Raw genomic sequence first — 92,343 nt, 5'->3', positions numbered from 1 at the left:
GATTTAGGTTAAACTGTAATTGAGTCATAATTAATTCCTCCACATTGTTTTCGTCGCTGATAACATTGTTGACTAAAGGAATTAATTTGACTCATTTTCTTTTTACACAATTATATGGGCTTAATCCCCGAACCCGGATTTTCAGGTCACCAATCGACGCTATTAGTGTCCTGTTTTTCCCGAACCCGGATTTTTAGGTCACCAATCCACGCAATTGGTGCCCTGTTTTTCCCGAAACTGAGTTTTTAGGTCACCAATCCACATTATTGGTTCCCTGTTTTACCCGAACCCGGATTTTTAGGTCACCAATCGGCATCATTGGCTCCATGTTTTTCCATAAAACATATTTTCCGCTCTCCAATCTGTTCAAAGGCGACATTTATTCTGAGTTTCATAATAAGTTGGAATAGAAGAAAAGCGGTGTCTGATTGCATTCAGGACACCGCTTTGTCAAATATTATCACGAATTATTCACTTCTAAAACATGAACATCTCTTTGATTTCATCCATATTGTCAGTCTTGGCAAGGGCGACAAGCAGCTTGATTCTTGCTTTCTGGCCGTTGAGACCGTTTGAGAAAATGACGCCCAATTCCTTCAGGTGCTTTCCTCCGCCTTCATACCCGTATACATCCTGGACAATGCCGGCAAAGCTTCTGGAAACAATGACGACTGGAATATTGTTCTGGATGAATTCTTTCACACCCTCAAGTGCGGCAGGTGGAAGATTGCCTTGTCCAAGTGCTTCAATCACTACTCCATCCACTTTTAAGCTTAGAATCGCCTTGAGTAGAGATGAGTCCATTCCTGCGTGCGCTTTTATCAGGGCGACTTTTTTGCTGATGTCCTCAACAAAGTAGTTTTCATGTTTCGTAGGAGTGTGGTGGAAAAGTACACCCCTTTTCGTAACAATGCCAATTGGTCCATATTGCGGGCTTTGGAAGGTTGAGATATTGCTCGTGTGGGTTTTTGTGACATTCACTGCCGTATGAATTTCATCATTAAGGACGACAAGAACACCTTGTCCTCTTGCTTCTTGGCTCGAAGCAACCCTGATTGATGAAATTAAGTTATAGAGTCCGTCAGAACCGATTTCATTGCTGGATCGCATTGCTCCGGTCACAACGATCGGAAAGTTTGCCTGCACAGTCAAATCCAAAAAATACGCCGTTTCTTCCAGGGTATCCGTCCCATGAGTGATGACTGCTCCATCGATATTGCCATGCTGAGTGTATTCCTCGATGATGTTTTTTAATTTCATCATTTCTTGCGTCGTAATATGGGGCGAAGGAAGGTTGAAAGGTTCTTCAACCATCAGGTTGGCGAGGCTGGCAAGCAGGTCCGTCCCTTCCGTCAAAGGATTGTTCGTGCCAGGCTTGACAGAGCCGCTGGTATCTTCGCTCATGGAAATCGTTCCGCCAGTATGGATCAATAAAATATTTTTTTTCAAGATTACTACCTCCGAATACCCGATCGAGAAAGAATAATAATCCATTTTCTTTCTTCTAATATCATGATACGATTAAAAAAACAAATTGAAAAGAGGACAGCGCATGCTGGGAATAGTTACTGCCGGAGTCGCTCCGGGTCTGGCACTGTTAAGTTACTTTTATTTAAAGGATCAATACGATTCTGAGCCGCTATCTTTGGTATTCAAGACGTTCATTTTTGGAGCTCTGCTCGTGTTTCCGCTTATGTTCATTCAGTATGTGCTTGCAGCCGAAGGCATCTTCCAGGGCGATTATATAAAAGCATTCGGGACTGTTGGACTCATGGAAGAGTTTTTCAAGTGGTTCATCCTTTATTATACAATCTTTCAGCATATTTCTTTTGATGAACCATATGATGGAATCATTTATGGCGCGTCCGTGTCACTTGGTTTTGCATCAGCGGAAAATATTTTTTATCTGGTAGCCAATGGCCTGCAGGATGCGATCGGCAGGGCGCTTTTGCCCGTATCGAGTCACGCATTGTTCGGGGTAATCATGGGTTATTACATTGGTAAAGCCAAGTTTTCAGCTGGTTCTATTAAAAAATGGATCATGTTGTCATTACTGGTCCCTGTACTTCTCCATGGAGTTTACGACTTCATCCTGATGACGAGGGAAGACTGGCTGGTCCTGATGGTGCCTTTCATGGTTTTCTTGTGGTGGCTGGGCCTTAAGAAAGTTAAAAAAGCAAGGGTGCTGACGTTGCAGCATGTGGAGAAGCAATACCCTATATAAAAACTCTTCATTTATAAAAAATGGAGAGTTTTTTTGTTTTGTGGAATAAAAGTTATCTCTTTACAAAAAATAGGATTAATCTTTTAAGTTCACATCTTGGGGGTTGCATGGAATGAAGAATTATCGGTCCATCTTAAAATTGATGACCGCTTTGGCATTGATTTTGTCTATTGTTCATTTAAGTGAAGTTGATCAAAGAGCGGAGGCTTTTACTAGCCAGGTACTACAGCAAGGAACAGTCGGGGAAGATGTAGTCGAACTTCAGTCACGTCTTAAGCATATAGGGTTCTATAGTGGCAAAATTGATGGTGTTTTTGGCTGGGGTACCTATTGGGCACTCCGGAACTTCCAGTATGAATTTGGATTGAAGGTTGATGGTGTTGCAGGGTGGCAGACCAAACTGAAATTGGCAAAAGCCACACCGAACGCCAAGATTGCCTGGGGTGGTGAAACAAACAAGCAAACGGGCGGCACACAAAACCAGTCAGCGCCTGCGAAACCAGCTGCGGCCACAAATACGCCGAATGGATTTTCTCAGAATGATATCCAGCTTATGGCTAATGCAGTGTACGGAGAGGCAAGAGGAGAGCCATATACAGGGCAGGTAGCGGTTGCTGCGGTCATATTAAACCGTTTGGACAGTGCTACATTCCCAAACACCATTTCAGGTGTAATCTTTGAACCTAGGGCGTTTACCGCTGTGGCGGATGGGCAGATTTGGCTAACTCCTAATGAAAACGCAAAAAAGGCTGTTCTGGATGCCATTAATGGCTGGGATCCTACTGGCAATGCTTTATACTATTTCAATCCCGATACGGCAACAAGTGCATGGATTTGGGGAAGGCCGCAAATAAAGAAGATCGGTAAACATATTTTTTGTAAATAGAGGTGAGTTGAATTGCTAAGAGGAATAGCCATAGCAGTCCTTATTGTGGGTATAGCCGGAACTGCCTTCTGGGGTTACCAGGAGCATCGGGAAAAGACAGCGGTATTAATAAATGCCGAAAACAATTACCAGAGAGCTTTTCATGATCTGACATACCAAATGGATTTGTTGAATGATAAAATCGGCACAACGCTCGCGATGAACTCAAGGAGTTCATTATCACCACAACTTGCAGAGGTGTGGAAAATCACATCTCAAGCGCATGGTGATGTCGGTCAGCTTCCTTTAACTCTTTTGCCTTTTAATAAAACCGAAGAGTTTTTGGCGAATATCGGAAATTTTAGTTATAAAACAGCTGTGCGCGACCTCGACAAAGAACCCTTGACAGAAAAGGAATACGCTACGCTGAAGACATTATATGAACAATCTGGTGAAATTCAGCAGGATTTAAGGCAAGTCCAGCATATGGTTTTGGCAAATAATTTACGATGGATGGATGTTGAGCTCGCATTAGCAACAGAGAAGGGCAAAACTGACAATACGATAATAGATGGTTTCAAAACGGTTGAAAAGACCGTAGAAGGATATTCGGAAACTGATTTCGGCCCTGCGCAAATAAACCTGCAAAAGCGAGATGAAAACTTTAAAAAGCTTTCAGGCAGGAAAATTTCCAAGGATGAAGCAGTCAAGATTACCAGAAAATACGCACCTCTTAAGAATGCTCGAAACGTAAAGGTTACTGAAAGTGGCAAAGGATCACATTATGGATTTTACAGTGTATCGATACAGGATCCAAAGACTAAACTAGAAGCAAATATGGATATAACAAAGAAAGGCGGGTATCCAATTTGGTTCTTGCTCGACAGAGATGTGAAAAAACAAGCCATTAGTCTTAATGACGCATCAAATAAAGCGATCGCATTTTTGAAAGACAATAATTTTGAGAATCTGGATCTTTTTGAAAGTGCACAGTATGATAATATAGGAGTTTTTACATTTGTAGGAAATCAGGACGGAGTAAGAATTTATCCTGATGCCATCAAAATGAAAGTGGCACTCGACAACGGAGAGATTATTGGCTTTTCTGCCGAGGACTATTTAAAGTCACATAAAGCCAGGGAAATACCTAAGGCAGGAATTACGATTGAGGATGCAAAAACGAAAATAAATCCAAATTTAAAAGTTATGGATCAGACAACGGCGATTATTTTAAATGATTTGAATGAAGAGGTATTGTGTTATGAATTCATGGGAGTTCTAGGCAATGACACCTTCAGGATCTATATAAATGCTGAAGACGGTACAGAAGAAAAGGTAGAAAAGCTGCAAAATGCTGAACCGATATATGAAGACATCGTTTAAGCAGACTTCGTCGTAAACTTTGAGTTTTTTTAGCGATCATGGTCAGTTTCATTCAGTTTAAAGACAAGTACTGGATATAGGTTATTCGAAAAAAAACAATCCATGTGAAAACAGTCTTAAGGAAAAGCCTGGTGCTTTTCCTTTTTTCATTTGGCTGGGCCTTTTCATAAATCTTCTCGCAGAAAGCGAGTGACGGAGCGGAAAACGACTATCATTTACATATTTTTACATAAACCATTTTTTAATAACGGATAGTGAAATTTATCCATTAAAGGACTATTGCACCATATATTCCTTACGTGTCATAATGGATACATATTATGTTTTTAAAGGCTTTTTTTGAAATTCAAAATTTCTAGCACGTAAAGTGACTAGAGGCAGCAAGGGTGTTTAAAATCAAATATAAGAAAACCCTTTGATAAAACAGGTGAGGAAGTGAGCTGGCTATGATAAAGATCGGCGATAATATAATTCTGGAAAATAAATACTCGGAAAATTCCGAGCAATATAAATGTAAGCTGGTAGAACGGAAAGGAAATGATCTATACATTGATTATCCTATTAATATAAGTACTGACAGGACAGTCTTTCTCCTGGAAGGAACTCCTTTGAAAGCGAACTTTGTGACAGAGTCAGGTTCGCATTACTATTTTGACACTGAGGTCAAAGGCCGAGTGAAGCTGAATATCCCTATGGTTATCCTTTCATATCCTGGGAAAGAACATCTTATTAAAATCCAACGAAGACAATATGTACGCGTAGAAACATCGGTTGATGTTGCGGTACACTCAGCCAGGGGTGAGTTCGCTCCTTTTACGACCATAACAGATGATATAAGTGCAGGAGGGGCAGCCCTGTTAACAGATAAGAACAGCAATTTAAAGCCCGGTTTTGATATAGAGTGCTGGTTTGCCCTTCCGATGCAAAATGGTGAGTACGAATACCGGAAGTTCCAGGGGAAAGTTGGGAGAATCATTGAAGGACAGGGTCATATGAACAAAGCTTCTGTGCAATTCTATGAGACTTCTGGTATTGACAGGCAGGTGCTGCTGAGGTTTTGCTTTGAAAGGCAGCTGGCGATGAAGAAAAAAGGCCTTCCAGTCTAGAGATGGAATAAATGCTGATCTTTGCTCCAATACTAGAAGAAAAGTATTTTACGGGAGCAATAGATATGAAAACATTTGAAAGAATCTTAATCAAAATAGCTATCATTCAATTTGTTTTTTTGATTATCGCACAATTGTTTTTCCATGAATTAAATGCATTTCCGGAGCTTAAACAGATTACTCAATATGAAGGTGTTACAGATAATAATCATTCAGAAGTGCTGAAGTCGATAATGAGCAAAAAGTAGCAGGTGCTTTTCCTGCTTTTTTTTGTGGATGTTGGCGAAAAAAAGAGATGAATGAAGAGGATTAAATAAATTTTGTGTTAAAATATAAGAGAATATAAAGGAACAACAAGGAGTGTACCAGGAGGAAATATGAATAAACGAATTTCAATCGCCATAGACGGACCTGCAGCAGCGGGGAAAAGTACGGTTGCAAAAATTGTAGCCGAAAAACTAACTTATGTATACATCGATACAGGTGCAATGTACCGTGCGCTTACATTCAAGGCTTTAAAAGAAGGTGTAGCCCTGGATGATGAAGCTGAATTGATCAGCCTGTTGAACGGAACGACCATTGAACTTTTGCCGGGAGAAGCTGGTCAAAAGGTGTTGATTGATGGTGTTGAGGTTACGAACGAAATCAGGACTTCCGAGGTCACAAACCAAGTATCATTTGCTTCAGTACATGAACAAGTGAGAAAAGAAATGGTGAAGCGCCAGCAGCTATTCGCTACGGAAGGCGGAGTCGTCATGGATGGAAGAGACATCGGAACCCATGTGCTGCCACATGCCGAAGTAAAGGTTTTCCTGCTTGCGAGTGTGGAAGAGAGAGCGCAGCGGAGACATGCAGAAAATATCCAGAAGGGATTCCCGTCCGATCTGGAAAAACTTGAGCAAGAAATTGCCGCTCGGGATAAGATTGATTCTGAACGCGAAGTCGCTCCGCTTAAGAAGGCTGAGGATGCGGTGGAGATAGATACCACTTCTCTGTCTATCGCAGACGTGGTAGAAAAAATTATGGACTTGGCGCTTGAAAGGATCGGGTGAAATTGACGGTTTATTCGTTTGTAAGATCTGTTGTAGCTGCTATTTTAAAACCAGTTTATCGAATTGAAGTAATAGGCAGGGAGAACATTCCTGCTGAAGGAGGCGTCCTTCTTTGTGCGAACCATATCGACAATCTGGATCCTCCTGTAGTGGGGATTACTGCCCCTCGTCCTGTTCACTTCATGGCAAAGGACGAGCTTTTTTCGGTTCCGTTACTTGGGAAAATTGTCCCCCATCTGAATGCGTTCCCTGTAAAAAGGGGAATGAGTGATAGAGAGGCTTTAAGAAAAGGACTTGCAATTTTAAAGGATGGAAAGGTTTTAGGGTTGTTTCCAGAGGGAACAAGAAGCAAGACAGGTGAAATGGGTAAGGGTCTTGCCGGAGCGGGTTTCTTTGCCCTTAGGGCAGATGCCCATATCGTTCCTTGCGCAATCATCGGACCTTACAGAGCATTCAAAAAGTTGAAAGTCGTTTACGGAAAGCCGATTGATATGGTTTCCGTGAAGGAAAATAAACTGAATGCTGAGCAGGCAACCGATTTGATCATGAGTGAAATCCAAAAGCTGATCACCGAGTATAAGTAATGTTTCTTGCTTGACAAAAATGCCTGTTTGTAAGAAGTTATTAAGAAGAGATATTTTTAGAATTTTCACTTAGTAGTTAAATTATGTTGTTTTTATAGTGGCGCTTTCGCCACAAAGCATATAATTTTGCAGCAGTCATGGATTAAGGAGGAGTACATATGTCAGAAGATATGAACCAAATCGAGGTAAGAAGCTTTCAGGCCGGTGACCGTGTCAAAGGCCAGGTAACCAAGGTAGAAGAGAAGCAAGTCCTTGTTGATATCGAGGGCAGCAAGCTTGATGGAATCATTCCAATCAGCGAATTATCCAGCCTTCATGTAGAAAAGGCTGAAGATGCAGTTTCAGTCGGAGACGAATTGGAACTCGAAGTCCAGAAGGTTGAAGAAGAGGCTTTAATTCTTTCAAAAAGAAAAGTAGATGCTGAAAAAGCATGGGAAGAGCTTAAAGTGAAATTCGAAAGCGGAGAAGTTTTCGAAGCAGAAGTGAAAGATGTGGTAAAAGGCGGCCTTGTAGTTGATTTAGGCGTACGCGGATTTGTACCTGCATCACTTGTGGAATCCCATTTTGTCGAAGATTTTTCAGACTACAAAGGCAAAAGCCTCAGCTTTAAAATTGTTGAGCTTGAGCAAGAGAAGAATCGCTTGATTCTTTCCCATCGCGTTGTTGTGGAACAGGAGCAAGGGAAGAAGAAACAGGATCTTCTTGCAGCAATCCAGCCTGGTCAGGTAATTGAAGGCACAGTCCAAAGAATTACGGATTTTGGTGCGTTTGTCGACATCGGGGGCGTTGATGGTCTTGTCCATATTTCACAGCTTTCCCACGAGCATGTCGAAAAGCCATCAGACGTAGTCGAGGAAGGCCAGAAAGTACAAGTTAAGGTATTGAGTGTTGATCGTGACAATGAACGCATTTCACTATCAATTAAAGAAACTTTGCCAGGACCATGGGCTGACATTGATGAAAAGGCACCAAAGGGAAGCACGCTTGAAGGTACTGTAAAGCGCCTTGTATCTTATGGAGCATTCGTTGAAGTTTTCCCTGGAGTGGAAGGCCTTGTCCACATTTCACAGATTTCTCATAAACATATCGGTACTCCGCATGAAGTCCTGAATGAAGGGCAGACTGTGAAGGTAAAGGTGCTTGATGTTAATAAGGCTGACCAAAGATTATCACTTAGCATGAAGGAGTTCGAGGAAAGAGAGAGCAACGAAGCTTTCGATTACGAACTTCCTGAGGAATCGAAAGGATTCAGTTTAGGTGATATGATCGGAGACAAGCTAAAGAATCTAAAACAGTAATGGTGATATATTGTGTCGAGATCGAAACGGAAATGGGACCATATTCAATATGCCCTTGAAACTGGCCAGAAAAGGCTAACCGGTTTTGACGATATCAAATTTGTACACCAAAGCTTGCCTGGCACAAATCTTGATTCAGTAAAATTGCAGACTCAAATTGGCGAACTTTCTTTAAGTTCGCCAATTTTTATAAATGCAATGACGGGCGGCGGCGGTGAAAGAACGTATCGAATTAACCGTGAATTGGCAGTTGCTGCAAGGGAAACAGGTGCAGCGATTGCAGTAGGATCACAGATGTCCGCCTTGAAAGACCCCTCAGAGCGAAGAACATATGAAGTAGTCAGACAAATGCATCCGGATGGAATCATTCTTGCCAATCTGGGTAGTGAATCAACGGTCGAACAAGCTGAAGCAGCAGTAAATATGATTCAAGCCAACGGTCTGCAGATTCATTTGAATGTCATTCAGGAATTGACGATGCCTGAAGGTGACAGGGATTTTCAAGGTGCAATTTCGCGCATTCTGGAAATCGAACAAAAGCTGGACATTCCGGTAATTGTGAAAGAGGTTGGTTTTGGAATGAGTGCAGAAGCCATATTCGCACTCTCATCAGCTGGAATTGGCCATATTGATATTGGCGGTTTTGGGGGTACGAACTTTGCGGCAATTGAAAACAAACGAAGAGAACGACTGCTGCCTTTTTTTGAGAACTGGGGAATACCGACTGCTGCCTCATTAATTGAAGCTAAGTCAGTTGGTCCGGCACTATCAGTGATTGCGTCCGGAGGAATTCAAACCAGTTTGGATATAGTAAAAGCACTTTCTTTAGGTGCTGATGCGGCTGCTATGGCCGGTTACTTATTGAAAACCTTGCTGGAGCACGGTACCGAAAGTGTGATTAAAGAAATTCAGGACATAAAAAAAGAAATATCAATTTTAATGGCTGCCCTCGGAGTTCATGAAATCGAAAAACTTCGCACTGTTCCTCTTGTTATAAGCGGGGATACATACCATTGGCTAAATCAAAGAGGGATTGATACGAAGGCTTTTGCCCGGCGATAGAGTCGCCTTTAGAGGGTTTGATCAATAATAATAATTGGCTGAACCAATTTGTGAAGCCGGCTAACAGGAGACCCCTGCATATCATTATGCAGGGGTTTTCTGCTTGATAAGATAATTAGCTGTACTTGCCATCGTTCAGTGAGCGTGCTTCTTCAGGACTTTGCATTTTCGTCGCTCCAGGGTAGTGCAATGCCTGGTCACGATCTGATTCAACGCGTCTGCTTTCTTTTAACTTTTTTTCCTGTCTGTCCCTTCCCATATTCACACCTCCTGATGTGCCTAAGCAGAGAAAATGAGCGTCAGCGCCATCCGTTTAACCTTCAGCAGATAAGGTCATGCCTTTTTGCCTGCCTAATCACGGGAGACCTCTTTGATTTTTACAGCCCCTTCTTTCTGAAAGGCGCATCCGCTTTTCTTAACATGGAACAGTATAAAAAGTTTATGCAAAAAAGATTAAATTACATAAGCGATTGCCATAATGGAAATGATAGGAGGGGAAGAATGGAAGGTCTGTATTTTTATTGGCTAGCGTGGATTGCGTGGATTTGGGTTACGTTTTTTATGGATAAGAAAAAACCGGAAAGAATAAAAATTGCAGTCTGGCTGTTGGCAGCCATCCTGGCTGCTCCTATAAAACTGAGCCTGCTGTATTTTGAGTTTCATCTCTCAGCTTTGGCAATCGCTTTGTTTGTATTCTTGGAGACATGGAGCAAGAAAACAGGATCCTTATATTTTTTCTTGTCATCATTCATCATCATGCTGGCTTATACAAGCTTTTTGATGTTCGAATTATATGACCCGATCTGGGTGCTCTTCGATCGGAGCATCATGCTTGCAGCGATTGGATTTTATTTGGCTCTATTACTTCATAAGAACAGGCATAGCCGTATACTGTCCTTGCTTGCTGGCTTTTTGCAGGGGGAAGTGTTGTTTTCCGTAATCTTGTGGAAATTCAATTTTCCTTATGCAATTTCATCACTGGCCTTTATGGACATATTGATTTTATCGTTGGCTATGCTGGGCACATGGTCAGCAGTCGAAACGATATTAGTTACTTTGTCTGGCAGCACAACTAACCAGGTGGAGGGGGAGGAGCAAAAGACTACATGAACGAATACACACTGCCCATCGTTTTCGGGATTGCAACAGGAACGATTGCAAGGCTATTTATGCTCAGAACAGACTATCGCCAATACCCTACATATTTGCACGGGAAAATTATCCATGTGGCTCTTGGTTTCATTGCTGCCGGGCTAGGTACGGTGGCGGGGCCAGCAATTATGGAAGAAGAGTTCACCGCTATCACCTTTTTGACTCTTGCAGCATCACAATTCAGGGAAGTCAGAAACATGGAGAGGAATACCCTTACTGAACTAGACGGCTATGAACTTGTATCCAGGGGCAAAACCTATATCGAGGGGATCGCCATCGCCTTTGAAAGCCGAAATTATCTTGTTATATTTACGTCTCTTGTCAGCACTCTTTCCTATCTCATCTTCAATATATGGGCAGGAATTATCGCAGCAATAGTGGCAATGCTCATTTCGAAAAAATTGATGTCAGGCGGCAAGTTGAAAGATATTGTGGAAATAGAATATATTGAGCCTAGATTCGAGGGTGCCGGACTTTATGTCGACAATATCTATATCATGAACATTGGTCTGCCGGAAAGGCAAAAAGAAGTACTTCGCTATGGCATGGGATTTATTTTAAAACCGAAAAATATGAATGCTCGTTCCACGATTGCTAACCTTGGCCAAAGACAGGCAGTGCTCCATGATTTATCAACTGCGCTTGGTGTTTATCGCGATTCGGGAACCCCTGCGCTAGTGCCGTTGGCAAAAAGGGATCTTGATGATGGAAGAGTTGGAGTTTTCGTGCTGCCGCAGGAGAGAGAGATTGAGCGGGCTATAAATGTGATAGGTGACGTACCGACTCTGGAAAATGCAATCAGGATGCCATCCGAGAAGAAAAGCAATGAAGGGGGTATGGGTAAATGATGCTCGAGAAATTTATACTTGCAGCGATCACCACTAACCCAAAAAAAGTCCCCTCAGGAACTGCTGTTTTTCACTGTGATTCTAAGGAAGAGATGGAGACAGTTGCTGCTAACCTCGAAGCAATTCTAGACGGTATTGCCCATGCGCTGACAGAGGAGCTTTTTATAATTGTGAAACATTGACAAGAAATGTTTTCGTTGCCTGATTACGGCATCTTTTGATAAACTGATTAAGCCAGACCCTTCTGTATATCTAGAAGGGTTTATTTTATAAGGCTCTATCCTGTTGGCGGCTTATATAAAATCAGCTTCCATGGATACGCCTTTAATGAATGATGATGAAAACGTGGGAAGTTTGAAATTGTTATGGCCAGGTCCGTGACCTGCATTAATAGAATTTGAAAGGGTGATGTTCATGACGAAACCAGTGATAGCTATCGTTGGGCGTCCGAATGTCGGCAAGTCTACGATTTTTAATCGAATCGTTGGTGAACGTATTTCGATCGTTGAAGATATTCCTGGAGTAACGAGGGATCGTATATACAGTTCAGCTGAATGGCTGACACATGAATTTAATATTATTGATACCGGAGGAATTGATTTAGGGGACGAGCCGTTTCTTGATCAAATCCGCCAGCAGGCTGAAATTGCGATCGATGAGGCGGATGTAATCATTTTCCTTGTCAACGGCAGAGAAGGGGTAACTTCGGCTGATGAAGAAGTGGCTAAGATTCTTTATCGCTCTAACAAACCAGTCGTCCTTGCCGTTAATAAGATTGACAATCCGGATATGAGAGACATGATTTACGATTTTTATGCTCTTGGATTCGGTGAACCAATGCCAATCTCCGGTTCGCACGGACTTGGACTGGGAGACCTGCTCGATGAAGCAGCTAAGCATTTTCCAAAGTCCAAGGAAGATGATTATGACAAAGATGCGATTAAATTTTCTTTGATCGGCAGACCAAACGTTGGCAAATCCTCGCTTGTCAATGCGATCCTTGGTGAGGAGCGCGTAATTGTGAGTGACATTGCTGGTACGACAAGGGATGCTATTGACTCGAAGGTAACATATAATGGGCAAAAATATACCATTATTGATACGGCTGGAATGCGAAAAAAGGGCAAGGTATATGAAACAACCGAAAAATACAGTGTTTTAAGGGCGTTAAGAGCAATTGAACGCTCAGATGTTGTTCTAATTGTCATCAATGCGGAAGAAGGCATCATCGAGCAGGATAAGCATATTGCCGGCTATGCTGAAGAAGCCGGACGGGCTGTCATCATTGTCGTCAATAAATGGGATGCAATTGAAAAAGATGAAAAAACAATGAAGGAATTTGAGGAAAAGATTCGTGCTCATTTCCTATTCTTAAGCTATGCACCGATTGTTTTCTTATCTGCTAAAACGAAGAAGCGTATCCATACATTGATGCCTATTATCGATCTGGCAAGTGAAAACCATGCGATGAGGGTGCAGACGAATATCCTGAATGAAGTAATCATGGATGCTGTTGCCATGAATCCAACGCCGACAGATAAAGGGAAGAGGCTCAAGATTTACTATGCAACGCAAGTATCAACAAAACCGCCGACATTTGTTATTTTTGTCAATGAGCCTGAATTATTGCACTTTTCATATCAGCGTTTCCTGGAAAACAGGATCAGGGACGCTTTCGATTTCACAGGAACTCCAATTAAGATTTTTGCAAGGGAAAGAAAATAATATAAAGGTTGTGGTTTAAATGGATAGGAAGAGAGAGAAAGTAGCCGTTCTCGGTGCTGGGAGCTGGGGAACAGCGCTGGCAATGGTACTCGCTGACAATGGACATGAAGTTCGCCTATGGGGACATAATCCTGTTCAAATTGACGAAATCAACCAGCAGCATACCAACCGGAAATATCTTCCCGAAATTGATTTGCCTGCAACCATCAACGGATATTCTTCATTGCAAGAGGCATTAAGCGGTATCAAAACAGTGATTATGGCTGTTCCAACTAAAGCCATCAGAGAAGTGATCAGAAAAATGACAGAGGTTAAATCTGAGGCCATGCAGATTGTTCATGTAAGTAAAGGCATTGAGCCGGACTCGTTGCTGCGTATTTCTGAAATGATTGAAGAAGAAATGCCAGCAGATTTACTCGAGAGCGTAATCGTTCTTTCTGGTCCAAGCCATGCTGAAGAGGTCAGTTTGCGTCATCCAACAACTGTTACGGTGTCATCGAAAGATATGGGGGCGGCTGAGAAAATCCAGGACCTGTTTATCAACAATAATTTCAGAGTATATACAAATCCTGATTTAATCGGGGTTGAAATTGGCGGTGCACTGAAGAATATCATCGCCTTAGCTGCCGGTATATCGGACGGACTAGGTTATGGCGATAACGCAAAGGCTGCCTTGATCACGAGGGGACTTGCAGAAATAGCCCGCCTCGGCGTCAAAATGGGAGCGAGTCCAATGACCTTCTCTGGCTTGACAGGGATTGGGGATTTGATTGTAACGTGTACGAGCGTCCATTCAAGGAACTGGCGGGCTGGAAATCTGCTCGGCAAGGGCCAGAATCTGGACGAAGTCCTTGAAAACATGGGAATGGTTGTAGAAGGGGTCCGTACAACGAAAGCTGCGTACCAGCTTGCTGGAAAATACGGCGTGAACATGCCTATAACAAATGCTCTGTATAATATCCTCTTCACTGGAATTAATCCCAAGGATGCAGTAGATGGTTTAATGTCCCGGGAAAAAACTCACGAAATGGAAGATTTGGCAGACATTCTTGGCGGGAAAAATTGATCAATAAATATTTTTAAAGAATAATCCTGTCAATATAGGCATTCGAGGATGCGCTTTCCACCGTACCTGCATAAAATGCATCGAAGCAAACTGGTGGTTTGAACTGGGTGTCAGGGTATTTAGTCATCATAGGCTGAAGTAAAGTTGTCCGCCCCTTCTTTACTTCAGTTTTTTTTATTATGTTTGCCTGCATGATTGCTGCTTATGTTATAATACTTCTCGGAAAAGGGAGGGGTTTATTTTGTCACCCGCATTATTGAAGATGTATGTTTCTTTTTTAGGCATGGGCTTCATGATTGTGTCATTGTTTGCGATCTATCTAAGCCGTTTTAAGTTAAAAGGTTTCTTTAAAGTTGTCACGGCGGTCATTGCCTACGCGCTGATGATCATGGCCGGTCTGATTATCTTTTTTGTTGTATTCAGCGGCCCGACAAGCGAATAAAATACATAGGATTAAAGGGTTGGGATCAATGAGTAAAATCCGTTTTTATCTGCCAGTCATACTTATTTTATTTACATTGACAGGCTGCATGTATCCGGAAGAAAAACTTGTCCAGAATCAGATTCCCTATAAAGACCAGATAGACAGTGTGCAGTCTGCGGTGAATCAATTCCAGGAAGCAAATGGCGGGTTGCTGCCGATTAAAACAAAGGATGCTGAAACACCGATTTATCAAAAGTATCCAATAGATTTTAAGAAAATAGTTCCTCGATTTCTTTCTGAAACACCGGGAAACGCCTACGAAAATGGCGGCCTTTTTCAATATGTCCTTGTTGATGCAGAGTCAAATCCCACTGTAAAGCTTCTTGACTTGAGGATGGCAGAGACAATCAGGGAAATAAAAATGAGGATAAATGCCAGCGGATACCCTCCATACAAGGGAAAAATTTCTGAAAATATTTATACATTGGATTTTAAAAAGATAGGTTATAAAGAAGAGCCGGTAGCAGTCAGTCCATACACAAACCAAAATCTTCATTTCATCATTTCAACTGATGGTGAGATTTTCATTGATTATCGGAGCGACCTCTACCAGGCGATCAAGTCCTCAAAGCACGAGCTTAATGAGGGAGAAGATATCCGGCATATACTAGTGAATGAATCTATGTTTGTGCCTGCTTACTCACTGCCTTACACTATTGATAAGAACAAAGAACCGATCTTTTTAGCGAAATAGTCATAACCCTTCTTCTGCAAAATATATTGTAGAAGAAGGGTTTTTTTTTGTCTTGAAAAAGAAATTAATTGTTCTCATAAAAGGGCATTGAAGCAGTCTTTTTTTTGTGAATAAAAAATAAGGGGGTAAAAAAATAAAAAAATTGTCATATCGATATAGGACAACATCATAAATATATACTGTCCCAGATTACTAATTTGGATGATATTATTCCCACTAACTCTATGATCGGGAGGGGATCACTTGGAAAAGGTAGATATTTTTAAGGATATCGCTGAGAGAACTGGCGGCGATATTTACCTGGGGGTTGTAGGTGCAGTACGCACTGGCAAATCCACTTTTATCAAAAAATTTATGGAGCTGGTGGTTTTACCTAATATTAATAATGAAGCTGACCGGGCAAGAGCACTCGATGAATTGCCGCAAAGCGCAGCAGGTAAAACTATTATGACGACCGAACCCAAATTCGTGCCTAACCAGGCGGCATCCGTGCATGTGGATGAAGGGCTGGATGTAAATATCAGGCTCGTAGATTGCGTCGGGTATACAGTTCCAGGTGCAAAAGGGTATGAGGACGAAAACGGTCCAAGGATGATCAATACGCCTTGGTATGAAGAACCGATCCCTTTCCATGAGGCAGCGGAAATTGGAACAAGGAAGGTTATTCAGGAACATTCTACACTTGGAGTTGTGATTACGACAGATGGGACAATTGGTGAAATCCCTAGACAGGATTACATCGAGGCAGAAGAAAGAGTGATCGAAGAGCTCAAGGAAGTCGGCAAGCCGTTCATCATGGTTGTGAACAGCGCCCAGCCATATCACCCGAACACGGAAACATTGCGTTCACAATTGGCTGATAAATATGATATCCCGGTGCTCGCGATGAGTGTAGAAAGTATGAGAGAATCTGATGTTCTTAACGTAATGAGGGAAGCTCTGTACGAATTCCCGGTACTTGAAGTGAACGTCAACCTGCCAAGCTGGGTAATGGTACTTCGCGAAAATCACTGGCTGCGTGAAAGCTACCAGGAAGCAGTCAAAGAAACTGTGAAAGATATCAAAAGGCTGCGTGATGTCGACAGGGTGGTCCATCAATTCAGCGATTTTGAGTACATTGACCGTGCAGGCCTTGCAGGCATTGAAATGGGCCAGGGTGTCGCTGAAATCGATCTGTATGCTCCGGATGACCTGTATGATGAAATTCTAAAGGAAATCGTTGGAGTGGAGATCCGCGGCAAAGACCACTTGCTTGAACTGATGCAGGAATTTGCCTACGCCAAGGCAGAGTTCGACCAGATTTCAGATGCCCTTAAAATGGTTAAGCAGACAGGGTACGGGATTGCTTCTCCATCACTGTCTGACATGAGCCTTGAGGAGCCGGAAATCATTCGTCAGGGAGCACGTTTCGGAGTCCGCCTAAGGGCTGTTGCACCTTCAATCCATATGATTAAAGTGGATGTGGAGTCTGAATTCTCACCAATCATCGGAACAGAAAAACAAAGTGAGGAGCTCGTCCGGTATTTGATGCAGGATTTTGAGGATGACCCGCTTTCCATCTGGAATTCTGACATTTTCGGAAGAAGCTTAAGCTCTATCGTCCGCGAAGGAATTTCGGCAAAACTAAGCCTGATGCCAGAAAATGCACGCTACAAATTAAAAGAGACGCTGGAAAGAATCATAAACGAAGGATCCGGCGGATTAATAGCCATCATACTATAATTGGGACTCCTCTGGGAGTCTTTTTTGTTTTTCAATAAGGCTATTTCGCTAAACACTAATTTCTATAAGTTTAATATGTTTCAAGGAAATATAAACTGGATCATTAAAAAACATAAAAAACCTAAGATAAAAGTTTAAATCGCTATTCCAAGGGTAATTAGAAAGGGTTAACATATTACAAATATGTTTCAAAGAAGAAAAGATTCCCATTATTTCTTGAAATTATCTTGATAAGAAGAAAACATTATGATAATCTTTTAACAGAATTAGCGTTGTAGCTGTCAAACCCTTATTTTACAGGGGTTCAAGCTATTTTGGATTCTTTTTCATAGTTTTTTGTAAACTATGTCAATAAAATCCTGCAACAACGTATAGAATTCATTTGTTTTGTTTAGAAATGTAGTAAGATGCTTTATTTCTGAGCAATGGGATATCTTTGGGAGGAGGTGAATGGCATGAACAAAACAGAACTTATCAATGCAGTTGCAGAAGCTGGTGAGCTTTCTAAAAAAGACGCAACAAAAGCAGTTGACGCTGTTTTTGATTCAATCTTAAATGCATTAAAAGATGGGGACAAAGTACAGTTAATCGGTTTTGGTAACTTCGAAGTTCGTGAGCGCGCTGCCCGTAAAGGACGCAACCCACAAACTGGCGACGAAATCGAAATTTCTGCTAGCAAGGTGCCTGCTTTCAAACCTGGCAAAGCGCTTAAGGATGCAGTGAAATAATTACATACGACGCATTGAGCGTATGCTTACAAAAAAAAGGCCGCGACCCGTTCGCGGCCTTTTTTTATTTTTCGGGATTTTATAAAAAGTATTTAATGGTAGATAACTTCATGTGTTTTCTTAATCCAGCTCTGACGCCTAGTCCTCGGTTTATAAGTTGGCGTGGCAGCTGCCTGGCTGAGGACATTCTCTTTGCAGTCTGATTTATGTCTGCAGTGCCGCCCAAGCCGCTTTCACTTTTTGATCATGTCAGCAAAGGGAAAGTTTTGCTTGCATAGAATCGGTTATGCTAAGATGAAAATATTATAATCAAATAGCTGCCTTAATATGCAGATTATAATTAGATTCATGGAACATAGGAGGAAACGCAGATGTCAAACGTCAATCGTGCCCAAATTGAAGAAGCGGTACGTTTAATATTAGAAGCAGTAGGAGAGGATCCAAACAGAGAAGGATTGCTCGATACACCAAAGCGCGTAGCGAAAATGTACGAGGAAGTTTTCTCAGGCTTGAACCAGGATCCTAAAGAGTATTTTGAAACCATTTTTGGCGAGGACCATGAGGAATTGGTATTAGTTAAGGATATCCCATTCTATTCTATGTGCGAGCATCATTTAGTGCCTTTCTTCGGAAAAGCGCACGTTGCTTACATTCCGAGGGGAGGAAAAGTTACTGGTCTTAGCAAGCTTGCAAGAGCTGTAGAAGCGGTAGCAAAACGGCCCCAGCTTCAGGAACGGATTACATCCACGATTGCGAATGCCATCATGGAAAAGCTTGACCCTCACGGTGTGATGGTCGTAGTAGAAGCTGAGCACATGTGCATGACAATGAGAGGGGTCAAGAAACCGGGCTCAAAAACAGTAACATCAGCAGTACGGGGTACTTTAGCTGAAGATGTAAATGCACGCGCAGAAATCTTGTCATTTATCAAAGGGTAATAGTGTTTCCGGGGCTGTCATTCTTTTAGCCTTTTAATGCTTCAGGATGATATAGAGGAGCCAGGCCTGTCACCACCCGGCCATCCTATGACCTCCTGTCAGGCTTAGCAGCACTAGGACGTCACGTCCTTCGGAACTGGACATATTCTTTCCTGTAAGGGGGATAATAATGGATAAGAAACCAAGTGTTAATATGGATTACGTAATAATAAAGGCAATTGAGGATGGAGTTAACGTAATCGGGCTCACACGAGGAACAGATACCCGATTCCACCATTCTGAAAAGCTTGACCAGGGCGAGGTTATGATTGCCCAGTTTACCGAGCATACATCAGCCATCAAAATCAGAGGACATGCCAGGATTGTTACTCCCTTTGGCGAAATTGAAAGCGAGAAGAAGTAGAAGGCTCCTAAATTCAACTATTTTGTTACAAAAACCCCCTCGTTTTATAGTAAAAGGCGTTTAATTTATAATATCGCATCCATGATAATATCATATATGATATAATTGTCACTGCCTTGGAATGTTCGGTACAACTGCAAACTAGTTATTTAGGCGCTTTTTTTATGTCTGTTTTACATTTCTTGACAATATTCTGCCCGCCGCCGGCAATCCAATATAAATTAGGGGAACAAGGGTGATTTATTTGCTAGATTTACAAAACAAATTAGATGGCATCAGAGAGCTTCTTCTCGAAAAACTTTCGCATCCTTATTTGCTGGAGCATGTAGAATCTCCTTTTATAGATGATGATCGACTCTTGCTGCTAATCTCCTTATTGGACCAGTATGGAGTGAACCAGGAACAAGCAAAGAATTATACTGTGACTACAATGCTTCTGCAAATTGCCCTTGATACCCATGAGCATGTCCGGAATTCACAAACAGGTGAAGAAGATGACAGCCATAAAAGCCGCCAATTAACAGTGCTGGCAGGGATTTATTTCAGTGGTCTTTATTATAAGCTTCTGTCAGAAACAGAAGATATTGAGATGATCAAGCAATTGGCCGCTGGTGTAAAAGAGGTCAATGAGCATAAAATTTCCTTGTATCAAAAAGAAGCGGAAGCAATCGATAAATTGATGGATAGCGTGAAGCTGATTGAGTCGACCCTTCTGGGAAAGGTCGCTGAGCATTTCAATGCCTCAGAATGGCATGAGCTTGCCGCTAACTGGCTATTTGTGAAACGGTTGATTTCAGAAGAAAAGAAATTCATGCAGTCAGGCAGGTCGCTCGTGTTTGATGTAATGAAAAAAATTACGCTTCCGAAAATAGACCAGAGTTCTTCAGAGCTTTCTGCTGAACAGCAAAAGTATCTATTAACAATTTGCACTCGTTATATTGAATTTTCAATGACGATGATCGATACTGCTTTAAAAAAGCTCCCTGGGATGAATAGCCTGCTAATGGACAGATTAAAGCTGATCGCTGGCCAGCACCAGTCCATGTCTAAAAAATTCGCGGAAGAAGGGTAAATAGAATGCAGCAATCGAAAGAAGAAAGAGTTCATGGAGTCTTTGAAAAAATATATGAAAATTATGATCAAATGAATTCTGTCATCAGCTTTCAGCAGCATATTAAGTGGCGAAATGACACGATGAAAAAAATGAATGTCCAAACAGGCGCTAAAGCTCTCGATGTCTGCTGCGGAACAGCTGATTGGACCATTGCGTTAGCAGAGTCTGTTGGCAAGGAAGGCAGTGTCATTGGACTTGATTTCAGCAAAAATATGCTTAAAATCGGCGAAGAAAAACTAAAAGACCGTAATCTGGATCAGGCGTCACTAGTTCATGGGAATGCGATGGAGCTGCCGTTTGAAGATAACAGTTTTGATTATGTAACAATCGGTTTTGGTTTGAGGAATGTTCCAGATTACAATCAGGTGCTCCGAGAAATGCACCGCGTTGTTAAACCTGGCGGCATGGCAGTATGCCTTGAAACCTCCCAGCCTACTATGCCAGGCTTCACTCAGCTGTACCGTTTTTATTTCAGGTTTGTCATGCCAATGTTCGGCAAGCTGTTCGCTAAAAGCTATGATGAATATTCATGGCTTCAGGAATCGGCAAAGGATTTCCCCGGCATGAAAGAGCTTGCCAGGATGTTCTCGGATGCCGGGTTTGTAAACGTTGAATATAAACCGTATAGCGGCGGAGTGGCTGCTGTACATATTGGCCGCAAACAAAAATAATGAGTATGGCTGTCCTTTTCTTAAACGCTCGGCAAGGAAGGTCAGCCTGTTTTTAATTAAGCTCATTTCTTCGCGAAAGTTGAAAGCTATATTCATCTGGGAATTAAACAAAAATAAAAGTCCCTGAACCATAAATAGATAGCTTGGGTGGAAGCTTGATTGCCAATCAAACCTGGGCATAAAATAATCCCTCCTGTCTGGACATCGAAGCGGTAAGACTTAAAAGTATGCTTGAACGCCACAATGTCCCGCGCAGGATGCAAAAGCTGGGTGTATACTAATGAAAATGAAACTGTTATATACATACTTAAATTCAGATTTGACACTGATTGAGAAAGAACTGGAAGAAACGATCGAAGCAGAGTCTCAGCTGCTCCGCCAAGCGAGCTTGCATTTGTTAAAGGCAGGAGGCAAACGGATCCGGCCAGTATTTGTACTTCTTGGCGGGAAATTTGGCACCTATGATATCAATGTGATCAAGGACGTCGCCGTTTCCCTTGAATTGATACATATGGCTTCCCTTGTACATGATGACGTAATAGATGATGCTGAACTCCGCAGGGGCCAGCCGACTATCAAAGCGAAATGGGACAATCGGATTGCAATGTATACTGGTGACTACATATTTGCAAGAGCGCTTGAGCTTATGACTAAAATCGACAATCCTCTCGCCCATCAAATTCTATCGGAGACGATTGTCGAATTGAGTATCGGAGAAATCGAGCAAATCAAGGATAAATACAACTTTGATCAAAACCTGCGGGATTATTTTCTAAGAATTAAAAGGAAGACAGCACTTCTTATTGCTGCCAGCTGCCAGCTGGGTGCTGTGGTTTCGGGAGTTCCTGAAACAGACCATAGAAAACTGTACAAGTTTGGCTATTATGTAGGGATGTCCTTCCAAATAACAGATGACGTCCTTGATTTTACAGGTACCGAAAAAGAACTCGGCAAGCCAGCGGGCGGAGATTTGCTGCAGGGGAATATCACTCTTCCTGTCCTGTATGCGATGGAGGATGAGGAAATTAGAAGAAGAATTAAGTCTGTCCATGAAGGCATGGACAGAAAAGAGCTGGATGACATCCTCAAACTGATCCAGGAATCAGGAGCGATAGAAAAATCGCTGGACATAAGCGACCGCTACCTGGAGAAAGCTCTTGCCATTCTCGATGAACTCCCGGCAAACAAGGCAAAAAAATCTTTGCGAGACATTGCCAAATTTATTGGAAAACGAAAGTATTAGCAAGTTGCGAATTTTTCTAAAAAATGATACTATTTTCAAGGGTTGCTTTTGTAAGCGGTTCACTATACATATTTGAATTAGGAGTGGAACTCATGGAAAAGACGTATTTAATGGTCAAGCCTGACGGAGTACAGCGCAACCTTATTGGTGAAGTTGTTGCTCGTTTTGAAAAGAAGGGCTTTCAGCTTGTTGGCGCAAAACTATTGAACATCCCAAGGGAACTTGCTGAAGAGCATTATGGCGAACACAAAGAGCGTCCATTTTTCGGCGAATTGGTAGATTTCATTACATCCGGTCCTGTCTTCGCGATGGTTTGGCAAGGTGAAAACGTAATCGCTACTGCGCGCCAGATGATGGGTGCTACAAACCCTAAAGACGCTGCTCCAGGAACAATCCGCGGAGATTTCGGTGTTACTGTAGGGAAAAATGTTATTCACGGATCAGACTCGCCAGAAAGCGCTGAGCGTGAAATCGGACTATTCTTCAAACAGGAAGAATTGGCTGAATACAGCAAATTAATGAACGAGTGGGTATACTAAGATCTACTAAGGCACTTGTCAATCGCAAGTGCCTTTTTAATTTGCTTTGGCTCTGTTAAACAAGGCAGTTGATTTTCGTTCCAGGCGCTCCGCTTTCCGCGGGGCTGGCGCTGAGCCTACCTCGTCGCTTCGCTCCTGCGTGGTCTCACCTGACCAGCTAAGCCGCAGGACATTGATTGAGCTTCCTCGAAACTTCACACCTTCCATTCCATTACAATCAACAGGTTTTAAAAACAACATTGGGCTTTAACAGAGCCATTGCTTTAAAAGCTTTTCGTGCAATTTCTTTTATTGTGCCTCGACAAAAAATCTTAACCGCCGACACTATTTTTCGCTATAATGAAATTGTCCAACTTTTTCTAGTATGATAAGGAGCAAAATGATGCCGCAAGACTATGAAAATTTCATCTTGAAAATCTACCAAAAGACTGGTATAAATCTTTCTCTATACAAAGAGGCGCAAATGAAGAGAAGGTTGACCTCACTTTATCAAAAAAAGGGCTATGCCTCGTTTGATGACTTTTTTCAGGCGCTTAACCGGGATAGTCAGCTTATGAATGAATTCCTGGACAGGATGACGATTAATGTATCTGAGTTTTATAGAAACGCAAAAAGATGGGAAGTCCTCGACAAGACTATACTGCCAGAGCTGCTAAGCAAAAATACCAACCCTAAAATCTGGAGTGCAGCATGTTCAACTGGTGAAGAGCCATACACGTTAGCAATGGTGCTATCGAAACATATGCCTCTATCGAAGCTTCAAATACTTGCGACAGACATTGATGAGAATGTCCTTGCGAAAGCAAGGCTTGGAATATATGCAGAACGCTCTCTAAATGAGGTGCCCAAGGAAATGATTAAAAAGTATTTCAGGCAGGATGGAGCATTTTTTGAGGTGGCGGATGAAATCAAAAATAATGTCGTCTTTAAAAAGCAGAATCTCCTTGCTGACCGCTTCGGAGGACCATTCGACTTGATTGTCTGCCGGAACGTCCTTATTTATTTTACTGAGGAAGCAAAGGAAAGTATCTATCATAAGTTCAGTTCGGCATTGAGGCCAGGAGGAATCCTTTTTGTTGGGAGCACCGAACAAATTTTTAATCCGGGTACATACGAATTTGAAACAGCAGATACGTTTTTCTACAGAAAGAAATAGCAAGGGGAGCCGGGAGTCCGAGCTCTCTTTTTCATATGAAAGGTTCCATCGAGATTTGCTTTTTTGCGAGTCTTCATCCTTCATGATAAAATAGCTTCATTCTAAAAACAGTACCATAAAAATTTCGAAATTATTAATTTATTGCTATTTTTCTTTTGAACTGTGTGATATATTAAAACAAATCCTTTAGCGAGTTGAAGGGGGAAAGTGCATGAGATATTTAACAGCTGGAGAGTCCCATGGACCTCAGCTTACAACCATTATTGAGGGGATGCCAGCAGGCATGCCACTTCTAGCAGAAGATATAAATCACGAACTTGCGCGCAGGCAGAAGGGCTATGGGCGTGGAAGAAGAATGCAAATCGAAAAAGACACAGTGCAAATAACGTCTGGCATCAGGCATGGGCAGACACTTGGTTCGCCAATTGCGCTTGTTGTTGAAAACAATGACTGGAAGCACTGGACTGGCATCATGGGGCAGGAACCGCTGGATGACCAGTCTCCCGAAGAGGTCAAAAGGAAAATTTCCAGGCCTCGGCCGGGTCACGCTGACTTAAACGGTGCGCTTAAATATGGGCACCGCGATATGAGAAATGTGCTAGAACGATCTTCCGCCCGTGAAACAACGGTAAGGGTTGCCGCGGGAGCTGCAGCGAAAAAATTATTATCATTACTGGGCATTGAATTAGCTGCCCATGTTGTCGAAATAGGCGGCGTAAAAGCAGGGAATAAGGTATTCACATCTCTTGCACAGCTAAGGGAAGTGACAGAAGAATCGCCAGTACGCTGTTTTGATGCTGAAGCAGGATTAAAGATGATGGAAGCTATTGATGAAGCAAAGCAAAACGGCGACTCCATTGGAGGTGTCGTGGAGGTAATCGCAGAGGGGATGCCGGCGGGCGTGGGGAGCTATGTCCATTACGACCGGAAGCTCGATGCAAAGCTTGCTGCGGCAATAGTTAGCATCAATGCATTTAAAGGTGTTGAAATTGGAATTGGCTTCGAAGCAGCCCGTAAACCTGGCAGCCAGGTGCATGATGAAATTGCATGGGAAGAAGGCAGGGGGTATTATCGCAAGACAAACCGGTTAGGCGGATTCGAAGGTGGTATGACGACAGGGATGCCAATTGTTGTCCGCGGAGTGATGAAGCCAATCCCGACTCTTTACAAGCCTTTGATGAGTGTGGATATAGATTCTAAAGAACCTTTTGCAGCAAGCATTGAGCGTTCAGACAGCTGTGCCGTACCGGCTGCTGCTGTCGTTGCTGAAAATGTTGTTGCCTGGGAGCTCGCTTCTTCCCTGGTCGATCAATTTTATTCAGACCGATTTGAGACACTTAAAGCATCGATCGAGGAGCAGAAAAGGACTGCGAGGGATTTTTAAGCATGCAGCAAATACAAATCAAAACTGCCACGAAGTCATATCCTGTGTACATAGGCCATGGCGCACTCAAGATGCTTGGAGAAATACTCAAAAAGGATTCAGGTAGCTATACAACCATCATGGTTATAACAGACGAAACGGTCGCCCAGCTTCACCTTCCTTATTTCCGAAAACAAGCAGGGCTGGAGAGCCTTGTGGAAAAAATCGTACCTGCAGGTGAAAAGGCAAAAACGTTTGATATCTATTATGATTGCCTATCTTCAGCGCTTGAAAATAAGCTTGACCGCAAATCACTGATCATATCCTTTGGCGGCGGAGCTGTCGGGGATTTGGCTGGATTCGTCGCTGCCACATACATGAGAGGAATCCGGTTCATACAAATTCCGACTACGATATTAGCCCACGACAGCGCCGTTGGAGGGAAGGTTGCCATCAATCATCCATTCGGCAAGAACATGATTGGTGCTTTCCATCAACCAGAAGCTGTTGTCTATGACCTGGATTTTATCAATTCACTGCCTGAAAAAGAAGTGAGATCGGGTTTTGCGGAAGTGATTAAGCACTCCCTTATTAGCGATAAAAATTTTTATAACTGGCTAACCTCAGAAATCGATTCTTTAGACAATATAGACGATAAGCAATTACTTGAGTTTTTAACAAAATGTATTCAAATAAAAGGTTCTGTTGTCGCCGAGGATGAACGTGAAACCGGCATTCGGGCATATTTGAATTTCGGGCACACGCTCGGACATGCAATCGAGGCAGAATCCGGATATGGCAAGGTGACGCACGGTGAGGCAGTGACGATTGGAATGGTATTTGCACTCCAATTAAGCAAGGCGCTGTTAGGATTGTCTTTTAACATTGAAGAGTTCAAGTCCTGGCTGAATAGCCTTGGGTACAAAACATCAATGCCAGCCGGCTTGTCAGCAGACCGCCTCATCTCAAGGATGAAGCAGGATAAAAAAGCTGTAAGCGAGACAGTTCGCTTTGTGCTTCTTGAAGAGGTTGGGTCTCCAATTCTTGCGGAAGTGCAAGGAGACGTGCTGCTCGAGAACCTGAAAATTTTTGAGGAGGAGGGGGAATCATTTGATTAGAGGAGTAAGAGGCGCTACCACGGTTAACCAGAATGATGAGGCTGAAATCGTCGCAGTAACTGAAAAGCTTTTAAGAAAGGCAATCAGTGCCAATAACATTATCCCAGATGAAGTTGCCTCAATATTTATATCTGCAACAGATGATGTCGATGCCGCTTTTCCTGCTAAGGCGCTAAGAAACATCGATGGCTGGACGCATGTTCCTGTCATGTGCATGAAAGAACTGGCAGTCCCCGGCTCACTTCGTAAATGTATCAGGGTCATGATCCATGTCAATACCGAAACTCCGCAGGAGGATATCAAACATATCTATCTTGAAGGAGCTGCAGGGTTAAGACCCGATTTGTAACTTTATACTTTTTCTAAAGCGGCAAAAAGTGTATGATAAATACATATTCTTTATCGCTTTAATTAGGTAATGAAATAAAGGGCAATATAAACGAGGTGGATAAGATGAGATGGAAAGAGCAGCTGTTAAAACTAAAACCGTACCAGCCTGGTAAATCAATCAATGAAGTCAAAAGGCAGTATGGTCTATCAGAGATTGTGAAATTAGCATCCAATGAAAATCCATTTGGATCATCAGATAAAGTACGATCTGAGATAACTGGATTCACTGGCAAATTTTCTGTTTATCCGGATGGCTACGCTACGGACCTTCGAGCCAGGCTCGCAGAGCATCTCGATGTCAAACAAGAACAGCTTATTCTCGGAAATGGGTCTGACGAAATCATCCAAATGATCTCACGCGGATTGCTTTCGCCTGAAACGAATACAGTGATGGCTGCTCCTACGTTCCCCCAGTATAGACACAACGGGATTATTGAGGGCTGTGAAATTAAAGAAATCCCACTAGTTGATGGAGCGCACGATTTGGAAAGCATGGCTGAGGCAATTGACTTGAACACTGCGGTTGTCTGGTTATGCTCCCCTAATAATCCAACTGGAATCTATATTAAAGAAGAAGAATTGATCGCTTTTTTATCACGAGTGCCGAGCGATGTTCTTGTTGTGCTTGATGAAGCGTACTTCGAATATGTGACTGCAGACGACTTCCACGATTCACTGCGATTGCTGGAGCAGTATAAAAATGTCATTGTTTTGAGGACTTTTTCAAAGATTTATGGCCTGGCTAGCTTCAGGGTAGGCTATGGAATTGCCCATGAAGAGACGATAGCAGCATTGGAGCCAGTGAGGGAACCCTTTAATGTAAATACCTTAGCGCAGGTTGCGGCAATTGCCGCGTTGGATGACAAGGAATTCATTGAGAGGTGCATACAAGAAAACACGGCTGGTTTAAAGCAGTTTTATCAATTTTGTGATGGAGCAGGGTTGAAGTATTATCAATCTCAAGGCAATTTCATTTTGATTGATTTTGCCGCAGATGGCCAGGAGGTCTTTCAATTCTTACTTGAGAGAGGATATATCGTCCGTTCAGGAAAAGCGCTCGGATTCCCGACCTGTGTAAGGATAACGATTGGATCAAGGGAACAAAATGCCGGTGTCATCGAAAAAATAAAAGAGTATCTGCAGATTGCCACAGCAGTTTCTAATTAAGGGCGTTGATGTAATTGAATGGCCGCGTATTTATCATTGGACTTGGATTAATTGGCGGCTCACTGGCTCTGTGCATCAAAGCGCAGCATCCTGAATCCGAGATTTATGGAATCGACGTAGATGATCATCAAGTGAATCTTGCCAAAATGCTCGGTATAATTGACGAGGCTGCCGTGAGCATAGAGTCAGGTGCCGCTGAAGCTGATCTAATCATTATTGCAACTCCTGTATCAACCGCTGGCAGGATTCTAGAGAGGTTAGCGGAAACCCCACTGAAAAATGACGTCATTGTAACGGATACCGGAAGCACCAAAGGTTTTATTACAGAAAAAGCATCCTGCCTGACTGAGAAGGGTATTACCTTTATTGGAGGTCATCCCATGGCAGGCTCGCATAAAAGCGGCATAGCGGCTGCAAAGAAATTCCTCTTTGAAAATGCATTTTATCTCCTGACACCGGCACATGGTGTCGAGAAAGATAAACTGATAGTTTTGGAAAAATGGCTTTCAGGCACAAAGGCTAAATTCCTTAATGTATCCGGAGGTGAGCACGATTATCTTACAGGGGTAGTCAGCCACTTTCCGCACATTATTGCTGCGTCACTTGTCCACCAGGCGGCCAAAGCAGAGGAGGGGAATTCCCTCGTAACTCGTTTGGCCGCAGGCGGCTTCAGGGATATTACCAGGATCGCATCAAGTAATCCGAAGATGTGGAGAGATATATTGCTCCAGAACCGGAAGGTACTCATTTCGCTGCTGGACGACTGGCAGGATGAAATGGACCGTGTCAAAGAAATGCTGAATGTTGGAAATGACGACGATATATATGAGTTTTTCAATTCGGCAAAAAAATTCAGGGATGGCCTTCCATCGAGCGATAAAGGCGCAATTCCCAGTTTTTATGACTTATTCGTTGATGTTCCGGATTATCCTGGGGTCATTTCAGAAATCACTGGATATCTGGCAGATGAAAGGATCAGCATAACGAACATTCGGATTCTTGAGACACGCGAAGATATTTATGGCGTGCTTGTGATCAGCTTTCAGACGCCTGAAGACCGCGCCCGGGCAGAACAATGTATCCGAAAACAAACGGACTATGGTACGTCTGTTGGAGAGTAAACTGAAGGAGCAGAAGTATGTCAGTTAAAAGGCTTATTACGAGTACAACTAAACTAAAGGGTGAAATCACTGTCCCTGGAGATAAATCCATTTCCCACCGGGCTGTCATGTTCGGTTCGATTGCCGATGGAATTACACATGTTCAAAATTTTCTTCCAGGTGAGGATTGTTTGAGCTCCATTTCCTGTTTTCGCAGCCTGGGGGCTGAAATAAATCAGAACGGAAGCGAAGTAATCATAGTGGGAAAAGGGTTGGGCGGTTTGAAGAAACCGGAAAAAACTCTTTATGTTGGGAACTCAGGGACAACGATTCGACTGATGCTTGGAATCCTTTCAGGCCTACCATTCGAATCAAGCCTGGAAGGTGATGAATCGATTGCGAAAAGACCAATGACTAGGGTGACGATCCCGCTATCCGAAATGGGAGCCGATATTTCCGGAAGGAATAAAGGTGAGTTTACTCCTCTTACTGTCAAAGGCCAAAAATTGAAGGGTATTACATATGAACTGCCAGTCGCGAGCGCCCAGGTGAAATCAGCGATCTTGCTGGCTGGGATGCAGGCTGAAGGAACGACGACCGTCGTCGAACCCGTAAAAACAAGAGACCATACGGAACGCATGATTATTCAATTTGGGGGAAGTATTGAACGGACTGGTGATAAGGTCGTTGTTAACGGGGGCCAAAACCTTGTCGCCGCTAACATAGTAGTGCCGGGGGATATCTCCTCGGCTGCATTTTTCCTTGCAGCAGGCGCAATAATCCCTGAGAGTGAGATTTTACTGAAAAATGTCGGCTTGAATCCAACGCGGACCGGAATCATCGATGTCCTTAAAGCTATGGGAGCAGACATTACAATTGAACCATATGAAAATGGAGCTTCAGAACCCGCAGGAGATATCCGGGTAACATATTCCGAACTCCAGGGTACAACGGTCGAAGGTGAGTTGATCCCAAGGCTGATTGATGAAATACCTGTCATAGCGCTGCTCGCAACCCAGGCCAATGGCAGAACAATCATAAAGGATGCTGCTGAGCTGAAGGTGAAAGAAACAAACCGGATTGATACCGTTGTAAATGAGTTAAGCAAACTTGGCGCGAAAATAGAGGCAACGGAAGACGGAATGATTATTGATGGCAAGACAAATCTTAAGGGAGGAACCGTGTCAGCTCACGGCGACCACCGGATCGGGATGATGCTGTCAATTGCAGCACTGCTCTGCAGTGATGATGTAACACTTGAGCAAAGTGATTCGGTTTCAGTCTCATATCCTGGATTTTTTGGAGACTTGTACTCTTTGATTTAGCTTATATGCTCGATTAAATGAAAAACTCAGGCAATCAACCTGGCTGCAAACATAAAGAAAGGTTCGAGGCAAATATCACTTTCATTCAAAAAAAATTGTAGGCCTTTCCAGCAACCAGGGAGGGCCTGCATGCATTAATAAGGACCCCGATTTAACTAAGTTGCATATTTTTTCTTTTTTTATTTCTCGTTGTTTCAGTTAGCTGAGCAGTTAGTCTAAAAGACCTTATGATTATGCTGACATTTAAATAAGGTTCGATCTTTTCAAAAAGTACCCAACTGAACGTTATAATCTAAATATTGCTGCATAGTCTGTCATAAGACCGATAAAGGAGTGGTTTTATGACATACATTATAGAAAATGTCCATCTTCTTAAGGGACAAGCCTCGACTGAAACGAGTATGCTGGTTGAAGGTCAAAAGATTCTCGCTTCGAGACCTTCCTTCAATATGCATAACCATATGCGTATGGATGCAAGTGCTTATATTATGACCCCTACTCATGTCCTCTTTGATCCTAATCTCCCATTAACGGGATCGTTCCAAGAGAGAAAAGATCATTACCTAAAAAACTTCATCATGAGAGGAAGCACGATCGTGTTAACGACAGTCAAAGTCCAGTTTGAGCGGGAACTGGATTCTAAACTCAGGCAACTCAAAAGTGACCTGATAGATTGTCCGATCGATTATGTAATTGGAGTAAGCATTCCCTCTCGCCTGCTGAACCCTGGATTTATAAGAAAATGCAAGCGGGCGAAGATTCCTGCTATTTTTTTGGAAATCAAGGATATGAAAGAATTGGTCAACATACCGTGGGGATGGGTAAAGGAAGCGCTGTTTCCATATAACAGCCCAATCATTCCGGTCCTTCCAGAAAATAAGAGCAAAAAGGCAAAACAACTACAGCTTAATGCATGGACTGAATTGATGAAAAAAGAGAAGGTTCCTGCTGTTCATGAAGATTTAACTGATGCAGGCCCGATTACAAGATTCGTTTTAAAGAAAACCGGTATTTTTCCCAATAAATCGAATTTACACAGCGGAGGAGAGCTCAGCTATAATTTATACTATAAAAATCCAGAAACGGAACATAGAGATGAATACGGGCTGTACTTTCATGCAAAAAATCTTGCTGTCACAGTCGACAAAGGCAGGGTCATCCGAGCAGGAAGTGAGGTTTATTATCGTCCCGGAAAGGGAGAGAATGTTATAATTAAGACACCTGGATTTTTCACAGATAATTATTGATTAGACTTCCGTATTAGTTAGGGAAGTCGTAATTATAGAGATAGGATGATATGGATGATTGGAGTAAATGAAATAACGGCTTTAATTGAAAATGGACAGCTTGAGAAGGCATTGGCTGCTTATCAAGAAATCTTGGCTAACGGCAGTGATGAAGAAAAATTCCTGCTTTCTGAAGAGTTGTTCCGCTTTGGGTTCATGGAAGAGACGGAAGCATTGCTCGAAAGTCTGCTAACAAATTACCCGGATGAAGGTGAATTGCACGTATTGCTGGCAGAAACCCGAATCGAGCTTGGCAAGGAGGAAGAAGCCATGCTTTCACTTGAGAAGGTGAGTGAAGACGACCCTGCATTTCCACAGGCTTTGCTGCTTCTTGCAGATCTTTACCAGATGGAAGGTTTGTTTGAGGTAAGTGAAAAAAAGCTTCTTGAGGCGAAAAGGCTGCTGCCAGAGGAGCCAGTTATAGACTTTGCACTTGGAGAACTCTTTGCGCATCAGGGAAAACTAGCAGAAGCAATCCAGTATTATGAAACTGTCCTCAAATCGCACGAAGAAATCGGCGGTGTGAATATCAACCAACGGATGGCGGAAACGTTAAGTGCTGGAGGATCGTTCGAAGAAGCGCTCCATTTTTATGAAAAGGCCATTGAACAAAAATTGGAAATAAATACTCTGTTCGGCTTTGCCTTTACCGCCCTCCAAGCCGGCTATAACCAAACTGCAATCGAAAAGTTTGAAGAGCTTAAAGCGCTTGACCCAGAATACCATTCGCTTTATTTATATCTTGCAAAAGCCTATGAACGGGAAGAAATGGTTACAGATGCATTTGAAACTGTAAAGCTGGGAATTGAACAGGATGAGTTCAATAAAGACTTATACTTCTATGGCGGGAAATTAGCGCTTAAACTACCAGATGAAGAAGCTGCAGAAAAGCTGCTCCGCGAATCCATTGCGCTTGATCCGGGGTTCACAGAGGGGGTACTTGTCCTGAATAAGCTTTTGATTAAGCAGGAACGCTATGAAGATGTGCTTGACCTGATCCGCGAAGCAGACCTGAACGAAGAGGAAGAGGAACCGCAGCTTCTCTGGGATGAGGCCGTTGCATTCCAGCACATTGAAGATTTTTCACAGGCATTAAACAAATACTACCTAGCATATACTTTCTTTAAAGACAACAAAGAATTTTTAACAGATTACGGATATTTTTTAATTGAAGAAGGAAAAATGACCGAGGCCGCCGAAATTTTTAGTAAGTTAGTTGAAAAAGAACCTGGCAATGAAGAATTCCGTGAATTGTTAGAACGGTTAACGGATGAACAGTAAGCTTTAAAAAATTTGAGTTATGCAGAGGAGGGATTCAAAAATGACAACCCCTGTATCTGTCAACGAGAAGAAGGATTTTATCCGCTGGTTTTTAAACCATTACCAGCTGAAGAGGCGGGAATGCGTTTGGATCCTTAACTACTTGATGAGCCATGACCAGCTGATGGAAAAAGTCCATTTTGTGGAAAATGCTCAAAATTGCCCTAGGGGATTAGTCATGTCGACCCATTGCGTTGATGAGGTGCCTTTCCGCTTCTTTAAAGAAAATGTGATGACGACAGACGCAGAGAAGTCTTTCCATGATATTCGTTTGAACAGGGAAGAAGAGATTTACATCCAATTGAATTTCCATGCTTCAAACAAAGCCCACCAATTTGCGGCGGTATTGGAAGAAAACCCTTATATGCCAGGGCAGCTCCAAATCACTGAAAGCGACAAAATGGTAGCGGAAAGATTCCTCGAGGAAAGCATCCAGAAGTTCCAAAAAGACAAACTGCTGACTTTGATCGATCAAGCTCTGGACAGCCAGGACCAGGAAGCTTTTGCACACCTAACAGAACAATTAAAAAGAATAGGTGCAGTTAATTTATCATAGCTTGCTTTGACAGCAGGCTTTTTATTTTGCCTTAGTGCAGCTTTTATATTGATTGTTTGTATGGGCAATTCGACCGACAAGCCAATAGCAAGATTCGGCCATTAATGTATCAAAAATGTCGCAGGTTAAGGCGAAACGGTAAATAAGAAGGTTTAAAAATGCCCGAATGTCTTCAAGTAGCAAAAAGGGGACATAAACCGAACCTATATTAATGCTGTCCCTTATCTATAAAAATACGGAAACTTAGGTCCTAAACAATTCGAAAACTGACTTTTAAAATGGTATTATAGAAAATGAATTTACAGATGGCTGTTTTTCGCATCGAGTGTTGCTTTTCAGGTAACCTGATTTACGAAAAGAGCCTAATTGATAGATGGAGATGGTAGAGTATGAAATGGGTGGCTGCAGACGTTGAGATGTACCAAAAGGCGGCTGAGTATGTAGATACTGCGGTTATACCGCTCATGCCGGTTTCTTTCGGCGAGGATATGAAACAAAATGCATCCATGGCTGAGTTTGTTGGGATACTTACAGGTCAGATTGAGAAACAGTTTAAGGGACGAATTTTCCTTTTGCCTGGCTTTGTATACATAAAAGGAAACGAAGGCAGCCTTAAAGCTTTGCAGGAATGGGAAAATACTTTATTGGACAAGCAGTTCAAGCATGTTTTTTATGTCACTTCAGACAGCAGCTGGAGACATCATGAGAAGGAGTTGTCGGGGGACCTGTTATGGCTGCCGTCGCTTCCGTTGGAGAATATGCAGGAACAGCAAAAAGTATCGATTGTGGATGACCAGGTGAAGCAGTTATTATCCTTGTTTACAGAGAAATGGCAGGACGAATGACACCCATGTATCTTTTATCACTGCTAAAAATGTTTTCAACATAGTATTATATTGATTTTGTAATCAGATTGATATATCATGGTTATGTCCTAGTTTTAAAATGTGTTTAAATTATGTCCGTTGGGGACTTAACTTGGGAATAGAGGGGGGAATAGCGTGAGTAAGCATCGTGTTTCAAGACGTCAATTCTTAAACTATACTCTTACAGGTGTAGGCGGTTTCATGGCTGCAGGGATGCTGATGCCAATGGTTCGTTTTGCCGTTGATCCTGTACTTAAGGGAGAAGATGCGGGAGATTTTATCGCGACTCCATTGAAGGTCGCAGATATCACTAATGAACCGCAAAAGGTAAACTTTACTTTCACTCAAAAAGATGCGTGGTATGAATCAGAGGAAACAGGTACAGCATGGATTTTCAAGAATGAAGAAGGAAAAGTCATTGCACTGTCGCCTGTATGTAAACACCTTGGCTGTGTTGTAGACTGGAATACGGACAAGAAAAATCAGAACAGATTCTTCTGTCCTTGCCACTACGGCCTTTACGAAAAAGATGGAACAAACGTGCCTGGCACACCGCCGTTGGCACCACTGGATGTATATCCAACAAAAGAAAAAGACGGGTTCATTTATGTAGGCAAAGCCGAACCGCGGAAGGGGGCGTAATCTTTGTTAAACAAAATTTACGATTGGGTAGATGAGCGTTTGGATATTACGCCTATGTGGCGCGATATCGCAGACCATGAGGTTCCCGAGCACGTTAACCCGGCGCACCACTTTTCCGCGTTCGTGTATTGCTTTGGCGGTCTGACGTTCTTCATCACTGTCATTCAGATCCTATCCGGGATGTTCCTGACAATGTATTATGTGCCAGACATCAAGAATGCATGGGAATCTGTATATTATCTTCAAAATCAAGTAGCTTTCGGACAAATTGTCCGCGGAATGCATCACTGGGGTGCGAGCCTTGTCATCGTTATGATGTTCTTACATACGCTACGCGTGTTTTTCCAGGGCGCTTATAAAAAACCTCGTGAATTGAACTGGGTTGTCGGAGTTTTAATTTTCTTCGTAATGCTTGGCTTAGGCTTGACTGGATACTTGCTTCCATGGGATATGAAAGCATTGTTCGCGACTAAGGTAACCCTGCAGATCGCAGAAGCTGTTCCATTGATTGGGCCGTCCATTAAAACACTGCTTTCCGGACATTCAACAATCGTAGGTGCACAGACCTTGACTCGTTTCTTCGCGATCCACGTATTCTTCCTGCCAGGAGCACTTCTTGGCTTAATGGGAGCGCACTTCATCATGATTCGTAAGCAAGGTATTTCAGGTCCATTGTAAAATTCGAATGAATATGTTGTGCGGATTGAAATTCGTTCAACGATACGGAAAAAAGGAGGGGATTGCTCGATGCATCGTGGTAAAGGTATGAAGTTCGTAGGTGACTCTCGGGTACCTGCTGAACGTAAGCCTAATATTCCGAAAGACTATTCGGAATACCCTGGCAAAACGGAAGCGTTTTGGCCAAACTTCCTGTTGAAAGAATGGATGGTTGGAGCTGTTTTCCTTATTGGATTCTTGAGCTTAACAATTGCTCACCCGTCTCCGCTTGAGAGGATTGCCGACCCTACTGATACAGGATATATTCCGCTGCCAGACTGGTATTTCTTATTCTTATATCAATTGCTTAAATATTCTTATGCTTCTGGTCCTTATACAGTTATCGGGGCTTTGGTTATCCCGGGACTTGCTTTTGGAGCACTGATGCTTGCACCGTTCATTGACCGCGGCCCTGAACGCCGTCCGTCAAAACGCCCGCTTGCAACTGGCTTCATGCTATTGGCAATTGCTTCAGTTTTCTATCTTACATGGGAATCCGTTGCCCACCATGACTGGGAAGCAGCAAAGAAGCAAGGTGCGATTTCTGATGTGGAAATCGATAAGAACTCAGATGGATACAAAATTGCCCAGGCGCAGACTTGTACTTCCTGCCATGGCGGTGAACTTTCCGGCGGTGCTGCAGCGCCAAGTTTAGTTGATACTAAAATGAGCGCTGAAGAAATCGCTGACGTTGCTAAAAATGGTAAGGGCAGTATGCCTGCAGTCTTCAAAGGTACTGACGAGGAACTCAAGACACTTGCCGAGTTCATTGATGGCTTAAGTAAATAACAGCTAAAAGAGCCTGCAAAACTTGCAGGCTCTTTTTTGCGCCATACGGTATACATAAAGGCTGTTTTTGCAAAGAATGTTGTTGTTGTAGGAGCAACAAAGTTTACGAAAAGGGCCTGCATAAAGTTAAGGTCTACTTGGTTTATTTTCTATAAACTGCCATAATAGTGATAGAAAACTTTGGAATGGAGATTATCATGATGATCAAAAGAATATATCCTTTATTGGGGAATAAAACGGTCCTTTGGCTGTTATTTTGGGTAAATGTATTAGGGACTGCCTATGGGTACTATTGGTATAAATGGCAGCTTGTAGATACCCCGCCGGAATTTTTGCTTTTTGTTCCTGACAGCCCGACTGCCAGCCTGTTTTTTGTTTTTGTCCTGGCAGCCTTGCTGCTGGGTAAAAACTGGCCGCTCATGGAAGCGCTCGCCATTGTCAGCCTGTTCAAATACGGGATATGGGCTGTGGTGATGAACTTTTTAGTTTTTATTGTATCAGGACAGCTTGACTGGATTGGGCTTATGCTGATGGCATCCCATTTCGCGATGGCGGTTGAAGGCATTCTCTATTCGCCATTTTACCGGATAAAGGGATGGCATCTTGTTGTCGCTGCTATCGTCGTACTTCATAACGAGATAATCGATTATGTGTTTAAGATGATGCCTAGGTACCATACGCTAGATTTATACATGGACCAAATAGGGTATTTCACATTCTGGCTTAGCATCCTCTCAATAGGGATCGGCTATTATTTCGCACTCCGCCCGGGCAGGTTTTCCTTATCCATAAAAACATTCCGTTAAGACTTTTTAAATTTGGTCTAACCTTGTCCACTCTCTCATACATTTTAATAGTATTTAGAGGGGGGACAGGAATGAAAGCAAAATTTCTTATATTATTTTCGGTGCTGCTGTTGATTGCACCGTTCGCAGCATATGCCGAACCAACGTCGCCTGTGGATGAACTGGACAACATTTCAGATGAAGCACTTCAAATGGTGAAGCTCCACCGCTATGAGGATGCGAGCAGGCTGCTTAAGCATTTTTCAGAAGAATTCCTCAGTGTCACAGGAAATGGCACACCTTTTTCAATGGATGAACTGCGTATCATCACTGTAGCTCATGACGAAGCAATTGAAGCGGCAGCCAGTGCGGAAATGGAACATAATGAAAGAATGAACCGCGTGACTAAATTCAGGCTAGTTATCGACGCGATCGCATCAACACACCAGCCGTTATGGACAGAGATGGAAGGTCCAATCATGACGGTTTTCAATGATATGAAACAAGCTGCTTATGAGGGTGACAATGATCAATTCCACTCCAATCTTAATTCATTCCTGTCTTTATATAATGTGATTTATCCGAGCTTGAAAATCGACATCACGCCGGATCGGATTCAGAAAGTCGATGCCAAGGTGAGTTTTATTGATCAGTATCGCCCGCAGGTTTTAACGGAGGCCTCTAGCCAGGACGAACTGGAAGCATTGGAAGCTGATTTGCAGAATATTTTTGACGATATGACTGAGGATGAGGCAGACCCGTCACTTTGGTGGGTGATAATTTCTACTGGAAGCATCATTATTCTTACATTGTCCTATGTAGGCTGGAGAAAATACAAAGGTGACCATGATAAATCGAAAAATGTTCAAAAAGAGCGGAAAAATTGACACCGAATACCAGCATTTATAAAATAGATAGTAACAACATGAGCTGTTAGGAGGTTCTCGATGTATTTAATCTACTTTGCGATTATTATTTTGATCCCGCTTTGGGCTCAATTCAGAGTAAAAGGAACATACAAAAAATATTCCCAGGTTGCCTCAGCTTCTCATCTGACTGGTGCGGAAGTAGCGCGGAAAATCCTGGATGATAACGGATTATACAATGTCGGCGTTGAGGAAACAAGAGGTTATTTAAGCGACCATTATGATCCGCGCTCCAAAGTGGTACGGTTATCGTCACAGAACTTTTTTGGGCATTCTGTTGCCGCTGCTGCAATCGCAGCACATGAGGTTGGCCATGCTATTCAGGATGCAGAAGACTACTCATTCCTCCGCTTCCGTCATGCCCTCGTCCCGGTTGCGAACCTTGGATCCAATTTTTCTTGGATTCTGATCATGATCGGTATATTTGCAAACTTAAGCGGAATGCTCTTGCTTGGCATCCTTTTTATGGCAGCAGCAGTTGTATTCCAGGTCATCACATTGCCGGTTGAATTCAATGCTTCTAACCGTGCCATGGACCAGGTAGTTTCCGCAGGTATCATCAGGAATGATGAAGAAAGAGAAACAAAAAAGGTACTAAACGCAGCTGCTTTGACATATGTAGCGGCCGCTGCAGTAGCAGTTTTGGAACTTGTGCGCTTGTTATTGATTTACACAGGCATGACAAGAGACGAATAACACTATAAAAAAATCCGGACAATTTTGTCCGGATTTTTTATCTTTCTAAAGGCAGTTTATTTTCATCAAGGGTGAACCCTTCACCCAATACGTCGTGAACAACCGTTACCGATACAAATGCGTGCGGATCCACTGAATTGATCACACTTTTGAGGCGGACAATTTCATTCTTCGCCACTACGCAATAGAGAACATCTCTCTCTGCTTTAGTGTATGATCCTACAGCTTTTAAGCTGGTGACTCCCCGGTCCATTTCCTTCATGATTTTAGCCGCTATGTCCTCATTCTTATCCGAGATGATCATTGCGCCTCTGGCTGCGTAAGAACCTTCCTGCATGAAATCAATCACTCGCGCACCGACAAACACAACAACAAGCGTATACATTGCCTCGCGGTAATTCAAATATGTAATTAGGGAAAGTGTAATGACGCCAAAATCAAACATGAACATCGTCCGGCCCATTGTCCAGCCAAAATATTTTTGTGCCAGCCTTGCTATGATATCAACTCCGCCGGTCGTCCCGCCGTAACGGAAGATAATTCCTAAGCCGATACCGATGAACACCCCTGCGAAGAGGGCCGCCAAAAATAAGTCTTCGTATAATGGCATCTCAATTTGATACTTTTGGAAGACACCTAGAAAAACGGATACTCCTACTGTCCCGATGATTGTATAAATAAAAACGCTTCGTCCAAGCAGTTTCCATCCCAGGAAAAATAACGGCAGGTTCAACAGTAGATTGGTAATCGAAGGAGACCATCCGAATACAAAATATAGCAGGAGCGTAATCCCTGTAAAACCGCCTTCTGCAAGGTTATTCTGCATATTGAAATGCACAAGGCCAAATGAAAAAATAGCCGCACCAAGCAAAATGAAAAATATGTTTTTGAATTTCAGTCCATAAAGCAAAATCATTCCTCCTAATAGCACAACTAAAAATACCAGTTGAAGCGCTTATATTATATAAAATAAAAGGTACTAGGGCAATCTTTTACAGGAGGCTTTTAAGATAGAGTTCCCGTTAGCTAGTGTTAACAACCCTTGTTTTCAGGCCTTCTGAAAAATATTCTTATCAAATGGTTGCTAACAGTGTCAGGAGGATTTATCCAAGTGGCAATAATATTAATAAAAGCGATTAAATTTAGCTTGAAATAAAAATATTTGTCAAAGCTTCTGCATTAAGCTAACATCGATATAGAAAAGCATAAAGAAAAGCATACATATGAAGGTTGGGTGAATTGCTTGAGCGAAAACAAAACGGTTAAAGAACTCCAGCAGGAAGTGGATTCTTACATCAGCCAGTTTAAGGAAGGTTACTTCAGCCCGCTCGCATTGATGGCACGCATGACCGAGGAACTTGGCGAACTTGCGCGTGAAGTGAACCATTACTATGGAGAGAAACCAAAAAAGCACGATGAAGAAGAAAAAACAATTGAAGAAGAGCTGGGAGATATGTTGTTTGTCATGATTTGTTTCGCCAACTCATTAAATATTGATCTAGAAAAAGCGCATGACAAAGTCATGAATAAGTTCAACACAAGAGATAAAGATCGCTGGACAAGGAAAGACAGCTAAAGGAGATTAGATAATGAATAAAGTTAAAATAGTCATTGCAGGGCCTCGCGGCAGGATGGGAAGAGAAGCTGTTCAGCTTGTACTGGATACGGAAAATTATGAACTGGCAGGAGTAGTGGACAGGAAACACGAAGGAATGAAGCTTGCCGAGCTTGAGGGTTTCCCTGAGAGTGACGCGCTAATCTATACAGATTTCGAAAAATGTCTTCAGGAAGTAGAGCCGGATGTACTGATTGATTTAACGACTCCAGAAGTAGGGATGTTCCATACGAAGACAGCATTGAAATATAAGGTTCGTCCTGTAGTAGGAACAACAGGTTTTTCAAAGGAAGACCTGGATGAACTTGAGCACCTATGCACGGAACAAGAGACAGGATGCATCATTGCCCCTAATTTTGCCGTAGGTGCAGTATTAATGATGAAGTTCTCGCAAATGGCTGCCAAGTATTTCAGCGATGTCGAAATCATCGAGCTTCATCATGACAATAAGCTTGATGCTCCTTCAGGAACTGCAGTGAAAACAGCGCAAATGATAGCCGACGTTCGTGAGCCTAAAAAACAGGGACATCCAGAAGAAAAGGAAACCTTGCAAGGAGCACGCGGCGCTGAATATGAAGGTATGCACATCCATTCGGTCAGGCTGCCAGGTCTAATTGCACACCAGCAAGTGTTGTTCGGCGCTGATGGCCAAACTCTTACAATCCGTCATGATTCGTACAATCGGAACTCCTTCATGTCCGGTGTGAAGCTTGCGGTGGATACCGTCATGAAAATGGATTCGTTTGTATATGGATTAGAGAATATTATTGAATAGGGGAGAAACCATGAATATTGCCTTAATTGCACATGATAAAAAGAAAGATGATCTAGTGGCATTCACAGTTGCATACAAGGATATTTTTGAGGATCATACACTATTTGCAACAGGCACGACAGGATTGAGGATTATCGAAGCAACTGGACTGAAGATCGAAAGGTTCCAATCCGGACCGCTGGGCGGCGATCAGGAAATTGGTGCCCGTATTGCCAATAACCTTATGGACGCGATTTTTTTCTTCAGGGATCCACTTACTGCCCAGCCACATGAGCCAGATGTGACAGCGCTAGTGCGACTCTGTGATGTATATTCTGTACCGCTCGCGACCAATATGGGAACAGCGGAAGTTTTAATTAAAGGGATTGACAGAGGCGACCTCGACTGGCGCAATATAGTTAAAGAGGAACATGGTGATGAACATGGAAGCAATGAAGCTTGATATATTGGCGTTTGGAGCCCATGCTGATGATGTCGAGATCGGGATGGGCGGAACGATTGCCAAATTTGCAGCTGAGGGAAAGCTAATAGGGATTTGTGATTTGACAAAGGCTGAAATGTCGTCGAATGGTACGGTTGAAACAAGACAACAGGAGGCCTTAAAGGCGGCGGAAATCCTCGGTGCAGAGGTGAGGGAAACACTTGACCTGCCTGACAGGGGATTGTTCCTAAAGGAAGAATACATAAGAAAAATCGTGAAAGTAATCAGGCAATACCGTCCAAGTATAGTTTTTGCACCTTATTTTGACGACCGTCATCCTGACCATGGCAGCTGCGCACGCCTTGTCGAGGAGGCGGTCTTTTCGGCAGCAGTGAGAAAATATGATGAAGATGGCAGCTTAAAGCCTCACAGGCCGTCAGCTTTACATTTTTATATGATCAATGGATTCCATAAACCAAATTTTGCGATAGATGTGTCTGAGGTTATGCATAAAAAGATCGATGCTCTTAATGCCTATGAAAGCCAGTTTATGAAAGGGGTATCCACATTTGATACGCCGCTTGTGAATGGCTATATCGAAAGTGTCGAGGCGCGTGAAAGGCTCTTCGGCAAAGAAGTCGGTGTTGAATTTGCCGAAGGCTTTATGTCAAAAAAAACAATGTTAATCCACAAGGATTTGTTAGGGGAAAGAAAATGAAGAAACTCAAAATCGGCATTACCTGCTACCCGACAGTAGGAGGTTCAGGTGTTGTCGCAACAGAGCTAGGGAAGCTGCTTGCGGAGAAAGGTCATGAAATACATTTCATTTCCTCCAGCCTTCCATTCCGCCTGAAAAAAATGTATCATAATATTTTTTCACATGAGGTAGAGGTAAACCAATACTCTGTTTTTCAATATCCGCCATACGATATTGCACTTGCCAGCAAAATTGCCGAAGTGGCTGTGTTGGAAAACCTGGATGTCCTTCATGTCCATTACGCAATTCCCCATGCGGTCTGTGCGATTTTAGCGCGGCAGATGAGCGGAAGGGATTTAAAGATTGTTACAACTCTTCACGGTACGGATATCACAGTGCTTGGATACGACCCATCACTTACAGATGCTATCCGTTTCGGAATTGAAAAATCGGATTATGTTACGGCTGTATCGGAGTCATTGATTTCCCAGACACATGAACTGATCAAGCCAAAGAAAGAGATTGATTGTGTTTATAATTTCATTGATACGAGGGTCAACAAGCGTACTGATTCAAGCGAGCTCCGTAAGGAATTGGGAATCCTCCCAGATGAAAAAGTGATTATCCATGTATCCAACTTCCGGCCAGTAAAAAGAGTGCCGGATGTTATCAAGACATTTGCGGGGATTCAGGAGCAGATGCCGGCAAAACTTTTGCTTGTTGGCGATGGACCGGAAATGAAGACTGTTTGCAATCTAACGGCTGAACTGGGGATCCGGGATAAGGTTTTGCTGCTTGGAAAACAAGAAAGAGTGGAAGAACTGTACTCATTAAGCGATTTGATGCTGCTGTTGTCTGAAAAAGAAAGCTTTGGCCTTGTTGCACTAGAAGCGATGGCTTGCGGTGTTCCATGCATCGGGACAGATGTTGGCGGCATACCTGAAGTGATTGTCGATGGAGAAACAGGATTTACTTGCGAACTAGGCAATATCGAAGAGATTACGGAAAAGGCAGTGAGATTGCTCATGAATCACGACATACACAAGCAATTTGCCGCAAATGCAATAGAACGGGCCGAAAAAAAGTTTAGCGCTGAAAAGATTGTGTCCGAATACGAAAGCATTTACTACAGCCTGTTAGGGCAGGATGAACGATGATTGGCAAGCCATTTATGGAAGCTGTCCCTGTCCTTGAATTGATTGAGAGATCAGGGTTTGAAGCGTATTTTGTCGGCGGTTCTGTCAGAGACCACATCCTTGGGCGCGAAATAGCTGATGTAGATATTGCAACTTCAGCCTTGCCGGAAGAATTGAAACGAATTTTTTCTAAAACCACGGATGTCGGGGTTGAACATGGTACAATCCTTGTTCATTTCAAAGGTGCCTCATATGAAATCACCACTTTCCGTTCAGAAGCTGAATACTCCGATTTCAGGCGGCCTGATAAGGTTTCGTTCATTAGATCTTTAAGGGAAGACCTTCAGCGCCGCGATTTTACCATGAATGCCATAGCCATGGACAAGGACGGCGAGATCATCGACCCTTTTGCCGGAAAGGATGCGATTCACAGTAAACAGATTGTCACAGTTGGCAATCCTGATGAGCGTTTCGGCGAAGATGCCCTAAGGATGCTTAGGGCGGTCAGATTCCTGTCTCAGCTGTCATTTTCAATAGAGGATAAAACCCTGAAGTCTTTCCAGCAGCACTGCAGACTGCTGGAAAATATCGCTGTTGAACGTAAAACAGTGGAATTCGAAAAGATGCTGCAGGGACCAGACAGAAGTAAAGCGGTAAAATTACTGGCGACCAGTGGGATGTTTCAATACTTGCCTGGGTTAAAACAACATCAGGAAAGCCTGATCAGGTTTTCATCACAAATTTCTGAGAACCTGGAATTGGCTGAGACATGGGTTCTGTTATTATATGAGTTAGGGCTGGCAGGAAAAGAAATAGAAGACTTCCTGAGAGCATGGAAGCTGCCTGTTCAAAAAATCAAAAAGTTAAAGCAGATACATTCCTGGCTCTTGCTCCGCATTGACGCACAATGGAATGAGGAATCACTATACAAGGCTGGACTGGAAAACGCAATTAGCTCTGAAAAGGTGTACAAAACCCTATTTCCTGAAAAAAGCAGTATGATCGGGCAAATTACTCAAATTCATGAGCAGCTTCCAATTAAGCATAGACAAGAGCTCAAGGTAACTGGTAATGATTTAATGGCATGGCTGGACAGGAATCCTGGACCTTGGCTTCGTGAATTATTAGAAGAAATTGAGAAAGCTGTAATCCACGGCATTGTCCAAAATGAGAAGGAGAAAATAAAGGCATGGCTGAACGGGTCCAATCTGAAATCAGAAAAAAATTGATAGACGCCTTTACTAACAGTGAAACGGAGTATTTATCCGGCCAGCTTTTGGCCAACCTGGCTGGCTGTACGAGGACTGCGGTATGGAAGCATATCGAAGAACTCCGTAGGGAAGGCTTTGAATTCGAGGCTGTAAGAAGGAAAGGATACAAGATCGTCTCAATCCCAGACAACATGACTGCGGATAAAATAAACCTGGGCTTGAAGACGGCTTTTTTAGGCAGGAATCTGCACTATCATGACAGTGTGGCATCTACCCAGAAAATTGCTTATAAATTAGCTTATGAAAATGCGGATGAGGGAACAACCGTAATTGCCGAGGAGCAGACGGCAGGGAGGGGAAGGATGGACCGTAAGTGGCATTCTCCCAAGTATACAGGTATTTGGATGAGCATCATCCTCCGACCTAATATCCCGATCCCGAAAGCCCCCCAGCTGACATTGATTGCTGCAGTGGGAGTAGTGCAGGCAATCGAGGAGGTCACCGGCCTGCTTCCGGAAATAAAATGGCCGAACGACATTTTGATCAACGGGAAAAAGGTCACTGGTATCCTGACGGAGCTTCAGGCAGAAGCAGACAGAATCAATTCAGTCATCATCGGTATCGGCATAAATGTGAATACTAAGAAGGAAGATTTCCCTGAAGAGCTTGAGAACATAGCTTCATCGCTTTCGGTTGAATCAGGCAGCATAGTCGACAGGGAAAAAATGATCAGGATCATTTTGGAAAAACTTGAGAAGCTGTATCTTTTGTATCTGGAAAAAGGATTCTTTCCAATTAAATTAATGTGGGAGAGCTATGCTGTAAGCATTGGAAAGGGGATAACAGCCCGAACCTTGACTGGGGAAATCAAGGGGAAAGCCACTGGTATAACAGAGGATGGAGTATTATTGATCGAGGATGCAGCAGGCAAGATTCACAATATCTATTCCGCTGATATTCAAATAGATGAATAATTTCATAAAGTAGCCAAAATAATAGTCATTTGCTATAATCAATTTGGGCGGTATCGCAAGAACTGCACCCTGATTCATTATGACCATAATAAAATAGTTCTGCCTGGATCCGGTAGCGGACTGGGACAGAGGGATGAAACAAGTACAGGCTTCAAAGGGTCCTTCTGACATAGATGGGCCCTTTTTTAGTGTCTGGCATTGATGGATTGTTTTATCGCCTCTTAAAAAAAGGAGGAGAATGTATGAAACAAACAACTGATTTCTTAAAGATGAAGCAGACTGGCAGCAAAATTGTCATGGTGACAGCCTACGATTATCCATCTGCAAAACATGCGGAGCAGGCCGAATCTGACTTGATTCTGGTCGGTGATTCACTTGGCATGGTGGTGCTTGGATATGACTCGACGATTCCGGTCACGATGGAGGACATGATCCATCATTCAAAAGCGGTTAGGCGCGGGGCTGGCAATACTTTCATTGTTGTCGATATGCCTTTCATGAGTTATCATCTATCAATAAAAGACACGCTTATAAACGGTGCTAGAATCCTTCAGGAAACAGGTGCAAATGCTGTAAAGGTCGAAGGCGGCGATGAAGTCATTGACCATATTAAAGCATTGACGAGAGCGGGAGTGCCTGTAATGGCGCATTTGGGATTGACACCGCAATCAGTCGGTGTCCTTGGCGGATACAAAGTACAGGGCAAGAGTGCGGATGCCGCCAGGAAATTAATTGAAGACGCGAAAAAATGCGAAGCTGCAGGCGCCTTTGCAGTGGTCCTTGAATGCGTCCCTAAACAGCTTGCCCAACAAGTCTCGGAAAACTTGACAATTCCGACAATCGGCATCGGAGCTGGATTGAATGTTGATGGCCAAGTGCTTGTATACCATGACATCATTACCTATGGCGTTGACCGTGTCCCGAAATTCGTAAAGCAATATACTAATGTAAATGAACAAATTGCTTCAGGTTTGAACTCGTATGTTGCCGAAGTCAGGCTTCGCGCGTTCCCGGAAGATAAACATAGTTTTACAATGAAGGAAGAGGAATTACAGGCACTGTATGGAGGAAGAGAATGAAAATCATTACGACCATAGCCGAAATGCAGGAACAAATGTTGAGACTTAAAGCAGATGGGACGACCATCGGTTATGTACCAACAATGGGGTTCCTGCATGAAGGGCATATGACTTTGATGAAAAAGGCGCGCCACGAAAATGACGTGGTTGTGCTAAGCATATTCGTGAATCCCCTCCAGTTTGGCCCGACAGAGGACCTTGACGCATATCCGCGGGATTTCGAGAGGGACCATAAAATAGCAGAGGCTCACGGTGTCGATTTTATTTTCTATCCATCGCCCGAAGAGATGTACCCAGGTACTGCTTCCATAACAGTCTCAGTTGTGGAGCGGACAAATGTGCTTTGCGGCAAGTCAAGGCCCGGACACTTCGATGGTGTGGCCACTGTCCTGGTTAAATTATTCAATATCATTCAGGCAAACCGCGCTTATTTTGGTTTGAAAGACGCTCAGCAGGTTGCAGTAGTCGACGGATTGATCAAGGATTTTAATTTTCCGATTCAATTAATTCCAGTCGAGACGATCCGGGAAGAGGATGGACTCGCCAAAAGTTCACGTAATGTTTACCTGAATGATGAGGAACGGACACAGGCTCCGGAACTACACAAGAGTCTTCAACTAGCAAAGGCTGAAATCGAGAAAGGTGAACGTGACCCAAAACAGGTCATTGAACTGGTCAATACGCATATTAACAATCATTGCAACGCAGAAGTTGATTATATAGAAATTTATTCTTACCCAGGCCTGAAAGAACTAGAAACATTAGCAGGAAAAATCATTATCGCACTTGCTGTTAGATTTTCGAAAGCAAGGCTGATTGACAATATCATTTTAGATGTAGAGAAAAATTAATTAGGGGGAAACCATTCCATGTTCCGCACCATGATGAATGCTAAAATACATCGCGCAAGAGTAACAGAAGCAAATTTGAATTATGTAGGCAGCATCACAATTGACAGCGATATTCTTGACGCTGTTGGTATGGTTGCTAATGAAAAAGTCCAAATTGTTAATAATAACAATGGCGCTCGCTTTGAGACCTATATCATCCCGGGCCAAAGAGGGAGCGGGATTGTCTGTCTGAACGGAGCTGCGGCACGCCTTGTTCATGAGGGGGATGTCGTCATTATTATCTCCTATGCTTTAGTAGCAGAAGAGAAAGTCGCTGTTCACCAGCCTAAGGTAGCTTTGATGGACGAAAATAATAAAATCGTTGAAATGCTCCATGCTGAACCTGAGAGAACTGTCTTTCAATGATCCGATTTTGAATTCTTAAAACTCCCGAATCATCGGGAGTTTTTTAATACATATCCATTGCGGATGTTTTAAAAGCTCTTTTCTTAAACTTTGTGTATTACACGCTAGATTAAATATATGGGGTTTATAGCAACAATAAAGATAGTAACAACTTGAACAAAAGCTCAATCCCAAATGCAAAAGCGGTAATAGCATCAATGAGATAAGAAACCATTCTTTAAGAATAATCATGCGGAACGCATGCATCCGCTATTGATCGGACAGGATTCGGCTTTCTCTTTCAGGAATTTTGTGGTACGGTTTTGTTTGACTGAATGTTAGAGGTGTAATAAGGATGAGCCAAAAATTTGTTGTAATAGATTTAGAAACGACGGGCAACTCCCCTAAAAAAGGAGACCGGATCATTCAATTCGGGGCAGTCATTATAGAGAACGGTAAGATAACGGGCCAATTTGCATCGCTGGTCAATCCATTGCAGGAGATTCCTGTCTTTATTGAGGAGCTGACAGGCATTTCGGACTCGATGGTAAGGGATGCTCCTTTATTTGCAGAAATCGCCCCGCAAATTTCTGATATGCTCCAAGACGCTTATTTTGTGGCTCATAACGTATTATTTGACCTATCCTTTTTACAGGAAGAATTGTTATCAGCAGGGTGTGAAGGATTTTATGGTCCGGTTCTTGATACCGTAGAATTGGCAAGAATCCTATATCCAACCGCTGACAGCTTTAAGCTGACGGATCTGGCTGCAAGAGAGAATCTCCGGCACGATCGCCCCCATCAGGCAGACAGTGATGCTTACGTGACGGCAGAATTGCTATTGATCATGCTGGATGCTATGAATTCCCTGCCGCATGTCACCTTAAAAGAGCTGGCAAAACTGTCAGAGGGGCTAAAAAGTGATTTGCACTTAATTTTTGATGAAGCATTAAACGATAAAGAGAGTAGAATTGAAGTATTGCCAAATGCTATCGAAGTCTTTCGCGGCATTGCATTGAAAAAGAAAACAAAAACCAAAACCAAAACCGAAAAGTGTTTCATTAAATATCCTCAATCTGACGAGGAAAAAAAGTCCTTGCTGCAAAAAGCATTCAAGGACTTTGAATCGAGACAAGGCCAATATGAGATGATGAACCTTGTCCATGAGGCGTTTACCAGTGATGGCCACGCGTTAATAGAGGCCGGGACTGGAGTTGGAAAGTCGCTCGGATATTTGATACCGGCTGCGATCTTTTCTCTGAACAACAATAAACCCATTATTATCAGTACATACACAACCCAGCTTCAGGAGCAGCTCTTAACGAATGATGTTCCCAAGCTGGCAGACATGTTCGAATCAGGTATAAATGTTGCCTTGATTAAAGGAAGAAGCCACTATATCAGCATGGCCAGATTTGAGCAATCCCTTAGGGAGATTGAGGAAAACTATGATACTGCCCTAACGAAGATGCAAATACTCGTCTGGCTCACCGAAACTGAAACCGGTGATGTTGATGAGCTAAACCTTTCAAGCGGAGGTTTGCTGTTCTGGAATAAAATCAGGAATGAACGTGCGATGTTCCTGCGGACAAAACATTGGGAAGAACATGATTTTTACAAAAGGACTATCGATAATGCGAAGAATGCTGACCTGCTGATTACGAACCATTCCATGCTGTTGGCTGACCTTGTATCAGGCGGCGGATCCTTGCCAGAATATGAATATGCTGTGCTGGATGAAGGACATCAATTCGAAAAAGCAGCAGGAAAATATTTTGGGAAATCGCTTGATTTTATGTCTGTCAGGCTTTTACTGAATCAGCTCGGCCAATTTGATCAAACACAGCTGTTTTACAAGCTGGAAAAAATGCTTAGCAGATCAGGCAGCACCGAGGCTGCTAACAGGCTGCATTCCTTTGAAATTAATCAATTGATCACAGACCTTGTTTATGAAACAGATGAATTGTTCAAACTTGCAGGAATGTACGCCAGAAAGGCAAAGAAGGTTAAACCAGCAGGAAGTAAAATTCATATAAGCCTTGCGCCTGATAAAAACAACCGGATTTTGGCTGCTTTACAAGCGACTGCAGAAAGATTCTATTTTCTCGTAAAGGATTTAGAACAAGCTCTCAGCCAGCGTTTAAAAGAGGCGGCCGATAACGCAAAAATCTTTACCCGTGAACAGCAAGCCATGCTAGAAGAAGTTGTGCAGGTAATGTCGGATTTGGAAAGCATTCGCAGCACAACTAAAGCACTTTTCATTGATGATGGCAGCAGCTATGTCAGATGGATAGAGGCGGATATCCGGGCGATGCAAAATTCAACAACGATCTTTGCACGCCCGGTTCATGTTGCGGATTATTTGGCAGACCAATTCTTTAATAAAAAAAGAAGTGTCGCAATAACATCAGCGACGTTGTCTGTTAATAACTCCTTTGAGTTCATCAAGAAGGAACTGGGGCTGGCAGCACCCATGGCTGAAAGGCAGATTCCTTCGCCATTCTCTTATGAAACCCAGGTCCAGCTAATTGTCCCTGATGATTTGCCTGAAATTAAGTCAGTCTCCAATGATGAGTATGTTGCGGCAATCACAGAGCATATCATCTCGATTGCCGAAGCGACAAGAGGACGAATGCTAATTTTGTTCACTTCCCATGAAATGCTTAGGAAGGCGTATGAATTAATAAAGGAGAGCGGGCTGCTTGAGGAGTTTGTACTGATTGCCCAGGGGATTACGGCAGGAAGCAGAACAAGGCTGACAAGAAACTTCAAGCGTTTTGATAAGGCGATATTGTTCGGCACAAGCAGCTTCTGGGAGGGTGTCGATATTCCTGGGGAAGACCTATCATGCCTGATAATCGTCAGGCTGCCATTCTCTCCGCCTGATGAACCGCTGACAGCGGCAAAATGTGCCCTGATCCAAGAAAATGGAGGCAATCCTTTTACAGAATTATCATTGCCTGAAGCAATCCTGAGATTTAAACAAGGGTTCGGGAGATTGATCAGGACATCATCTGATAGAGGGATGATCTTCATTTTTGACCGAAGGCTGCTAACAACGACTTACGGTAAGTCATTTCTAAGTTCGATACCAGACGTTGCCGTTAAAAAGCAATCAATCAATGAAATAGTAGAGTTGATTCATGATTGGCTTTAAAAGGCAGGGGTGGTGCGGGTAAATGATATGTTCCATCATTTCTGTTGGTTTTATCCAGGCAACTGAGCAAAAAAATGCGATTGCAACAAAGTTTATGGCAAGAGCTATGATATTTTTAGATAAATGACACACTCTATAGCTAGAAGTAATTGGAGGAGTGTACATGAAGCTGATACTTGCTGTCCTTGCATTTATGAATTGGTATTATATACCGTTTGAGTCTCCATCTGCTCCCGTAGAGGTTGAGGGAGTGGACGTGAATCTGAAGCGAAATGAGCTGGCTTTTACGTTTTTTTCATTAACTAACGGAGAGGCGGCTCTCATTCAGCATGCCAACGGTGAGAATATCCTCGTTAATACCGGGGGCAAGGGAACGGTTAAGGAGCTTGAACGCTTGCTGAACCTATTTCATGTCAAGACAATCTCTGCTGTAATTTTGACGTCAGATGAGGGCAAAGCAAATCTGGAGAAACTGATTAAAAAATATAAAGTAAACCAGATTGTCACAGGAGCTTATGCTAATCATACTCTGGCAGAGAATGTCATTCCGGCTGATGTCAAAGTGGTTTTATGGGAGCAAGGGGTTCTTCAAAAGCTGATGCCAGGGTTAACTGCCGAGGTCGTATATGATGGAAGAGATGAAAATGAGGGGACTGATATTTCTTTTCAGTTTTTTCATCATCAAATTTTATACGTCAGTTCGGCTAGCCATCAGTCTGAGCAGGTCTTTCTGGGTAAATCACTAAAAAATGTAAACATCGTCAAGCTGCCACAATATGCAGCAAAGGGTTCTTTTTCCGACCTTTTAATCGAACACCTTGATCCTCAATTAGCAATCATTTTTAAATCGAATTCAATTAAGCCTGATCCTGATTTAGTTGAAATGCTGCATGAAGCGTGGATTGATGTTTATTTCACAAAACAGCATGGTACTGTTACAATAAAGCTTACCGATTCGAATTATGACGTGATTACAATATTGAGTAAGGATTAAAATTTCTTTGGGCAGATTGTGATTTTTAATCTCAAGATGTGAAGGATCAAGGTATCGAACATATTATAATAAAAGGCGATTGTTGTGTTTCGAACCAAGTTTACATCCCACATTCCTTTTTGCTGCAAAGCTCTTTTCTTGGAGATTTCTGAACAGAGAATGAACTCGTAAAAATCCACTTGCCGATTTTTCTTTTGGCATTGAAAGCAGCAAAGTGTACGAAAAGAGCCTAATAAAAACTGCGCACTTGATGCGCAGCCATTTATGTGTGTGGACAGAAATGTTTTATTGTGGTCAGTTAAACTCTTACCAGTGAGGCTGATCTCCTGATATAATGAGTTGTATTAATTCTAGTGTGGCCGTCGAATGGCTGATATATAAATGACAAAAATTGTTGGGTAAGAGGAGGTATACAAATGGAAAGTAAAATTGAAGTTTTAACGACAGTAAAAATTCAGCAAAGTCCTGATTTATATAAAATTGTGGATGCCCTTAACAGGACATTAAAGCATGACGATCTTATGTTTGGTCTCGCATTGGACCAGGAAGATAATGAAAAAGCGGTTTTTACAATTTATCGCACATAAATAACATTGAATGGAGCAACTAAAAGGAAGACAAAAAATCTTTATTTTTATGCTCTTTTATTCACAGAACAAATGGCATTAAGTCTAGGAGACAAAAGAGCATACATAAAAGAAGGGGTAAATGTGAAAAAGTGGATTTTATTCAGCATTCTTTTTATCGCCATCATAACGGGTATTCTGGTTAATGTATATTTAAATGCGGTTGAACCAGTCAGGGCGGCAGAAGAAAAGGCTGTGAAAATTGCTTCAGATGAAACAAACCTGACTGATTTCAGTGATTTCAGCTTATACAGCGGCGAAGAAACCTACTATGTAATGACTGGTAAAAATGCCAGGCAGGAAGATGTTTATGTATGGGTGAATGAAAAAAATAATGAAGTTGAAACAAGAAATGCCAAAAACGGAATCACGAAAAAAGAAGCATTAAATAAACTATATGAAGAAAAGAACCCACAAGAAATCATCGAAGTTCGACTCGGCATGGCAAGAATTCAAAAGACGGACAGGCCGGCTTGGGAAATCTACTATAGGAACAACAGTAATACGATTAATTATTATTTCGTCGATTTCGATACAGGTGAAAAATTGAGGGCAATTGATAACTTATAAATACAAGCAGGAGGGAAAGGGATGGAGATCCAGTTAGCCAGCAGAGTGGGAGCGCTCACTCCTTCATCAACATTGGCAATCACCGCAAAAGCAAAAGAATTGAAGGCTCAGGGAAAAGATGTAATCGGCCTTGGGGCAGGTGAACCTGATTCTAATACACCTCAGCACATCATTGATGCTGCAGTTAAGTCTATGAATGAGGGATTCACAAAATACACTCCTTCTGGCGGGCTACCTGATTTAAAGAAAGAGATTGCTGCTAAATTAAGGCGTGACCAGGGGCTTGAATACAAGCTAAATGAAATCATTGTTACCAACGGTGCCAAGCATGGACTGTATACATTGTTCCAGGTTCTCCTTAACGATGGGGATGAAGTGATCATTCCTATCCCATATTGGGTTAGCTATCCAGAGCAAGTCAAACTTGCAGGCGGAAACCCAGTATATGCAGAAGGGCTTGAACAGAATAATTTTAAAATTACTCCTGAACAGCTAGAGGAGAAGATAACAAGTAAAACCCGGGCCGTTATTATCAACTCACCCAGCAACCCAACCGGAATGGTCTATTCAAGGGAAGAATTAGAAGCGCTTGGAAAAGTATGCCTTGAACATGGAATACTGATCATTTCAGATGAAATCTACGAAAAGTTGATTTATGGAACGACACAGCATATATCAATCGCGGAAATATCAGATGAATTGAAAGAACATACAATCATCATCAATGGCGTTTCGAAGTCCCATTCTATGACGGGATGGAGAATCGGCTACGCAGCAGGGAACAGCAAAATTATCAATGCAATGACAGACCTGGCAAGCCACAGTACTTCCAATCCTACAACACCGGCACAATATGCAACAATTGCTGCTTACGCTGAATCCCAGGATGCAGTAGAAACAATGAGGAAGGCTTTTGAAGAAAGACTTGAAATTATTCATGCCAAGTTAAATGAAATTCCGGGTTTCACATGCATAAAGCCACAGGGAGCATTTTACCTGTTCCCGAACGCAATAGAAGCGGCACGTATGAGTGGATGCAAGGACGTCGATGAGTTTGCAGAGGTCTTATTAACAGAAGCGAATGTCGCAGTCGTCCCTGGCTCCGGGTTCGGGGCACCAGATTATATGCGCTTGTCTTATGCGACTTCCCTGGACCAATTGGAGGAAGCCATCAGCAGGATCCATCAATTCGTTAAAAACCGTGCATAATTAAATTGGGCGGAGAATCATTGGTGATTCTCCGTTCTCCAAGTTTGTATATTGCCTGAGCCTATATGCAAATGTATAATGAAAACAATACATATTACCAGCTTTGATTAGTTTTGGAGGGAACAATACGTGAATAAATCTACAATTGCAGAAGTCCATAAATATGCAGGAGAAGAAGTGAAAATTGGCGCCTGGCTAGCAAATAAGCGTTCAAGCGGAAAGATAGCTTTCCTTCAGCTTCGCGATGGGACAGGCTTCATCCAGGGAGTTGTTGTTAAAAGTGAGGTTGCTGAAGAGGTATTCCAGCTTGCCAAATCGATTACACAAGAGTCTTCCTTGTATGTAACTGGAACAGTGACGAAGGATGAAAGATCTCCTCTCGGTCATGAATTGCAAGTAAATGGTATCGAAGTAATCCACCAGGCAACAGACTATCCTATCACACCGAAAGAACATGGAACCGAATTCCTTATGGATCATCGCCATTTATGGCTTCGATCAAAACGACAGCATGCGGTCATGAAAATCCGTAATGAAATAATCCGGGCGACATATGAATTTTTTAATGAACAAGGATTCTCAAAGGTTGATCCGCCTATTTTGACTGGAAGTGCTCCTGAAGGCACAACTGAATTATTCCATACAAAATACTTTGAAGAAGATGCTTATCTGTCTCAAAGCGGACAGCTTTACATGGAAGCTGCGGCTATGGCACTTGGAAAAGTATTTTCATTTGGGCCTACTTTCCGTGCTGAAAAATCAAAGACACGCCGTCATTTGATTGAATTCTGGATGATCGAGCCGGAAATGGCTTTTTACGAACATGAAGACAGCCTAAAGGTCCAGGAAGAGTACGTATCGTTCATTGTCCAGTCTGTATTGAAAAATTGCCAGCTTGAACTGAAAACTTTGAACCGTGATGTTTCAAAGCTTGAACAGGTACAGGCACCATTCCCGCGAATCAGCTATGATGATGCAATCAAGTTCCTTCATGAAAAGGGTTTTGACGATATCCAATGGGGAGATGATTTTGGGGCGCCTCATGAAACGGCAATTGCCGAAAGCTATGAAAAGCCAGTATTCATCACACATTATCCAACTTCTTTGAAGCCATTCTACATGCAGCCTGCACAGGATCGTGAAGACGTTGTATTGTGTGCTGATTTGATTGCGCCGGAAGGCTATGGAGAAATCATTGGTGGCTCAGAGCGGATCCATGATTATGACTTGCTCAAGCAGCGTCTTGAAGAACATGGATTGCCGCTTGAATCATACGAATGGTATTTGCAGCTTCGCCAATTTGGATCCGTTCCACATTCAGGCTTCGGACTTGGCCTTGAAAGAACAGTTGCATGGATCAGCGGAGTAGAGCATGTCCGTGAATCCATTCCGTTCCCGCGTTTGCTGAACCGTTTATATCCATAAACAATTGATTAGGGTCCGTATTTTTTACGGGCCTTTTAAATTTTGGGTATGTTAACACTCAGTATACGGTCCTTTGTTTTTCTATAAAAGTTGCTATTTTTCGACTAATTTCCCTTTTTAATCTTTTCCTATTTTATTACCAGCCGCCCATGTTCATGCTATACTATGAAAAGAGGTGTCCGGAATGAAAAAAGCAGATATGTTAGATTGGCTGAAAGAAGGGAATGTTACAATTCCCGCAGTGCTGCTTACACAGTACAAAGAAATGAGATTAAACGAACAAGAATTAGCCCTATTGCTTCATGTATTCTACTTTTCTGAAAAAGGGAATGAATTTCCTACTCCGATGGAACTCGCAGCCCGCATGACGATATCAGCTTTCGAATGTACAGATTTGCTCCGTGCACTGATTCAGAGAGGGTTTATTTCAATAATAGATGGAGATTCCACTGACGGGATCAGATATGAAAAGTATTCACTCGAACCTCTTTGGGAGAAGCTGTTTGATCAGTTCATGCTCAAACGGAAGCAGGAAAAAGAGCTTCTGGGCCGACAGGAAGAAACAGATTTATATACTTCTTTTGAGAGGGAGTTTGGACGGCCATTATCTCCGTTTGAATGTGAGACCCTTGCGATGTGGATGGACGATGACCATCACGACCCAATCATTATAAAGGCTGCCTTAAGGGAAGCTGTTATCTCCGGAAAGCTAAACTTTCGGTACATAGACCGAATTCTTTTCGAATGGAAGAAGAATGGAATCAAGACAATCGAACAGGCTAAAAGTTATGGAAGGAAGTTCAGGCAGCATCAGAACGTCCAAAAGGCGGGGAAAGAAGAGCCCAAGGTTTCCGCCAATCCAGTACCATTTTATAACTGGCTTGAACAGTAAACCGACGAGAGAATTGATTCTCTCTTTTTTTTAAGCTCTTTTCAAAAGGCTGTGTTAAAGGTCATTATTGATGTTTAAGCTCTGTTGACCTTCGTTCTAGGCGCGAAGACTCCTGCGGGATGAACGGGTCAGGGGAGACCCCGCAGGAGTGAAGCGACGAGGAGGCTCCCCAGTTCGCCCGCGGAAAGCGAAGCGCCTGGAACGCAAATCAACAGCCAAGTTTAACAGAGCCTTTCATAAAAACGAATATATTTAGCAGAATAGAGAAGTGTGGTGAAAATCGATGTTAAATAAACAGCAAATAAGATTTTGTCTTGATGAAATGGGCACAATGTTCCCTAATGCTCATTGTGAGCTTGTCCATTCCAATCCCTTTGAACTGGTCATCGCTGTGGCATTATCTGCTCAGTGCACCGATGCATTAGTAAATAAAGTCACAAAAGATTTGTTCCAAAAATACAAAACTCCTGAAGACTTTTTGAACGTTCCTTTGGAAGAACTGCAGCAGGATATAAGATCGATAGGGTTATATCGAAACAAAGCGAATAATATCCAAAAGCTTTGCAGGCTGCTTATAGATGATTACGGCGGTATTGTCCCGTCTGACAGGGATGAGCTGACAAAGCTTCCGGGAGTTGGGCGGAAAACAGCAAATGTAGTTGTATCAGTAGCTTACGGAGTACCTGCTATCGCTGTTGACACACATGTAGAGCGTGTCAGCAAACGCTTGGCATTTTGCCGTTGGAAGGATTCGGTCCTTGAGGTTGAAAAGACATTAATGAAGAAGATTCCAGAAGACGAATGGTCGATTACCCATCACAGAATGATTTTCTTTGGACGTTACCATTGTAAAGCCCAGAATCCTAAATGCGAGACATGTCCTTTACTTGAAGTGTGCCGTGAAGGGAAAAAGCGGATGAGGGGAAATGGATAAGTGTTGAACCATCTTACGTATGAAGAGATAGAATTAAAAGTAGAAAGAATCCTGCTGCAATGGCAGCAGGACAAAATTGAACTGGAAGAATACTTTAAATACAGAGATAGTAAAAAAGCGTTGCCGGTGATGGAAAAGACGATTGAATTATTCCGGGAGTTTCTTTATGCTTCAAATGGTCTGATTACCAGTGTGTCAAATAATATTGATGATTGCATTATAAAGCCGGTTAATGTCCAGGAAAGGCTTAAATTTATCGTCTCAAGGCCACGATTATACCATTCATATGTCCAGCTTGGTGAACTATTTGCAGAGCAGGAGAAGCAGTATGCAAGGAAAGTGGCCTTAAATAAAGCAAAAAAGAAACGTCCTGACTGAAGTCAGGACGTTTCTTTTTCAGTATGGATAATGGTTATGATTCAGGAAGGGTTAGTCGCCGTTCCCATCATCTCCGCCGTCATCATTCCCATCATCATTCCCATCATCATTTCCATCATCATTTCCAGTTACATTTCCATTGCCGTTCCCGTTACCATTCCCGTTGCCATTGCCATTTCCATTCTCGTTTCCTGCATTTCCATCCTCATCAGCACCTTCATCTGGTTCTGGAGGTAAGAGCTCAGGAACTTGAATTGTGACAACAGCTGGATCAGAGCGCTGGTCGCCTCTGACTGCGGTTACCTTGAATGAGTATATTCCACCTGGAACTGCATTTGCGATTTTCAGTCCGGTATCGGAAGTAGAAAATTGCTGTTCTGCACCTTCATCCAGAGAAGCGGTAACTTCGAATTGTATATCCTTTTTCTCCCCTTGCTCGAACTTCCAAGTCAGGATGATTTCATTTTTCTTTTCATCATATTTTGCTTCAAGCTGTGTAGGAGTCTCGATTTTATCAAACTTCTTAGAGACTTCCTTCGGTATATTGCCCTTAACTGCCCATTCATAAAGGATTTGATCTTTTGGCGTGTACTCGCTTGCCAGCTTGGCTGGCATCGAGCCTCTTTCAACCTTTACTTTTTCAACGCTCTTTGGAACGGTGAAATCTGGTGTATCAACATCTTTCGATACATGAGTCATTAGGTTTTTAAACAACATCTGAGAGATTTTTTGTTCGGTTCCATAAAGTGCGGTTTTTCTATCTTTGTAACCGGTCCATATGGATGCAGTGTATCTTGTTGTATACCCTACAAACCATGAGTCAGGTACACCGCCATTTTTGATATTGTAATCACTTATTTCCTGTTTTGTATAGTTGGTAGTTCCTGTTTTTCCAGCTACATGAAGATTAGGAATGTTTGCGTAGCTAGCTCCTGTACCTTCTTTAATAGCTGTCCTCAGCATATCTGAAATCATGAAGGCGGTATAATCTTTCATGGCAACTTCAGTCTCAGGTGTCAAATCAATTTCAGTTTTGTCACGGAGCACAATTTTCTTAACGCTGTAAGGCTTTGTAAAGAAACCATTGTTTCCGAATGCCGCATAGGCACCCGCCATTTCAATCGGTGCAATATCATGTGCGCCAATCGAAGCAGATTCATAAATTGGATCCTTCAACGTCAATCCAAGGTTTACTCCGAATTCTCTTGCTTTTACAGCGCCCACCGCCTGAAATGCTTGCAGTGCAGGAATGTTAATTGATTTTGCCAGAGCCATCCTCATCGTCATAATACCGTTATACTTGTCGTTCCAGTTTCCGATTGGCTCACCGGTTGAATAGGTCATTGGCTTATCCTCTAGCATATGGTAGGTTCCCCAGCGCAAATGCTCGATTGCCGGACCATAGTCCAAAATAGGCTTAATAGTTGAACCAGGCTGTCTCTTAACATCTATTGCGTAATTCAATCCTCTTTTTACCTGCTGCTTCCTGCCGCCCCCAATGGCGCGAATTTCACCAGTCTTTGTATCAAGCAGGGTAATTCCAGCCTGCATTTCATCATTTGGAAACGCTGCTGCTGAATCTGTATTTAATATATTCTCAACATGAGTCTGGGCATTTTGGTCAAGAGTTGTATAGATTTCAAGTCCATCGGAAAAGATATCAAAATCGGTTTGCTCAGAAACTTCTTCAATAACCATATCGATGAATGCATCGAAGGGCTCTTCGTCTTTATGGCTCCGGTCTTCTTCCTTCACTAGACTGGACTCCACAGGTATCTTCTGGGCTTTTTCCTTTTCTTCCTTAGAAATGAAGCCATGCTGGTACATTAGAGACAATACAACATTTCTTCGATGTTCAGCTTTTTCGGGATTGTTAAAAGGGTTATAGTTATTAGGACTTTGCGGCATTCCAGCAAGCAGGGCAGCTTCATGCAGCTCAAGGTCGTTAAGGTCGTCCTTGCCAAAATATATTTTCGATGCAGTAAGGACTCCATGGCTGTCTTCAGACATGAAGATTTTATTTACATACATTTCAAATATTTGTTGCTTTGTATACTTTTGTTCGAGCTGGTAAGCAAGCCATGCTTCTTGTGCTTTTCTGGATATTGTTTTTTCAAATCCGAGGAAGTAGTTTTTTACTACCTGCTGTGTGATGGTAGAAGCACCTTCAGATCCAAAGCCTTCAGTGACGTTGGCTATGACTGCTCCGCCGAGACGGATAACATCGATTCCATTATGTTTGTAAAAACGTACATCCTCCGTTGCCAAAAATGCGTTCTCAACAAGCTTCGGTATGTCCTCGTAAGCTACATAATCCCTGTTCTGAGAACCGACTTCTGTTACTAGGTTTTTATCTTTATCATAAATCTTTGATGAAATAGGGTCTTTAAGCAATGCCTTATCCAATTTAGGAGTATCCTGTATCATAAAAGCGAAGGTAGCGATTCCAGTCAGCATGCCAATAATGCCAAGTGCAATTAACGCAAGGAATATCTTTTTGAATGTTCCTTTTTTTGCTTTCTTGCCTGTGGCTTTTTTATTCTTGGCAGCTAACTGTTTTCGCCGTTCCTCTCTTGTTTGAGGTTTCTGTGCCATAAATGTTTCCTTCCTTTCTTACAGTAAAAACTAACTAAGTTTATAAAGATAATCGATAACTTTGATATAGTCAATCCTGGGATGCAGGCCAAGTGGGATTCGATACCCGAATTCTGTGATTTCTTCCTTGGTGATTGACTTCCTGCCGCCATTTATCATTCTTTCCCAAAACGACAGCAAGTGGCTTGCTTCAAGCAGGTAAACCTCTTCCTCTGTAGAAAAACGGAGGATGACAAAGCATATGCCATTCTGGTCGAGAACAGCTTTCATATGGACAATTTGATGTTCATGAAAGTTTTTTAACGGAAACGAGGTTGAAAACTTGGTTTCTTTCGCTTCAAAATCGATATACATTCCTTTGTAAACACCATTATAGTCTGTAGTTGAAGCTTGTTTAAAGTATGCCTCTTTGATGACGGCCGCACTCCTGCGCGGGTAATCGACATTCACGATTTGTACAGGCGTTGGTTTTTTATGAATTACCGCAATCTTTCTGTCTAAGTAGTAGGAGTTGGTTTCGTTTAAATCCTCCTCAAGCGTCATCCCTCTGTTACTGTATGCTGTATTTTTTTGTTTCTTAATTTTTTCCTCTGGACTTGGGTTTGTACTTTGGCTTTGAATATATTTTTTTCCGTTTGGATAATTGATAATCAAGCTGACCACCTCACAGACTACTCTTTATCATACCAAATATGAACAACTTTTGGTTGAATAAAAAGCCCCATTTAAAATCAACCTAAAAAGATCCCAAAGAGAAGGAAGAGAAAAGGTGTGTCAATAACCCAAATTCCTCATATTAGTCATTTGCCAGATAATGAAATTGAAATTATCCATAAAATCTTGATCGAGACAGAAATAAAAAACTTAGATAATATATCCAGAACAAGGGCGTATCTTGACTATTATTTAGAAACGCCCGAAATGATCTGGGCGTTTCTTGCAAGCATGGTTTCAAGGAACGGCGGCTATAATATGTGCGATTTGCAGGGAGAGTGGTTCCCGAGAATGTTGGAACCTGCAATCCGACAGCGGTTATTCTTGACTTATGAAAGAGCAAATTGGCTGATTTTTCGCGATGCCTTTTCCCAGCTCCTTTTATACTCTTATTCGACGAAAAAAAACACTCCAATGTTTCACTTGTTAAAATACTTGGATGTTTCAGAGTTTATGGAAAAGGAATGGGAGCGTTTTTGGGAAACAAGAGATAAGAAAAGATTGATGATTGCCTTGATCATAAATGAGCAAAATGTTATCCATAACCCGGTTATCAGACACCCTGTCTATAAAAAACGAGTATTTAACACTTTCATGTTTTCATTCGAGGATTATCTCCACTTTAGTACCGTCCTTTTTCCGACTTGTGAGGGTGAACTATACGGAGCAAGTGTAAACGGGTTTAAATCAGTAAGCAAAAGGATCAACCTGGGGAAGAGACTGGCCTCTATTTTATTTAATCCACAGCTTTATCCTTTATTCCTTGAATTTTCCCTTAACACAGAACATACGGCTTCAAGGCAAGACTATGAAAAATATTTTCCTTTTAATAAAAAACGTGACACACCCTATCTGCGATGTACTTATCCAATAATCAGCCATCACTACCATCATCAAAGAGACTGGTATAAAGAAAGGAAGTTTTACGGTAAGTGGCTAGAAAAAGAAGTATCCCATAGACATCCCGTCCATTTGACAAAGTGGTATCATCGAAAGCAAAAACAATTGCATGCATTGATATCAATAAAGGATTTATTTACCACTATTTAATTTCTTCAAACAAGGGTCTTTTCTTAAACTTTGCCGCTTTCTCAACCAGGATTTATACGAGTTTTAAAACATTACTTGTTCAGAAACCTCCTCGAAAAGAGCTCGAAGTTAAAAAATACGGGATAAAAACCAGGTATGAAAAACCACAATTTATGTGAAAACCGCCTCAAACAAAAAAGCAAGGGATCACCTTGCTTTTTTGCTTAATCACTCTGCAGGGCGGTTTGGTCCTTCTAGTTTCTTGTCACCGTAACCTGCTTTTTTCTCAGCAATGTTGTTAGTCTGCTTCATATTTTTGTTTTGTTTCTTATTCAAATGAACACCTCCCGAGATTAGTTTGTTCAGTTGCGTTTTTTTCATGCGGAATCGTATGTCGAAGGTTGTAATCCTTGCGAAAAAATAACACTTTGTTTGCCGAATTCCTTCTAGTTTTGTCAGCTGTGGAGGAGGTTTTGTATTGAGCGAGAATCTAGAAGATAAGAGATTATGGTTGATCCAATATGTTTTTGCTGATTCGCTGTCTTGCTGCCGGGATACTGATCTGCCAGTCCTTAAAATTAATCACGTCGGGAGAGGTTATTTATGAGAACAGGAATCAATAAAGAAGAAATTTTAGGAATGTTGACTGATATGGCCCATCACATTGATGAGACAGATACGAATTTACAAAGTTCATTATCAGATCATAGAGAGGAAATGTACAAGGATATCACATTGCGTTTAGCAGAAATCGAGATCCTTTTGGACAAGATGGAGGCCAAGGTTTCCAGGAATAGAAATAACACCGCTTCATTGATGACTGAATCGCCTGCATTAAAACTTGAATTAGGTTTTTGATATATAATAGAATAGATTCATTCTTAAGTAGCTTTTGCACAATAAAAGGCTACTTTTTATTATTTGGCTCTGTTAAACAAGGCTGTTGATTTTCGTTCCAGGCGCTTCGCTTTCCGCGGGGCTGGCGCTGAGCCTCCTCGTCGCTTCGCTCCTGCGGGGTCTCACCTGACCAGCTAAGCCCGCAGGAGTCTTCGCGCCTTCCACTACAATCAACAGGTATTAAAAACAACATTGGGCTTTAACAGAGCCTATTATTTAATCTTAAATGATTTTTTTAGAAAGCAGGATGAGCAAATGGAACAAGAACAGCAGATCCTATCGTTGTCCAAAAAATTGATCGCCCATTCAGAAAATGCTCTTATGCGGTATGAATACGCAAAGAAAGAAGGCGTCAGGGGAGATTTTAATACAGAAGTCAAACCATTTGCTGATGAAGTGAAAGAAACAGCAGAGCTTTGGAAAGAAGCAGCTGTAAAATGGGTAAAAGACAATAAGCCAAAAAACCTTCATTCCAGCCAAATTGAAACTGCCGCTGATTATTTGGAAGTCATCTCTGTCCAGGCCTTTTTTCCTGAAACGAGCAAGAAAAGGTTCCTCGATCAAATACAGTCTGTTGAATTCATTTTAAATAGTATGATTTTAGCAGTAGAAAAAGCTGGCAGTGATTCAATCAAATAAAGAAAGAGGCTGACTCAAAAGGTTTCTAAACTCAACCTGAGTTTAGGAACCTGAGTTGATTGGAGTGGAAGGCGCGAAGACTCCTGCGGGCTCAGCTGGACAGGTGAGACCCCACAGACGCCAACGGCGGCGAGGAGGCTCAGCGCCAGCCCCGCGGAAAGCGAAGCGCCTGGAACGGAAATCAACGGACCGTTTTTACAAGTCGCTAAAAAACAAGAGGGTGCCCAAAAGTTTTTACCTTTTGGGACACCCTCTTCATTTTTTTAGATAGAGAATTCTTTCTGGTCCTCGGGAATGAAGGCACCTTGCAATTCCAGCTCACGAACAAGGTTCCGGTATTCCAGAATGGTAATTTCATTCTGAATATACGATTTTTTTGTGAAATCGAGCAATTCGTTTACATGTTCCGGAGTGTATTCTTTTGTCTGGGCAAATAGATTTTTTAGTTCGTGAACGTTCATTTTTCATCCTCCTCCATCATTTGACTCAATGGTATCATGAAAAATGAATTGTCATTTATTTTTCAAAAATTAAAACTTCCGACAATAAATTTCACCATCTGACAAAATCGGAAGGCCTTTCCAAGGCTAGCACCTTCTGGGCGATATCTACATATGATATCGTAATGAATATTTGGAGGAGGATGTTCGCCCATGTTTGGCCGCAGTAATAAAACGTTTGCCTATCAGCCACAGTTTCGGGAAAATCAATTTTATCAGGGTCCATATAGTTTCAATGGGAATAACCAAGGTTTGAACCGGCAGCAGCCGCTCCCTCAACAATACGGCAATCAATATTGGAACTCCATGCCGGGAAATTGGCAAAACCAATATATGAATCAGGGGATTCAGAACAATCCGTATATCCAGGGGAATCCCCAATGGAACCAGCCTTATCAGCCGGCAGACCCTAAGCATAATTATTCAAAGATGCTCTTTCAAAATCCGCTGCAGCCTGAGGATGATCCGATTTATGGATACTACAGCCAGCAGGCGGATTACCAGAATTACAATCCATATCCCCAATATGCGTTCATGCCTAAGCAGCCTTCTGGCCTGCAATCAATCATGAACTCTTTTAAAAGCCAGGAAGGAAATCTTGATCTCAACAAGATGGTCGATACGGCAGGGCAGATGATGAATGCTGTCAACCAAGTATCATCCCTTGTAAAAGGACTCGGTGGGATGTTCAAAGTTTAAATGAGAAAAGCAGGCGATTGCCTGCTTTTTTTTGAGATAAGAAAGTATAAATTTCACTTCGAGAATTGTCCAGCTTCAGCGCCTAGCCCCTCGAGTCGCTTGTCTAGCTGCGCCTCCTAACTCCTCGAGACGCTTCTGTCCTGCCAATGAAGTCAAAGAACGACTTCACTGCCAGGCCATCCAGCGCTTGTCGGAGTTGAACAGTCGGCTACACATTTCGGTTTCGGTCCGCCCAATGAAGTCAAAGAACGACTTCACCGGTCGGCCCTCCAGCGCTTGTCGGGGCTGACCAAGGCGCTTTCGCTTTCCTAATCTTGGTCTATTATAATATCAATTTTCTTCCCTGGTTTTTTGGCGATTTTTATTTCGAGCAGTCCGTCTCTGTAGGATGCGCGCATCTTCTTCTCATTGATCGGCTGGGAAAAGGGAATCGTCCTGCTGAACCTTTGCATCGACGTCCGCTGCCTGTGTGTTTTTGCGATTTCATTCACTTCTGATGAGACATTAGTTTTCTCGGCTGAGATCGTCAAAGTGTTGTCTATAACATCAATCAAAATTTGATCTTTTTTTATACCAGGAAGTTCGGCTGTAACTACATATTCATTATCAGTTTCATACAGGTCTACATGGAAGGTGGAATGGGGCTGCCGGAAAAAATCATCAATGCTTTGCAATATTCCCTTAACAGGTTTCTCGTGCATCAATTGATTCATCGATTTAAACCATTGTTCTAATACTTCATGTTTCTTTTGGCGGTCTGGATGGTTGTTTGCCATCAGGTCATCCTCGTCTGCAGAAATTCTCATAACAGAATATGTGTGAAGGAATGTCCCTGTTAATTGATCCAGTTTGCACCTGTTTTGTATCTTTTTCCAGAGGCTGACTTGTTCTCACTCCGTCAACTTTTTATGAACACTTTGTGAAAAATGCCTTTAGTGTGATTTAGGTCACATAATCGTTTAGTTTTCCTTTGTATGCTGAAACAGTAAATTAAGCAGAAGAGGGGTATACACATGTTTTGTTACCAATGTGAACAAACACCAACAGGCGGTTGTAAAGTAATAGGAGTTTGCGGAAAAGATGAAACGATTGCCAGCCTGCAGGATACAATGATTTTTGCCTTGAAAGGGATAGCGGCATACAGAACCCATGCAAACCAGCTTGGATTTACAGATCCATTTGTGGATGCTACCACCCATGAAGCATTATATATGACTTTGACAAATTCAAACTTTAATGTACAAGAACATATCGATATGGCAATGAAGGTCGGGCAGTCTGCTGTCCGCGTAATGGAGATGCTTGACGAAGCGCACACAAGCCGTCTGGGCATTCCTCAGCCTGTGAAAGTCAGCCAGAACAAGATCGAGGGGAAATGTATTGTTGTCACGGGCCATAATCTGTTCGCTCTAGAAGAATTGCTCAAGCAAACTGAAGGAAAAGGCATTAATATCTATACTCATTCAGAAATGCTGCCTGCACACGGCTATCCAGCATTGAAAAAATACCCACATCTTAAAGGGAACATCGGAAAAGCCTGGTTTGACCAGCGCCGCCTGTTTGAGAAATTCCCGGGCGCGATCCTGGCAACGACCAACTGCGTAATGCCTATCAAGGGCACTTATGCAGACCGCATGTTCACATATGAAGTAACAGGTCTGGAAAATGTAAGGAAAATTGAAAACGATGACTTCTCCATGCTGATTGAAAAAGCATTAGAACTTCCTGAAGCAAACATGGAATCAGAAGAAACCTTGGTGACTGGCTTCCACCACGAAACAGTAATTGGCCTGGCTCCAGAAGTAATTGATGCTGTTAAATCTGGAAAAATCAAGCGTTTCTTTGTAATCGCTGGGTGCGACGCACCAGGGAAGGGCGGGGAATACTACCGTGAACTAGCAACATCACTTCCTCCAGAGGCAGTCATCTTGACAACATCATGCGGAAAGTTCCGATTCAACGACGTTGATTATGGTGTGGTACCTGGAACAAATATACCTAGATATTTAGACCTTGGACAGTGCAACAACTCTGTATCAACAGTTAAAATTGCCAAGGCGCTTGCTGACGCATTTGAATGCGACATCAATGAACTTCCTGTGAGTATTGTGCTTTCATGGTTCGAACAAAAAGCTGTAGCGATTCTGCTAGGCCTGTTCAGCCTGGGAATCCAGGATATTCGAATCGGGCCAAAGCCGCCTGAATTTATTTCTGAAGGTGTGATGCAAGTGCTTCAGGATACTTTCAATTTAAAGCTGATCACTACTGCCCAGGAAGATATGGAAACAATGATGGGATTGAGCAAAACTGAATAAGTAAGGCTCTTTCCGTAAACTTCTTTACTTTCACAAACAATAGTTAAATTGGCTCCTGGATTTTTACGAGTTTCATGTCCTTATGGGTTTTGGAGCAGCAAGAAAAGAGCCCCGAAACCTTATGGAATACGGCCTTAAGAATTTGTACGAAAAGCAACAATCAATGCGAAAACAGATATATGAAAAAAGAATGCCCGCGGCAAAGAGCCGTGGGCATTCGCTTTGGTTAGAGGCTGCTTTTAAACGAGCTCATTTAACAACACATCAGGATCGAGGATCAAATTCCCTTGGCTGTCTGATGTGATCAACTCATCCTTCTTCAGCTTGGTAAGCGTCCTGCTAACGGTTTCCCTTGTCGTTCCGATCATGTTAGCAAGGTCTTTATTTGTAAAATCGGTCTTCAGCACGATTGTTCCGTCCTCCTGCTTTTCACCATGGAGTTCGCCGAGCCTGATCAGAAGTTTGATAATCTGCTCGTAGGTATTGTTCAAAATCTGCGACTCAAGCCTTTCCTGCAGGTCGACGATTTTTTCTCCTAGTACCTTGAAGACCTTGATGCTCAAATGAGGGTTTTCGACCAACACCTTCTCAAATTGGGAAATCGGTACAACAACAAGGCTCGCTGGCTCAAGTACCTCTGAATAACCCGGATAGCCGCCCTTGCGGAAAAATCCAACGTGGGGGAACATTTCCCCTTTTTTCAGGATCGCGACGATTTGTTCCCTTCCATTAGCATCACTTTTATAGATTTTCACTTTGCCGTCATTTATAAAATAAACATTTTCCAGTGGGTCTCCCTGTAGGAAGACATGGCTGTTCTTCTTCCATTCCCTCGAAATTGATATATCTACGATTTTTTCTAATTCATAGTCATCCAGGTCCCGGAACAACGAGAATTGTGACAGAACTTTTTTTATCTCATTTTTATTCAAAAGAAACACCCCATAATCAAGCGGTTTATCCATCTCTACTATTTTAACAAAAAAACAGAAGTCGCGCCGTTTTAATTCCAATATAAAAAGAAAATGAAAATACCAGGCGGCATGCCAAAAAATAGCAGGCTGATTATTTATTATTTTGCTTTTGTAACGAACGTTTATTCGCTAAAATAGGAATAACGAGGTGAACGACATGAAAGTCCGAAAAAATATGCAAGAAATTTTACAAGATTTAAAGGTTAGTGAATCGGTCAAGAGAAATATTGTCCATTGGCACACAATTGAGGAAAAAGAAGCTCAGACAGAACAGATGCCAGACGATTTGAGTGAGATTTTGAAAAAAGCACTGGAGAGAAGAGGGATTTCACGTCTTTATACCCACCAGAAATCGTCTTACGAGCAAATCATGAAAGGGCAGAGCATTGTTGCAGTCACCCCTACAGCATCAGGGAAAACGCTTTGCTATAACCTGCCCGTACTCCAGTCGATTATAAATGACCCAAATGCCCGAGCGCTGTATATGTTTCCTACTAAAGCACTAGCCCAGGACCAGAAAAGCGAGATTAATGAATTGATCCAGGAGGCGGAGTTATCAATAAACAGTTATACATATGACGGTGACACACCGTCAAATATACGCCAGAAGGTGAGGCGGGCGGGGCATATCGTCATCACGAATCCTGATATGCTGCATTCCGCGATTCTGCCCCACCATACTAAATGGGTATCGCTTTTTGAAAACCTGAAATATGTCGTGATTGATGAACTGCATATTTACAGGGGAGTTTTCGGCAGCCATGTTGCCAACGTCATCAGAAGACTGAAGAGAATCTGTACTTATTATGGCAGCAATCCCGTTTTTATCTGTACTTCTGCAACCATCGCGAACCCTCTCGAACTGGCAGAAGGGCTGACCGAAAAGGATATGGTCCTGATCAATAATAACGGAGCTCCATCAGGAAGGAAACATTTTTTGTTTTACAATCCTCCCGTCGTCAACATCCCGTTGAATGTACGCAGGAGCGCAACGCTGGAAACCCGCAGGCTGGCAGGAGAATTCTTGAAAAATAAAATCCAGACCATTGTGTTTGCAAGAAGCAGAGTCAGGGTCGAAATATTGCTGACCTATCTAAAGGAACTTGTCAAACACAAGCTCGGACCTAAATCGATTAGGGGCTATAGAGGTGGGTATCTTCCTACTGAAAGGCGCGAAATTGAAAAAGGTTTGCGGTCCGGAGAAATTTATGGAGTTGTCAGTACCAATGCGCTTGAACTTGGAGTAGATATCGGCCAGCTCCAAGTCTGTATTATGAATGGATATCCAGGTACGATTGCAAGTGCGTGGCAGCAGGCAGGCCGAGCAGGCCGTCGGCACGGAGAATCGGTGGTCATCATGGTGGCGAGCTCAAGTCCGCTTGATCAGTATGTGATCCAAAATCCAGATTACTTTTTTAATCGCAGTCCGGAAACGGCAAGAATCAACCCGGACAACTTGATTATCCTCATTGATCACATCAAATGTGCTGCTTATGAATTGCCGTTTAAAAAAGGTGACACATTCGGAGTTGCAGAAATTGAAGAGATACTTGAGTATTTGACCGAAGAGAGAATACTCCATCAAAACGGCGATAAATGGTACTGGATGAACGATGCATTCCCTGCTCATAACATCAGCCTCCGGTCCGCTTCTCAAGAGAATGTCGTGATCATTGATCAATCTGATGTTGCCAATGTAAAGGTTATCGGCGAAATGGATACATTTTCAGCTATGACTCTTTTGCATGAGGAAGCGATTTACTTGCATCAGGGAATTCAGTTCCAGGTTGAAAAGCTTGATTGGGAGGAAAAGAAAGCGTTCGTCCGGGAAGTTGACGTCGATTATTTTACAGATGCCAACCTCGCAGTCCAGCTAAGCGTACTTGAAGAGGATAAGCATAGGGGCAATGAAGAGACGGAAATTGGTTTCGGCGATGTCAGCGTCAGGGCAATGGCGACAATCTTCAAGAAAATCAGATTTGAAACACATGAAAATATTGGATCGGGTCCGATTTTTCTGCCTGAGGAAGAATTGCACACTAGCTCCGCATGGATTTCACTGAATAAAGAACTGTCTGAGTTTGCAGATGACCGGCTTGAGGAAGGACTGATTGGAACATCACAGGCCTTAAAGCATATTGCTCCGCTATTCGTCATGTGTGACCCTTCTGACGTCCATGTTGTACCGCAAGTGAAAGCCGCCCATAATGAAAAGCCGACGATCTTTTTTTACGACCGCTATCCTGGCGGGATTGGGCTGAGCGAAAAAATATATTCTGGTATTGAAGAAATTTTGGACCAGACGAAGCAGATGGTGATGAATTGTCAATGTGCAGACGGGTGTCCATCCTGCATCGGTACGGATACAACCTCAATCCATTCCAAAAAGGACGTTGTGAAAATTCTCGATCTGTTCATTAAAGCGGCAGTGTGAAAAAGGAGGGGGAAAAGATAGATGAGTCTTAAGAATAAATTAAATCGCCTGAAACCTCATATAAAGAGCGAGATTGATAAACCGAAGACGGAAGCGGTCCAAGTACGAGACACTCCTGAGATTCCGTTTCGCGAAGTGTGGGAACAGGAGAATGTTTCCCCCTACTATTTCGATGGTCAGTACTGTCTTGTTAGAGAAGTGATTTATCCGCTTGATTACCAGCATGGTCATTATAAATTCAGGGACTTGCTCGAGGCTGTTTCCCTATGGAACAATGACCAAACGAAGCATCCTCTATCTGCTGCTGGCCATGAGCCTCGGGATCTAGTGTTTTTTGATACGGAAACGACAGGCCTCGGAGGAGGAGCAGGGAACACGATCTTCCTTCTCGGGCATGCGAGCATCTCAGGGGGATCGGTGAAATTAAAGCAGCATATTCTTCCGAATCCAGGCGAAGAAGTAGCTCTTTACCAAAGCTTCCTGGAGAATGCGGATTATACTACACTGGTAACATACAATGGCAAGGCCTTCGATTGGCCTCAAGTTAAAACGAGGCATACGCTTGTACGTGATCATGTTCCTAAATTGCCTGCTTTCGGTCACTTCGATTTGTACCATGCAGCGAGAAGAATGTGGAAGCATAAAATTGAACGAATGAAACTCAGCATTGTCGAACAGGAAGTGCTCGGCCTGGAAAGAAAAGAAGACATCCCTGGCTTTCTTGCACCAATGATTTATTTTGACTTTCTGGAAAGGAAAAATCCAGAGGGCTTGCTTGGGGTAATTAAACACAATGAGACGGATATCCTGTCTTTGCTGACGCTTTACACTCATTTGACTTTTCAGCTTCTTGGCAGGGATAAAGCACAGACCCCAAGAGAAACGTTCGAAGTCGGGCGCTGGTTTTCGTATTTAGGGCAATCAGATAAGGCTAAACAAAAATTCAGCGGACTTGCAGAGGAAGGGAACGAGCAGGAGGCTGCAGCAAAGCACGCTCTTGCTTTTGAACACAAAAGGAATAAGGAATGGCCTGAAGCTGTCATCTTGTGGAAAGAGAGCGCGGAGAAAGGGACGAACAAGCAGAGAAAAGAAGCCTGCATCGAGCTAGCCAAGCACTATGAGCATCGTGAGAAGGATCTTGAATTAGCATTAGAGTATTGCCGTCTGGCGCAGGATATTCGAGAAGGAAACCCAACAAAAAAAGACATGATTTTCAATGCGGACCTTCAAAAAAGAATGAACAGAATTTCCCGTAAAGCATTTCCCGGGCAAGCGCAGGATTCGCCAAATTAACACGAGTTTATGCCATTCTTCGCCATGATTTTTTTAATTGTAACAAAATTTTAACATTTACCAGCTTAAAACCTGTAATATCCTGTTGTATGTACGGTTATGACATTGTAAAATGTTAAATTGTATGGTGTTAAAAATCAAATTTTTTACGGGGCTGGTAAGATTGTATAAAGCGGTTTTAGTTCTCTATTTTGTTGTTATTACCCTAATCGCTGTTATTTTTAGCGGGCTTAAGGACAACTTTTACACTTTCCTTTAAGTTACAATTTAGGCTTGCACGGCGGATTATCTTGTAAAAATAGGTGTTTTCATTAGTACAAGATGCATTGTTTCTTCATAGGCTGATAATGTAAAGAATAAGTCTATAGGAAAGGAGTTATGCACTATGTACTGCAGACCGACAAATGTTTTGCCAACAGTGGTTCACCCTACTAAATGCTGTGTGAATCATAATTATGTCAATAACGTGGTTCCGCATGTTCATCCAACACATACTACAAATGTAAACCACATTAATTACGATCATGTCCATTATTTCCCTCAAACACAGTCCACAGTGAATCAGGTAACACATCAGAACCATTACGGCGGTCCTGGTCCGGTTCCAGGTGGAGTTGCACCAGTTGGTCCAAGACCTCGCCCGGGATTTGGCGGACCACAGGGATTTGGCCCAGGTCCAGGAATGGGATTTGGCCCAGGTCCAGGAATGGGATTTGGTAGATAAAAAGACTCTAACAAGGGCTATTCAGCCCTTGTTTTTTCCTATGAAAATTATTCGATTAAAAATAACTCCATTAATTATTTTTATTTTCATTGAAGTAATTAGGCATCTTCAAAATAAATTACATTAACTTAGATTTATATCCGGACAAATTAGGGAATACATTCTATATGGAGTCTTGTTTACAATTTAACTATTTATGGATGAGGAGTAACTATGGCAAAAGTAGCTGCGATTTCTGGATATAAACCTTTTGAACTTGGGATTTTCCAGCATGACCATCCTGCGGCTGAATACATAAAGATGGCGATAAAAAAAAGCTTGCTTCCATTAGTAGAGGAAGGATTGGAATGGGTGATGATCAGCGGCCAGCTGGGTGTCGAATTATGGGCAGGGGAAGCGGTGTTTGAATTACAGGAGGAGTACCCTGATTTGAAATTGTCTGTTTTCACGCCCTTCCTTAACCAGGAAGAATCGTGGAAAGAGGCAAATAAAGAATGGTATGAATCCGTTTTGGCCGGAGCTGACCACGTTGACTCCATCTCGAGAAAGCCATATGAAAAACCATGGCAATTCAGGCTAAAGAATCAATTTTTTGTAGAAAAAAGCGATGTGATGGTTCTTTTGTATGATCCAGAAAAAGAAGGAAGTCCAAAATTTATTTATGAAACGGCAAAAAAGTATGAAGAAACGAACGAATATGAATTAAGATTGATTACTCTGTATGATTTACAGATGGTAGTAGAAGAAGAACAATTAAGGCAGCAGGGATTTTAACGACTTGAAAGGCAATTTTCCCTTAATAGGCCTGCATGAAATGGGAGAGAATTGGTCTAAACGTTAGATCACCACTCGTGTAAGGCAAATTATAAATTTAACAATAAGTACATAAGAAAAGAAAAATTGACAAATCGCCTTGTTTTTGAAAAAATAAAATGTGACGATTGGGGTATATTGAGGTGAATGGAATGCTATCCGATAAAATACAGTTAACCGCTAAAGACATTTTAGAAAAAGAGTTCAAAACGGCTATGCGCGGGTATAAGCCAGAAGATGTTGATAAGTTTCTTGATTTGGTAATCAAAGATTATGAAGTGATGCAGCAGGAGATTGAAGAACTGCAGCAGGACAATCTGCGTCTGAAAAAACAGCTTGATGAAACATCGCGCCGCCCAAGCACGCAAGCAGCAGGCACGACTAATTTTGACATCCTGAAAAGACTGTCAAATCTTGAAAAACACGTTTTTGGCGACAAACTCTACGATTAATCCAGTTTCTGCTAGTTTTTGAAATGTATTACCATTGCATTTCAAGTCTATATTTCATATAATACTTCATGAAGCTGTTAATAACGTTCGGGTAATCGCTGCAGTTCTGCTGCAGAGGAAAGTCCATGCTCGCACAGGCTGAGATGCCTGTAGTGTTCGTGCCTGGCCAATTCATAAGCCAGGGCAGCCGGGCTCATGCTCGGTTGACGGCCGGGAAAATGCCTAAGTCGGCAACGATATGGCATGAATACCTATAAAAGTGCCACAGTGACGGAGCCTTCCGAGAAATCGGAAGGGTGGAACGAGGTAAACCCCACGAGCGAGAAACCCAAACGATGGTAGGGGCACTTTCCTGGAGGAACTGAACGAAGGGAAGGACAGATGAGTTTTCATCTGTAGATAGATGATTACCACCAGAGTACGAGACCATTGGTCGTTTGCAGTACAAAGGTACAAAACATGGCTTACAGAACGTTATTAATGGATTTGTATGAGTGTTTATTAGAGCTCTCCTTTTGCCAGGAGAGCTTTTATTATGTATATTAGTTGTTATTGGGTATTTTAATAGTACGATACATAAGCTAAGGCTGTTTTCGCATATTTTGTGGTTTTTCGAGCCATATTTTCATCCCGTTTTTCTCTAGCCTTTATTCCTTTTTCGGAGGTTTCTGGCTAGGGAAGGCATTGAAACACGTAACTTTTGGTTGTAAAAGCAACAAAGAGCCTAAGTAAATTATTTTTGATATAAGGGTGAAATCATGAAAAATTTTGATTTGATCGCCACTTCGGCGATGGGTCTTGAGGCAATTGTGGCAAAAGAAGTTCGCGACCTTGGATATGAATGTGAAGTCGAAAACGGAAGGATCTCTTATAAAGGAGATGCCCGGGCAATCGCCAGGAGCAACATGTGGCTGCGTACAGCGGACAGAATAAAAATCAAAGTTGGCGAATTCAAGGCTTATACTTTTGATGAATTATTCGAGAAAACGAAAGCACTTCCTTGGGAGGAATTCTTGCCCGAGGATGCTGAATTCCCTGTCTCCGGGAAATCGGTTAAATCGAAGCTTTTCAGTGTATCTGATTGCCAGGCAATTGTAAAGAAGGCTATCGTAGAACGCTTGAGAAAGTCTTATAAAAAAACAACTTGGTTTGAAGAAAACGGACCATTATTCAAATTAGAAGTTGCCCTTCTTAAGGATGTTGTCACGTTGACAATCGACACTAGTGGAAGCGGCCTCCATAAACGGGGATACCGGACAGGGCAGGGGGAAGCACCTTTAAAAGAAACACTTGCTGCGGCGCTGGTCATGCTGACTAACTGGAATCCGGACAAACCATTTGTCGATCCGTTCTGCGGTTCCGGGACTATTCCGATTGAAGCGGCAATGATTGGACAGAATATCGCACCGGGTTTCAACCGTGAATTTGTTTCTGAGGGCTGGAGTATTATACCTGAGTCAGCATGGAATGATGTGAGGATGGAAGCAGAAGATCTTGCAAAATATGACCAGCCGCTGGATATCAGCGGAATGGACATTGACCACCGCCTAGTCAAGATCGCTGAGGAGAATGCGTTTGAGGCAGGTCTTGGCGACTTGATTTCCTTTAAGCAAATGCGCGTCCAGGACTTCACGACTAAGAAAGATTACGGTGTTATCGTCGGTAACCCGCCATACGGTGAACGACTGGGTGAAAAGAAGGCGGTAGAAGAAATGTATCAGCAGATGGGCAGGGCACTTGCTCCGCTCGATACATGGTCAATCTATATCCTTACGTCTAACGAAAACTTCGAACAGGTTTACGGAAAACCGGCTACAAAGAAGCGGAAGTTATTCAATGGCTTCATCCGGACTGACTATTATCAGTATTGGGGCAAGCGCCCGCCGCGTGTAGAAAAATAATCTGGAAGCCTTCTGCTTACGCAGGAGGCTTTTTATTTTGGTGTTTTAAACTATGGGCAATTTTATACTTCTCCATCCGAAAATGAGTGAACGGAGTTTAAATCGTGAATTTTAACACAGCTAGAAATAAAAATATGCAGGTAAGACATTATTCCTGGAATAATTGAATGATGGAGGGAATAAAATACATTTATCTTTACTGAGATTGGAGGGATGGCAATGAATTATTCTTTTATCGATTTCCATAGAATTTCAAAAGCATTATCGTCAAGTACCGAAGCTTTGCGTAATGAATTTCAGGCAGATGAAGTTCAGCTGACTGAATTGCAGGAAGCAGAAAACACCTTTCGCCAGGCATTGTCATTTGGCCTGTCAAATCCTAAATAATAATGCAAAGAAACGCTTGAAGCTTCAAGCGTTTCTTTTTTTAGCCTATATTTAACCTGCCTGGGATTTCTGATCCATGTTCTTTCCTCTATCTCACTAAATGATTAGAATCCCTGCAGCAATCTTTTACCATCCTCTGTCATCCGGTCTGGTGTCCAAGCTGGCTCCCAGGTCAATTGGACTTCAGCACGATCGATTTCTTCCATTCCCTGCACGCAATATTTGATTCCGCTTGCAATGCTGTCATGCAGAGGACATCCTGGTGTTGTCAATGTCATTAATATTCTCGCTGTGCGTGGCTCTGGAATATCAATATCATATATTAATCCAAGATCAACAACATTAATATTTAACTCAGGATCATAGACAGTCTTCAAGTTCTCCCTGATTTTATCCTTTACTTCATTCATTTGAATTTCCTCCTCATTTGATAACGACTTTGGCAATTGTGAAGCTGAACAGAATCGCTGCGATTAAGATTAATCCCTGACCGATGTAAAACAAGAACAATAACTTTGCAGCGAATGATGCAGTAAGTAATACCGCTCCGACAATGAACAACAAGAAGAGCGGCAGGGCCATCTTCTCATCCATCATTTCCTTCAAGGAAGGTACCTTTTGCTTCCCGATTTCCTTGCTGTATTTGTGTGTCCACCAAAGGAAAGGAACGATTTTATACAAGTATCCGATGATGCTGAACGCGATCCACGCTATCAAATACAGGAAGATGATTGGGCCGGCCATCTTTGGCAGCATGCTGTATGCACTGCTGGCAACAGCGGCTAAGTGGATAACTGCACCACAGCCAATCGCGAATAATGCGAACATAAATGGGCGGTCGAGCTTCTTCTTGACTCTTTTATCAATGATCTTTTTAACATGCCATGTGAAAATCACGAAACCAGCAAAAAGCAGGAATGTTCCCAACATCTCCAAGTTGCGGCTTTCCAATAAGAAGGATGAAATCAAACTAATCATTCCTGAAAAATAAACAAGGAATACATAGACAGCAGGCTTCATGGTATAACCATGTGCTAGTGAGAACATCGGCACCATTTTGTAAGAAAAGCCAAAAATCAATAATGAAAACCAGCCAGCTGTCCCCAATAGAATATGACTTTTAAAAATAACCTGGTAATAGTCCGAGGCGAATCCTGTATTCATGCTAAGGACAAGCATGATGCCGAGAGTGATTGTAGCAAGTAGTGATAAAAGAGCAGAGCCGACAAACAAGGTAAGTATATTAGGCTTTGCCTGGCTTTTTAGAGTCATGAACATCTGGACAAGGAACAACAGGATACCCGTTAATGTCACTATTCCAGGAATCAGTGCATCCTGGGGGCGGACGTACAGGGCTGCGGCGAATAAGACAATCCCTGATGCCGTTATGAAAAATTGGACAAACCCGAATTTTTCATTCCAGATCGGTGTCAGGAAGGCAACAGGAACAAGCTGGTACATCGCACCCATTGCGACCATCAACGCCCAGCCGAGCACAAAAAGGTGGGCTGCTGACCAGATAGCCGGCAGCCTGAATGTGCCAGTAACTAAAAGATCACCGTTGAGTAATAACAGCACCTGCGATAGGATGAGAGCAAGCATACTGAATGCGATAAATGAAAATGGCAGCTTAATATTGGTCTCATTCCCTTTGCTATTCTGAAACATTGCAATCACCCCGCTTTTCGGGAAATTGTCACTTTATAGCTGCCATCTTCCTGTTGTTCTGTCAGGTATAAATATCCCAGCTCATCCAGCTGTTCAAAGAGGAACATAGGGCGGCGGTCATTAATAATAACAAGCGACTGTCCCCTGTCTAGATCTTCTAGTGCAGCGAGTGTTCTCATCATTGGCTGTGGCGGTTCAAGACCCCGGTTGTCAAGCAGCATTTTATTTCCCTCCCTTTTTCGTAAAAATGATTTTATAGTGCTTTGCTTCAATTTTTTCTACTTCGTGATCAAATCCCTTAGCCTTTAAGACACCATATAAAGGAACAGGCTTAAAAGGGGCGTGTAAAATCAAAACGTCATTCATTTCCAGTCCGGATATCGCTTCCATGATTTTTTGGAATGGCTCCAGCTTGTTATTGATGTCTGCTCTTACATCCAATTCAATTGTCTTTTGATCCATTTCCTCCAGCTCCTCATTACGATTGTTTGTATATATAAATGATAATCATTTTCAGTCATTTCTTCCGTGATGTGCATCACTTAACAAAAGAAAAACTCACAATTTATACTACTCCTCGCCAAATGGTGCATTTAAGTATGTGCTCAACTAACGCAATAGTTTGACCACTGGCATCTTTCGTTAGAACAATTCCTGATGCAATTTTTCATGATTGATTAAGTAGCAGCCGTCATCATCTATACTCAGATAATCTTTCTTTTTTAAATAATTGATGGTCCTGCTGACGGTTTCCCTGGAAGTTCCAATCATGTTGGCGAATTCTTTGTTCGTAAAATGGGTGGTCAGTTTGAAACCATTGTCTTTCTTTTCTCCATTTGTTTTACAAAGGCGAAGAAGCAGCATGATGATTTGTTCATAAGTATTATGAAGAATTTGCTCCTCAAGCCTGGCCTGCAAGTCGATAATTTTCTCGCCGAGAACCCTGAATAGTTTAATTGATAGTTCCGGGTATGAAACTAGTATTTCTTCAAACTTTGAGATGGGGACCACGATCATCTGAGTGTCCTCCATCATTTCGGCATGCGCTGGATATTGGCCTTTCCTGAAAAAGCCAGCATGCGGGAACATTTCTCCAGCCTCGAGTACCGAAACGATCTGTTCTCGTCCAGATGAATCAGTTTTATAGATTTTCACTTTTCCTGAATGGATGAAGAAAACCCGATCAAGGGGATCGCCCTGCATAAATGCGTACATCTTGTTTTTATAAAATCTGGGCTGGGCAATCTCGATGATGGGATCCAGCTCTTGTAATGATAATTCCTTGAAAATCGGTACACATTTCAGTTGTTGCCTGATTTGGGATATATGCATGTCAATCTGCTCCTCGTATGTGATTAAGTTTCTATTATTGATTTTATCAACCTATCCAGGCTGGCTAAGTGACCTGAATCATATTTTGACGTTTTTATGAAAATAATTCTCATTCCTGTGGGAAAAATCACACCTATCAAATGAAGTACTTCACAACCATTAAAACTCTTTCCGCTTAAACTAAAGGTGTAAATCAAACAGGAAGGGGATGTATGGAATATGGAAATCCAGCATGGGACATCCACGAAGGCAGTGATCAAGAAGAATCGAAACTCACTGTTGAAATCCGTACTCATCATTACATTATTAGTTAGCTTTACAGTGCTTCTGACAGGGGGATACTGGATTTTTAAAGAAATGGCTCCAAGGCCGCTTGAAGTAACAAGCGATAAAGGTGAGGTCATTTTAACGAAGGAAAGCATCATGGGAGGTCAGGCTGTCTTCCAAAAATATGGGCTGATGGATTACGGTACTGTATTGGGACACGGATCGTATATGGGTCCCGATTATACAGCAGAAGCCCTGAAAATATACACTGAAGGGATGCAGGACTTCAGGTCTCAAGAAAAATACAGCAATGATTTCAAAGATTTAACGAAGGATGATCAAACGATCATCCGTGACAATGTCATGAAGGAAATGCGTGAGAATCGTTATGTGCCAGATACAGATAAGCTGGTACTGACAGATGCACAGATCTATGGACACCAAAAAGTCAGGGAATTCTATCATACAATTTTCACAGAGGGTGACCAATGGGGTCTAAAACCAGGACTGATCCAGGAGAAACATATGCCGGACGGGGAGCGCGCCTGGGTATCGAAAGGCGACCAGATCGAACAAATCGCTGACTTCTTCTTCTGGACTGCATGGCTATCCAGTACACAAAGACCTGACGATAAGATCACTTATACTAATAACTGGCCATATTATGAAGACGCTGGGAACACAATGTCATTCTCAGCAGTCTGGTGGAGCGGCGCCAGCGTGACATTATTAATTTTCTTTGTAGGCTTGATCTTGTTTGTATTCTATCGTTACCATCTGGGAATGCAAGAAGCTTATACAGAAGGGAATTTCCCTAAAATAGATTTGAGAAAATTGCCGCTTACTTCATCTCAATTGAAAACAGGAAAGTATTTCGCGGTTGTATCTGTGCTGTTCTTTGTGCAGGCCATGTTCGGGGCGTTGCTGGCCCACTATTATATCGAACCTGACAGCTTCTTCGGGATGAAATGGGTTCACGATATCCTGCCATTCAACATTACGAAAGGTTTCCATCTGCAGCTCGCAATTTTCTGGATTGCAACAGCATGGCTTGGAATGGGAATATTCGTCGCCCCGCTTGTTGGCGGACATGAACCAAAGCGCCAGGGATTATTGGTCGACATTCTTTTCTGGGCATTAGTAGTCCTTGTAGCTGGCAGCATGATTGGCCAGTGGCTCGGGGCAAATGGTTATCTCGGAAACAATTGGTTCCTATTAGGCCATCAGGGCTGGGAATACCTTGAACTCGGCCGCATCTGGCAATTCATACTCGCTGTTGGAATGTTGATTTGGCTGTACATTGTGTTCCGCGGTATTAAGAGCGGATTAAAGCGTGAGACAGATAAAGGTGGCCTGATCCATTTATTGTTCTACTCAGCGATAGCGGTGCCAGCATTTTACTTCTTCGCATTCATGATCAATCCTGGAACACACTACACGTTCGCCGATTACTGGCGCTGGTGGATTATCCATCTATGGGTAGAGGGTATCTTTGAAGTTTTCGCGGTAGTCGTTATTGGGTTCTTGATGGTCCAGATGAAGCTTGTTACGAAGAAATCAACAGTAAAAGCATTGTACTTCCAATTAATCCTGTTGATGGGAGCCGGAGTGATCGGAATTGGACACCACTACTATTACAACGGATCTGCTGAAGTTTGGATTGCTTTAGGAGCAGTTTTTTCAGCGCTTGAAGTTATTCCATTGACTCTTCTGATTTTGGAAGCGTATGAACAGTATAAAATGATGCGTGACGGTGGAGTGGATTTCCCTTATAAAGGTACTTTCTGGTTTTTGATTTCCGTAGCAGTATGGAACCTTGTGGGTGCTGGGGTGCTCGGCTTCTTGATCAATCTGCCTGCAGTCAGTTTCTTCGAGCACGGGCAGTTCCTCACTCCAACACACGGACATGCATCGATGATGGGTGTATACGGCATGTTCGCAGGAGCAGTTCTTGTCTATTCATTGCGCAATATCGTGAAGCCGGATAAATGGAGCGACAAATGGGTGAAGTTCATTGTCATCATGCTTAACACAGGCCTTGCGGGAATGGTATTCCTGTCGTTGCTTCCAGTTGGATATCTCCAGATTAAAGAAGCATTCTTCAATGGATACGCAGCTTCACGTTCATCAGCTTTCCTAAAACAGGAAACAGTAGAAATGCTGCTGACTCTCAGGGCAATCCCCGACACCATTTTCTTAATTGGTGTAGCCGCCCTGGCGCTATTCAGTATCAAAGCACTATTTAATCTACGCAAGGTGACTCACAAAGAGGAAGAGCCACTGCCTGTTATGGATCTTGCAGTAGAAGAAGATTAATTGTAAAATCCGCAGAGCGATTGCTTTGCGGATTTTATTTTGCATCTATAGATTCTTCAACACCCTTTTCACAATCAAAACATAATATTTTTCCATCCTTCGTATGGACGCCATTCAGGAAACCATCCAGGCAAAAAATTTCCTTGCCGCATTGCTGGCAGGTTCCGACCAATTCTCTCATAAAGATCCCCCTCCTGATAATTTAGTTCTACCTGGCGTTAGAAGTTCCTCTTTTTAAGTTGCCAATCCTGTGTTCGTATTCGGTGATTATATTTTAATCAAGGTTCTTTTATGAGCCAGGTTGTTATATGAATTCTGGGTTTTAAAGTTTTATTGAATATACCAATTCACATATTAACATAGGAGCAGGGCTTTGAAGGAATAAACCAGCTTCAAAATCATTCTATCGGATAAACTAGTACCGGTAATGATGGAAGTGTCCGTCCAATGAAAATATTGATTAACAATATCATAGTGAATCTGTGACACCGCTCACTACAGAGTTCCTCTGGAAATCTTAAAATATAAATGTAAAGTAAATAAGTTTAAAAGGAGAGAGCAAAATGACTTTTAACGTAATTATTAACGTACCTGATTATGCACCGCGGGAAAAGCACCCTACTATATTTCAAAACTTCGATTCATTGAAAACAGGAGAATTCATGCAGATCGTGAATGACCATGATCCAAGGCCGCTTCAGTACCAATTCATGATGGAGCGTCCGGAAGCCTTTTCATGGGAATACCTTGAAGAGGGACCTGAAACCTGGCGTGTGGCCATCGGGAAAACTAAGTAACTAATACCTCATTCTCGATGAATTATATTGATTAAAAAGATATGCTAATATCTGATTCCTCTCGCAACAGGCTCGCCTGTTGTTTTTTTATTTTTCGGAAACCAAAATATCAGAAAAGTATGATAAGATGATTTGTATAGAGAAAAATGGGGTGAACTGGATGAATGGAACACTAAAAATAGAAAAACGATTCTTAGATTATGTCAAGAAAATGCAGGCCTATAGCGAGGCACTTTCATTGATTTACTGGGATTTAAGGACTGGGGCACCGAAAAAAGGGGCGGAACAGCGTTCAGAAGTAATAGGGGTACTTTCTTCGGAATTATTTAATATGTCCACATCTGAAGAAATGGCATCATACATTGCAAGACTATCGAACGAACCGAGTTTGTCTGAAATTACAGGTAAAACTTTGGATGAATGCAGAAAAGACTATGACCGCAACAAAAAAATTCCGGCAGATGAATACCGTGAATATGTCATTTTGCAATCCAGGGCAGAGACAGTATGGGAAGAAGCGAAAGAAAAATCGGATTTCGAGTTGTTCAGACCTTACCTTGAAAAATTAGTTGAAACAACCAAGAGGTTCATTCAATATTGGGGCTCAGAAGGAAACAAATATAATACTTTGCTCGATATGTATGAGCCGGGTGTCACTGTAGATGTACTAGACAAGGTATTCGGCGAACTGCGCGAAAAGATCGTGCCGCTTGTGCAGCAAATTTCCACTGCAAGTGATAAGCCTGAGACAGCGTTCTTATTCAAAAAATTCCCTAAAGACAAGCAGCGTTCCTTCAGCCTTGATATTCTGAAACAAATGGGCTATGATTTCGACGCTGGCAGGCTGGACGAAACGGTGCATCCATTTGCGATGGGGCTTAACCCTGGTGATGTAAGAGTGACGACCAAATATGATGAAGCTGATTTCAGGACAGCAGTTTTCGGCACAATTCATGAAGGCGGCCATGCCATATATGAACAGAACTTTTCCGAGGAACTTGTCGGCACGCCTTTAAGCTCTGGCACATCGATGGGGATTCATGAATCTCAATCCTTGTTCTATGAAAACTTTGTCGGCCGCAATTTTTCCTTTTGGAAACATAACTATAGCCTTCTTCAGCAATATTCAGCAGGCCAGTTTTCCGAAGTTGAAGTTGAGGAGTTTTACAGAGCGATCAATGAATCCAAACCCAGCTTGATCAGGATCGAGGCAGACGAGCTTACATATCCGCTCCACGTAATGGTCCGTTATGAAATAGAAAAAGGCTTGTTCAATGATGAAATCGAAGTAAGGGACCTGCCTCAAATCTGGAATGAAAAATACGAGCAGTATCTTGGTATCAGGCCAGAAAATGATGCACAGGGTGTACTCCAGGATGTCCACTGGGCAGGGGGGAGCTTTGGCTATTTCCCATCTTATGCGTTGGGTTATATGTATGCCGCTCAGTTCAAAAATGCGATGCTGAAGGATTTGCCGAACTTCGATGAATTGCTCGAAGAGGGAAATCTATTGCCAGTAAAAGACTGGATGACAGAAAAAGTTCATAAGCATGGAAAACTGAAAAAACCGCTGGAGATTTTAAACGATGTAACCGGTGAGGGGCTAAACGCAAAATATTTAGTTGATTACTTATATGAAAAATATAATAAGGTTTACAATCTAGTCTAAAAATTTGGATGGCAGTGCAGCTGCCATCTTTTCTGTGTGGTGAAGGTATGTCTAAAAAATTGCCTTATATCATGATTGCATTTGCTGCAGCAATGTGGGGCCTGATTGGTTTTTTTGTAAAAGGGTTGTCGAATACTGGTTTCAGCGCAATGGAAATCGTCACAATCAGGGTAGTCACCGCTGCAATAATTCTTTTTTTGATAGGTATCACATTCTTTCGGAGCCATCTAAAAGTAAGACTGAAAGATATGCACCTTTTTTTCGGTACAGGTATATTAAGCATTGTCTTTTTTAACTGGTCCTACTTTACAGCGATTAATCTTATGAATATACCTATTGCTGTTGCCTTGCTATATACATCTCCTGCATTCGTAGCCATTTTGTCTTTTATCTTTCTGAAAGAAAGCATCAACAGGAAAAAGCTGCTGGCGATATTATTGACGATTGTAGGCTGTACCCTGGCTGCTGGGATCAATGGCCAGGCAGGGGCTTCTTTTTCCACAATCAGTATCCTAATTGGACTTGGTGCTGGGTTTGGCTATGCATTGTACAGTATTTTTGGCAAAGTGGCATTAAGGCGGTACCATCCTTTTACTGTTACTATGTATACATTCATCGTTGCTTCATTGGCCCTGGTACCTACAACGGGGATCGCAGGAAAATCATCTATTCTGTTACAGGGTGATACATGGTTATACGCAATCGGGCTGGGGATTTTCCCGACAGTGCTCGCTTACTTTGCCTACTCGTGGGGTCTTGAGAGAACGGAAAGCAGCACCGCAGCCGTGGTGGCAACGCTTGAACCCATCATTGCCACCTTGCTCGGGGTTATCGTATATGGTGATCGCCTTGGAATCCTTCAGATGCTGGGTTCAATGCTGATCATCATTTCGGTAGTAGCGGTAAATATCTCGCTGCCGGCAAGGAATAAAGAAAAGCCGAAGATGTCCGCTTATAGATAACCATCGTTCAAATCGAATCCAGCATCGGGTGACTTACGTTCCTTTGATATCACAAAAAAGCACTTCACTGTTTGATCAGTGAAGTGCTTTTTAAGTTAATCTCGATTCAATATTCCAACCTGACCAAGGTACTATGGTTTAGAAGAATTTATATCCCTTCGAACCGATAGGCGCATTCTGGATCATGTCGATGAATGGTATTGTGTACGCGAAAAGGATTAGCAGTACGGTAATGCCGATCCAGAGCTTCCAGTTTTCGAATACCATCGGAGTTTTCTCCGCTGCGTCAGCAACTTCCCCGACTGGGAATTCCTGCTCTCCTTTAGGTGCAAAGAATGCTAGGTTGATGAAGATGTAAAGCATCAAAATGATTCCAAGGAACAGGATTGAGCCGCCTACAGCTTGTGCTACCTGGTATGGTATCCATTCTGCAGCCTGTTCTGATCCTCCGTAAGTAGAGAATGATGAGCGGCGTGGAGCTCCAAGCAAACCGGCTGCGTGCATTGCGCCAGACATGAATGTCATTCCGATTGCCCAAATCACTGCCTGGATGATAGCTAATTTGTTCATTGCTTTTGTCAATACTCTTCCTGTCAGGTGAGGGACCAGCCAATAGGAAATCCCGAAGAACGTTAAGATGACAGATGTAGCAAGTGTTAAATGGAAATGACCTGTTACCCAGATTGTATTATGCACAACCTGGTTCAGCTGGTGGGAAGCGTTGATTACGCCGCCTGCACCGGCAGGAATGAAAGCGAGCATCCCGATGAATGGCACCGCGAAACGCGCATCTCCCCAAGGGAGCTTCTTAACCCATCCGAAGAGGCCAGTAGCACCCTTTGAACGGCCAAACATTTCGAACGTTGCAAACAACGAAAACGCAGTCATTAAAGAAGGGATGATTACAAGGAATGTCAGGATAACCTGAAGGAATTTCCATGCTGGATCAATCCCCGGTTCCATCAATTGATGGTGGAAACCCACCGGAATCGAGAATAACAGGAACAGGATAAAGGACATCCTTGCCAATGAATCAGAGAAAATCTTTCCGCCGATGATTTTTGGAACAATCGCATACCATGCCATATAAGCAGGCAACAGCCAGAAGTAAACAAGCGGGTGGCCGAAGTACCAGAATAATGTACGGCTCACCAATACATCAACGCGTTCTACAAGGCCAAGTGACCAAGGAAGCAATTGGAATAAAACTGTAGCAGCAACGCCAATCGTCGCGACGATCCATAACAGTGTATTGACGATTGCCATGAATGTCAGAAGCGGGCTTGGTTTGCCAGGATTAGCTTTTCTCCATGAAGCATAAGCCATGATCAAAGCGGCGCCATCAATCCAGCTGCCGACAATCACAAGTGTAAGACCTACATAATAAAGTGCATGTGCCTGTAATGGAGCGTAAAAAGTATAAAGTACAGAAGCTTCATTCAAAAGAATCATGACCGCGGCCATAACTGTTCCGATTGTCATCAGCCAGAAACCGATCCATCCAGTCATTCGCTGCTTATCTGTCAAGGCACCGGAAGTCCTACTGACAGCTGCAAGCTGGAAGCCCATGATGAAGAATGTTGTTAACACAAGACCTAAAACGACTCCGTGCACGGTTAAAACCTGGTAATAACCGATGCCCCATGGAAGTTCGTATTTGCCGGAGCGGACCAAAGTCTGCAGCAAGCCTGCTAGACCCCCAATCGCCAAAGCGATGAACGCTACATAAAAGTGAGCCATCGCCAATTTGCCATCCCGGCGGTCAACGATTGTATTAATTGACTTCGTACTCATTATTCTACCACCTCAATTTTAGACGACATCATATGGTGGCCTACACCACAGTACTCATTACAAACAATCAGATATTCGCCAGCCTTGTCAAAAGTAGTGACATATTCACTGATGAAACCCGGCTCAAGCATCATGTTGATATTTGTACCCGCAACCTCAAAGCCGTGGATAACATCCTTTGTAGTAGCAATTACTTTTACCTTTGCTCCCTTAGGAACTTCAACCTGTCCAGGGTTGTAAGCAAAAGCGGATGCTACGAAAACTAGTTCATAATCCCATTCTTTACCTTCCACCTTTTTTAAGCCAGGCTTATCGAAAGGTGCTGTAGTATCCACCTTCTCAGGATTAATGGTCGCAAGACAGCTTGGAGGCTGATTGCCTAGATAGAAGGCACTAACGCCAATGACTGATAGGAAAACGAGAAGTGTCGTGATCCCGAATATAAGCCAAATTTTTTCAAACTTATGAATATGCATATCTTCTTTCTCCCCTTTTGGTCTCTTCTAGAAACGATCTAAAAATAAAAAATAAACGCCAACCCATGTAATGATTAAAAAGAACCCCAACAAGAAAACCGATGCAAGTGTTCCTTTCAAGGAAGATTGATCTTCCACCTTTGTGTTTGTTTTCTTCCCGATTCCAGGCTGTGCCATCCCGGTCCACTCCCTTCGCATAAATAAGTAAGTTAATAAATTAATAAGTACATTCTCATAATACAAAACAATTTGGAAACGTAAATATGGTTTTGTGCAGTTCACAAATTGTTCATACCTGATATATTTACTATGTTAATGGTGAAAACGCATGAATACAGTGATTTAAGTCACATGACCAGTAGGGTAAATGTGAATAATCTGTGAAAATACACATGTGAAAATATGAGCAAATCCGAGTGAGTGGGGAAGTCAGGTGTGACCAAACGGGTTGACAAAACAAATATATAATGTTGAAACAGGACTCACCATTTAAAAAACCGATCATAAACTAATAGAAAATGGTTTTTTCAGGAAGTGAGATAGATGCAAAAATTTTATTGTGACCATTGTCGTCTAATCTATGATGAAATGAAGATTTGTAAAAAATGCGGCAGTGCTGCAGAAAAGAAGATCTGGATTGAAGTTCAGAAACAATCCAATGAAAAATAATCTTCATGTACTACGAGTAAAGCATCGGCTGTCCGGTGCTTTTGCTGTTAGGTGAGCCGTTATCTCTTCATTCCAAGAACCATTATGATAAAATAAAGGCAATGTAATATTGAGAGGATGATGTACATGTTTTTACCTTCGTTTGAACTTGAAGGGAAGACTGCTGTGGTCACAGGGGCAGGACGTGGAATAGGAAGGGCTCTTGCCATCGGACTTGCAGAAGCAGGTGCTGATGTCGCATTGCTGGCACGTACGGAGGGCGATTTAAACGGTACGGCTGCAGAGATTATTGGTCTTGGAAGAAAAGCATTGGTGCTTCCTGCTGATGTAACAAAGAGGGAACAGGTACATAAGGCGATTGTTGAAGTGAAGTCTCATTTTGGAAAGATCGATATACTTGTTAATAACGCAGGAATGAATATCCGGTCAAAGGCACTCGAAGCTACAGATGAGGAATGGCAGACCATCATGGATACGAATTTAAAATCTGCGTTCATGATGTCGCAGGAAGCTGGGGAAATCATGAGAGACCAGTCATCTGGTGGTAAAATCATCAATATCGCATCTGTTGCCGGCCATGTCGCCCTTAGGACGGGCGTTGTCTATGCCGCCACGAAAGCTGGGCTCATGCAGATGACAAAAGTGCTTGCAATGGAGTGGGGCCAATACGGAATAAATGTGAACGCCATAGGGCCCTGGTATTTCAAAACACCTTTAACTGAAAATCTTCTTTCTGATGAAGAATATGTGAAGGATATCCTCGCAGTGACGCCATTAAAACGTATCGGCGAATTGCCAGAACTTGTTGGCCCAGTGGTCTTTTTAAGCTCCGATGCTGGAAATTACGTGACAGGACAGACATTATTCGTGGATGGCGGCATGACAATTCATGGTTTTTGAGCTGGTTGTCAACTGGTAAAGATTTTATAATGTACAGGGGCTGGCGGCGATGTATAATGAAATTGCACAGCAACTCCTTCAAAACGTTAGGCTTCCCTCTATTTGTGGGAAGCCTTTTTTTCTTTTGAATTAGAAACAATTGTTTGGCTGCATACTCTTCGGGTAAATGGAAAAAGTAACCGTACATATATGTGAGGAGAGTATAGACATGCCAAGAATCATTTCCGCTGCAGAAGCAGTCCCGCCACATTCAATTGAACAAGAAAAAGTGATGGAATTTGCTGAAAAAATATTTAATGAATCTTTTAGCGATATAAAAAGGCTGCTTACTGTTTTTCAGAATGGGCAAATAGAGAAACGGCATTTTGCAAAAGATTTGGATTGGTTCGACCATGATCATTCATTTGAAGAAAAAAATGATGCTTATATCGAGACAGCTGTCGAGCTTGGGGCAGAAGCAATCACCAAATGCCTCGAAAGTAGCGAATTCTTGAAAAGAAAAGTTCATTTTGAAGAAATAGATGCAATTTTTACAATCAGCAGTACAGGATTGTCGACACCAAGTATTGATGCAAGAATCATGAATATCCTTCCTTCATCACAATTTACTAAAAGGATCCCGATTTGGGGGCTCGGATGTGCTGGGGGTGCTGCAGGACTTTCACGAGCTTATGAATATTGCCTGGCTTATCCGAAAGCAAAGGTCCTGGTCCTTTCTATTGAACTTTGCAGCTTGACTTTCCAGCGAAATGACAGGTCAAAAAGCAATCTGATTGGAACCTCGCTGTTTGCGGACGGTGTTGCGTGCACACTTATTTGCGGTGAAGAATCGGGATATGAAGCGTTAACGAAAAAGCAGTCTGCACCTAAGATTATCGGCACGCAATCGACAACTATGCCTGACTCGCTTGATGTTATGGGATGGGATGTTAAAAATGAGGGTCTGTATGTCGTATTTTCTAAAGACATTCCTTCTATAATTGAATCCTGGCTTCAGCCGAATGTCCTTCGCTTTTTAAATGCTAATGGGTTCACTGTTTCTGACCTGGACCATTTTATCGCTCACCCAGGGGGAAAGAAGGTCCTGGAAGCTTATGTCTCTGCACTGAATTTGCCGGAATCGATGACGAACATCTCTCTTGATGTCTTAAAGGAATATGGAAATATGTCCTCAGCGACGATTTTGTATGTTTTAAGGAGATTCATGGAGACTGCCCAGGAAGGGGACCTTGGACTTGCTGCCGCGCTTGGGCCAGGCTTTAGTTCGGAATTGCTGTTAATGAGGTGGGAATAATATGTTGTTTTTCGTCTTTGTTGGAATGGTCATCATTCAGAGGTTGACTGAATTAGTAGTAGCCCGGAAAAATGAAGCATGGATGAAAAGCAAAGGTGCGATTGAATTCGGACAGGGGCATTATCCTGCAATGGTATTCATCCATTCCGCTTTTTTCATTGTCTTGATACTTGAAGTAATATATTTTGATAAAAATCTCTCAGCATACTGGCCAGTTCTGCTAGCATTGTTTTTAGTAACACAGGCAATGAGAATATGGGCATTGACATCGTTAGGAAAGTTCTGGAATACAAAAATCATCATCCTTCCTGGAGCGGAAGTGGTCAAAAAAGGACCATACAAAATTATCAAGCATCCGAATTATTTAATAGTCGCGGTTGAATTGATCGTTATCCCGCTGATGTTCAATGCTTATTTCACCATGGCTATTTTTACTCTATTGAATATCATCATCCTTTCAATCAGGATACCTGCTGAAGAAAAAGCATTGAGAGAGTTGACAAAATATGAAAGCGAGTTCAATAATAAGCGCCGCTTCGTTCCGAATTTGTTAAATAAGTGTGACAGTTGAAGTTAGGCCATTGAAAATGATAATCAATAGTGTTACACTTTCCTTGAAGATGAAAATAGTTCTCAGTTAATATCGAACTCCAAGGATGGTGTGATATCAATGGTTTCTATGTTAGTTGTGTCGACTGTGGCTGCTTATACTTTACTTATGAAATATGTACTAAGCAATGTACTTAAACCACACTAAAATGATATATTCTCAATTAGACTAAGTCCGGAATGCAGTCCGGGCTTTTTTTTTTGCTCAAAAATAGTTGTAAGTAAATTTCAGGTAGACTCAGGTGTGTTCTAGGGCTGGCTAAAGACATTTCAAGCTTTGGCCCCGATAGTTCGGGTCTCTGAGTCAAGTCCACTATTATGTGTAATAATTCCTAACGAAAATCAGGTAATACAGCAGGAGGTTTTAGGTGCACTGGAAGGGGGGGCATCTTCCTATACATCAATAATTTCTCTTCGAGCCCACTACTTCTTCTTTAATGATTCTTTTACCAACTTCCTCTGCATAATTCATCAACACAGCTCCGATCATTCTGAGTACTGATTGTGGGTTAGGAAAGTGACCGATTTTTCCCTATCCTCACCTAACGGGGCAGATATCACTACTTTATGTGCCCCGTTTTCTCTATTCTCACTTAACGGGGCAGATATCATTACTTTATGTGCCCCGTTATTCCCTTTCCTCCCTTAACCGGGCACATATCTTTTCTTTATGTGCCCCGTTTTCTCTATTCTCACTTAACGGGGCAGATATCATTACTTTATGTGCCCCGTTATTCCCTTTCCTCCCTTAACCGGGCACATATCTTTTCTTTATGTGCCCCGTTTTCTCTAT

Annotated in this window: 98 protein-coding genes and 1 other RNA gene; 82 read left to right on the top strand and 17 right to left on the bottom strand. The window is 42.4% G+C overall.

The annotated features are described in order from the left end of the window. Window positions 1-477: 477 nt before the first annotated feature. On the bottom strand, window positions 478-1,494 hold the full coding sequence (locus tag M3204_RS19725; protein WP_251486599.1) for an asparaginase: 1,017 nt from the start codon (window positions 1,492-1,494) through the stop codon (window positions 478-480). Between the two features lie 58 nt (window positions 1,495-1,552). On the opposite strand from M3204_RS19725, the gene prsW reads away from it, so the two are divergent. From prsW to fni, 9 genes are all read left to right on the top strand, one after another. Continuing rightward, on the top strand, window positions 1,553-2,224 hold the full coding sequence (gene prsW / locus M3204_RS19720) for a glutamic-type intramembrane protease PrsW (protein WP_251486596.1): 672 nt from the start codon (window positions 1,553-1,555) through the stop codon (window positions 2,222-2,224). Window positions 2,225-2,336: 112 nt separating this feature from the next. After that, on the top strand, window positions 2,337-3,110 hold the full coding sequence (sleB, locus tag M3204_RS19715) for a spore cortex-lytic enzyme (RefSeq protein ID WP_435367705.1): 774 nt from the start codon (window positions 2,337-2,339) through the stop codon (window positions 3,108-3,110). A 12-nt stretch (window positions 3,111-3,122) separates the two neighbouring features. After that, window positions 3,123-4,472, top strand: a complete 1,350-nt coding sequence (ypeB, locus tag M3204_RS19710) for a germination protein YpeB (protein WP_251486593.1) — start codon at window positions 3,123-3,125, stop codon at window positions 4,470-4,472. A 446-nt stretch (window positions 4,473-4,918) separates the two neighbouring features. Further along, on the top strand, window positions 4,919-5,578 hold the full coding sequence (locus M3204_RS19705) for a flagellar brake protein (protein WP_251486575.1): 660 nt from the start codon (window positions 4,919-4,921) through the stop codon (window positions 5,576-5,578). A 65-nt stretch (window positions 5,579-5,643) separates the two neighbouring features. Next, a complete protein-coding gene (locus tag M3204_RS19700) occupies window positions 5,644-5,826 on the top strand; it encodes a YpfB family protein (protein ID WP_251486573.1) in 183 nt (60 codons plus the stop codon). 129 nt (window positions 5,827-5,955) lie between these two features. After that, window positions 5,956-6,630: a (d)CMP kinase gene (gene cmk, locus M3204_RS19695; RefSeq protein WP_251486570.1), complete on the top strand. Its 675-nt coding sequence runs from the start codon at window positions 5,956-5,958 to the stop codon at window positions 6,628-6,630. Between the two features lie 2 nt (window positions 6,631-6,632). Further along, window positions 6,633-7,214: a lysophospholipid acyltransferase family protein gene (locus M3204_RS19690; RefSeq protein ID WP_251486567.1), complete on the top strand. Its 582-nt coding sequence runs from the start codon at window positions 6,633-6,635 to the stop codon at window positions 7,212-7,214. A 158-nt stretch (window positions 7,215-7,372) separates the two neighbouring features. Further along, complete coding sequence (rpsA, locus tag M3204_RS19685) at window positions 7,373-8,512, top strand: 30S ribosomal protein S1 (RefSeq protein WP_251486564.1); 1,140 nt, start codon at window positions 7,373-7,375, stop codon at window positions 8,510-8,512. Between the two features lie 12 nt (window positions 8,513-8,524). Next, window positions 8,525-9,574 carry a type 2 isopentenyl-diphosphate Delta-isomerase gene (gene fni, locus M3204_RS19680; RefSeq protein ID WP_251486560.1) on the top strand — a complete coding sequence of 350 codons (1,050 nt, stop codon included), beginning with the start codon at window positions 8,525-8,527 and terminating at the stop codon, window positions 9,572-9,574. 115 nt (window positions 9,575-9,689) lie between these two features. Here the strand turns inward: fni and M3204_RS19675 are convergent, their stop codons facing one another. After that, entirely contained in the window at window positions 9,690-9,833 is a 144-nt protein-coding gene (locus M3204_RS19675; protein WP_251486557.1) for a YpzI family protein, read from the bottom strand. A 242-nt stretch (window positions 9,834-10,075) separates the two neighbouring features. Between M3204_RS19675 and M3204_RS19670 the strand changes: the two genes are divergently transcribed. The 32 genes from M3204_RS19670 to M3204_RS19515 all read left to right on the top strand — a co-directional run bounded on the left by M3204_RS19670 (window position 10,076) and on the right by M3204_RS19515 (window position 39,103). Continuing rightward, window positions 10,076-10,684, top strand: coding sequence for a YphA family membrane protein (locus M3204_RS19670; RefSeq protein ID WP_251486555.1), 609 nt, complete (start codon window positions 10,076-10,078; stop codon window positions 10,682-10,684). Then, entirely contained in the window at window positions 10,681-11,574 is an 894-nt protein-coding gene (locus M3204_RS19665; RefSeq protein ID WP_251486552.1) for a YIEGIA family protein, read from the top strand. The genes M3204_RS19670 and M3204_RS19665 overlap by 4 nt, the downstream gene beginning before the upstream one ends. Next, entirely contained in the window at window positions 11,571-11,756 is a 186-nt protein-coding gene (locus tag M3204_RS19660) for a capping complex subunit for YIEGIA (RefSeq protein ID WP_251486550.1), read from the top strand. The genes M3204_RS19665 and M3204_RS19660 overlap by 4 nt, the downstream gene beginning before the upstream one ends. A 232-nt stretch (window positions 11,757-11,988) precedes the next feature. Beyond that, entirely contained in the window at window positions 11,989-13,299 is a 1,311-nt protein-coding gene (der, locus tag M3204_RS19655; RefSeq protein WP_251486548.1) for a ribosome biogenesis GTPase Der, read from the top strand. A gap of 19 nt (window positions 13,300-13,318) precedes the next feature. Further along, window positions 13,319-14,365, top strand: coding sequence for an NAD(P)H-dependent glycerol-3-phosphate dehydrogenase (locus tag M3204_RS19650; RefSeq protein WP_251486546.1), 1,047 nt, complete (start codon window positions 13,319-13,321; stop codon window positions 14,363-14,365). 241 nt (window positions 14,366-14,606) lie between these two features. Continuing rightward, on the top strand, window positions 14,607-14,807 hold the full coding sequence (locus M3204_RS19645; RefSeq protein WP_251486543.1) for a DUF2768 domain-containing protein: 201 nt from the start codon (window positions 14,607-14,609) through the stop codon (window positions 14,805-14,807). Window positions 14,808-14,835: 28 nt separating this feature from the next. Then, the gene (locus M3204_RS19640) at window positions 14,836-15,543 is read left to right on the top strand and encodes a hypothetical protein (protein WP_251486540.1); all 708 of its coding nucleotides are present in this window, start codon (window positions 14,836-14,838) and stop codon (window positions 15,541-15,543) included. A 243-nt stretch (window positions 15,544-15,786) separates the two neighbouring features. Next, window positions 15,787-17,265, top strand: a complete 1,479-nt coding sequence (gene spoIVA, locus M3204_RS19635; protein ID WP_251486538.1) for a stage IV sporulation protein A — start codon at window positions 15,787-15,789, stop codon at window positions 17,263-17,265. A 455-nt stretch (window positions 17,266-17,720) separates the two neighbouring features. After that, window positions 17,721-17,993 carry an HU family DNA-binding protein gene (locus M3204_RS19630; protein WP_079509561.1) on the top strand — a complete coding sequence of 91 codons (273 nt, stop codon included), beginning with the start codon at window positions 17,721-17,723 and terminating at the stop codon, window positions 17,991-17,993. Between the two features lie 371 nt (window positions 17,994-18,364). Further along, complete coding sequence (gene folE / locus M3204_RS19625) at window positions 18,365-18,931, top strand: GTP cyclohydrolase I FolE (RefSeq protein ID WP_251486536.1); 567 nt, start codon at window positions 18,365-18,367, stop codon at window positions 18,929-18,931. Window positions 18,932-19,100: 169 nt separating this feature from the next. Then, window positions 19,101-19,334: a trp RNA-binding attenuation protein MtrB gene (mtrB, locus tag M3204_RS19620; RefSeq protein ID WP_251486534.1), complete on the top strand. Its 234-nt coding sequence runs from the start codon at window positions 19,101-19,103 to the stop codon at window positions 19,332-19,334. A gap of 235 nt (window positions 19,335-19,569) precedes the next feature. Next, entirely contained in the window at window positions 19,570-20,406 is an 837-nt protein-coding gene (locus M3204_RS19615) for a heptaprenyl diphosphate synthase component 1 (RefSeq protein ID WP_251486531.1), read from the top strand. A gap of 5 nt (window positions 20,407-20,411) precedes the next feature. Further along, window positions 20,412-21,119 (top strand): demethylmenaquinone methyltransferase, encoded by a 708-nt coding sequence (locus M3204_RS19610; RefSeq protein ID WP_251486529.1) that lies wholly within the window; start codon window positions 20,412-20,414, stop codon window positions 21,117-21,119. A 280-nt stretch (window positions 21,120-21,399) separates the two neighbouring features. Beyond that, a complete protein-coding gene (gene hepT, locus M3204_RS19605) occupies window positions 21,400-22,362 on the top strand; it encodes a heptaprenyl diphosphate synthase component II (RefSeq protein ID WP_251486527.1) in 963 nt (320 codons plus the stop codon). Window positions 22,363-22,454: 92 nt separating this feature from the next. Then, entirely contained in the window at window positions 22,455-22,901 is a 447-nt protein-coding gene (ndk, locus tag M3204_RS19600) for a nucleoside-diphosphate kinase (RefSeq protein ID WP_251486525.1), read from the top strand. A 382-nt stretch (window positions 22,902-23,283) separates the two neighbouring features. Further along, window positions 23,284-24,057 carry a CheR family methyltransferase gene (locus M3204_RS19595; protein ID WP_251486622.1) on the top strand — a complete coding sequence of 258 codons (774 nt, stop codon included), beginning with the start codon at window positions 23,284-23,286 and terminating at the stop codon, window positions 24,055-24,057. 211 nt (window positions 24,058-24,268) lie between these two features. After that, the gene (gene aroC / locus M3204_RS19590; RefSeq protein WP_251486523.1) at window positions 24,269-25,441 is read left to right on the top strand and encodes a chorismate synthase; all 1,173 of its coding nucleotides are present in this window, start codon (window positions 24,269-24,271) and stop codon (window positions 25,439-25,441) included. A gap of 2 nt (window positions 25,442-25,443) precedes the next feature. Next, window positions 25,444-26,538: a 3-dehydroquinate synthase gene (aroB, locus tag M3204_RS19585; RefSeq protein WP_251486521.1), complete on the top strand. Its 1,095-nt coding sequence runs from the start codon at window positions 25,444-25,446 to the stop codon at window positions 26,536-26,538. Then, on the top strand, window positions 26,531-26,887 hold the full coding sequence (gene aroH, locus M3204_RS19580; protein WP_251486519.1) for a chorismate mutase: 357 nt from the start codon (window positions 26,531-26,533) through the stop codon (window positions 26,885-26,887). The genes aroB and aroH overlap by 8 nt, the downstream gene beginning before the upstream one ends. A 104-nt stretch (window positions 26,888-26,991) precedes the next feature. Then, on the top strand, window positions 26,992-28,095 hold the full coding sequence (gene hisC, locus M3204_RS19575) for a histidinol-phosphate transaminase (RefSeq protein ID WP_251486517.1): 1,104 nt from the start codon (window positions 26,992-26,994) through the stop codon (window positions 28,093-28,095). A 14-nt stretch (window positions 28,096-28,109) separates the two neighbouring features. Further along, window positions 28,110-29,216: a prephenate dehydrogenase gene (locus M3204_RS19570; RefSeq protein ID WP_251486514.1), complete on the top strand. Its 1,107-nt coding sequence runs from the start codon at window positions 28,110-28,112 to the stop codon at window positions 29,214-29,216. Window positions 29,217-29,233: 17 nt separating this feature from the next. Then, window positions 29,234-30,520: a 3-phosphoshikimate 1-carboxyvinyltransferase gene (gene aroA, locus M3204_RS19565; protein WP_251486510.1), complete on the top strand. Its 1,287-nt coding sequence runs from the start codon at window positions 29,234-29,236 to the stop codon at window positions 30,518-30,520. A gap of 341 nt (window positions 30,521-30,861) precedes the next feature. Continuing rightward, the gene (locus M3204_RS19560; protein ID WP_251486507.1) at window positions 30,862-31,767 is read left to right on the top strand and encodes a hypothetical protein; all 906 of its coding nucleotides are present in this window, start codon (window positions 30,862-30,864) and stop codon (window positions 31,765-31,767) included. A 54-nt stretch (window positions 31,768-31,821) separates the two neighbouring features. Further along, window positions 31,822-33,087 carry a tetratricopeptide repeat protein gene (locus M3204_RS19555; RefSeq protein ID WP_251486504.1) on the top strand — a complete coding sequence of 422 codons (1,266 nt, stop codon included), beginning with the start codon at window positions 31,822-31,824 and terminating at the stop codon, window positions 33,085-33,087. Window positions 33,088-33,127: 40 nt separating this feature from the next. After that, complete coding sequence (locus tag M3204_RS19550) at window positions 33,128-33,682, top strand: ReoY family proteolytic degradation factor (RefSeq protein ID WP_251486501.1); 555 nt, start codon at window positions 33,128-33,130, stop codon at window positions 33,680-33,682. A 389-nt stretch (window positions 33,683-34,071) separates the two neighbouring features. Further along, window positions 34,072-34,527: a YpiF family protein gene (locus tag M3204_RS19545; protein WP_251486497.1), complete on the top strand. Its 456-nt coding sequence runs from the start codon at window positions 34,072-34,074 to the stop codon at window positions 34,525-34,527. Between the two features lie 156 nt (window positions 34,528-34,683). Beyond that, window positions 34,684-35,190, top strand: coding sequence for a ubiquinol-cytochrome c reductase iron-sulfur subunit (locus tag M3204_RS19540; RefSeq protein WP_353056016.1), 507 nt, complete (start codon window positions 34,684-34,686; stop codon window positions 35,188-35,190). A gap of 3 nt (window positions 35,191-35,193) precedes the next feature. After that, complete coding sequence (gene qcrB / locus M3204_RS19535) at window positions 35,194-35,868, top strand: menaquinol-cytochrome c reductase cytochrome b subunit (RefSeq protein WP_251486494.1); 675 nt, start codon at window positions 35,194-35,196, stop codon at window positions 35,866-35,868. 69 nt (window positions 35,869-35,937) lie between these two features. After that, window positions 35,938-36,696: a menaquinol-cytochrome c reductase cytochrome b/c subunit gene (locus M3204_RS19530; protein WP_251486491.1), complete on the top strand. Its 759-nt coding sequence runs from the start codon at window positions 35,938-35,940 to the stop codon at window positions 36,694-36,696. A 203-nt stretch (window positions 36,697-36,899) separates the two neighbouring features. Continuing rightward, entirely contained in the window at window positions 36,900-37,502 is a 603-nt protein-coding gene (locus M3204_RS19525) for a DUF1405 domain-containing protein (protein ID WP_251486616.1), read from the top strand. 71 nt (window positions 37,503-37,573) lie between these two features. Then, window positions 37,574-38,368 carry a sporulation protein YpjB gene (ypjB, locus tag M3204_RS19520; RefSeq protein ID WP_251486489.1) on the top strand — a complete coding sequence of 265 codons (795 nt, stop codon included), beginning with the start codon at window positions 37,574-37,576 and terminating at the stop codon, window positions 38,366-38,368. 60 nt (window positions 38,369-38,428) lie between these two features. Then, the gene (locus M3204_RS19515) at window positions 38,429-39,103 is read left to right on the top strand and encodes a zinc metallopeptidase (protein WP_251486487.1); all 675 of its coding nucleotides are present in this window, start codon (window positions 38,429-38,431) and stop codon (window positions 39,101-39,103) included. A gap of 37 nt (window positions 39,104-39,140) precedes the next feature. Here M3204_RS19515 and M3204_RS19510 read toward each other — a convergent pair whose 3' ends face one another. After that, on the bottom strand, window positions 39,141-40,013 hold the full coding sequence (locus tag M3204_RS19510) for a YitT family protein (protein WP_251486485.1): 873 nt from the start codon (window positions 40,011-40,013) through the stop codon (window positions 39,141-39,143). Window positions 40,014-40,337: 324 nt separating this feature from the next. On the opposite strand from M3204_RS19510, the gene M3204_RS19505 reads away from it, so the two are divergent. The 19 genes from M3204_RS19505 (at window position 40,338) to M3204_RS19415 (ending at window position 58,431) form a co-directional block, all read left to right on the top strand. Further along, window positions 40,338-40,679, top strand: a complete 342-nt coding sequence (locus M3204_RS19505) for a nucleotide pyrophosphohydrolase (RefSeq protein ID WP_435367704.1) — start codon at window positions 40,338-40,340, stop codon at window positions 40,677-40,679. 13 nt (window positions 40,680-40,692) lie between these two features. Further along, window positions 40,693-41,493, top strand: a complete 801-nt coding sequence (gene dapB, locus M3204_RS19500) for a 4-hydroxy-tetrahydrodipicolinate reductase (protein WP_251486479.1) — start codon at window positions 40,693-40,695, stop codon at window positions 41,491-41,493. Between the two features lie 10 nt (window positions 41,494-41,503). Beyond that, a complete protein-coding gene (gene mgsA / locus M3204_RS19495; RefSeq protein ID WP_251486476.1) occupies window positions 41,504-41,935 on the top strand; it encodes a methylglyoxal synthase in 432 nt (143 codons plus the stop codon). Beyond that, complete coding sequence (gene bshB1 / locus M3204_RS19490; RefSeq protein WP_251486611.1) at window positions 41,916-42,632, top strand: bacillithiol biosynthesis deacetylase BshB1; 717 nt, start codon at window positions 41,916-41,918, stop codon at window positions 42,630-42,632. The genes mgsA and bshB1 overlap by 20 nt, the downstream gene beginning before the upstream one ends. Then, a complete protein-coding gene (gene bshA / locus M3204_RS19485; protein WP_251486473.1) occupies window positions 42,629-43,768 on the top strand; it encodes an N-acetyl-alpha-D-glucosaminyl L-malate synthase BshA in 1,140 nt (379 codons plus the stop codon). Before bshB1 ends, bshA begins: the two co-directional genes overlap by 4 nt. Further along, window positions 43,765-44,976: a CCA tRNA nucleotidyltransferase gene (locus tag M3204_RS19480; protein ID WP_285856832.1), complete on the top strand. Its 1,212-nt coding sequence runs from the start codon at window positions 43,765-43,767 to the stop codon at window positions 44,974-44,976. The genes bshA and M3204_RS19480 overlap by 4 nt, the downstream gene beginning before the upstream one ends. Further along, a complete protein-coding gene (locus M3204_RS19475) occupies window positions 44,937-45,932 on the top strand; it encodes a biotin--[acetyl-CoA-carboxylase] ligase (protein ID WP_251486470.1) in 996 nt (331 codons plus the stop codon). Before M3204_RS19480 ends, M3204_RS19475 begins: the two co-directional genes overlap by 40 nt. Window positions 45,933-46,174: 242 nt before the next feature. Beyond that, complete coding sequence (gene panB / locus M3204_RS19470; RefSeq protein ID WP_251486467.1) at window positions 46,175-47,011, top strand: 3-methyl-2-oxobutanoate hydroxymethyltransferase; 837 nt, start codon at window positions 46,175-46,177, stop codon at window positions 47,009-47,011. Continuing rightward, entirely contained in the window at window positions 47,008-47,862 is an 855-nt protein-coding gene (gene panC, locus M3204_RS19465; RefSeq protein ID WP_251486464.1) for a pantoate--beta-alanine ligase, read from the top strand. The genes panB and panC overlap by 4 nt, the downstream gene beginning before the upstream one ends. Window positions 47,863-47,880: 18 nt before the next feature. After that, window positions 47,881-48,267, top strand: a complete 387-nt coding sequence (gene panD / locus M3204_RS19460) for an aspartate 1-decarboxylase (protein WP_251486461.1) — start codon at window positions 47,881-47,883, stop codon at window positions 48,265-48,267. A 334-nt stretch (window positions 48,268-48,601) separates the two neighbouring features. Then, entirely contained in the window at window positions 48,602-51,403 is a 2,802-nt protein-coding gene (gene dinG / locus M3204_RS19455; RefSeq protein ID WP_251486458.1) for an ATP-dependent DNA helicase DinG, read from the top strand. 163 nt (window positions 51,404-51,566) lie between these two features. Then, window positions 51,567-52,397 carry a ComEC/Rec2 family competence protein gene (locus M3204_RS19450; protein ID WP_251486454.1) on the top strand — a complete coding sequence of 277 codons (831 nt, stop codon included), beginning with the start codon at window positions 51,567-51,569 and terminating at the stop codon, window positions 52,395-52,397. A 416-nt stretch (window positions 52,398-52,813) separates the two neighbouring features. Then, window positions 52,814-52,984, top strand: a complete 171-nt coding sequence (locus M3204_RS19445) for a YpmA family protein (protein WP_251486452.1) — start codon at window positions 52,814-52,816, stop codon at window positions 52,982-52,984. Window positions 52,985-53,107: 123 nt separating this feature from the next. Continuing rightward, a complete protein-coding gene (locus tag M3204_RS19440; RefSeq protein ID WP_251486449.1) occupies window positions 53,108-53,593 on the top strand; it encodes a DUF5590 domain-containing protein in 486 nt (161 codons plus the stop codon). A gap of 27 nt (window positions 53,594-53,620) precedes the next feature. Then, complete coding sequence (locus M3204_RS19435) at window positions 53,621-54,802, top strand: pyridoxal phosphate-dependent aminotransferase (RefSeq protein ID WP_251486605.1); 1,182 nt, start codon at window positions 53,621-53,623, stop codon at window positions 54,800-54,802. 129 nt (window positions 54,803-54,931) lie between these two features. Beyond that, the gene (gene asnS / locus M3204_RS19430; RefSeq protein ID WP_251486447.1) at window positions 54,932-56,227 is read left to right on the top strand and encodes an asparagine--tRNA ligase; all 1,296 of its coding nucleotides are present in this window, start codon (window positions 54,932-54,934) and stop codon (window positions 56,225-56,227) included. Between the two features lie 184 nt (window positions 56,228-56,411). Beyond that, on the top strand, window positions 56,412-57,119 hold the full coding sequence (locus M3204_RS19425; protein WP_251486444.1) for a DnaD domain-containing protein: 708 nt from the start codon (window positions 56,412-56,414) through the stop codon (window positions 57,117-57,119). A 283-nt stretch (window positions 57,120-57,402) separates the two neighbouring features. Then, entirely contained in the window at window positions 57,403-58,053 is a 651-nt protein-coding gene (nth, locus tag M3204_RS19420) for an endonuclease III (RefSeq protein WP_251486441.1), read from the top strand. After that, entirely contained in the window at window positions 58,054-58,431 is a 378-nt protein-coding gene (locus M3204_RS19415; protein WP_251486437.1) for a YpoC family protein, read from the top strand. It begins immediately after the preceding gene. Window positions 58,432-58,482: 51 nt separating this feature from the next. Here M3204_RS19415 and M3204_RS19410 read toward each other — a convergent pair whose 3' ends face one another. Further along, entirely contained in the window at window positions 58,483-61,026 is a 2,544-nt protein-coding gene (locus M3204_RS19410; RefSeq protein WP_251486434.1) for a penicillin-binding protein 1A, read from the bottom strand. Window positions 61,027-61,056: 30 nt separating this feature from the next. Further along, window positions 61,057-61,680: a Holliday junction resolvase RecU gene (gene recU, locus M3204_RS19405; RefSeq protein WP_251486431.1), complete on the bottom strand. Its 624-nt coding sequence runs from the start codon at window positions 61,678-61,680 to the stop codon at window positions 61,057-61,059. A gap of 117 nt (window positions 61,681-61,797) precedes the next feature. Between recU and M3204_RS19400 the strand changes: the two genes are divergently transcribed. The 4 genes from M3204_RS19400 to M3204_RS19390 all read left to right on the top strand — a co-directional run bounded on the left by M3204_RS19400 (window position 61,798) and on the right by M3204_RS19390 (window position 64,305). Beyond that, window positions 61,798-62,790 (top strand): DUF2515 domain-containing protein, encoded by a 993-nt coding sequence (locus M3204_RS19400; protein ID WP_251486428.1) that lies wholly within the window; start codon window positions 61,798-61,800, stop codon window positions 62,788-62,790. 457 nt (window positions 62,791-63,247) lie between these two features. Continuing rightward, the gene (locus M3204_RS23790) at window positions 63,248-63,376 is read left to right on the top strand and encodes a hypothetical protein (RefSeq protein WP_285856830.1); all 129 of its coding nucleotides are present in this window, start codon (window positions 63,248-63,250) and stop codon (window positions 63,374-63,376) included. Further along, a complete protein-coding gene (locus M3204_RS19395; protein ID WP_251486424.1) occupies window positions 63,373-63,627 on the top strand; it encodes a hypothetical protein in 255 nt (84 codons plus the stop codon). The genes M3204_RS23790 and M3204_RS19395 overlap by 4 nt, the downstream gene beginning before the upstream one ends. Before the next feature lie 294 nt (window positions 63,628-63,921). Further along, the gene (locus M3204_RS19390; protein WP_251486420.1) at window positions 63,922-64,305 is read left to right on the top strand and encodes a YppE family protein; all 384 of its coding nucleotides are present in this window, start codon (window positions 63,922-63,924) and stop codon (window positions 64,303-64,305) included. A gap of 263 nt (window positions 64,306-64,568) precedes the next feature. Here M3204_RS19390 and M3204_RS19385 read toward each other — a convergent pair whose 3' ends face one another. After that, window positions 64,569-64,766, bottom strand: a complete 198-nt coding sequence (locus M3204_RS19385; protein WP_251486417.1) for a YppF family protein — start codon at window positions 64,764-64,766, stop codon at window positions 64,569-64,571. Window positions 64,767-64,958: 192 nt separating this feature from the next. On the opposite strand from M3204_RS19385, the gene M3204_RS19380 reads away from it, so the two are divergent. Beyond that, on the top strand, window positions 64,959-65,504 hold the full coding sequence (locus M3204_RS19380) for a YppG family protein (protein WP_251486413.1): 546 nt from the start codon (window positions 64,959-64,961) through the stop codon (window positions 65,502-65,504). Window positions 65,505-65,812: 308 nt separating this feature from the next. Here the strand turns inward: M3204_RS19380 and M3204_RS19375 are convergent, their stop codons facing one another. Continuing rightward, window positions 65,813-66,280 carry an Hsp20/alpha crystallin family protein gene (locus M3204_RS19375; protein WP_251486411.1) on the bottom strand — a complete coding sequence of 156 codons (468 nt, stop codon included), beginning with the start codon at window positions 66,278-66,280 and terminating at the stop codon, window positions 65,813-65,815. Window positions 66,281-66,517: 237 nt separating this feature from the next. Here M3204_RS19375 and hcp point away from each other — a divergent pair, with 237 nt between their 5' ends. Beyond that, window positions 66,518-67,819: a hydroxylamine reductase gene (gene hcp, locus M3204_RS19370; protein WP_251486406.1), complete on the top strand. Its 1,302-nt coding sequence runs from the start codon at window positions 66,518-66,520 to the stop codon at window positions 67,817-67,819. A gap of 239 nt (window positions 67,820-68,058) precedes the next feature. Here the strand turns inward: hcp and M3204_RS19365 are convergent, their stop codons facing one another. Beyond that, entirely contained in the window at window positions 68,059-68,751 is a 693-nt protein-coding gene (locus M3204_RS19365) for a Crp/Fnr family transcriptional regulator (protein ID WP_251486392.1), read from the bottom strand. Window positions 68,752-68,950: 199 nt separating this feature from the next. On the opposite strand from M3204_RS19365, the gene M3204_RS19360 reads away from it, so the two are divergent. From M3204_RS19360 to M3204_RS19325, 8 genes are all read left to right on the top strand, one after another. Further along, window positions 68,951-71,227 carry a DEAD/DEAH box helicase gene (locus M3204_RS19360; protein WP_251486390.1) on the top strand — a complete coding sequence of 759 codons (2,277 nt, stop codon included), beginning with the start codon at window positions 68,951-68,953 and terminating at the stop codon, window positions 71,225-71,227. Between the two features lie 21 nt (window positions 71,228-71,248). Next, window positions 71,249-72,520 carry a ribonuclease H-like domain-containing protein gene (locus M3204_RS19355; RefSeq protein WP_251486387.1) on the top strand — a complete coding sequence of 424 codons (1,272 nt, stop codon included), beginning with the start codon at window positions 71,249-71,251 and terminating at the stop codon, window positions 72,518-72,520. 385 nt (window positions 72,521-72,905) lie between these two features. Beyond that, on the top strand, window positions 72,906-73,244 hold the full coding sequence (locus M3204_RS19350; protein ID WP_251486384.1) for a CotD family spore coat protein: 339 nt from the start codon (window positions 72,906-72,908) through the stop codon (window positions 73,242-73,244). Window positions 73,245-73,457: 213 nt separating this feature from the next. Further along, window positions 73,458-74,018 (top strand): DUF1273 domain-containing protein, encoded by a 561-nt coding sequence (locus M3204_RS19345; RefSeq protein WP_251486382.1) that lies wholly within the window; start codon window positions 73,458-73,460, stop codon window positions 74,016-74,018. A 191-nt stretch (window positions 74,019-74,209) separates the two neighbouring features. Next, on the top strand, window positions 74,210-74,509 hold the full coding sequence (gene gpsB / locus M3204_RS19340) for a cell division regulator GpsB (RefSeq protein ID WP_251486602.1): 300 nt from the start codon (window positions 74,210-74,212) through the stop codon (window positions 74,507-74,509). Between the two features lie 83 nt (window positions 74,510-74,592). Beyond that, window positions 74,593-74,981, top strand: an RNA gene (gene rnpB / locus M3204_RS19335) — RNase P RNA component class B. A 286-nt stretch (window positions 74,982-75,267) separates the two neighbouring features. Then, the gene (locus M3204_RS19330) at window positions 75,268-76,410 is read left to right on the top strand and encodes a THUMP domain-containing class I SAM-dependent RNA methyltransferase (RefSeq protein WP_251486379.1); all 1,143 of its coding nucleotides are present in this window, start codon (window positions 75,268-75,270) and stop codon (window positions 76,408-76,410) included. Window positions 76,411-76,629: 219 nt separating this feature from the next. Then, window positions 76,630-76,797, top strand: coding sequence for a hypothetical protein (locus M3204_RS19325; RefSeq protein WP_251486376.1), 168 nt, complete (start codon window positions 76,630-76,632; stop codon window positions 76,795-76,797). A 104-nt stretch (window positions 76,798-76,901) separates the two neighbouring features. Here the strand turns inward: M3204_RS19325 and M3204_RS19320 are convergent, their stop codons facing one another. From M3204_RS19320 to M3204_RS19300, 5 genes are all read right to left on the bottom strand, one after another. Next, a complete protein-coding gene (locus M3204_RS19320) occupies window positions 76,902-77,207 on the bottom strand; it encodes a metal-sulfur cluster assembly factor (RefSeq protein ID WP_251486373.1) in 306 nt (101 codons plus the stop codon). 13 nt (window positions 77,208-77,220) lie between these two features. Continuing rightward, window positions 77,221-78,465, bottom strand: a complete 1,245-nt coding sequence (locus tag M3204_RS19315) for a hypothetical protein (protein WP_251486370.1) — start codon at window positions 78,463-78,465, stop codon at window positions 77,221-77,223. 5 nt (window positions 78,466-78,470) lie between these two features. Next, window positions 78,471-78,686 (bottom strand): DUF2249 domain-containing protein, encoded by a 216-nt coding sequence (locus M3204_RS19310; RefSeq protein WP_251486367.1) that lies wholly within the window; start codon window positions 78,684-78,686, stop codon window positions 78,471-78,473. A gap of 1 nt (window position 78,687) precedes the next feature. Next, the gene (locus M3204_RS19305; RefSeq protein ID WP_251486364.1) at window positions 78,688-78,927 is read right to left on the bottom strand and encodes a DUF2249 domain-containing protein; all 240 of its coding nucleotides are present in this window, start codon (window positions 78,925-78,927) and stop codon (window positions 78,688-78,690) included. Between the two features lie 180 nt (window positions 78,928-79,107). Beyond that, window positions 79,108-79,797, bottom strand: a complete 690-nt coding sequence (locus tag M3204_RS19300; RefSeq protein WP_251486361.1) for a Crp/Fnr family transcriptional regulator — start codon at window positions 79,795-79,797, stop codon at window positions 79,108-79,110. Between the two features lie 219 nt (window positions 79,798-80,016). Between M3204_RS19300 and M3204_RS19295 the strand changes: the two genes are divergently transcribed. Continuing rightward, window positions 80,017-82,380: a nitric-oxide reductase large subunit gene (locus M3204_RS19295; protein WP_251486358.1), complete on the top strand. Its 2,364-nt coding sequence runs from the start codon at window positions 80,017-80,019 to the stop codon at window positions 82,378-82,380. A gap of 34 nt (window positions 82,381-82,414) precedes the next feature. Here M3204_RS19295 and M3204_RS19290 read toward each other — a convergent pair whose 3' ends face one another. Continuing rightward, on the bottom strand, window positions 82,415-82,561 hold the full coding sequence (locus tag M3204_RS19290; protein ID WP_251486355.1) for a hypothetical protein: 147 nt from the start codon (window positions 82,559-82,561) through the stop codon (window positions 82,415-82,417). Between the two features lie 382 nt (window positions 82,562-82,943). Here M3204_RS19290 and M3204_RS19285 point away from each other — a divergent pair, with 382 nt between their 5' ends. The 3 genes from M3204_RS19285 (at window position 82,944) to M3204_RS19275 (ending at window position 85,808) form a co-directional block, all read left to right on the top strand. After that, a complete protein-coding gene (locus M3204_RS19285; protein WP_251486352.1) occupies window positions 82,944-83,177 on the top strand; it encodes a DUF2249 domain-containing protein in 234 nt (77 codons plus the stop codon). Between the two features lie 160 nt (window positions 83,178-83,337). After that, the gene (locus tag M3204_RS19280; protein ID WP_251486349.1) at window positions 83,338-84,846 is read left to right on the top strand and encodes a carboxypeptidase M32; all 1,509 of its coding nucleotides are present in this window, start codon (window positions 83,338-83,340) and stop codon (window positions 84,844-84,846) included. 47 nt (window positions 84,847-84,893) lie between these two features. Further along, entirely contained in the window at window positions 84,894-85,808 is a 915-nt protein-coding gene (locus M3204_RS19275) for a DMT family transporter (RefSeq protein ID WP_251486346.1), read from the top strand. 138 nt (window positions 85,809-85,946) lie between these two features. Here M3204_RS19275 and M3204_RS19270 read toward each other — a convergent pair whose 3' ends face one another. Genes M3204_RS19270 through M3204_RS19260 form a run of 3 tightly spaced genes read right to left on the bottom strand, consistent with a single transcriptional unit; the run spans window position 85,947 to window position 88,255 of the window. Then, the gene (locus M3204_RS19270) at window positions 85,947-87,602 is read right to left on the bottom strand and encodes a b(o/a)3-type cytochrome-c oxidase subunit 1 (RefSeq protein WP_251486341.1); all 1,656 of its coding nucleotides are present in this window, start codon (window positions 87,600-87,602) and stop codon (window positions 85,947-85,949) included. Beyond that, the gene (locus M3204_RS19265; protein ID WP_251486338.1) at window positions 87,602-88,078 is read right to left on the bottom strand and encodes a cytochrome c oxidase subunit II; all 477 of its coding nucleotides are present in this window, start codon (window positions 88,076-88,078) and stop codon (window positions 87,602-87,604) included. The genes M3204_RS19270 and M3204_RS19265 overlap by 1 nt, the downstream gene beginning before the upstream one ends. 27 nt (window positions 88,079-88,105) lie before the next feature. Continuing rightward, window positions 88,106-88,255 carry a cytochrome c oxidase subunit 2A gene (locus tag M3204_RS19260; protein ID WP_251486335.1) on the bottom strand — a complete coding sequence of 50 codons (150 nt, stop codon included), beginning with the start codon at window positions 88,253-88,255 and terminating at the stop codon, window positions 88,106-88,108. Between the two features lie 366 nt (window positions 88,256-88,621). Here M3204_RS19260 and M3204_RS23785 point away from each other — a divergent pair, with 366 nt between their 5' ends. The 4 genes from M3204_RS23785 (at window position 88,622) to M3204_RS19245 (ending at window position 91,512) form a co-directional block, all read left to right on the top strand. Next, window positions 88,622-88,747, top strand: a complete 126-nt coding sequence (locus tag M3204_RS23785; protein WP_285856829.1) for a hypothetical protein — start codon at window positions 88,622-88,624, stop codon at window positions 88,745-88,747. A 126-nt stretch (window positions 88,748-88,873) separates the two neighbouring features. Continuing rightward, the gene (locus M3204_RS19255) at window positions 88,874-89,647 is read left to right on the top strand and encodes an SDR family NAD(P)-dependent oxidoreductase (protein WP_251486331.1); all 774 of its coding nucleotides are present in this window, start codon (window positions 88,874-88,876) and stop codon (window positions 89,645-89,647) included. A 208-nt stretch (window positions 89,648-89,855) separates the two neighbouring features. Next, a complete protein-coding gene (locus tag M3204_RS19250) occupies window positions 89,856-90,941 on the top strand; it encodes a type III polyketide synthase (protein ID WP_251486327.1) in 1,086 nt (361 codons plus the stop codon). A 1-nt stretch (window position 90,942) separates the two neighbouring features. Continuing rightward, a complete protein-coding gene (locus M3204_RS19245) occupies window positions 90,943-91,512 on the top strand; it encodes an isoprenylcysteine carboxyl methyltransferase family protein (RefSeq protein WP_251486324.1) in 570 nt (189 codons plus the stop codon). Window positions 91,513-92,343: the final 831 nt, after the last annotated feature.

This window comes from Mesobacillus subterraneus, assembly GCF_023715485.1.
Taxonomy (GTDB): domain Bacteria; phylum Bacillota; class Bacilli; order Bacillales; family Cytobacillaceae; genus Mesobacillus; species Mesobacillus subterraneus_B.
Note: the sequence above shows the minus strand (reverse complement) of the source record. Positions and strands in the feature narration are given on the sequence as shown.

What these genes read in the sequence shown, in the direction of transcription:
- M3204_RS19725 (WP_251486599.1), bottom strand. Translation starts at nt 1,494, where the DNA reads ATGGATTATTATTCTTTCTCGATCGGGTATTCGGAGGTAGTAATCTTG.
- prsW (WP_251486596.1), top strand. Translation starts at nt 1,553, where the DNA reads ATGCTGGGAATAGTTACTGCCGGAGTCGCTCCGGGTCTGGCACTGTTA.
- sleB (WP_435367705.1), top strand. Translation starts at nt 2,337, where the DNA reads ATGAAGAATTATCGGTCCATCTTAAAATTGATGACCGCTTTGGCATTG.
- M3204_RS19705 (WP_251486575.1), top strand. Translation starts at nt 4,919, where the DNA reads ATGATAAAGATCGGCGATAATATAATTCTGGAAAATAAATACTCGGAA.
- M3204_RS19700 (WP_251486573.1), top strand. Translation starts at nt 5,644, where the DNA reads ATGAAAACATTTGAAAGAATCTTAATCAAAATAGCTATCATTCAATTT.
- cmk (WP_251486570.1), top strand. Translation starts at nt 5,956, where the DNA reads ATGAATAAACGAATTTCAATCGCCATAGACGGACCTGCAGCAGCGGGG.
- rpsA (WP_251486564.1), top strand. Translation starts at nt 7,373, where the DNA reads ATGTCAGAAGATATGAACCAAATCGAGGTAAGAAGCTTTCAGGCCGGT.
- M3204_RS19675 (WP_251486557.1), bottom strand. Translation starts at nt 9,833, where the DNA reads ATGGGAAGGGACAGACAGGAAAAAAAGTTAAAAGAAAGCAGACGCGTT.
- M3204_RS19670 (WP_251486555.1), top strand. Translation starts at nt 10,076, where the DNA reads ATGGAAGGTCTGTATTTTTATTGGCTAGCGTGGATTGCGTGGATTTGG.
- M3204_RS19665 (WP_251486552.1), top strand. Translation starts at nt 10,681, where the DNA reads ATGAACGAATACACACTGCCCATCGTTTTCGGGATTGCAACAGGAACG.
- M3204_RS19660 (WP_251486550.1), top strand. Translation starts at nt 11,571, where the DNA reads ATGATGCTCGAGAAATTTATACTTGCAGCGATCACCACTAACCCAAAA.
- der (WP_251486548.1), top strand. Translation starts at nt 11,989, where the DNA reads ATGACGAAACCAGTGATAGCTATCGTTGGGCGTCCGAATGTCGGCAAG.
- M3204_RS19650 (WP_251486546.1), top strand. Translation starts at nt 13,319, where the DNA reads ATGGATAGGAAGAGAGAGAAAGTAGCCGTTCTCGGTGCTGGGAGCTGG.
- M3204_RS19640 (WP_251486540.1), top strand. Translation starts at nt 14,836, where the DNA reads ATGAGTAAAATCCGTTTTTATCTGCCAGTCATACTTATTTTATTTACA.
- M3204_RS19630 (WP_079509561.1), top strand. Translation starts at nt 17,721, where the DNA reads ATGAACAAAACAGAACTTATCAATGCAGTTGCAGAAGCTGGTGAGCTT.
- folE (WP_251486536.1), top strand. Translation starts at nt 18,365, where the DNA reads ATGTCAAACGTCAATCGTGCCCAAATTGAAGAAGCGGTACGTTTAATA.
- mtrB (WP_251486534.1), top strand. Translation starts at nt 19,101, where the DNA reads ATGGATAAGAAACCAAGTGTTAATATGGATTACGTAATAATAAAGGCA.
- M3204_RS19610 (WP_251486529.1), top strand. Translation starts at nt 20,412, where the DNA reads ATGCAGCAATCGAAAGAAGAAAGAGTTCATGGAGTCTTTGAAAAAATA.
- hepT (WP_251486527.1), top strand. Translation starts at nt 21,400, where the DNA reads ATGAAAATGAAACTGTTATATACATACTTAAATTCAGATTTGACACTG.
- ndk (WP_251486525.1), top strand. Translation starts at nt 22,455, where the DNA reads ATGGAAAAGACGTATTTAATGGTCAAGCCTGACGGAGTACAGCGCAAC.
- M3204_RS19595 (WP_251486622.1), top strand. Translation starts at nt 23,284, where the DNA reads ATGCCGCAAGACTATGAAAATTTCATCTTGAAAATCTACCAAAAGACT.
- aroC (WP_251486523.1), top strand. Translation starts at nt 24,269, where the DNA reads ATGAGATATTTAACAGCTGGAGAGTCCCATGGACCTCAGCTTACAACC.
- aroB (WP_251486521.1), top strand. Translation starts at nt 25,444, where the DNA reads ATGCAGCAAATACAAATCAAAACTGCCACGAAGTCATATCCTGTGTAC.
- hisC (WP_251486517.1), top strand. Translation starts at nt 26,992, where the DNA reads ATGAGATGGAAAGAGCAGCTGTTAAAACTAAAACCGTACCAGCCTGGT.
- aroA (WP_251486510.1), top strand. Translation starts at nt 29,234, where the DNA reads ATGTCAGTTAAAAGGCTTATTACGAGTACAACTAAACTAAAGGGTGAA.
- M3204_RS19560 (WP_251486507.1), top strand. Translation starts at nt 30,862, where the DNA reads ATGACATACATTATAGAAAATGTCCATCTTCTTAAGGGACAAGCCTCG.
- M3204_RS19555 (WP_251486504.1), top strand. Translation starts at nt 31,822, where the DNA reads ATGATTGGAGTAAATGAAATAACGGCTTTAATTGAAAATGGACAGCTT.
- M3204_RS19550 (WP_251486501.1), top strand. Translation starts at nt 33,128, where the DNA reads ATGACAACCCCTGTATCTGTCAACGAGAAGAAGGATTTTATCCGCTGG.
- M3204_RS19545 (WP_251486497.1), top strand. Translation starts at nt 34,072, where the DNA reads ATGAAATGGGTGGCTGCAGACGTTGAGATGTACCAAAAGGCGGCTGAG.
- M3204_RS19530 (WP_251486491.1), top strand. Translation starts at nt 35,938, where the DNA reads ATGCATCGTGGTAAAGGTATGAAGTTCGTAGGTGACTCTCGGGTACCT.
- ypjB (WP_251486489.1), top strand. Translation starts at nt 37,574, where the DNA reads ATGAAAGCAAAATTTCTTATATTATTTTCGGTGCTGCTGTTGATTGCA.
- M3204_RS19515 (WP_251486487.1), top strand. Translation starts at nt 38,429, where the DNA reads ATGTATTTAATCTACTTTGCGATTATTATTTTGATCCCGCTTTGGGCT.
- dapB (WP_251486479.1), top strand. Translation starts at nt 40,693, where the DNA reads ATGAATAAAGTTAAAATAGTCATTGCAGGGCCTCGCGGCAGGATGGGA.
- mgsA (WP_251486476.1), top strand. Translation starts at nt 41,504, where the DNA reads ATGAATATTGCCTTAATTGCACATGATAAAAAGAAAGATGATCTAGTG.
- bshB1 (WP_251486611.1), top strand. Translation starts at nt 41,916, where the DNA reads ATGGAAGCAATGAAGCTTGATATATTGGCGTTTGGAGCCCATGCTGAT.
- bshA (WP_251486473.1), top strand. Translation starts at nt 42,629, where the DNA reads ATGAAGAAACTCAAAATCGGCATTACCTGCTACCCGACAGTAGGAGGT.
- M3204_RS19480 (WP_285856832.1), top strand. Translation starts at nt 43,765, where the DNA reads ATGATTGGCAAGCCATTTATGGAAGCTGTCCCTGTCCTTGAATTGATT.
- M3204_RS19475 (WP_251486470.1), top strand. Translation starts at nt 44,937, where the DNA reads ATGGCTGAACGGGTCCAATCTGAAATCAGAAAAAAATTGATAGACGCC.
- panB (WP_251486467.1), top strand. Translation starts at nt 46,175, where the DNA reads ATGAAACAAACAACTGATTTCTTAAAGATGAAGCAGACTGGCAGCAAA.
- panC (WP_251486464.1), top strand. Translation starts at nt 47,008, where the DNA reads ATGAAAATCATTACGACCATAGCCGAAATGCAGGAACAAATGTTGAGA.
- panD (WP_251486461.1), top strand. Translation starts at nt 47,881, where the DNA reads ATGTTCCGCACCATGATGAATGCTAAAATACATCGCGCAAGAGTAACA.
- dinG (WP_251486458.1), top strand. Translation starts at nt 48,602, where the DNA reads ATGAGCCAAAAATTTGTTGTAATAGATTTAGAAACGACGGGCAACTCC.
- M3204_RS19450 (WP_251486454.1), top strand. Translation starts at nt 51,567, where the DNA reads ATGAAGCTGATACTTGCTGTCCTTGCATTTATGAATTGGTATTATATA.
- M3204_RS19445 (WP_251486452.1), top strand. Translation starts at nt 52,814, where the DNA reads ATGGAAAGTAAAATTGAAGTTTTAACGACAGTAAAAATTCAGCAAAGT.
- M3204_RS19425 (WP_251486444.1), top strand. Translation starts at nt 56,412, where the DNA reads ATGAAAAAAGCAGATATGTTAGATTGGCTGAAAGAAGGGAATGTTACA.
- nth (WP_251486441.1), top strand. Translation starts at nt 57,403, where the DNA reads ATGTTAAATAAACAGCAAATAAGATTTTGTCTTGATGAAATGGGCACA.
- M3204_RS19410 (WP_251486434.1), bottom strand. Translation starts at nt 61,026, where the DNA reads ATGGCACAGAAACCTCAAACAAGAGAGGAACGGCGAAAACAGTTAGCT.
- M3204_RS19395 (WP_251486424.1), top strand. Translation starts at nt 63,373, where the DNA reads ATGAGAACAGGAATCAATAAAGAAGAAATTTTAGGAATGTTGACTGAT.
- M3204_RS19390 (WP_251486420.1), top strand. Translation starts at nt 63,922, where the DNA reads ATGGAACAAGAACAGCAGATCCTATCGTTGTCCAAAAAATTGATCGCC.
- M3204_RS19385 (WP_251486417.1), bottom strand. Translation starts at nt 64,766, where the DNA reads ATGAACGTTCACGAACTAAAAAATCTATTTGCCCAGACAAAAGAATAC.
- M3204_RS19380 (WP_251486413.1), top strand. Translation starts at nt 64,959, where the DNA reads ATGTTTGGCCGCAGTAATAAAACGTTTGCCTATCAGCCACAGTTTCGG.
- M3204_RS19375 (WP_251486411.1), bottom strand. Translation starts at nt 66,280, where the DNA reads ATGGCAAACAACCATCCAGACCGCCAAAAGAAACATGAAGTATTAGAA.
- hcp (WP_251486406.1), top strand. Translation starts at nt 66,518, where the DNA reads ATGTTTTGTTACCAATGTGAACAAACACCAACAGGCGGTTGTAAAGTA.
- M3204_RS19360 (WP_251486390.1), top strand. Translation starts at nt 68,951, where the DNA reads ATGAAAGTCCGAAAAAATATGCAAGAAATTTTACAAGATTTAAAGGTT.
- M3204_RS19355 (WP_251486387.1), top strand. Translation starts at nt 71,249, where the DNA reads ATGAGTCTTAAGAATAAATTAAATCGCCTGAAACCTCATATAAAGAGC.
- M3204_RS19350 (WP_251486384.1), top strand. Translation starts at nt 72,906, where the DNA reads ATGTACTGCAGACCGACAAATGTTTTGCCAACAGTGGTTCACCCTACT.
- M3204_RS19345 (WP_251486382.1), top strand. Translation starts at nt 73,458, where the DNA reads ATGGCAAAAGTAGCTGCGATTTCTGGATATAAACCTTTTGAACTTGGG.
- gpsB (WP_251486602.1), top strand. Translation starts at nt 74,210, where the DNA reads ATGCTATCCGATAAAATACAGTTAACCGCTAAAGACATTTTAGAAAAA.
- M3204_RS19330 (WP_251486379.1), top strand. Translation starts at nt 75,268, where the DNA reads ATGAAAAATTTTGATTTGATCGCCACTTCGGCGATGGGTCTTGAGGCA.
- M3204_RS19325 (WP_251486376.1), top strand. Translation starts at nt 76,630, where the DNA reads ATGAATTATTCTTTTATCGATTTCCATAGAATTTCAAAAGCATTATCG.
- M3204_RS19320 (WP_251486373.1), bottom strand. Translation starts at nt 77,207, where the DNA reads ATGAATGAAGTAAAGGATAAAATCAGGGAGAACTTGAAGACTGTCTAT.
- M3204_RS19315 (WP_251486370.1), bottom strand. Translation starts at nt 78,465, where the DNA reads ATGTTTCAGAATAGCAAAGGGAATGAGACCAATATTAAGCTGCCATTT.
- M3204_RS19310 (WP_251486367.1), bottom strand. Translation starts at nt 78,686, where the DNA reads ATGCTGCTTGACAACCGGGGTCTTGAACCGCCACAGCCAATGATGAGA.
- M3204_RS19305 (WP_251486364.1), bottom strand. Translation starts at nt 78,927, where the DNA reads ATGGATCAAAAGACAATTGAATTGGATGTAAGAGCAGACATCAATAAC.
- M3204_RS19300 (WP_251486361.1), bottom strand. Translation starts at nt 79,797, where the DNA reads ATGCATATATCCCAAATCAGGCAACAACTGAAATGTGTACCGATTTTC.
- M3204_RS19295 (WP_251486358.1), top strand. Translation starts at nt 80,017, where the DNA reads ATGGAAATCCAGCATGGGACATCCACGAAGGCAGTGATCAAGAAGAAT.
- M3204_RS19290 (WP_251486355.1), bottom strand. Translation starts at nt 82,561, where the DNA reads ATGAGAGAATTGGTCGGAACCTGCCAGCAATGCGGCAAGGAAATTTTT.
- M3204_RS19285 (WP_251486352.1), top strand. Translation starts at nt 82,944, where the DNA reads ATGACTTTTAACGTAATTATTAACGTACCTGATTATGCACCGCGGGAA.
- M3204_RS19280 (WP_251486349.1), top strand. Translation starts at nt 83,338, where the DNA reads ATGAATGGAACACTAAAAATAGAAAAACGATTCTTAGATTATGTCAAG.
- M3204_RS19275 (WP_251486346.1), top strand. Translation starts at nt 84,894, where the DNA reads ATGTCTAAAAAATTGCCTTATATCATGATTGCATTTGCTGCAGCAATG.
- M3204_RS19270 (WP_251486341.1), bottom strand. Translation starts at nt 87,602, where the DNA reads ATGAGTACGAAGTCAATTAATACAATCGTTGACCGCCGGGATGGCAAA.
- M3204_RS19265 (WP_251486338.1), bottom strand. Translation starts at nt 88,078, where the DNA reads ATGCATATTCATAAGTTTGAAAAAATTTGGCTTATATTCGGGATCACG.
- M3204_RS19260 (WP_251486335.1), bottom strand. Translation starts at nt 88,255, where the DNA reads ATGGCACAGCCTGGAATCGGGAAGAAAACAAACACAAAGGTGGAAGAT.
- M3204_RS23785 (WP_285856829.1), top strand. Translation starts at nt 88,622, where the DNA reads ATGCAAAAATTTTATTGTGACCATTGTCGTCTAATCTATGATGAAATG.
- M3204_RS19255 (WP_251486331.1), top strand. Translation starts at nt 88,874, where the DNA reads ATGTTTTTACCTTCGTTTGAACTTGAAGGGAAGACTGCTGTGGTCACA.
- M3204_RS19250 (WP_251486327.1), top strand. Translation starts at nt 89,856, where the DNA reads ATGCCAAGAATCATTTCCGCTGCAGAAGCAGTCCCGCCACATTCAATT.
- M3204_RS19245 (WP_251486324.1), top strand. Translation starts at nt 90,943, where the DNA reads ATGTTGTTTTTCGTCTTTGTTGGAATGGTCATCATTCAGAGGTTGACT.